102 protein-coding genes, 2 tRNA genes and 6 pseudogenes (2 of these 110 running past the window's edge) are annotated in these 113,831 nt (G+C 71.2%); 48 read left to right on the top strand and 62 right to left on the bottom strand.

Annotated features, from left to right (window positions below; genetic code table 11):
- From SNOUR_RS23495 to SNOUR_RS23485, 3 genes are all read left to right on the top strand, one after another.
- Positions 1–911, top strand: the 3' portion of a protein-coding gene (locus SNOUR_RS23495; RefSeq protein ID WP_067350467.1) for an ABC transporter ATP-binding protein. The gene continues 34 nt to the left of window position 1, outside the view; 911 of the gene's 945 nt are visible here — the last part of the coding sequence; the start codon falls outside the window, past its left edge; the stop codon is at positions 909–911.
- Positions 908–1,891 (top strand): ABC-2 membrane transporter-related protein, encoded by a 984-nt coding sequence (locus SNOUR_RS23490; protein ID WP_067350465.1) that lies wholly within the window; start codon positions 908–910, stop codon positions 1,889–1,891. Before SNOUR_RS23495 ends, SNOUR_RS23490 begins: the two co-directional genes overlap by 4 nt.
- Before the next feature lie 136 nt (positions 1,892–2,027).
- Complete coding sequence (locus SNOUR_RS23485; protein ID WP_067350462.1) at positions 2,028–2,423, top strand: GntR family transcriptional regulator; 396 nt, start codon at positions 2,028–2,030, stop codon at positions 2,421–2,423.
- A 38-nt stretch (positions 2,424–2,461) separates the two neighbouring features.
- Here the strand turns inward: SNOUR_RS23485 and SNOUR_RS23480 are convergent, their stop codons facing one another.
- Together SNOUR_RS23480 and SNOUR_RS23475 are read right to left on the bottom strand one after the other, a co-directional pair.
- Positions 2,462–3,880, bottom strand: coding sequence for a sensor histidine kinase (locus SNOUR_RS23480; protein WP_079142849.1), 1,419 nt, complete (start codon positions 3,878–3,880; stop codon positions 2,462–2,464).
- 96 nt (positions 3,881–3,976) lie between these two features.
- Positions 3,977–4,462 carry a hypothetical protein gene (locus SNOUR_RS23475; protein ID WP_067350459.1) on the bottom strand — a complete coding sequence of 162 codons (486 nt, stop codon included), beginning with the start codon at positions 4,460–4,462 and terminating at the stop codon, positions 3,977–3,979.
- A 342-nt stretch (positions 4,463–4,804) separates the two neighbouring features.
- Between SNOUR_RS23475 and SNOUR_RS23470 the strand changes: the two genes are divergently transcribed.
- Positions 4,805–5,620 (top strand): MerR family transcriptional regulator, encoded by an 816-nt coding sequence (locus SNOUR_RS23470; RefSeq protein ID WP_067350456.1) that lies wholly within the window; start codon positions 4,805–4,807, stop codon positions 5,618–5,620.
- Positions 5,621–5,635: 15 nt separating this feature from the next.
- Positions 5,636–6,907, top strand: coding sequence for a glycosyltransferase (locus SNOUR_RS23465; RefSeq protein WP_067350454.1), 1,272 nt, complete (start codon positions 5,636–5,638; stop codon positions 6,905–6,907).
- A gap of 80 nt (positions 6,908–6,987) precedes the next feature.
- Here SNOUR_RS23465 and SNOUR_RS23460 read toward each other — a convergent pair whose 3' ends face one another.
- A complete protein-coding gene (locus tag SNOUR_RS23460) occupies positions 6,988–8,214 on the bottom strand; it encodes a cytochrome P450 (RefSeq protein ID WP_067350452.1) in 1,227 nt (408 codons plus the stop codon).
- Between the two features lie 215 nt (positions 8,215–8,429).
- Between SNOUR_RS23460 and SNOUR_RS23455 the strand changes: the two genes are divergently transcribed.
- Positions 8,430–11,564, top strand: a complete 3,135-nt coding sequence (locus tag SNOUR_RS23455) for an AfsR/SARP family transcriptional regulator (RefSeq protein WP_067350450.1) — start codon at positions 8,430–8,432, stop codon at positions 11,562–11,564.
- Positions 11,565–11,611: 47 nt separating this feature from the next.
- On the opposite strand, the gene SNOUR_RS23450 is transcribed toward SNOUR_RS23455, so the two are convergent.
- The 10 genes from SNOUR_RS23450 to galU all read right to left on the bottom strand — a co-directional run bounded on the left by SNOUR_RS23450 (position 11,612) and on the right by galU (position 21,220).
- Positions 11,612–13,759 carry a bifunctional polysaccharide deacetylase/glycosyltransferase family 2 protein gene (locus SNOUR_RS23450; RefSeq protein ID WP_312633389.1) on the bottom strand — a complete coding sequence of 716 codons (2,148 nt, stop codon included), beginning with the start codon at positions 13,757–13,759 and terminating at the stop codon, positions 11,612–11,614.
- 151 nt (positions 13,760–13,910) lie between these two features.
- Complete coding sequence (locus SNOUR_RS47490) at positions 13,911–14,498, bottom strand: hypothetical protein (RefSeq protein WP_174717893.1); 588 nt, start codon at positions 14,496–14,498, stop codon at positions 13,911–13,913.
- A 159-nt stretch (positions 14,499–14,657) separates the two neighbouring features.
- Positions 14,658–15,530: a chitosanase gene (locus tag SNOUR_RS23440; protein ID WP_067350447.1), complete on the bottom strand. Its 873-nt coding sequence runs from the start codon at positions 15,528–15,530 to the stop codon at positions 14,658–14,660.
- Between the two features lie 395 nt (positions 15,531–15,925).
- Positions 15,926–15,998, bottom strand: a tRNA-Ala gene (locus SNOUR_RS23435).
- Positions 15,999–16,074: 76 nt separating this feature from the next.
- Complete coding sequence (gene sepX, locus SNOUR_RS23430) at positions 16,075–17,118, bottom strand: divisome protein SepX/GlpR (RefSeq protein WP_067350444.1); 1,044 nt, start codon at positions 17,116–17,118, stop codon at positions 16,075–16,077.
- A 152-nt stretch (positions 17,119–17,270) separates the two neighbouring features.
- A complete protein-coding gene (locus tag SNOUR_RS23425; RefSeq protein ID WP_067350441.1) occupies positions 17,271–17,894 on the bottom strand; it encodes a GNAT family N-acetyltransferase in 624 nt (207 codons plus the stop codon).
- Between the two features lie 14 nt (positions 17,895–17,908).
- Positions 17,909–18,409 carry a MogA/MoaB family molybdenum cofactor biosynthesis protein gene (locus SNOUR_RS23420; protein ID WP_067350438.1) on the bottom strand — a complete coding sequence of 167 codons (501 nt, stop codon included), beginning with the start codon at positions 18,407–18,409 and terminating at the stop codon, positions 17,909–17,911.
- A complete protein-coding gene (gene moaC / locus SNOUR_RS23415; RefSeq protein ID WP_039635630.1) occupies positions 18,406–18,888 on the bottom strand; it encodes a cyclic pyranopterin monophosphate synthase MoaC in 483 nt (160 codons plus the stop codon). The genes SNOUR_RS23420 and moaC overlap by 4 nt, the downstream gene beginning before the upstream one ends.
- Before the next feature lie 102 nt (positions 18,889–18,990).
- A complete protein-coding gene (gene glp, locus SNOUR_RS23410; protein ID WP_067350435.1) occupies positions 18,991–20,313 on the bottom strand; it encodes a molybdotransferase-like divisome protein Glp in 1,323 nt (440 codons plus the stop codon).
- A gap of 4 nt (positions 20,314–20,317) precedes the next feature.
- Complete coding sequence (galU, locus tag SNOUR_RS23405; protein WP_067350432.1) at positions 20,318–21,220, bottom strand: UTP--glucose-1-phosphate uridylyltransferase GalU; 903 nt, start codon at positions 21,218–21,220, stop codon at positions 20,318–20,320.
- Positions 21,221–21,300: 80 nt separating this feature from the next.
- On the opposite strand from galU, the gene SNOUR_RS23400 reads away from it, so the two are divergent.
- Positions 21,301–21,921 (top strand): 5-formyltetrahydrofolate cyclo-ligase, encoded by a 621-nt coding sequence (locus SNOUR_RS23400; protein WP_376738538.1) that lies wholly within the window; start codon positions 21,301–21,303, stop codon positions 21,919–21,921.
- A gap of 96 nt (positions 21,922–22,017) precedes the next feature.
- On the opposite strand, the gene SNOUR_RS23395 is transcribed toward SNOUR_RS23400, so the two are convergent.
- Positions 22,018–24,804: a penicillin acylase family protein gene (locus SNOUR_RS23395; RefSeq protein WP_067350429.1), complete on the bottom strand. Its 2,787-nt coding sequence runs from the start codon at positions 24,802–24,804 to the stop codon at positions 22,018–22,020.
- 187 nt (positions 24,805–24,991) lie between these two features.
- Here SNOUR_RS23395 and SNOUR_RS23390 point away from each other — a divergent pair, with 187 nt between their 5' ends.
- The 6 genes from SNOUR_RS23390 (at position 24,992) to mscL (ending at position 31,042) form a co-directional block, all read left to right on the top strand.
- Positions 24,992–26,527, top strand: a complete 1,536-nt coding sequence (locus SNOUR_RS23390; protein ID WP_067350427.1) for a potassium/proton antiporter — start codon at positions 24,992–24,994, stop codon at positions 26,525–26,527.
- A 364-nt stretch (positions 26,528–26,891) separates the two neighbouring features.
- On the top strand, positions 26,892–28,202 hold the full coding sequence (locus SNOUR_RS23385) for an MFS transporter (protein ID WP_067350425.1): 1,311 nt from the start codon (positions 26,892–26,894) through the stop codon (positions 28,200–28,202).
- Between the two features lie 136 nt (positions 28,203–28,338).
- A complete protein-coding gene (locus tag SNOUR_RS43275) occupies positions 28,339–28,680 on the top strand; it encodes an FmdB family zinc ribbon protein (RefSeq protein WP_079142846.1) in 342 nt (113 codons plus the stop codon).
- Between the two features lie 158 nt (positions 28,681–28,838).
- The gene (locus tag SNOUR_RS23375; protein WP_067350419.1) at positions 28,839–29,672 is read left to right on the top strand and encodes an S-methyl-5'-thioadenosine phosphorylase; all 834 of its coding nucleotides are present in this window, start codon (positions 28,839–28,841) and stop codon (positions 29,670–29,672) included.
- A 206-nt stretch (positions 29,673–29,878) separates the two neighbouring features.
- Positions 29,879–30,121 (top strand): hypothetical protein, encoded by a 243-nt coding sequence (locus tag SNOUR_RS23370; RefSeq protein ID WP_159425902.1) that lies wholly within the window; start codon positions 29,879–29,881, stop codon positions 30,119–30,121.
- Positions 30,122–30,538: 417 nt separating this feature from the next.
- On the top strand, positions 30,539–31,042 hold the full coding sequence (gene mscL, locus SNOUR_RS23365; RefSeq protein WP_067350413.1) for a large conductance mechanosensitive channel protein MscL: 504 nt from the start codon (positions 30,539–30,541) through the stop codon (positions 31,040–31,042).
- A 39-nt stretch (positions 31,043–31,081) separates the two neighbouring features.
- Here the strand turns inward: mscL and SNOUR_RS23360 are convergent, their stop codons facing one another.
- From SNOUR_RS23360 to SNOUR_RS23350, 3 genes are all read right to left on the bottom strand, one after another.
- Entirely contained in the window at positions 31,082–31,345 is a 264-nt protein-coding gene (locus tag SNOUR_RS23360; protein ID WP_067350411.1) for a hypothetical protein, read from the bottom strand.
- A gap of 351 nt (positions 31,346–31,696) precedes the next feature.
- Complete coding sequence (locus tag SNOUR_RS23355) at positions 31,697–32,233, bottom strand: AMP-binding protein (protein WP_079143520.1); 537 nt, start codon at positions 32,231–32,233, stop codon at positions 31,697–31,699.
- 275 nt (positions 32,234–32,508) lie between these two features.
- Positions 32,509–33,915: an MBL fold metallo-hydrolase gene (locus tag SNOUR_RS23350; RefSeq protein ID WP_067350404.1), complete on the bottom strand. Its 1,407-nt coding sequence runs from the start codon at positions 33,913–33,915 to the stop codon at positions 32,509–32,511.
- A 193-nt stretch (positions 33,916–34,108) separates the two neighbouring features.
- On the opposite strand from SNOUR_RS23350, the gene SNOUR_RS23345 reads away from it, so the two are divergent.
- The 3 genes from SNOUR_RS23345 (at position 34,109) to SNOUR_RS23335 (ending at position 37,400) form a co-directional block, all read left to right on the top strand.
- Entirely contained in the window at positions 34,109–34,960 is an 852-nt protein-coding gene (locus SNOUR_RS23345) for a GntR family transcriptional regulator (RefSeq protein WP_312633379.1), read from the top strand.
- A gap of 9 nt (positions 34,961–34,969) precedes the next feature.
- Positions 34,970–35,977 carry a sulfite exporter TauE/SafE family protein gene (locus SNOUR_RS23340; protein WP_067350403.1) on the top strand — a complete coding sequence of 336 codons (1,008 nt, stop codon included), beginning with the start codon at positions 34,970–34,972 and terminating at the stop codon, positions 35,975–35,977.
- A gap of 178 nt (positions 35,978–36,155) precedes the next feature.
- Positions 36,156–37,400: an NAD(P)/FAD-dependent oxidoreductase gene (locus SNOUR_RS23335; RefSeq protein ID WP_067350400.1), complete on the top strand. Its 1,245-nt coding sequence runs from the start codon at positions 36,156–36,158 to the stop codon at positions 37,398–37,400.
- A 77-nt stretch (positions 37,401–37,477) separates the two neighbouring features.
- Here SNOUR_RS23335 and SNOUR_RS23330 read toward each other — a convergent pair whose 3' ends face one another.
- Positions 37,478–38,587, bottom strand: a complete 1,110-nt coding sequence (locus SNOUR_RS23330) for a MerR family transcriptional regulator (RefSeq protein ID WP_067350398.1) — start codon at positions 38,585–38,587, stop codon at positions 37,478–37,480.
- 257 nt (positions 38,588–38,844) lie between these two features.
- Complete coding sequence (locus SNOUR_RS23325) at positions 38,845–40,098, bottom strand: amidohydrolase (RefSeq protein ID WP_067350395.1); 1,254 nt, start codon at positions 40,096–40,098, stop codon at positions 38,845–38,847.
- Between the two features lie 249 nt (positions 40,099–40,347).
- On the opposite strand from SNOUR_RS23325, the gene SNOUR_RS23320 reads away from it, so the two are divergent.
- The 4 genes from SNOUR_RS23320 to SNOUR_RS23305 all read left to right on the top strand — a co-directional run bounded on the left by SNOUR_RS23320 (position 40,348) and on the right by SNOUR_RS23305 (position 45,127).
- Complete coding sequence (locus tag SNOUR_RS23320) at positions 40,348–41,379, top strand: methyltransferase (RefSeq protein WP_067350392.1); 1,032 nt, start codon at positions 40,348–40,350, stop codon at positions 41,377–41,379.
- A 134-nt stretch (positions 41,380–41,513) separates the two neighbouring features.
- Positions 41,514–42,662, top strand: a complete 1,149-nt coding sequence (locus SNOUR_RS23315; RefSeq protein ID WP_099055718.1) for a low temperature requirement protein A — start codon at positions 41,514–41,516, stop codon at positions 42,660–42,662.
- Positions 42,663–43,127: 465 nt separating this feature from the next.
- Positions 43,128–43,943 carry a L,D-transpeptidase family protein gene (locus tag SNOUR_RS23310; RefSeq protein WP_067350387.1) on the top strand — a complete coding sequence of 272 codons (816 nt, stop codon included), beginning with the start codon at positions 43,128–43,130 and terminating at the stop codon, positions 43,941–43,943.
- A gap of 47 nt (positions 43,944–43,990) precedes the next feature.
- On the top strand, positions 43,991–45,127 hold the full coding sequence (locus tag SNOUR_RS23305; RefSeq protein ID WP_079142844.1) for a P1 family peptidase: 1,137 nt from the start codon (positions 43,991–43,993) through the stop codon (positions 45,125–45,127).
- A gap of 39 nt (positions 45,128–45,166) precedes the next feature.
- Here SNOUR_RS23305 and SNOUR_RS23300 read toward each other — a convergent pair whose 3' ends face one another.
- A complete protein-coding gene (locus SNOUR_RS23300; RefSeq protein WP_067350384.1) occupies positions 45,167–45,883 on the bottom strand; it encodes a VIT1/CCC1 transporter family protein in 717 nt (238 codons plus the stop codon).
- A gap of 190 nt (positions 45,884–46,073) precedes the next feature.
- Here SNOUR_RS23300 and SNOUR_RS23295 point away from each other — a divergent pair, with 190 nt between their 5' ends.
- Positions 46,074–46,670, top strand: a complete 597-nt coding sequence (locus SNOUR_RS23295) for a Yip1 family protein (protein ID WP_312633370.1) — start codon at positions 46,074–46,076, stop codon at positions 46,668–46,670.
- A 45-nt stretch (positions 46,671–46,715) separates the two neighbouring features.
- Here SNOUR_RS23295 and SNOUR_RS23290 read toward each other — a convergent pair whose 3' ends face one another.
- Positions 46,716–46,991 (bottom strand): hypothetical protein, encoded by a 276-nt coding sequence (locus SNOUR_RS23290; RefSeq protein ID WP_067350381.1) that lies wholly within the window; start codon positions 46,989–46,991, stop codon positions 46,716–46,718.
- A 309-nt stretch (positions 46,992–47,300) separates the two neighbouring features.
- Between SNOUR_RS23290 and SNOUR_RS23285 the strand changes: the two genes are divergently transcribed.
- Positions 47,301–48,491, top strand: coding sequence for a CaiB/BaiF CoA transferase family protein (locus tag SNOUR_RS23285; protein WP_067350378.1), 1,191 nt, complete (start codon positions 47,301–47,303; stop codon positions 48,489–48,491).
- 81 nt (positions 48,492–48,572) lie between these two features.
- The gene (locus SNOUR_RS23280) at positions 48,573–49,901 is read left to right on the top strand and encodes a L,D-transpeptidase (protein WP_079142843.1); all 1,329 of its coding nucleotides are present in this window, start codon (positions 48,573–48,575) and stop codon (positions 49,899–49,901) included.
- A gap of 89 nt (positions 49,902–49,990) precedes the next feature.
- On the opposite strand, the gene SNOUR_RS23275 is transcribed toward SNOUR_RS23280, so the two are convergent.
- The 5 genes from SNOUR_RS23275 to SNOUR_RS23255 form a co-directional block, all read right to left on the bottom strand.
- Positions 49,991–50,908, bottom strand: coding sequence for an NAD(P)-dependent oxidoreductase (locus SNOUR_RS23275; protein WP_446677949.1), 918 nt, complete (start codon positions 50,906–50,908; stop codon positions 49,991–49,993).
- A 155-nt stretch (positions 50,909–51,063) separates the two neighbouring features.
- Complete coding sequence (locus tag SNOUR_RS23270) at positions 51,064–53,139, bottom strand: PTS fructose transporter subunit IIABC (protein ID WP_067350373.1); 2,076 nt, start codon at positions 53,137–53,139, stop codon at positions 51,064–51,066.
- Positions 53,132–54,145, bottom strand: a complete 1,014-nt coding sequence (gene pfkB / locus SNOUR_RS23265; RefSeq protein WP_312636042.1) for a 1-phosphofructokinase — start codon at positions 54,143–54,145, stop codon at positions 53,132–53,134. The genes SNOUR_RS23270 and pfkB overlap by 8 nt, the downstream gene beginning before the upstream one ends.
- A gap of 133 nt (positions 54,146–54,278) precedes the next feature.
- Positions 54,279–55,049, bottom strand: coding sequence for a DeoR/GlpR family DNA-binding transcription regulator (locus SNOUR_RS23260; protein ID WP_067350368.1), 771 nt, complete (start codon positions 55,047–55,049; stop codon positions 54,279–54,281).
- Between the two features lie 259 nt (positions 55,050–55,308).
- The gene (locus tag SNOUR_RS23255) at positions 55,309–56,310 is read right to left on the bottom strand and encodes a sigma-70 family RNA polymerase sigma factor (RefSeq protein WP_067350365.1); all 1,002 of its coding nucleotides are present in this window, start codon (positions 56,308–56,310) and stop codon (positions 55,309–55,311) included.
- Between the two features lie 186 nt (positions 56,311–56,496).
- Between SNOUR_RS23255 and SNOUR_RS23250 the strand changes: the two are divergent.
- Together SNOUR_RS23250 and SNOUR_RS23245 are read left to right on the top strand one after the other, a co-directional pair.
- Positions 56,497–57,047, top strand: a pseudogene (locus SNOUR_RS23250) (GNAT family N-acetyltransferase).
- Positions 57,048–57,184: 137 nt separating this feature from the next.
- Positions 57,185–57,757 (top strand): DUF2157 domain-containing protein, encoded by a 573-nt coding sequence (locus SNOUR_RS23245; protein ID WP_067350364.1) that lies wholly within the window; start codon positions 57,185–57,187, stop codon positions 57,755–57,757.
- A 153-nt stretch (positions 57,758–57,910) separates the two neighbouring features.
- Here the strand turns inward: SNOUR_RS23245 and SNOUR_RS23240 are convergent, their stop codons facing one another.
- Positions 57,911–58,432 (bottom strand): pyridoxamine 5'-phosphate oxidase family protein, encoded by a 522-nt coding sequence (locus tag SNOUR_RS23240; protein WP_067358667.1) that lies wholly within the window; start codon positions 58,430–58,432, stop codon positions 57,911–57,913.
- Between the two features lie 324 nt (positions 58,433–58,756).
- On the opposite strand from SNOUR_RS23240, the gene SNOUR_RS23235 reads away from it, so the two are divergent.
- Positions 58,757–59,809, top strand: coding sequence for a questin oxidase family protein (locus SNOUR_RS23235; RefSeq protein WP_067350361.1), 1,053 nt, complete (start codon positions 58,757–58,759; stop codon positions 59,807–59,809).
- A gap of 429 nt (positions 59,810–60,238) precedes the next feature.
- Positions 60,239–60,736, top strand: a complete 498-nt coding sequence (locus tag SNOUR_RS23230; protein ID WP_067350358.1) for a MarR family winged helix-turn-helix transcriptional regulator — start codon at positions 60,239–60,241, stop codon at positions 60,734–60,736.
- A gap of 98 nt (positions 60,737–60,834) precedes the next feature.
- Here the strand turns inward: SNOUR_RS23230 and SNOUR_RS23225 are convergent, their stop codons facing one another.
- Together SNOUR_RS23225 and SNOUR_RS23220 are read right to left on the bottom strand one after the other, a co-directional pair.
- On the bottom strand, positions 60,835–62,364 hold the full coding sequence (locus tag SNOUR_RS23225) for an MFS transporter (protein WP_067350355.1): 1,530 nt from the start codon (positions 62,362–62,364) through the stop codon (positions 60,835–60,837).
- A 363-nt stretch (positions 62,365–62,727) separates the two neighbouring features.
- Positions 62,728–63,354, bottom strand: coding sequence for a TetR/AcrR family transcriptional regulator (locus SNOUR_RS23220; RefSeq protein WP_312633362.1), 627 nt, complete (start codon positions 63,352–63,354; stop codon positions 62,728–62,730).
- A gap of 364 nt (positions 63,355–63,718) precedes the next feature.
- On the opposite strand from SNOUR_RS23220, the gene SNOUR_RS23215 reads away from it, so the two are divergent.
- Positions 63,719–65,137 carry a M6 family metalloprotease domain-containing protein gene (locus SNOUR_RS23215; protein ID WP_079142840.1) on the top strand — a complete coding sequence of 473 codons (1,419 nt, stop codon included), beginning with the start codon at positions 63,719–63,721 and terminating at the stop codon, positions 65,135–65,137.
- Positions 65,138–65,171: 34 nt separating this feature from the next.
- Here SNOUR_RS23215 and SNOUR_RS23210 read toward each other — a convergent pair whose 3' ends face one another.
- Complete coding sequence (locus SNOUR_RS23210; RefSeq protein WP_067350350.1) at positions 65,172–65,813, bottom strand: TetR family transcriptional regulator; 642 nt, start codon at positions 65,811–65,813, stop codon at positions 65,172–65,174.
- Positions 65,814–65,971: 158 nt separating this feature from the next.
- On the opposite strand from SNOUR_RS23210, the gene SNOUR_RS47225 reads away from it, so the two are divergent.
- Both SNOUR_RS47225 and SNOUR_RS23205 read left to right on the top strand, forming a co-directional pair.
- Entirely contained in the window at positions 65,972–66,136 is a 165-nt protein-coding gene (locus SNOUR_RS47225) for a small hydrophobic membrane protein (protein WP_039635563.1), read from the top strand.
- Positions 66,133–66,426 (top strand): hypothetical protein, encoded by a 294-nt coding sequence (locus SNOUR_RS23205; RefSeq protein ID WP_067350348.1) that lies wholly within the window; start codon positions 66,133–66,135, stop codon positions 66,424–66,426. The genes SNOUR_RS47225 and SNOUR_RS23205 overlap by 4 nt, the downstream gene beginning before the upstream one ends.
- Before the next feature lie 245 nt (positions 66,427–66,671).
- On the opposite strand, the gene SNOUR_RS46295 is transcribed toward SNOUR_RS23205, so the two are convergent.
- The 15 genes from SNOUR_RS46295 to lxmK form a co-directional block, all read right to left on the bottom strand.
- A complete protein-coding gene (locus SNOUR_RS46295) occupies positions 66,672–66,953 on the bottom strand; it encodes a hypothetical protein (RefSeq protein ID WP_159425901.1) in 282 nt (93 codons plus the stop codon).
- Between the two features lie 461 nt (positions 66,954–67,414).
- Positions 67,415–69,922: a M16 family metallopeptidase gene (locus SNOUR_RS23200; RefSeq protein WP_067350345.1), complete on the bottom strand. Its 2,508-nt coding sequence runs from the start codon at positions 69,920–69,922 to the stop codon at positions 67,415–67,417.
- A complete protein-coding gene (locus tag SNOUR_RS23195) occupies positions 69,919–70,650 on the bottom strand; it encodes a hypothetical protein (protein WP_159425900.1) in 732 nt (243 codons plus the stop codon). The genes SNOUR_RS23200 and SNOUR_RS23195 overlap by 4 nt, the downstream gene beginning before the upstream one ends.
- Positions 70,643–71,350, bottom strand: coding sequence for an ABC transporter ATP-binding protein (locus SNOUR_RS23190; RefSeq protein ID WP_067350341.1), 708 nt, complete (start codon positions 71,348–71,350; stop codon positions 70,643–70,645). The genes SNOUR_RS23195 and SNOUR_RS23190 overlap by 8 nt, the downstream gene beginning before the upstream one ends.
- Positions 71,347–72,387: a methyltransferase gene (locus SNOUR_RS23185; protein WP_067350338.1), complete on the bottom strand. Its 1,041-nt coding sequence runs from the start codon at positions 72,385–72,387 to the stop codon at positions 71,347–71,349. The genes SNOUR_RS23190 and SNOUR_RS23185 overlap by 4 nt, the downstream gene beginning before the upstream one ends.
- A 16-nt stretch (positions 72,388–72,403) precedes the next feature.
- Positions 72,404–73,249, bottom strand: coding sequence for an ABC transporter permease (locus SNOUR_RS23180; RefSeq protein ID WP_067350336.1), 846 nt, complete (start codon positions 73,247–73,249; stop codon positions 72,404–72,406).
- Positions 73,249–74,106 carry an ABC transporter ATP-binding protein gene (locus SNOUR_RS23175; RefSeq protein WP_312633353.1) on the bottom strand — a complete coding sequence of 286 codons (858 nt, stop codon included), beginning with the start codon at positions 74,104–74,106 and terminating at the stop codon, positions 73,249–73,251. The genes SNOUR_RS23180 and SNOUR_RS23175 overlap by 1 nt, the downstream gene beginning before the upstream one ends.
- Position 74,107: 1 nt before the next feature.
- Positions 74,108–74,698: a hypothetical protein gene (locus tag SNOUR_RS23170; RefSeq protein WP_067350333.1), complete on the bottom strand. Its 591-nt coding sequence runs from the start codon at positions 74,696–74,698 to the stop codon at positions 74,108–74,110.
- Between the two features lie 344 nt (positions 74,699–75,042).
- Complete coding sequence (locus SNOUR_RS23165; protein WP_312636040.1) at positions 75,043–75,603, bottom strand: flavoprotein; 561 nt, start codon at positions 75,601–75,603, stop codon at positions 75,043–75,045.
- Positions 75,604–75,653: 50 nt separating this feature from the next.
- Complete coding sequence (locus SNOUR_RS23160) at positions 75,654–76,616, bottom strand: LLM class flavin-dependent oxidoreductase (RefSeq protein ID WP_067350318.1); 963 nt, start codon at positions 76,614–76,616, stop codon at positions 75,654–75,656.
- Positions 76,613–78,385 carry an ABC transporter ATP-binding protein gene (locus SNOUR_RS23155; protein ID WP_067350316.1) on the bottom strand — a complete coding sequence of 591 codons (1,773 nt, stop codon included), beginning with the start codon at positions 78,383–78,385 and terminating at the stop codon, positions 76,613–76,615. The genes SNOUR_RS23160 and SNOUR_RS23155 overlap by 4 nt, the downstream gene beginning before the upstream one ends.
- 251 nt (positions 78,386–78,636) lie before the next feature.
- A complete protein-coding gene (locus SNOUR_RS48450; protein WP_312636038.1) occupies positions 78,637–78,771 on the bottom strand; it encodes an LxmA leader domain family RiPP in 135 nt (44 codons plus the stop codon).
- 30 nt (positions 78,772–78,801) lie between these two features.
- On the bottom strand, positions 78,802–79,023 hold the full coding sequence (locus SNOUR_RS23150; RefSeq protein WP_067350313.1) for an LxmA leader domain family RiPP: 222 nt from the start codon (positions 79,021–79,023) through the stop codon (positions 78,802–78,804).
- 104 nt (positions 79,024–79,127) lie between these two features.
- Positions 79,128–80,051, bottom strand: a complete 924-nt coding sequence (locus tag SNOUR_RS46290; RefSeq protein ID WP_159425899.1) for a T3SS effector HopA1 family protein — start codon at positions 80,049–80,051, stop codon at positions 79,128–79,130.
- Positions 80,048–81,175, bottom strand: coding sequence for a class V lanthionine synthetase subunit LxmK (lxmK, locus tag SNOUR_RS23145; RefSeq protein ID WP_067350311.1), 1,128 nt, complete (start codon positions 81,173–81,175; stop codon positions 80,048–80,050). The genes SNOUR_RS46290 and lxmK overlap by 4 nt, the downstream gene beginning before the upstream one ends.
- A 636-nt stretch (positions 81,176–81,811) precedes the next feature.
- Here lxmK and SNOUR_RS46285 point away from each other — a divergent pair.
- Together SNOUR_RS46285 and SNOUR_RS43265 are read left to right on the top strand one after the other, a co-directional pair.
- Positions 81,812–81,973, top strand: coding sequence for a hypothetical protein (locus SNOUR_RS46285; RefSeq protein WP_159425898.1), 162 nt, complete (start codon positions 81,812–81,814; stop codon positions 81,971–81,973).
- Between the two features lie 361 nt (positions 81,974–82,334).
- Positions 82,335–82,584, top strand: a pseudogene (locus SNOUR_RS43265) (transposase family protein); the annotation flags it as partial.
- Positions 82,585–82,998: 414 nt separating this feature from the next.
- Here the strand turns inward: SNOUR_RS43265 and SNOUR_RS47005 are convergent.
- The 3 genes from SNOUR_RS47005 to SNOUR_RS23130 all read right to left on the bottom strand — a co-directional run bounded on the left by SNOUR_RS47005 (position 82,999) and on the right by SNOUR_RS23130 (position 85,681).
- Positions 82,999–83,523: a hypothetical protein gene (locus SNOUR_RS47005; RefSeq protein ID WP_067350309.1), complete on the bottom strand. Its 525-nt coding sequence runs from the start codon at positions 83,521–83,523 to the stop codon at positions 82,999–83,001.
- A 182-nt stretch (positions 83,524–83,705) separates the two neighbouring features.
- Positions 83,706–85,100 carry a PH domain-containing protein gene (locus SNOUR_RS23135; protein WP_312633345.1) on the bottom strand — a complete coding sequence of 465 codons (1,395 nt, stop codon included), beginning with the start codon at positions 85,098–85,100 and terminating at the stop codon, positions 83,706–83,708.
- A gap of 17 nt (positions 85,101–85,117) precedes the next feature.
- Complete coding sequence (locus tag SNOUR_RS23130; protein WP_079142838.1) at positions 85,118–85,681, bottom strand: PH domain-containing protein; 564 nt, start codon at positions 85,679–85,681, stop codon at positions 85,118–85,120.
- 413 nt (positions 85,682–86,094) lie between these two features.
- On the opposite strand from SNOUR_RS23130, the gene SNOUR_RS23125 reads away from it, so the two are divergent.
- The 3 genes from SNOUR_RS23125 to SNOUR_RS47605 all read left to right on the top strand — a co-directional run bounded on the left by SNOUR_RS23125 (position 86,095) and on the right by SNOUR_RS47605 (position 87,399).
- Positions 86,095–86,463 carry a hypothetical protein gene (locus tag SNOUR_RS23125; RefSeq protein ID WP_159425897.1) on the top strand — a complete coding sequence of 123 codons (369 nt, stop codon included), beginning with the start codon at positions 86,095–86,097 and terminating at the stop codon, positions 86,461–86,463.
- A gap of 65 nt (positions 86,464–86,528) precedes the next feature.
- Positions 86,529–86,741 carry a hypothetical protein gene (locus SNOUR_RS23120; RefSeq protein WP_067350297.1) on the top strand — a complete coding sequence of 71 codons (213 nt, stop codon included), beginning with the start codon at positions 86,529–86,531 and terminating at the stop codon, positions 86,739–86,741.
- A 124-nt stretch (positions 86,742–86,865) separates the two neighbouring features.
- Positions 86,866–87,399: a hypothetical protein gene (locus tag SNOUR_RS47605; protein WP_067350295.1), complete on the top strand. Its 534-nt coding sequence runs from the start codon at positions 86,866–86,868 to the stop codon at positions 87,397–87,399.
- On the opposite strand, the gene SNOUR_RS23110 is transcribed toward SNOUR_RS47605, so the two are convergent.
- Both SNOUR_RS23110 and SNOUR_RS23105 read right to left on the bottom strand, forming a co-directional pair.
- On the bottom strand, positions 87,393–87,587 hold the full coding sequence (locus tag SNOUR_RS23110; RefSeq protein WP_067350293.1) for a hypothetical protein: 195 nt from the start codon (positions 87,585–87,587) through the stop codon (positions 87,393–87,395). The two genes, SNOUR_RS47605 and SNOUR_RS23110, sit on opposite strands and share 7 nt — an antisense overlap.
- Complete coding sequence (locus SNOUR_RS23105) at positions 87,584–87,856, bottom strand: hypothetical protein (protein WP_067350290.1); 273 nt, start codon at positions 87,854–87,856, stop codon at positions 87,584–87,586. Before SNOUR_RS23105 ends, SNOUR_RS23110 begins: the two co-directional genes overlap by 4 nt.
- 516 nt (positions 87,857–88,372) lie before the next feature.
- Between SNOUR_RS23105 and SNOUR_RS23100 the strand changes: the two genes are divergently transcribed.
- Entirely contained in the window at positions 88,373–89,053 is a 681-nt protein-coding gene (locus SNOUR_RS23100; protein ID WP_312633342.1) for a hypothetical protein, read from the top strand.
- Positions 89,054–89,282: 229 nt separating this feature from the next.
- Here SNOUR_RS23100 and SNOUR_RS23095 read toward each other — a convergent pair whose 3' ends face one another.
- Entirely contained in the window at positions 89,283–89,645 is a 363-nt protein-coding gene (locus SNOUR_RS23095) for a helix-turn-helix domain-containing protein (protein WP_312633341.1), read from the bottom strand.
- Between the two features lie 131 nt (positions 89,646–89,776).
- Between SNOUR_RS23095 and SNOUR_RS23090 the strand changes: the two genes are divergently transcribed.
- From SNOUR_RS23090 to SNOUR_RS46280, 6 genes are all read left to right on the top strand, one after another.
- Entirely contained in the window at positions 89,777–90,718 is a 942-nt protein-coding gene (locus SNOUR_RS23090; RefSeq protein WP_312633340.1) for a hypothetical protein, read from the top strand.
- Positions 90,719–90,942: 224 nt separating this feature from the next.
- The gene (locus SNOUR_RS23085; protein ID WP_067350278.1) at positions 90,943–91,857 is read left to right on the top strand and encodes a site-specific integrase; all 915 of its coding nucleotides are present in this window, start codon (positions 90,943–90,945) and stop codon (positions 91,855–91,857) included.
- On the top strand, positions 91,854–93,371 hold the full coding sequence (locus tag SNOUR_RS48445; protein ID WP_312633339.1) for a hypothetical protein: 1,518 nt from the start codon (positions 91,854–91,856) through the stop codon (positions 93,369–93,371). Before SNOUR_RS23085 ends, SNOUR_RS48445 begins: the two co-directional genes overlap by 4 nt.
- A gap of 209 nt (positions 93,372–93,580) precedes the next feature.
- Positions 93,581–93,653: transfer RNA gene (locus SNOUR_RS23075), tRNA-Arg, on the top strand.
- A gap of 222 nt (positions 93,654–93,875) precedes the next feature.
- Positions 93,876–95,351 carry a relaxase family protein gene (locus SNOUR_RS23070; RefSeq protein WP_067350275.1) on the top strand — a complete coding sequence of 492 codons (1,476 nt, stop codon included), beginning with the start codon at positions 93,876–93,878 and terminating at the stop codon, positions 95,349–95,351.
- Positions 95,352–95,584: 233 nt separating this feature from the next.
- Complete coding sequence (locus SNOUR_RS46280; protein WP_159425896.1) at positions 95,585–96,013, top strand: DUF6221 family protein; 429 nt, start codon at positions 95,585–95,587, stop codon at positions 96,011–96,013.
- 174 nt (positions 96,014–96,187) lie between these two features.
- Here SNOUR_RS46280 and SNOUR_RS23065 read toward each other — a convergent pair whose 3' ends face one another.
- The gene (locus SNOUR_RS23065; protein ID WP_067350272.1) at positions 96,188–96,742 is read right to left on the bottom strand and encodes a flavoprotein; all 555 of its coding nucleotides are present in this window, start codon (positions 96,740–96,742) and stop codon (positions 96,188–96,190) included.
- Positions 96,739–96,969, bottom strand: a pseudogene (locus tag SNOUR_RS48440) (helix-turn-helix domain-containing protein); the annotation flags it as partial. The gene SNOUR_RS23065 and the pseudogene SNOUR_RS48440, both read right to left, overlap by 4 nt.
- Here SNOUR_RS48440 and SNOUR_RS43250 point away from each other — a divergent pair.
- A pseudogene (locus SNOUR_RS43250) lies at positions 96,962–97,198 on the top strand (glycosyltransferase); the annotation flags it as partial. The pseudogenes SNOUR_RS48440 and SNOUR_RS43250 sit on opposite strands and share 8 nt — an antisense overlap.
- A gap of 82 nt (positions 97,199–97,280) precedes the next feature.
- A pseudogene (locus tag SNOUR_RS23060) lies at positions 97,281–98,324 on the top strand (serine hydrolase domain-containing protein).
- A gap of 383 nt (positions 98,325–98,707) precedes the next feature.
- Here SNOUR_RS23060 and SNOUR_RS23055 read toward each other — a convergent pair.
- The 6 genes from SNOUR_RS23055 to SNOUR_RS23030 all read right to left on the bottom strand — a co-directional run bounded on the left by SNOUR_RS23055 (position 98,708) and on the right by SNOUR_RS23030 (position 106,466).
- Positions 98,708–100,963: an MMPL family transporter gene (locus tag SNOUR_RS23055; RefSeq protein WP_162494995.1), complete on the bottom strand. Its 2,256-nt coding sequence runs from the start codon at positions 100,961–100,963 to the stop codon at positions 98,708–98,710.
- 816 nt (positions 100,964–101,779) lie between these two features.
- Entirely contained in the window at positions 101,780–102,607 is an 828-nt protein-coding gene (locus tag SNOUR_RS23050; RefSeq protein WP_067350267.1) for an alpha/beta fold hydrolase, read from the bottom strand.
- Between the two features lie 216 nt (positions 102,608–102,823).
- The gene (locus tag SNOUR_RS23045) at positions 102,824–104,059 is read right to left on the bottom strand and encodes a serine hydrolase domain-containing protein (protein WP_079142836.1); all 1,236 of its coding nucleotides are present in this window, start codon (positions 104,057–104,059) and stop codon (positions 102,824–102,826) included.
- Positions 104,060–104,438: 379 nt separating this feature from the next.
- Entirely contained in the window at positions 104,439–104,807 is a 369-nt protein-coding gene (locus SNOUR_RS23040; RefSeq protein ID WP_067350261.1) for a DUF1048 domain-containing protein, read from the bottom strand.
- Position 104,808: 1 nt separating this feature from the next.
- Positions 104,809–105,138: a PadR family transcriptional regulator gene (locus tag SNOUR_RS23035; RefSeq protein WP_067350258.1), complete on the bottom strand. Its 330-nt coding sequence runs from the start codon at positions 105,136–105,138 to the stop codon at positions 104,809–104,811.
- An 803-nt stretch (positions 105,139–105,941) separates the two neighbouring features.
- Positions 105,942–106,466 carry a MarR family winged helix-turn-helix transcriptional regulator gene (locus SNOUR_RS23030; protein WP_067350255.1) on the bottom strand — a complete coding sequence of 175 codons (525 nt, stop codon included), beginning with the start codon at positions 106,464–106,466 and terminating at the stop codon, positions 105,942–105,944.
- A gap of 106 nt (positions 106,467–106,572) precedes the next feature.
- On the opposite strand from SNOUR_RS23030, the gene SNOUR_RS23025 reads away from it, so the two are divergent.
- Genes SNOUR_RS23025 through SNOUR_RS23015 form a run of 3 tightly spaced genes read left to right on the top strand, consistent with a single transcriptional unit; the run spans position 106,573 to position 109,322 of the window.
- Entirely contained in the window at positions 106,573–107,415 is an 843-nt protein-coding gene (locus tag SNOUR_RS23025) for an NAD(P)H-binding protein (RefSeq protein ID WP_067350252.1), read from the top strand.
- Between the two features lie 50 nt (positions 107,416–107,465).
- Positions 107,466–108,869 carry a DHA2 family efflux MFS transporter permease subunit gene (locus tag SNOUR_RS23020; RefSeq protein ID WP_067350249.1) on the top strand — a complete coding sequence of 468 codons (1,404 nt, stop codon included), beginning with the start codon at positions 107,466–107,468 and terminating at the stop codon, positions 108,867–108,869.
- A gap of 18 nt (positions 108,870–108,887) precedes the next feature.
- Complete coding sequence (locus tag SNOUR_RS23015; protein WP_067350246.1) at positions 108,888–109,322, top strand: MarR family winged helix-turn-helix transcriptional regulator; 435 nt, start codon at positions 108,888–108,890, stop codon at positions 109,320–109,322.
- A gap of 70 nt (positions 109,323–109,392) precedes the next feature.
- Here SNOUR_RS23015 and SNOUR_RS49580 read toward each other — a convergent pair.
- A pseudogene (locus SNOUR_RS49580) lies at positions 109,393–109,573 on the bottom strand (IS701 family transposase); the annotation flags it as partial.
- 186 nt (positions 109,574–109,759) lie between these two features.
- Positions 109,760–111,040 (bottom strand): M20 metallopeptidase family protein, encoded by a 1,281-nt coding sequence (locus SNOUR_RS23010; RefSeq protein ID WP_067350244.1) that lies wholly within the window; start codon positions 111,038–111,040, stop codon positions 109,760–109,762.
- Positions 111,041–111,387: 347 nt separating this feature from the next.
- Here SNOUR_RS23010 and SNOUR_RS23005 point away from each other — a divergent pair, with 347 nt between their 5' ends.
- On the top strand, positions 111,388–111,654 hold the full coding sequence (locus SNOUR_RS23005; protein ID WP_067358661.1) for a hypothetical protein: 267 nt from the start codon (positions 111,388–111,390) through the stop codon (positions 111,652–111,654).
- 426 nt (positions 111,655–112,080) lie between these two features.
- Here the strand turns inward: SNOUR_RS23005 and pabB are convergent, their stop codons facing one another.
- Positions 112,081–113,831: the 3' portion of an aminodeoxychorismate synthase component I gene (gene pabB / locus SNOUR_RS23000; protein WP_067350241.1), read on the bottom strand. Its footprint extends 403 nt past the window's final position; the window shows 1,751 of its 2,154 coding nt (coding positions 404–2,154); the start codon falls outside the window, past its right edge — the gene reads right to left on this strand; it ends in the stop codon at positions 112,081–112,083.

The following is a 113,831-nucleotide window of genomic DNA, read 5'->3' as shown; positions in this document are numbered from 1 at the left end:
AGGCCGACAACCTGTGGAAGCGGTACCGCCGACGGTGGGCGCTCCAGGAATGTTCCTTCCGGCTCCCCGCCGGACGTGTCTGCGCGATGGTCGGCCCCAACGGCGCCGGCAAGAGCACCTTCCTGGGCATCGCGGCCCGCCTGATCCAGCCGTCCACCGGCACGCTGAAGCTGGGCGGCGTCCCGGTCGACGACCCCACCGTGCTGACCCGCGTCGCCTACCTCGCCCAGGACAAGCCGCTCTATCCGCGCTTCACGGTCGCCGAGACGCTCCGGCTCGGCCGCGAGCTGAACCCGCGCTGGGACCAGGCGCTGGCCGAGCGCATCGTCCGCTCCGGCGATGTGCCGCTGGCCGCCCGGGTCGGCACCCTCTCCGGCGGCCAGCGCACCCGCGTCGCCTTCGCGCTCGCCTTCGGCAAGCGCCCCGAGCTGCTGCTGCTCGACGAGCCGATGTCCGACCTGGACCCGCTGGCCCGGGACGAACTGTCCGGGCTGCTGCTGGCCGAGGCCGCCGAGCACGGCACCACCGTCCTGATGTCGTCGCACCTGCTGTCCGAGGTGGAGGAGATGTGCGACCACCTCCTCGTCCTGGCCGGTGGCCGGCTGCGGATGGCCGGCCCGACCGACGCGCTGGTGCCCGCGCACACCCTGGTGACCGGGCGGGCGGTCGACGGCCGGGTCCCCAGGGAGCTGGCCGAGCGGCACACCCTGGTCGAATCGCGGGTCAGCGGGCGGCAGTTCAGCGCGATGATCCGGACCGACGGACCGCTCGCCGACCGCCCGGAGGCCGCCCCCGACGCCCCCTGGGACGCCATGACGCCGAGCCTGGAGGAGATCCTGCTGGCCTGCATGCGCTCCCCCGACGCACCCGCCCTGATCATGGACGAGGCCCGGAAGGAGACCGCGGCATGAGCACCGCCACCACGACCCACGAGGCCGGAACGAGCAGCGGCACCGCCTCCGGACCGCTGCGCGGCACCCTCTGGCTGGTCTGGCGCCGGCACCGCGCCGCGCTGCTCACCGGCATCCTCGTCACCCTCGCCGCCTGCGCGCTCTTCTCGTACCAGCGGATCGGGCTGATGGGCCTGCTCGGCGAGCAGGGCACCGGGTCCGAGGCCCTCGCGGCGGAGTTCCGGTCCCGGTTCAGCCCGGCGTTCAACGGCGACATCCAGTTCCTCCAGCTGGTGCCGGTGATCGTCGCGGTGTTCCTGGGCGCCCCGCTGATCTCCGCCGAGTTGGAGCGCGGCACCCTCCGGCTGGTCACCACCCAGTCCGTGGGCCGCGGTCGCTGGCTCGCCGCCACGCTCGCCCTGCCGCTGACGGTCGTGGTGGCGTGCACCACCCTGCTGTCGGTGGTCTTCCAGTGGCTCTGGACGCCCGCCCGCTCCCTGGTCGTCGGGGGCGACTGGCTCAGCAGCGGCCCGTTCGACGTCACCGGCCCGGTCCTGGTCGCCAAGACCCTCTTCCTGACCGCCGTCGGCATCGCCCTCGGAAAGCTGATCAAGCGGGTGGTGCCGGCGATGCTGGTCACCGCCTTCACCGCGGCGGCGGTCAGCCTGGTCTGGGGCGAGAAGGTGCGGCCGCTGCTGGGCACCGCGCGCAGCATCACCTACCCGTACAACGGCGACGGCCCGGACCTGGCCTCCGACGCGGTCCGGATCGACGACTGGGTGGCCACCGCCGACGGCCGGCTCTTCGGCTTCAGCACCTGCGTCCACGACGCCCACCCCGACGCCTGCCGGGCCCGACTGGGCATCGTCAACCGCGTCACCGAGTACTTCTCCTACGACCAGATGGCCGGAATGCAGTGGCTCGGCACGGCCGCGCTGCTGGCGCTGACCGCCCTGGTCCTGGCGTTCGTGGTGTGGCGGGCCCGCAGGCGGCCGCTCTGAACGGGCGCCCGGCGCCGACCGGGAGGCGCTTTGACACCCGTCGCGGCCGGCCCGATCATCGAGCGGTCGGCCAGCGCGGCCCCGGCACACAAGCCGGACCCGCCGGCCGCGACACACCGCGCACAGAGGCAGAGAGGTGGTGAGCGCCGTCGAATTCCGGATCGACCGCCGCAGCGGCGTCGCCACCTACCTCCAGATCGTCCAGCAGGTCCAGCAGGCACTGCGGCTGGGCATCCTGGTGGAGGGCGACCGGCTGCCGACCGCCGCGCAGGTCGCCGCCAGCACCAAGGTCAACCCGAACACCACGCTCAAGGCGTACCGCGAGCTGGAGCGCGAGGGCCTGGTCGAGCCGCGGCCCGGCCTCGGCACGTTCGTCAGCCGCACCCTGGCCCGCCCCGACTCGGCCGCCGACGCCGTCCTGCGCGAGGAGCTGCGCGCCTGGATGGACCGCGCCCGCGCCGAGGGTCTGGACCGCGAGGACGTCCGGGCGCTGCTGAACTCCGTCCTGGAGGACCGCTTCGCGGAGGGGTGAGTCGCGCCGGGTCCGGGGCGGCGGCGGGCCGCGCCGGCTCACCGCCCGCCCTGGCCCCCGGTCTCCCCCGCATCCTCTCGCGGCCCGTGCACTCCATCCGCCGCGCCGGGACCGTCCGCCTCGCCAGGACCGTCCGACCCAGTGGGACCGTCCGTCCCCTCGGGCGCAGCGGGCCCGTCGGCCCCGTTCGGGCACAGTGCCCCCCGCAGATCGACGGTGGCCTGCGCCCCGCCCCCGGGCGGATTGGCGAAGCAGAGCCCGGCCCCCAGCACCCGCGCCTGCCCCGCGGCGATGGTCAGCCCCAGACCCAGCCCCGACCCGCCCCGGCCGCCGCTGGTCCGGAACCGCTGCGGGCCGTGGGTCAGCAGCGCCGCCGGGAAACCGGGCCCGGTGTCCCGCACCCGTATGACCCCGCCCTCGACCTCCACGGTCACCGGCGCCCTGCCGTGCCGCCGGGCGTTGCTGATCAGATTGACCAGGATCCGCTCGACCCGCCGCGGATCGGTCTCCACCAGCCCGTCCGCCAGCACCCGCACCCGTATCGCCCCGTCCACCGGCCGCGGGTCGCCGGGCAGCCGGTCCGCGCCGGCCGACCCGCTCCCGGGCCCGCCCGACTGCCCGGACGCCACGACCGCGCGCCGCACCAGCTCCCCCAGCGGCCGCACCTCCCGGTCCGCCTCCTCCGTGCGGGCGTCCAGCCGGGCCACCTCCAGCACGTCCTCCATCAGCCCGCGCACCCGCTCGGCCCGCTCCCGGACCATCGCGGCGGGCCGGGACGACGGCAGCAACCCGGCGGCGGCGACCAGCCCGGCGACCGGGGTCCGCAGCTCGTGGGCGATGTTCGCGGTGACGTCGCGCTCCGCCCGCAGCCGCCCGGCCAGGGTCTCCGCCATGGTGTTCACCGCCGCGGTGAGCTGCGCGATCTCGTCGTTCCCGGTCCGCGGCAGACGTGCGCCCAGATCGCCCTCGGCGATCCGCTGGGCGGTCGCCGCCGAGGCGGTCAGCCGCCGCCCGAGCCGGTGCGCGACCAGCAGCCCGACCACGCAGCCCAGCGCCGTGCCGGCGACCCCGGCCACCCACAGGATCCGGTCCAGCGCCTCGACGGTCCGCTGCTCCCGGTCGTAGGCGCGTTTCAGCGCGACGATGTCCGGGCCCACCTTGGTCGCCGCCCACAGATACGGCGTGCGGCCGCCCTGCTCCAGATAGACGCCCCGTCGGCCGCTCTCGACCAGCCTCTTCAGCGGGCCCGGCAGGTCCTTGGGGTTGACCAGCCCCCGCCCGGTGTCGACCCCGGCCGCCCGGTCCTGGACGGTGGTCTGGAGCCGGCCGGCGAGGCTGTGCCCGGCGAGGTCGAGCTGGGCGTTGACGGTGTGGTGGTGGACGAGCACGCCGACGAGGACCGCGACCACCGCCGCGGTGGCGGAGATCGCGATACCGATCTTGGCGCGCAGCCCCATCCGTTCCCCTCTCCGTTCCTCTCGTCGCTCGACTCGTCCCCGGCATGTGCACTCCGTCCCGGACAGCCCCGTGCCCCGGCACCCGGGGCGGCCGGACTACGGGACGTCGGGAAGGTGCAGGCTCACCCGCCCCAGCTCGGCGGCCTTCTCGCCGTGCACCTCGGGCGCGACCACACCGGCGCTGGAGTAGTACGCGAACCCTTCCTGCCGCTGCAGCCCGCTCAGCGTGACCTTCGCGCGGTAGGGCGTGCGGACGCACTCCGGCGCGCACCAGTCGCCGACGAGCCTGCCGCCGGCCACCGCGGTCGGGCCGCCCCACGACTCCCAGCGCAGCCCGATCAGCCGCGCGGAGTCGCCGAGCGGGAGGGCGCTCGGGCGCTGCAGCGGGCGCCCGACGGTGTCCGCCACGTAGACCGGCCCGGTGCGGGTGGTCGGCGCGACCGCCGGGCCCTCGTCCCGCAGCAGCGGCGACGGCCCGCCGCACCCGCCGAGCACCGCGCCGAGCACCACGGCGAGCAGCGCCGCGAGCAGCACGGCACCGGCGCCCCAGGCGGCTCGGGCGGTGGTGTTCGCTGCTCTCACGGATTCCTCGGGCTGCGGCGGACGGGCGGACGGCTGGCTCACCAGGTGCAACGGTTGCACCCAGCGCAGCAGATGTGCCCTGTGTGCACAAGGATGTACAGGATGCGCACACAAGAGCGAATACCTGTTTCCCGACAAATGTAACGGGGCCGCCCGCATTCCGACGTGCGTCCATGATCGCCGTCGCCGCCGCACCGCCCGCGCAGCCCGCCCGCCCTTGACCCTCACGTCACGTCAGGCCCCACCCTTGACCTGCGGCACACGGCGCCCGGCGCCGGTCCGCCGCGCACCACGCCCCACCTGTCCTCGCACGCACCCGCCACCACCGAAAGGCGCACTCCCATGGGATACCCGGTAGGCCAGGTCTCCGCCTTCGCCGGGGTCACCGTCCGCACCCTGCACCACTACGACAGGACCGGCCTGCTCCGCCCCGGCGAGCGCAGCCCCGCCGGCTACCGCCTCTACAGCGACGCCGACCTCGCCCGGCTCCAGCAGATCCTCTTCTACCGGGAGCTCGGTTTCCCGCTCGACGAGATCGCCACGATCCTGGCGGACCCCCAGGCCAACGCCCTCGACCAGCTCCGTACCCGGCACCGCCGCCTCACCGAGGAGATCAACCGGCTGCAGCGCCTGGTCGAGGTCGCCGAGCAGGCCATGGAGGTCCAGCAGACCGGCGTCCGGCTGACCCCTCAGGAGCGCTTCGAGGTCTTCGGCGAGATCGCCTTCGACCTGACGTACGCCACCGACGCGGACCGCAAGTGGCGCGACAGCGACGGCTACCGCCGCTCGATGGCCCGGGCCGCCACGCACTCCAAGGACGACTGGGCGCAGATCATGGCCGAGGCCGCCGACTGGCGGGCCCGGCTGACCGCCGCCTTCGACGCCGGCGAGCCGGCCGACGGCGAGCGCGCCATGGACCTCGCCGAGGAGCACCGCCGCCACCTCACCCGGTGGTTCACGCCCTGCCCCACCGACATGCACGGCCGGATCGCCGACGACTTCGCCGCCGATCCGCGCGCCTTCGCCCTGCTCGTCCCGCCCACCGAACAGCGGCCGGGCCTCGCCCCGTACCTGCGCACCGCCGTCCACGCCAACGCGGTCCGCCAGTCGCCCCCGGCGCCCACCACCGAGCCGGACGACCGGCACCACCGCCCCTGACCCGAGGCCGATCCCATGAACATCCTCATCGCCGCCGCCGGCTCCTACGGCGACATCGCCCCGTACACCGGCCTCGGCGCCCGCCTCCGGGCCGCCGGCCACCAGGTCGCCCTCGCCACCCACGACGGCCACGCCCCGCTGGTCCGCGCCGCCGGCCTGGACTTCCGCAGCCTCCCCGCCGACCCCCGCGCCGCCGGCCCCGGGGAGCCGGCCACCGCCGGCACGCCCACCGGCCGCCGCGCCCTGATGCGCCGCGCCGCCGCCTTCGTCGAACAGCTCGGCACCGGCATGGCCGACGCCGTCGCCCCGGACACCGAGCTGCTCCTGCTGACCACCACCACGGCCCCGCTCGGCTGGCACCTCGCCGAGGCGCTGGACATCCCGTCCGTCGGCGCCTACCTCGTGCCCACCGCGCCGACCCGCGCCTTCTCCCCCGTCGTCAGCGGCGGCCGGCAGCTGGGAGGTTGGGGCAACCGCACCGCCGGCCGCTTCTCCGCCCGCGTCGTCGACCGCCTCTACACCGGCGCCGCCCGCGCCCTGCGCACCCGGCTGGGCCTGCCGCCGGCCACCCCGGCGACGGTCCGCCGCCGCGTCGAGGCCGCCGACTGGCCCGTCCTGCACGGCTTCAGCGAACTGGTGGTGTCCCGCCCCGCCGACTGGCGCCCCGGCCTGGACGTCACCGGATACTGGTGGCCCCACCACGCCCCGGACGCCCAACTCCCGTCCGCCCTGGAGGACTTCCTCGACGCCGGCCCACCGCCGGTCTCCCTCGGCTTCGGCAGCATGGCCGCCGACGACGCCGAGCACCTGAGCGCCCTCGCCGTCCGCGCCCTGCGCCGCGCCGGCCTCCGCGGCGTCCTGCTGTCCGGCAGCGCCGCCCTGACCGCCGCCGACTCCCCGGGCGACGACATCCTCACCGTCCCCGCCGCGGTCCCGCACGCCCTCCTCTTCCCGCGCGTCGCCGCCGCCGTGCACCACTGCGGCGCCGGCACCTCCGCCGCGGCGCTGCGCGCCGGCGTCCCGTCGGTCCCGGTCCCGTTCACCGCCGACCAGCCCTTCTGGGCCGCCCGCCTGGCCGCCCTGGGCGCCGCCACCGCCGCCCTCCCCTTCCCCGCCCTCGCCACGAAGCTCTCCCTCGACGACGCGGTGGCCCGCCTCGCCGCCGCCCTCACCGAGGCCACCACCACCCCGGCCCTGCGCACCCGGGCCCGGGCCGCCGCCCGGCACCTCGCCGCCGAGGACGGCCCCACCGCCGCCCTGGCCGCCCTCGACCGCCTCGCGCGCTGACGCTCGTCCCACCCGCACCGCACACGGACAAGCCCCCGCCGGACGTCCCCGGCGGGGGCTTCACCGCGCGGCCGACGGCTCTACCGGGCCGTCTTCGTCCAGGTGACCGGCAGCGCGTGGACGCCGTAGATGCTCATGTCGGTCCGAAGTCTCACCTCGCCGGCGGGGACGGCGAGTTCGAGGGTCGGGAAGCGGCGCAGCAGTCCGCCGAACCCGGCACGCATCTCGACCCGGGCCAGCTGCTGGCCGAGGCACTGGTGGACGCCGTGCCCGAAGGACAGATGACCGCGGGCCCTGCGGTGGACGTCCAGGGTGTCGGGGTCGTCGAAGCGCCGGGGGTCGCGGTTGGCGGCCGACAGCGCGACGACGACGGTCGATCCCCTGCCGATGGTCTCGCCGGCGAGCTCGATGTCCTCCGTGGCGTAGCGGTAGAAGATGTCGGCGACGGACAGGTGGCGCAGGAGTTCCTCGACGGCGTCCGGCAGCAGTTCCGGGTCGGCGCGCAGTGCGGCCAGCTGCTCGGGGTGCTCCAGGAGCGCGAAGGTGCCCAGTGCCAGCATGTTGGCGGTGGTCTCGTGCCCCGCGAGCAGCAACAGGAAGGCGATGCCGACCAGTTCCTCGACGGCGAGGTCCTCGTCGCGGGCCAGGTCGGACAGGATGTCCTCGCCGGGCTCGGCCCGCTTGCGGGTGACCAGTTCGGCGAGGTACCTGGTCAGCCCGTCGTACGCGGTCATCTTCTCTTCGAGCGACTGGTCCTTGACCAGGATCTGGGCGGAGTTGGCCTGGAAGGTCTCCCGGTCCTCGTAGGGGACGCCGAGCAGTTCGCAGATCACCAGCGAGGGCACCGGCAGCGCGAACTCCTTGACCAGGTCGACCGGCGGGGCGAGCCGCGCCATCTCGTCCAGCTGGCGCTCGACGATGTCGCCGATGTGCGCTTCGAGTTGCTTCATGCGCCGGACGGTGAAGGCGCCGGTGAGCTTGCGCCGCAGCCGGGTGTGGTCCGGCGGGTCCATGGCGACGAACAGGCCCGGCACCTGCGGGGACGGTTCGGTCATGGCGGGCATGCCGGGGGTCTCGTACGGCAGGTGCAGCACACCGATGTCCTGGCGGGAGCTGAAGCGGGTGTCGGCCATGAGCTGGCGCACCGCGTCGTAGCCGGTGACGAGCCAGCCCTCGTGGCCGTCGGGGAAGACCAGGGGACTGACCGGGCGGCCCTCGCGCAGCCGGGTGAGGTCGCGGGGCGGGTCGAAGGGGCCCGCATCGCGCTCCGTGGGGAGGCCGTGCGGGATGCGAACCGTTTCGCTCATCGGATGTCCTTTCGTGGCAGCTCGTGCGGTCACGCTCGCCGACGCCCCTGACACACCGCTGACACGGCTCTGACACCGACCGCGCCCGGTGACGGCCCGTCTCCCGGCAGCGGATCGTGCCCCGGGCCGGCGTCCCGAAAACCCTTGCCCGGCAACCGTCTCCGCCGCGTCGAACCGCCGGGGTCGCGCCCCTCGCCCATGGCAAAATCAGCCGGGTGCAGATCGGGATACTGGGGCCATTCGAGGTGCGCACGGCGGACGGCGTCCTCACCGACGTGCCCGGCGCCCGGCTGCGCGGACTGCTGATCGCCCTCGCGCTCGAAGCAGGCCACCTCGTCCCGAAGGCGACGCTCATCGACTGGATCTGGGGTGAGCACCCGCCCGCCGACGCGACAAATGCCTTGCAGCGCCTGGTTTCCCGGCTGCGGAAGGTACTGCCGGAGAAGTCCGTCGAGGGGCAGCCGAACGGCTACCGGCTGACGGTGGCACCCGACGCCGTCGACGCCGTGCGGTTCGAACGCCTCGTCGGCCGGGCCCGCGACGACGACGATCCGCGGCGGCTGCGCGAGGCCCTCGCACTGTGGCGCGGTGCGGCCCTGCAGGACGTCGGTCTGCGGGACAGCGCGGCGTTCGACGCGGCCGTCACCCGGCTCGACGGGATGCGCCTGACGGCCATGGAGGATCGGTTCGACGCGGAGATCGGCCTCGGCCGCGGCGGGGACCTGGTCACGGAACTGACCGACCTGGTGGCCGCGCACCCGGTCCGGGAACGGCTGGTCGCCGCGTTGATGCGGGCCCTCGTCGCGACCGGTCGCGACACCGAGGCGCTGCTCGTGTACCAGCGCACCAGGGAAAACCTGGCCAACACGCTCGGCGTCGACCCCTCCCCGGAGCTGTCCGCCGTCCATGTCGCGCTGCTGCGGGGCGAGTTGGGCCGCCCGTCGGAGCACCGCAGGACCAACGTGCGCGCCGAGCTGACCAGCTTCGTCGGCAAGGACGCCGATGTCGCCGCGGTCCGCGAACTCACCGCCGAGCACCGGCTCACCACCCTGATCGGGCCGGGCGGCTCGGGAAAGACCAGACTCGCCACGGAGACCGCGCGCACCCTGCTCGACGACCTGCCGGACGGGGCCTGGCTGGTGGAACTCGCGGCCGTCGGCGCGGACGGCGACGTGGCGCATGCGACGCTCGCCGCGCTCGGCCTGCGGGACGCGCTGCTCGGTGAGGCGCCGTCGGACGCGGAGCCCACGGACCGGGCCGTCGCCGCGGTCCGCGACCGGGCGATGTTGCTGATCCTGGACAACTGCGAGCACGTGATCGAGTCCGCGGCGGCGTTCGCCCACCGGATGCTCGGGGAGTGCCGGCGGCTGCGGATCCTCGCGACGAGCCGGGAACCCCTCGGCATCATCGGCGAGGCACTGTGGCCGGTCGCGCCGTTGGCCCTCCCCGCCGAGGACGCCGACCCCGACGAGATCGCGTCCTCCCCGGCCGTCCGGCTGCTGCGGAGCCGGGCCGGCGCGGTGCGCAAGGACCTCGTGGCGGACGCCCGCACCCTGTCGACCATGGCGCGCATCTGCCGGGCGCTGGACGGCATGCCGCTGGCGATCGAACTCGCCGCGGCCCGGTCGCGCACCCTCTCCCTCGACCAGCTCGCCCATCGGCTCGACGACCGGTTCCGCCTGCTGACCGGCGGCAGCCGCACCGCGCTGCCACGGCACCGGACACTGCGCGCGGTGATCGACTGGAGCTGGGAACTGCTCACCGACGCCGAACGGACGGTGCTGCGCAGACTCTCGGTGTTCTCCGGCGGCGCGAGCCTGGAAGCGGCCGAGCGGGTCTGCGCGGGCGGCGCCGTCGGGACGGGTCAGGTGCTCGATCTGCTGACCGCCCTGACCGAGAAGTCCCTGGTGCTCGCCGAGGGCGACCGGGCACCGCGCTACCGGATGCTCGGCACGGTCAAGGAGTACGCCGAGCAGCGCCTCGCGGAGGCGGGGGAAGCGGAGCCGACCCGCCGTGCGCACCTCGCGTGCTTCACCGAACTCGCCGCCGCCGCGGAGCCGCACCTGCGCCGCGCCGGCCAGTTGGAATGGCTCGCCGTGCTCACCGCCGAGCACGACAACATCGGCGCCGCGATGCGCGGTGCGCTCGCGGCCGGCGACGCGGACGGGGCGATGCGGCTCGCCGCCGCCGCCGGCTGGTACTGGTGGCTCGGCGGGCACAAGGCCGAGGGCAACGAGCTGATCATGGCGGCGGTCGCGCTGCCCGGCGAGGTGCCCGCCGAGACCCGGGCCCTGGTGTACGCCTTCGTCGTGCAGTTCGTGACCTCCGGGCAGCAGGGCGACCAGTACCGCGCGGCCGAGTGGATCCACCGGGCCTACGCGATCAGCCGGGGGGTGCGGAGCCGGCACCCGGCGCTGGAGTTCGTCGTCCCCCTGGAACGCATGCTGCACGCGCCGGACGCGTTCCTGCCGGCGCTCGAACCGCTGCTCGCCCACGAGGACCCCTGGGTGTGCGCGATGGCCCGGCTGCACCTCGGCAAGACGCGGATCATGCTCGGGCACGCCGGCCGGGACGCCGACGCCCATCTGGAGGCCGCGCTCACCGAGTTCCGCGCGCTCGGCGAGCGGTGGGGAATCGCGTTCGCCCGCACCGAGCTGGCGGAACGCCTCGCCGTCCGCGGCGATTTCGCCGGCGCGTGCGCGCACTACGAACAGGCCGTCGCGGTCGTCACCGAGGTCGGTGCCATCGAGGACGCCGTACGGATGCGGTCGCTGCAGGCCCAGTTGTACTGGCTGTTGGGCGATGCGGAGTCGAGCGCGGCCGCGATGGCCGAGGCGCAGCGGTACGCGGAACGCGCCGCCTGGCCGAACGTGCTGGCCGAGCTGGCCCTGGCGCAGGCGGAGCTCGCACGCTGGAACGGCGACGCCGCGCAGGCGCACCGCCAACTCGACCTCGCGACGGCGCTGTTGGGCGACGACGCCGGGCGCGCGATCGTCCGCGCGATACTCCAGGACCTCCTCGGCTACCTCGCCACGGACCACGACGAGGCCCGCACACACCGCATCGCGGCCTTTCGGGCGGCGTCCGAGGCGGGGCACGCCCCCCTGATCGCCCGGGCGCTCGTCGGAACCGCGGATCTGGCGCTGCGCGACGAGCAGTACGAGCAGGCCGCGCGGCTGCTCGCGGCGAGCGCCCGCGTGCGCGGCCTGCCGGACCGCTCCCAACCGGACGTGGCCCGCATCGAACAGGCCGCACGGCACCACCTCGGCGCCGCCCGGTTCACCGAGGCGACACAGGAAGGCACCCGGGCCGACTGGCGCGACCTGGCCGCCCGCACGCTCCCCGGCTGACCCCCGCGCCCGACGGCACGCCACGGCACCGCACGAAGGGGCCCCCGTCAGCCCCGCGCCTCCGACGTCGGTGACAGCGGCGGTTCCTGGTGGGAGCCGTAGCGCTCCATGCGCTGCCAGCGCAGGCGGCTGCCGGACAGGGCCGTGGCCACCGACTGGACCACGACGAGGTACATCAACTGGCGGTAGACGAACTGCTGGAACGGCAGGCTCCACAGCGGTCCGAGCCGTTCGCCGTCGAGCCGGAAGGCATAGGTCCCGGTGACGACCTGGACGAGCAGGAACGAGCACCACAGCAGCAGTACGTGGACGGGGTCGAGGAAGATCAGCCCGTACACGCTCAGCACGTCGACCAAGGGTGCCAGCAACGGCAGCAGCACCTGGAAGAGCAGCAGGAAGAGCAGCCCGCGACGGCCGAACGTGCCGGCCGCCCCGCTCTGGCGGGCGGCACCGCGGTGCTTCCACATCGCCTGCAGGGTCCCGTAGCACCAGCGGTAGCGCTGCCGCCACAGGGCGCCGAGGGACGCGGGGGCCTCGGTCCAGGCGATGGCCTTCTCCTCGTAGACCACGCGCCAGCCGTCACGCCAGATCGCCATGGTGAGGTCGGTGTCCTCGGCGAGCGTCGCCTCGGAGACCCCGCCGACGCGCACCAGCGCGGCCCGGCGCCAGGCGCCGATCGCGCCCGGCACCGTGGGCATGCACCGGGCCAGGTCGAAGAGCCGCCGGTCCAGGTTGAAGCCGACGACGTACTCGATGTGCTGCCAACGGCCCAGCAGACCGCGCCGGTTGACGACCTTGGCGTTGCCGGAGACCGCTCCGATCCCCGGGTCGGCGAACGGCTGGACCAGATGGCGGACCGCGTCCGGCTCGAAGACCGTGTCGCCGTCCATCATCACCACGATCTCGTGCGAAGCGGCCGCGATCCCCGTGTTGAGCGCGGCGGGCTTGCCCGCGTTCTGCTGGCGGATCACCCGTACGCCCGGCAGGCCGAGCGCCTCGACGATGTCGGCGGTGCCGTCGCTGGAGCCGTCGTCCACGACGATGATCTCGACCGGGTGGTCGGAGGCGACCAGGGACCGGACGGTCGCCTCGATACCGGCCGACTCGTTGTAGGCCGGCACGATCACCGACACCGGTTCGGTGACCGGCGCTCCCCACGCCTTCCTGGCCTCCCGCCGGTGCCTGGCCGCGGCGATCATGGAGATCACCGCGCGCAGGATGCCCAGCAGTCCGGCGACGAGCAGCAGCATGTCGAGGCCATCGAGCCCCCAGACCGCCCCCTTGAGCAGCCACAGCAGCCCGACGCCGAGCAGGTGCTCGCCGGTGGAGGAAGGGAGGTTGGCGTCGGCGAGGTGGAATGCCTGGCTGACCGTCTGGAAGCGGTAGCCGCGCGCCTTCAGGCGCGGGATCAGCGTGTCCAGCGCGGCCACGGTCTGCGCGCGGTCACCGCCCGCGTCGTGGAACAGGACCACCTGGCCGGTGCTCCCGGGCGGGGTGGCGTTCCGGACGATCGTCTTCACGCCGGGCTTCTGCCAGTCCTCGCTGTCCTGGGTGACCAGCACGGTCAGGTAGCCCTGCTTGCCGAGCTGTCGCATCGTGGCCCAGTCGGCGTTGCCCACCGCGTCGGCGCCGGACGAGTACGGCGGGCGGAAGAGGTTGCTGGTGACCCCCGCGGCGCCGGCCACCGCGAGCTGGTCCTCGCGCATCTCCAGATTGCGCTGCCAGCCGGGCAGGCTGGGCAGATAGGGGTGGGTGAAGCTGTGCAGGCCGAGTTCGTCGTGGTCCTTCGCCATCCGCGCGACCAGATCGGGGTGGGTGGCCACGCCGGTGCCCACGAGGAAGAAGGTCGCGGGCACGTGGTGCCGTTCCAACGTCGCCAGGACCTTGGGGGTCCAGGTCGGGTCCGGGCCGTCGTCGAAGGTGAGCACCACGGTGTGCGCGGGTGGCGTGAGCGAGACCGGTTTGGAGCCGCCTGCGGAGATCACCGGGCCGCCGTTCTCGACCGAGGTCGGCACCTGGTCGATGGGACCCTGCGGGGGGTTCCCGCCGTCGTCCTGGAAGCCGAACATGTGCTGCGTGTAGCCCTCGATGAGCAGTGTGAGGGTGAGGGTCAGCACCATGGTCACCAGCAGCACCCAGTGGGTGCGCACCGGCGTTTCGCGGGCGGTACGGCCACGCCGTGGAGAAGTGGTCACATCAGTGATTTCTGGATGGGTGACGAGTTCGGGAACCGGTCGGCCTGCCGGGGAGGTGGCGGGGGAGGGCCGCGCGGCGCCGCGAGGAGTCGGTGGGGCACTGCGGGCGCGGCCCGGGGACCGAGCGGTTCCTGATGGTTCGTCAGATCAGTCAGGGCGTGCCGTGGGTGGGCAGGATGGGGGGCGGCGCGGTCGGGGTCCGCTTCGGGTGCGGGGACGGCTTGGGGCTCGGAGACGGCTTGGGGCTCGGGGACCGCTTCGGGCCCGGGGACGGTTTCGGGCTCGGCGACGGTTTCGCCGTCGAGCGCGACTTCACCTTGGCGGACGCGCCGCCGACGACCTTCGACACCGTCACCGCCCGACCCGGGCTCCGATGCCGCTCGACGATGGCCACGGCCGTCGGGGAGGTCCGGGGCCGGGGCGTCTTGTGCGTGGCGACGGCGCTCGCGCCCGGCTTCGGCCGCATGGGGTGCGGCAGCAGCGCCGGCAGGGTCGGGCCGCCCAGGAGGGTGCTGACGAGCAGGGCGACGTAGGCCACCGCCGGAGTCACCAACGCGGCCACCAGGAGGCGCAGCCGTCTGCGGCGGCCTCCCGACGCGTCGACGAAAATGGGTTTGGGAGTGGGGCGCCGGATCGGTTTGCCACTGAGCCGCAGCGTGTCACCGGTGGACTCGGCCGGGGATCCGGCCGCGGTAGGCCCCTGAGAGGGAACATCGGGAGACGTGGACGCGTCAGGCATCACTTCGTCCCCGGCGGGCGCCTGGCCCTCCGGAATGGTCTGCACAAGATCCGGACACTAATGGCTCAATTTATACGGGCGGTACAGGGGCCCTTAAGCCTGCGAAAAAAGTCAGCAAAGGCGATGCCCGACCCGGCGCCGTGGGCGGCGCGAAGCGGGTCAGTCCTGCGGCCTGTTGATGGTTTTCCTGAAGTCGGCGCCCACGGTCAGCGGACCCTTCAGATCCCACGCGCCGCGGTCCGCGAGCTCCTGCAGGGCCTGCGACCGGTCGACCGCCTGCGGCCAGTCGTGCTGACGGTCGGGGGTGCAGGGGTGCTTCATGTGCTTCTGGCGGACCGCGTTGAACCGCGTCAGCCACTGCGCCTCGTTCACCCCGGAGGCCGGGTTCCCCCCGAGCGCCTCGTCGGTCTCCTGGGCGATCTTCACCATGCCGTCGCAGTCGTCCGCGCCCTGGCCCATCATCAGGGCGGTGTCGAAGAGGTTCTCCAGGCCCAGTTCGCTCTTCACCCCCTCCCGCGCGCCCAGCTTCACGGCCGGGGCGAGGTACGTGTCGTGTCCGACCCGGATCTGCAGCCTCCGGAAGGTCGGGTCCAGGGCGGCCTTCTTCCAGTCGCGCACGAACGCCGCGCCCAGCGCGCCGGTGTCCTCGCTCCCCGAGTCGGCCAGTCGCTGGAGGACGGACGTGTACTTCGCGAGCACGTTGCCGGGTGCGGCGGCGTCGTACGACCTGACCAGCCCGAGCATGTCGCCGCTCTGGCTGCAGAACCCGACCCACCCCGCCGTGTAGCCACAGCCGTCGTGCAGATCGGTGATGTAGGCGTACTGCGGAACGGTGGCACCGTTCTCGAACACCGCGGTGATGTCGTCCATCATCAGGATCGCCGCCGGTCCCGCCGCGGGAGCAGCCGGAGCACCGGTCGCACCCCCGGCCTCGTCGGCCTTGTTGCCCTGATCGGCCCGGTCGGCCGTACCGGACGTGCAACCGCCCAAGGCGAGCACCGCACCGAGGACGACGAGCAAGGTGCGACGCATTCTGGTCAACTCCACGAACCGCTCCGGCCTGTTCTTGCCTCTTCTTGCCCCCGGGTCTCGCCGGAGACCTTAGCGCGCCGAGTATGCGCTGGTCAGAGCGGCGGTGGGATACGCCGGCCGGCTCCGGCTCCGCGCTCACCACACGCCGTGCCACGCCGCCCGAACCGCGGCTTGCCGGGCGGGAGTTCACCGCCCGGACGGACAAGCCCGGCGTCCGGCGCACCCGCCCGCACGTGCGGTCCGCCGCCGGCGGCGCCCGACGCCCACCCCCGGACCGCGCTCCGGCCCCTTCACCACAGCAAGATCGCCGACGCCGCGGCAGTTGCGGCACGTCGCCGCCGCACGACACCAAAGAGCCCCTGCCGGATCTCTCCGACAGGGGCTCTTTCGCACGGTGGACCTGAGGGGACTCGAACCCCTGACCCCCTCGTTGCGAACGAGGTGCGCTACCAGCTGCGCCACAGGCCCTTGCGACGAGTGAAACTCTAGCATCCCGTTCGCCGTGCTCGGAAATCGCTTCCGGTGCTGGTCAGTGGGAGGTCCGTCACTCGTTCGCCGCGCGCGGGCGGTCCTCGTCCTCGTACTGGTCGAAGAGCGGCGTCCGGCCGCGGGCGCGGCGGCCCGGGTGGGTGGGGCGGTCCTGCGAGGGGCTGGGCTGCGGGCGCTCGGGGACGGAGCTGGAGCGGGCGGAACTCCAGGCGTCGTCGGCATCCAGGTCGACGTGGCTGGTGGCGCGCGGGGCGACCGGGGCGGTGACGTAGGTGGGCAGCGGGACCGGGACGGGCTCCCAGCTGCCGGTGGCCGGGCGGCGGCGCTCCCGCTCGCGCTGCTGGTCGACCCACTCGGCGTGGTCGGTCTCCTCGACGAGGGCACGGGCGCCGGCGGTGTGCGGGGGCGCCGCCGGACGGGGCGGCTCGGGGGCGGCCTCGACGGCGTCAGCGTGGACGGCGGGCTGGTGGTCGGCGGCGGGCGGCTGGTCGGCCGCCTGGTGAGGGCGGGGTCGGCCCTCCCGCAGTCGTCGCGCTGCCGCCTCCGCCTTGCGCTGGTCCATGGTGAAGGTGAAACGGCGGCGCTCCTGGGCGCGCAGATAGACGATGTAGGCAGTCAGGAGCACGGCGGGAAGGGCGGGGGCCCAGAAGAAGGGCAGGCCGCCCACGGCCGCGGCGATGGCGCCGGCGGTGAAGGCGAGGAACAGCATGGTGATGGTGCGCCGGCGACGGGCCAGGACCTTGGCGCGCTTGGTGCGCTCGGCGAGCGAGGAGCGCGGCGGGGCGTCGTGCGCCCGGGTGGGGGTGTCGTCGGGGAGCGCCGGGGCCGGTGCGGGGTCGCCGAAGGACCGGTCGCCGGCCGGGTCGTCCAGCGCGTCCGGTTCCTGCTCGTCGCCGGCATCGTCGGCGGGGCGCGCCCCGCGCTCCTTGTCGTAGCGGCGCTGCATGGCCGCACGCCCGGACAGGAGCCGGATGGCCGTGCTGAAGCGCTCGGTGGGACGGGCCTCGTTGAGCTCGTCCTGCCTACGGAGCCACATCGGCACCAAATAGGCGGCCCAGGCCCCGACGATGACTGCGTAGATGAGGCCGCTGCTTCTCACAACTCACACGGTAGAGGGGTTTGCGTGGGGCCATCCGCCAATTGGGCCGGTGTGTCGCACGATCTGGCTGATATCTCGAACTTTTTTTGTGATTGTTGCGATGGGGTTGTGGTGAATGCGGGGACGACAGCGGTGTAATTCGAACATGCTTTTTATTTGTGGGGTGTGTCGGAGCGGCCGGTCGCCCCGGGTCGCCGGCTCCGCCAGCGGCTGAGAAGTCCCTCCGGCACTTCCTCCGCGGTCAGCGCGAAAACCGCGTGGTCGCGCCAGGCGCCGTCGATGTGGAGGTAGCGGGGGCGGATGCCTTCCTCGCGGAAGCCGAGTTTCTCCACGACGCGACGGCTGGGGATGTTTTCCGGCCGAATGCAGACCTCGATGCGGTGCAGTCCGACGGTGCGGAAACAGTGGTCGACGGCGAGCGCCACCGCGGTCGGCATGACGCCGCGGCCGGCGACTTCCTGGTCGACCCAGTAACCGATATGGCCCGAGCACATCGAGCCCCAGGTGATACCCGCGACGGTGAGTTGGCCGACGAGCCGGCCGCGGTATTCGACGACGAACGGCAGCATCCGGCCGGCGTGCGCCTCGGCCCGCAGATGGCGCACCATCTGCCGGAAGGTGGGGCGGTGCGGCACCGGGACACCGGGCGGGGCCGGCGGGACGGTCGCCTCCCAGGGGCGCAGCCAGTCGCGATTGCGGCGGTTGACCTCCCGCCAGGGGCGTTGGTCGCGCAGCCTTATGGGGCGGAGGGAGATCTCTCCGTCCGTCAGGACCACCGGCCAGGGCGTGTTCAGCTGGGGCTCCCGGAGGGACTGGGGTGGTCGCCGCCGCGGATCTGGTCGACGGCGTGCGGGAGGAGGTCGGCGAGGACGGCCAGGCCGTCGCGCACCCCACCGGTCGAGCCGGGGAGGTTGACGATCAGGGTGCGGCCGGCGACGCCCGCCAGGCCGCGGGAGAGGGCGGCGGTGGGGACCTTGGCGCGGCCGGCGGCGCGGATCGCCTCGGGGATGCCGGGGACCTCGTGGTCGAGGACCCTGCGGGTGGCCTCGGGGGTGCGGTCGGTGGGCGAGATGCCGGTGCCGCCGGTGGTCAGCACCACGTCGTAACCGGCGGCGACGGCGTCGCGCAGGGCGGCCTCCACCGGGTCGCCGTCGGGGACTACCCGCGGGCCGTCGACCGCGAAGCCCATGGCGGTCAGGCCCTCGACGAGCAGCGGGCCGCCCTTGTCCTCGTAGACGCCGGCGGCGGCACGGTTGGAGGCCGTGACCACCAGGGCGCGGGCGGGGCTCACGACCGGCTCCAGTCACCGGACTTGCCGCCGGTCTTCTCCTCGACCCGGACGTCGGAGATCACCGCGGCCTTGTCGACCGCCTTGACCATGTCGACGACGGTGAGCGCGGCGACCGACACGGCGGTCAGGGCCTCCATCTCGACGCCGGTGCGGTCGGTGGTCTTGACGGTGGCGGTGATCTCGACGGCCTCGTCGGTGACGGCGAGGTCGACCGTGACGCCGGAGACCGCGAGCGGGTGGCACAGCGGGATCAGTTCGGGGGTGCGCTTGGCGCCCATGATGCCGGCGATGCGGGCGGTGGAAAGGGCGTCGCCCTTGGGGACTCCCTCGCCGCGCAGCAGCTCGACGACGCGCGGTGCGACCAGCACCCGGCCGCGGGCACGGGCGGTCCGGGCGGTGACGTCCTTGCCCGAGACGTCGACCATGCGGGCCGCGCCGGCCGCGTCGAGATGGGTGAGGTGTTGCTGGCCGCTGCTCATCGTTCTCCCGCTCCATACTGCCGCCTGTGGGACGACACCGTACCCCCGGCCCCGGAGGGCCTCCGCTACGGGCCGTCCCGCCACCGGTGCTCCCGGTGGGCGTCAGTGCTGTCCGAGCGGGATGACCTCCACGGTGGCGTCCGCGGGGACCTCGGTGGCGTCCTCGGGGACGACGATCAGGGCGTCGGCGTGCGCCATCGCCTTGATGAGGTGGGAGCCGCTGCCGCCGACCGGGGTGACCGTGCCGGCCACCGGGTCGTAGGAGCCGCGGAGGAACTGCCGCCGGCCGCGGGGCGAGGAGCCGAGCGGCTCGGTGACGCGGGCGCGGGCGGTGCGGCGGTGCACCTCGGGGTGGCCCATCAGCGTGCGGATGACGGGGCGGACGAACAGTTCGAAGGAGACGTAGGAGCTGACCGGATTGCCGGGCAGGGCGAGCAGCGGGATGCGGTCGGGGCCGATCAGGCCGAAGCCCTGGGGCTTGCCGGGCTGCATGGCGAGCTTGCGGAACTCGACCCGGCCCTCGTCGCTGGAGAGGTCGGCCAGGGTCTCCTTGACGACGTCGTACGCGCCGACGCTGACGCCGCCGCTGGTGACCAGGACGTCGGCGCGGGCGTACTGGTCCTCCAGGGCGGCGCGCAGCGTCTTCGCGTCGTCGGCGACGGCGCCGACGCGGTAGGCGAGGGCGCCGGCCTCGCGGGCGGCGGCGGTGAGCTGGAAGCTGTTGGAGTCGTGGATCTGGCCGGGGCCCAACGGCTCGCCGGGCGGGACCAGTTCGCTGCCGGTGGAGAGCACCACGACCCGGGGGCGACGGTGGACCATGACGGTGTCCAGGCCGAGGGCGGCGAGCAGGCCGAGCTGGGTGGGGCCGAGGACGGTGCCGGCGGGCAGGGCCGGGTCGCCGGCCTGCGCGTCGCCGCCGGCCCGGCGGATGTGGGCGCCGGCGGCGGCCGGGCGGTGCACCCGGACCTCGCCGCCCGCGTCCTGCGGGGCGGCGCTGTGGGCGCGCATCGTGGCGGCCGGGCCCTGGCCGGTGCCGCCGTCGGTCCACTCGACGGGGACCACCGCGTCGGCGCCGGGCGGCACCGGGGCGCCGGTCATGATGCGGGCGGCCTGGCCGGGCCCGACGGTGGGGAGTTCACCACTGCCGGCGGCGACGTCGCCGATGACGGTGAGGGTGGCCGGGGACGCCTCGGTGGCGGCCGCGACGTCGGCGGCACGCACCGCGTAGCCGTCCATGGAGCTGTTGTCGAACGGCGGCAGCGGCAACGGGACGGTGAGGTCCTCGGCGAGGACGCAGCCCTGGGCGTCGAGGAGTTGCCGGGTGACCGGGGCCGGCGGGCGGAGCCGCGCCAGCACGTCGTCGAGGTGTTCGGCCACCGACCAGACGCGGTCAGGGTGGGAGGTCCGGTCGGTGGAGCCGTTCAACGTCCTACATCTCCTCGGTGACGTAACTGCGCAGCCAGGCCCGGAAGTCGGGCCCCAGGTCCTCACGTTCGCATGCCAGTCTGACAATGGCACGCAGATAGTCTCCGCGGTCGCCGGTGTCATAGCGGCGGCCCTTGAAGACCACACCGTGCACCGGCCCGCCCAGCTCGGGGTGGGCGGCCAGCACCTGGAGGGCGTCGGTGAGCTGGATCTCGCCGCCGCGACCGGGGTCGGTCTTGCGCAGCACCTCGAAGACGGCCGGGTCGAGGATGTAGCGGCCGATGATGGCGAGGTTGCTGGGCGCCTCGGCCGGTTCGGGCTTCTCGACCAGGTCGGAGACGGTGACCACGTCGTCGTCGCCGGTGGGGGCGGCGGCCGCGCAGCCGTAGAGGTGGATGTTGGCGGGATCAACCTCCATCAGGGCGATGACCGAGCCGCCGTGCTCCTCGCGGACCTCTATCATCCGGCGCAGCAGGGGGTCGCGGGGGTCGATGAGGTCGTCGCCCAGCAGGACCGCGAACGGCTGGTCGCCCACGTGCGGTGCGGCACACAGCACGGCGTGGCCCAGGCCCTTGGGGTTGCCCTGGCGGACGTAGTGGATGGTGGCCAGATCGCTGGATTCCAGGACCTTGGCGAGCCGGGACCCGTCGCCCTTGCGGTGCAGGGCTTCTTCGAGCTCGTAGTTGCGGTCGAAGTGGTCCTCCAGGGGACGCTTGTTCCGACCCGTCACCATGAGGACGTCGGAGAGTCCGGCCGCGGCTGCCTCCTCCACCACGTACTGGATGGCGGGCTTGTCGACGACCGGCAGCATTTCCTTGGGTGTGGCCTTGGTCGCCGGCAGGAACCGGGTGCCGAGCCCTGCTGCCGGGATGACAGCCTTGCTGATCCGTGCATGCGATGGGGTCATGCGCGACACCCTAACCGGACCGGACGGACCGATGATGAGCGTCCGGTTAAGAGATCATGAGAGCCCGAGCGAGGCCCACGGTGAGCGTTGAGCACGAGGAAAAGCGCAGGTTGCGGCGGGATCTCCTGGAGGTGAGGAGGGCGTTGCCGACCGATGTCGTCGCGGCCCGGGGCGCCGCGCTGGCCCGCCGGGTGCGGGAGCTGGACGAGCTGCGGGCGGTGTCCGCGAAGGGCGCCGCGGACAGCCCGCCGACCGTCGCCGCGTATGTGTCGATCGGCGGCGAACCGGACACCCGGGCGCTGATCGACGAGCTGCGGGCGGCCGGGGTGCGGGTGCTGCTGCCGGTGCTGCTGCCGGACAACGACCTGGACTGGGCGGTATACGAAGGGCCCGAGCGCCTGGTCCCGGCGGGCTGGGGGCTGCACGAGCCGGACGGGCCGCGGCTGACGCCGGAGGCCGTCACACAGGCGGATGTGGTGCTGCTGCCGGGGCTGGCCGTGGACCGGACGGGACTGCGGCTGGGCCGCGGCGGCGGCTCGTACGACCGGGTGCTGACCCGGCTGGAGCGGGCCGGGGGGCGGACGTCGCTGGTGGTGCTGGTCTACGACGACGAGGTGGTGGACGCGGTCCCGGCCGAGCCGCACGACCGCCGGGTGCACGCCGCGGTGACGCCATCGGGGGTGCACCGCTTCCGGCACTGACCGCTCGGTCCGCGGGGCGTCGACGTTTCACGTGAAACGCCGTCGGGCGGGCCGGAGGAGTCCGGCCCGCCCGACGCGGTGTGCTTCCGCCGCCCGTTACGGCGACAGGGTCAGGGTGTCCTGCCCGGCCTTCTTCACGGCGTCCTCGCTGAACGCCCAGGGCAGCAGCTCGCCCTTGGCCCACTTGTCGGTCTGGTCGTAGTAGTGGGCGTGGTAGGCGTGCCCGGAGGCGCCGGTGAGGTTGATCCAGCGGGACTTGTCGAGGTCGGCGAGGTTGACCACCATCCGCATGGACGGGACCCAGGTCACCTTGTAGCCGCCGGCGGCGTTCCAGCCGGTGGCGTCGACCGCGGCCTCGCCACCGCCGAGGTTCCAGGGCCCGCGGTTGAGCAGGTCCTGGAGGAAGCCCGGCCCGTCCTTGCCGAGGGTCTGGTTCTTGAGGTCCATCTGGTGCAGGCGGCCCCAGGCCCAGTTGTCGATGTTCTTGCCGAGCTTGGAGGTCAGCTCGTAGCGGGCGTCCTTCATGGCCTGGGCGAGGAGCTGGTCGCGGTTCTTCAGGCCGGGGTGGCCGGGCCGGTCCTCGGTCTTCCACCAGGCGTTGTTCGGGTCGTCGAGGATGTTCCGGACGACCTCGTACCAGCGGTCGCCGCCGTCGGGCTGGGCGGTGTCGCCGGCCCGCTGGCCGCACTCGCGGACCAGCTTGTCCTGGTCGTCGGCCGGGCCGGTGTCGCTGGCCGGGCGGACGTAGAGGCACTGGCCCTCGACGCGCAGTTCCTTGGGCATCTTGTTGCCGAAGGCGAGCTTGAGAGTGTTGCGCCAGACCGCGTTGAAGTAGGCGGCCGCGGCGGAGTCGGGCTCCTGGGTGAAGTCCCAGCCGTTGAGCAGCTGCTGGGCGTCACGGACGTACTTGTCCTGAATGTCGATCTTCGTCAGGTAGGGCGTCAGCAGACGGGCGATCTCGCTGCTGTTGTCCTTCTGGAAGGACTGCATGTCGTCGGTGGAGACCTTGCCGCCGTCCTTGATCTTGGACTCGATCAGGTCGCTGATCCGCTGGCTGCGGGCGCCGTAGCCCCAGTCCTTGGTGATCAGGTACGGGTACTTCTCGTTGATGATGGCCTGGTTGGCGGTGACGATGAAGCCGCGCTTGGGGTTGTACTCGTACGGCAGGGCGCTCTGCGGGACGTAGCCCTTCCACTGGTAGGCGGGGTCCCAGCCGGGCGCCGGGTAGGTGCCGTCGCCCTTGCCGCGGACCGGGATCTGTCCGGGGGCCTGGTAGCCGATGTTGCCCTTGGTGTCGGCGTAGATGAGGTTCTGCGAGGGGACCTCGAAGCCGGCCGCGGCCTTGCGGAAGCCCGTCCAGTCCTTGGCGCGGTCGAGTTCGAAGATGGCGTCCATGGACTTGCCGGGGGTCAGCGCGGTCCAGCGCAGCGAGACGGCGTAACCGTCGCCGCGGTCGGGGGCGCCGTCGGCGACCGGGGCGTCCTTGCCGACCCCGGCCAGCTCGTCGTCGCGGTCGGAGATGATCGGGCCGTTGTTGGTGGACCGGACGGTGATCTTGCGGCTCTCGCCGCCGGCGACCTTGATGGTCTCCTGGCGGGTGAGGAACGGCTGCTGCTTGCCGTCGTAGAGGTAGCCGTCGGCGTTGATCTTCTCCAGGTAGAGGTCGGTGACGTCGGCGCCCAGGTTGGTCATGCCCCAGGAGATGTCCTGGTTGTGGCCGATGACGACGCCGGGCATCCCGGAGAAGGTGAAGCCGGCCACGTCGTAGTTGCACTTGGGGCCGGTGGTGCGGCAGTGCAGGCCCATCTGGTACCAGAGCGAGGGCATCTGCGGTGCCAAGTGCGGGTCGTTGGCGAGCAGCGGCTTGCCGGTGGTGGTGTGCTCCCCGGAGACGACCCAGGAGTTGGAGCCGATGCCGTTGCCGTTGGGGCCGAGCAGCGCCGGGACCTGTTCGAGGGTCTTCGACAGCGAGGACAGCTGCGTCTGGATCCCGGTGGTGGCGCCGCGGGTGGAACGGGCGCCGGCCCCCGCGCCCGTGCCGCCGTTGCCGGTGCCGCCCGCGCCGGTGCCGGTGCCGGTGCCGCCCGTCCCGGTGCCGCCGGTGCTGGTGCCCTTGGGGTCGAACTCCTTGGTGGCCGGGTCGACGCTGCCCCCGTCGACGATCGGCCGGTTCCGCTGGTACGGGTACTCCGGGTAGAGCTGCGCGATCTGCTGCGGGGTGAACCGGCTGGTCATCAGGGACCGGTCGATCTCGTCCTGCATGTTGCCGCGCAGGTCCCAGGCCATCGCCTTGAGCCACGCCACCGAGTCGACCGGGGTCCAGGGCTCGGGCTTGTAGTCGTTGGTGAAGCCGAGCGCGGCGTACTCCAGGGAGAGCTCGGAGCCCTGGTGGTCCTTGAGATAGGCGTTGACACCGGCGGAGTACGCCTGGAGGTATTTCTTCGTGGTGGCCGAGAGCTTGGTGTCGTATTCCTTCTGCGCCACCTGGTGCCAGCCGAGGGTGCGCAGGAACTCGTCGCTCTTGACCTGGCTCGCGCCGAACATCTCGGAGAGCCGGCCGGCCGTCATGTGGCGGCGGACGTCCATCTCCCAGAAGCGATCCTGGGCCTGGACGTAGCCCTGGGCGCGGAAGAGGTCCTCGTCGGTGTCGGCGTAGATCTGCGGGATGCCGTTGGCGTCACGGACGACGTCCACCGGGTCGGTCAGGCCCGGGAGTTTGAGCGACCCCGTGGTCTCGGGGAAGGAGGCGCGAACAGTACTGACCCCCCAGTACGCGCCGAAGCCGATGCCCGCCACGAGCAGCAGCACGACCGTGAGCGCGACGAGGCGGCCGCGCCGCCCCTTCTTCTTTTTGGGAGCTGGACCGGACTTGTTGGCGGGCATCTCTGTCCTTCGAGGGGCAGGGTGGGAGTGCTGGAGCAACCATAGGCGCACCGGTTTGAGGACCCCTACGCGGAGTCACCGCCGAGCACATTAAACTTTCAAGCAATGGTAAATTGTTAGGGTCAGTAACTAGATACAGTAAGGACACCCACCCCATCCCGACCGAGGCGCGAGGAAGGATCAGCTCCTGACTGTCGAACACCTCAACGAACTCCTGCTGATCTGCTCACTCGTACTGCTCGTCGCAGTCGCCGCGGTACGGCTCTCCTCGCGCAGCGGGCTCCCCAGCCTGCTCATCTACCTGGGGATAGGCATCGCGATGGGGCAGGACGGCGTCGGCGGCGTCATCTTCGACAACGCCGAACTGACCCAACTCCTCGGCTACGCCGCCCTGGTGGTGATCCTCGCCGAGGGCGGCCTGGGCACCAAGTGGAAGGAGATCAAACCAGCCCTGCCCCAAGCCGCGATGCTCTCGACGGTCGGCGTCGCGGTGAGCGTGGGGGTCACCGCGGCCGGCGCGCACTACCTCGCCGGACTCGAATGGCGCCAGGCGCTGCTGATCGGCGCGGTGGTCTCGTCCACGGACGCCGCGGCCGTCTTCTCCGTGCTGCGCAGCGTGCCCCTGCCGTCCCGTCTGACGGGTGTCCTGGAAGCCGAGTCCGGCTTCAACGACGCCCCGGTGGTCATCCTCGTCGTGGCCTTCTCCACCGCGGGGCCGATCGAACACTGGTACGTCCTGCTCGGCGAGATAGCGCTGGAGCTGGCGATCGGCGCCGCCATCGGCCTGGCCATCGGCTGGATCGGCGCGTACGGCATGCGGCACGTGGCACTGCCCGCCTCCGGCCTCTACCCGATCGCGGTGATGGCCATCGCGGTCTCCGCCTACGCGGCCGGCGCGCTGGCGCACGGTTCCGGCTTCCTCGCCGTCTACCTGGCCGCGGTCGTCCTCGGCAACGCCAAGCTGCCGCACGCCCCGGCCACCCGCGGTTTCGCCGAGGGGGTCGGCTGGATCGGCCAGATCGGCATGTTCGTCCTGCTGGGCCTGCTGGTCACCCCGCACAACCTGCTCGACGACATCGTGCCCGCGCTGCTCATCGGCATGATCCTGACGCTGGTCGCCCGCCCGCTGTCCGTCTTCTCCTCGCTGCTGCCCTTCCGGGTGCCGTGGCAGGAGAAGACCCTGCTGTCCTGGGCCGGGTTGCGCGGCGCGGTGCCGATCGTGCTGGCCACCATCCCGATGGTGGGCGACGTCCCCGGCAGCGAGACGGTCTTCAACATCGTCTTCGTCCTGGTCGTGGTCTACACCCTGATCCAGGGCCCGACGCTGCCGTGGCTGGCCCGGCGGCTGCGGCTCGGCGAGGGCGAGGAGCCCGCCGACCTGGGCATCGAGTCGGCCCCGCTGGAGCGACTGCGCGGCCATCTGCTGTCCACGTCCATAGGCCCCACCTCCCTCATGCACGGCGTGGAGGTCGGCGAGCTGCGGATGCCGGCGGGCGCCGCGGTCACCCTCGTCGTCCGGGACGGCACCAGCTTCGTACCCTCCCCGACGACCGTGCTGCGGCGCGGCGACGAGCTGCTGGTGGTGGCCACCGACCCGGTGCGGGACGCGGCCGAGCGGCGGCTGCAGGCGGTGTCCCAGGGCGGCAAGCTGGCCGGCTGGCTGGGGACCGGCGCGCCGCAGCAGCCCCAGGAGAAGCGCGGCCGGCGGCGCGAAGTGGGGTGAGGCGGCGGGCTCCGGGCCGCCCGCACCCGCGCACGCGCCGCCCGGCTTGCCCGGCCGGACGCCGAATGTGCGCTATCTCTCCAGAGATACCAAGGAAAACTGCGTGAAGCCCTGGTTAATCCCAGGGCTTCATTGCATCCGACCTGTACAATCAAGAAGGAAATTTGTACGGATCACGAACCAACTCTGCCTGACGCAGAGCTGGCGCGACCGCTCGGCGGCCGCGGTCCCCTGCCACACGCAGCCACCTCTCCCGGGTGCGGACCACGCGGTATCACTCGGTCCTGCGCGAGAGGACAGCTCTCGGCGCGTACCCGTGACGACCTCGCGGGGCAGCGCTACCAGGCGGCAGAAAGGCCCGGCCGTGGCATCCGCGGTCAAGGACTCCCGTCCCGGTTACGGTCAACTGTTGCGCACGCCCGGCGCATGGACCTTCGTGTTGCCCGGCTTTCTGGCCCGGCAGCCGTTCGCGATGCTGACGATCGGCATCGTCCTGCTCGTCCAGTCCACCACCGGCTCCTACGGCACCGCCGGCGCGGTCTCCGCCGCCACCGGCGTCTCGATGGCGCTGTTCGCCCCGCAGAGCGGCAAGCTCGCCGACCGGTTCGGTCAGCGCACGGTGCTGATCCCCGGCATCCTGGTGCACGTCGCCGGCGTCTCCGCCCTGATCGCCCTGGCCCTCGCCCACGCCCCCCTGTGGGCGCTGCTCGCCGTCGCCGTCCCCACGGGCGCCTCGACGCCGCAGGTCGGCCCGATGGTGCGGGCCCGCTGGGCGACGAAGCTGGGCGGCAGCCCGCTGATGCCCACCGCCGCCGCCTTCGAGTCGGTGACCGACGAGTTCACCTTCGTCGTCGGTCCGGTGCTGGCGACCGCGCTGTGCACCGGCATCCACCCGGCCGCCGGCCTGGTCGCCGAGGCCGTGCTGACGCTGGCCGGCGGCCTGCTGTTCGCCTCCCAGCGGCGCACCCAGCCGCCCGTACACCGCGGCTCGTCCGACGACCAGCCGCGCGTCTCCGCGCTGTCCGTCCCCGGCGTGCGCGTGCTGATCGTGGCGTTCCTCGGCATCGGCTCGGTCTTCGGCGGCATGCAGGTCTCGCTGACCGCGCTCACCGAGCACATCGGAGCACCCGGCATCAACGGCGTCCTCTACGGGATCTTCGCGGGCGGCAACATGCTCGCCGGCATCGCCTGCGGCGCGATCGCCTGGAAGGTCGGCCCGCGCCGCCGGCTGCTGGTCGCCTACGGGCTGCTGGCGCTGGCCACCACCCCGCTGTGGGCCGTGACCTCGGTCCCGCTGCTGGGCGCCGTCGGCCTGGTCGTCGGCCTGTGCATCGCCCCGGCGCTGATCACCGGCTACACCCTCGTCGAGTCCCTGGTCCCGGCCACCGCCCGGACCGAGGCGTTCACCTGGCTGACCGGCGCGGTGGCGCTGGGCCAGGCGGCCGCGGCCACCGCCGCCGGCCAGCTGGCGGACCGCTTCGGCCCGAGCTCCGGCTTCCTGGTGCCGCTGGCCGGCACGGCGCTGGCCCTGGTGGTGCTGCTCTCCCTGCGGGCCTACCTGGCGCCCCGGCCCTCGAAGGTGGTCACCGGGTCGGCGACTGGCGCCGACACCGGCGCCGAGGCCCCCGCGGAGACCGTCGCCGACGAGCGGGAACGCGAGCTGAGCCGCGCCTGAACGAGCGTGGAACCGGGTCCGGTGCCGGGCGTGGAGTCGGTCACCGTGCGGCGTTCACGGTGGACTGATCCGCCGGAATACTGCAAGATGGAGCGTCGTTAGCACTCAATGAGTGAGAGTGCCAGGAGGAAGTCAAGTGCCGACCTACCAGTACCAGTGCACCGCGTGCGGCGAGGGCCTTGAGGCCGTGCAGAAGTTCACCGACGACGCGCTCACCGAGTGCCCCAGCTGCAACGGACGCCTCAAGAAGGTGTTCTCGGCGGTCGGCATCGTCTTCAAGGGCTCCGGCTTCTACCGCAACGACAGCCGCGGCTCGTCGTCCAGCAGCAGCCCTGCCGGCAGCTCCACGTCGTCGAGCGGCTCCACCTCCTCGACGTCCTCGTCCTCGGCGCCCTCCTCGACCTCGTCCTCGACGTCGTCCGCCTCGTCCTCGGACAGCAAGTCGACGGCCTCGGCGAGCACCGGCTCCGCCGCCTGACCTGCGCCGACGGTCGGCCGCACCGCGGCACCGGCCATCGGACCTCCGGGCCCCGCCACTCCCCACCAGGGAGCGGCGGGGCCCGCCGCGTTTCCCGGCCCGCAGCTGATCCACCGGGTCACCGGCGGGCCGCCGTCGCGCCCCGATAGTGTGACCGCATGGCTGACGCGGAGATTGGCGTTATCGGCGGGTCGGGGTTCTACTCCTTCCTGGACGACGTGACCGAGATCACTGTGGACACCCCCTACGGGCGCCCCAGCGATTCCCTGTTCCTCGGCGAGGTTGCCGGCCGTTCGGTCGCCTTCCTGCCCCGGCACGGCCGCGGGCATCACCTGCCGCCGCACGGCATCAACTACCGCGCCAACCTCTGGGCGCTGCGCTCCGTCGGCGTGCGGCAGGTCCTCGGGCCGTGCGCGGTGGGCGGACTGCGACCCGAGTACGGCCCCGGCACGCTGCTCGTCCCCGATCAGCTCGTGGACCGCACCAAGTCCCGCGCCCAGTCGTACTTCGACGGCGTACCGCGCCCGGACGGCAGCGTTCCCAACGTCGTCCACCTGACCTTCGCCGACCCGTACTGCCCCGCCGGCCGCGAGGCCGCCCTCGCCGCGGCCCGCGGCCGGGACTGGGAGCCGGTCGACGGCGGCACCCTCGTGGTGATCGAGGGCCCGCGCTTCTCCACCCGCGCCGAGTCGCGCTGGCACGCCGCCCAGGGCTGGTCGGTGGTCGGCATGACCGGCCACCCCGAGGCCGTCCTGGCCCGCGAGTTGAGCCTGTGCTACACCTCGCTGACCCTGGTCACCGACCTGGACGCGGGCACCGAGACCGGCGAGGGCGTCTCCCACGAGGAGGTCCTCAAGGTCTTCGGCGAGAACATCAGCCGGCTGCGCGAGGTCCTCTTCGACACCGTCGCCGCGCTGCCCGCCACCACCGAACGCGCCTGCCTGTGCACGGACGCGCACCAGGGGTGGGATCTGGGGATAGAGCTGCCGTAGCGGCCGGGGGGGGGCGGCCTCCGCAGGGGCGGGGCCGGCCTTCGTCGGGGCGGGGCGGCGGCTGCCGCCCCCCTGCCGGGTGACGGAGTTGTCCACAACCGCGGGGCCGTCCACAGGCCGGAGCGGGCCGCGGCGAAGTGCGGCACGGTGGTGATCGCCGGGTCCGAACGCCGGTCCCGCTTTCCGCACCACAGGCGGTGACGACCATGCCCTCCCCCACCCCGACCCCGTCCCTTCCCGCACCCCCGCGGTGTGAAGTGCCCCACTTCGTCCCCGTCCGCCCGGGTGGCGTCCGCACCCGATGGCGCGCGGCGGGACGCCGGCGCCTGCTCGCCGCCGCGCTGGCAACGACCGCCGCAGCACTGGCCACCGGCCTGACGCACGGCCCCGCCCGCACCGCGTCCGCCCCCGTCGCCCACCCCGCCGCGGCGGAGTGCGGGGAGCGATGACGATGCCGGGTACGCGTCAAGATCGAGTGGCGTCTCCCGCTCCGGGCCGCGAGACTTCTCCGAGTGGCGGGGCACCTGCCGCGCGCCCGTCACGAGGGCGCGCCCGCACCACCGATACCGATGCCGCTATCGGCACCGCCGCACCCATCACCGCCGCGAGGACTCCACCGAGCGGCCGGGTCCGCCGTTCCCCGGCGGCTCCCCGATCCCGCCCGGCCTCGCCTCCGCCTCCTGCGATCCGGCCTCGGCACGGTCCGGTCCCCCCGGTCCGTCGCTCCCGGCCGGCCATCCGCACTGACGCTCTGGTCGATCGCCGGTTCGTGTTGCGTGATTGGACACCCGCGCCCCGCCCTGCCGTAAGTTGCGGTGCTGATTGTCGGTGCACCGTCCAGAGCAAGCGTGGAAAGAGGCTGTCAGGTGAGCGAGAACAAGAGCGTCCTCCAGGGGTTCAAGGACTTCCTGATGCGCGGCAACGTCATCGAACTCGCGGTGGCGGTCGTCGTCGGTGCGGCGTTCACGAGCATCGTCAACGCGGTCGTCAAGGGCGTCATCAACCCGATCGTCGGCGCCTTCGGCTCGCAGAACCTCGACAACTACCAGACCTGCCTCAGCACCTGCTCGGTGGACAAGAAGACCGGCCTGTACGTGGACGGCATCTACGTCCTGTGGGGCTCGGTGCTCAGCGCGGCGCTGACCTTCCTGATCACCGCGGGCGTCGTCTACTTCCTCATGATCCTGCCGATGAACAAGTGGAAGGCCCGTCAGGACGCCAAGAAGCCGGCCGAGGACGCTCCGGCGGCCCCGACCGAGATCGAACTGCTCACCGAGATCCGGGACGCCCTGATCGCCCAGCGCAACGGCACCTCGGCCGTTCCCGGGGCGGCCGCGGCGGCCATCATCACGCAGAAGACCCAGCAGTAGCGGGCGCTCCGGCCGGCCCTCGCCGCCCCGTCGCCTCGCTCAGAGGTGGTGGGGCGGCTTTTCGTCGAGGAAGCGGGCCAGGTCGGCGGCGCTGCCCGCGGCGGTCGGCCGCTCGCCCCAACCGCGGTCGGTGTCGTCCGCGGACTGCTGGCTCAGCGGGTCGTCGAAGATCAGGGCCGCGGCGCTGACGGCCGCGGGCCGCGCGGCGGCCGCGGGCGCCGGGGACGCGTCCTGGGCGGGGGTGTCCCGACTGCCCCGGGCGGTCGGCTCGGGCTCGGGCTGCGACTGGGAGGTGGTGCTCACCTCTTCAGGGTACGGGCGGGACCGCACGGCACGAGCGGCACACCGCTGTCCGACCCTGACCCCTCGGACAGGCCCTAGGAACCCCGGCCGCCGTTCTCGTGGGTCGGTATCGGGTGGGGGCGGTGCGCAGTGTGCGGGCGGGTGGGCGGCCCGTGCTCGGCGCGCCCCCGCCCGACCGGCCGCCCGCGCTCGGAACCGGGGAGCGGCAGGGGGTGCGGGTGGGGGTGATGACCACGGGCGTTGCGGTGCGACATGGCTACCGGGCTTCCGTAGGGGACGGGAAGGCCCACGCTAGGAGCGCCCGCGGCGCACGGCCCGTCGGGTGGTGCAGCGGAGTGGTTCGCGCGGGGGTCAGTCCTCGGCGAGCTCCTCGTGCCACCACCGGTCGCGGCCGGGCCTCCAGGAGACCGGGCGCGAGCAGCGGTTGACCACCAGCACGGTGTGCGGCAGGCGGCTCGCGTCGACGGCGGCGCTCCGCGCCAGCGCATGGTCCAGGACCGGCTTCACCGGCCGCACGGACCCGTCCCAGAACGCCGCGTCCGCCGTGATCAGCACCCGGGCTCCCGACTCCCGTAGGCGTGCGGCGAGTTCGGGGATGGTCAGCGACACCGGCAGCGTGGTGCGTATCGCGTCCAGTCTGCCGCAGGCGAGGGTGGCGATCACCGACTCGGGCACCAGCGGCAGGTGCACCGCGACCCGGTCGCCGGCCCGCACCCCGAGGCGGGTGAGCGCCGCCGCCGCGCGTGCGGCCTGATCCAGGAGCATGCCGTGCGTCAGCTCTTCTAAGCGGCCCGGCTCCCCGCTCCAGGTAAGGGCGATCTGCGACGCATCGGGCCCTTGCACGTCCCGGTCGTCCTCTGCCTGCTCTGAGATCACACTGCGCAACATGCGCATCAGCATGGCGAGCGGCGATCAACGTTCGCTGAACATCCGCTGTACGGCCACCTCGGCTCCGTACGGCTCCACGGGGCCGGTGACCGGCCTCTTCTCGCATCCCGCACGGTAGCGCGGCACGCTCACGCCTCTTCCTGCCCCGGTCCGGTGCACTTCATCCCTCGGGGGATCTCCGCGCTCTGCGCGCCGGCGCCGCCGGTGCCGTTCCCGGGGGCGGCGCAGGGCGTGGACGGCCGGCGAGGGGGAGGGCCGGGAGCCCTCCCCCGGGGTCAGGCGGCCTCGGCGTACGCGGCGTATCCGCCGGACACGTCGCTCACCTCGGCGAAGCCGTGGGCCTCCAGGAGCGCCGCGGCGATCACCGAGCGGTTACCGCTGCGGCAGTAGAGGATGACCGGGCGGGCGGGGTCCAGTTCGTCGAGCCGGTCGAGCAGCGCGGCCAGCGGGATGTTGCGGGCGCCGGGCAGCGCGCCCGTCGCGTACTCGGCCGGATTGCGGACGTCGATCAGCTGGGCGCCGGCCACGGGGTCCAGCGGCAGGCGTGCGAGCAGGTCGGAGACGTGCAGGCGGTTGCTGCGGCGGGTGAGTTCGGGGGCGCCCGCCAGGACGCCGGCGGGGTCGGGGAGATGGCCGAGGACCCGGTCGTAGCCGATGCGGCCGAGGCGGAGGCGGGCCTCGTGCTCCGTTCCGGGGGCGGCGAGGAGGACGATCGGGGTGCCGGGGGCCACCACGCTGCCGGCGTACTCCGCGAACCGGGTGTCCAGTCCGGCGTTCAGGGAGCCGACGAGGTGGGCGCGGGCGTAGTCGGCGGCCGGGCGGCAGTCGAGCAGGGCGGCGCCGTGTTCGTCGCGGGCGGCGAGCGCCTCGTCCAGGGTGAGCTCGGCGGGCGGGGCCGGGTCCCGTAGGGGGTGGCCGTCGCGGTTGAGGGCCGCGTCGTGCGCGAAGTAGCCGGGGGTGGCGGGCTGTTCGGCGGTGACCAGTCGGACGAAGGCGTCCTGCGTCATGGGCTGGAGCGCGTAGTTGAGGCGGCGCTGGTCGCCGAGGGTGGAGCTGGTCTCGGTGGAGATGCTGCGACCGCAGGCGGAACCGGCGCCGTGGGCGGGAAAGATCCGGGTCGCGTCCGGGAGGGGCAGCAGTTTGGTGTGCAGGGAACGGTAGAGGCGCGCGGCCATGTCCTGCGGGGAGTGTCCGGCGGCGGAGAGCAGATCGGGGCGGCCGACGTCGCCGATGAAGAGGGTGTCGCCGGTCAGCACGCCGAACGGCTCGTCGTCGGGGTTCTCCCGGACGACCAGGCAGATGGATTCCAGGGTGTGGCCGGGGGTGGCGAGGACCGTGAGGGTCACCCCGGACTCCGCCCCGGCGCGGGTTTCCGGATCGGCGCCCAGGCAGATGCGTTCGCCGTCGTGTAACCGCCGTATCGGGAAGCCGGTTTCGGCGGCGGCGCCGAAGGCGATCTCGGCTCCGGTGGCCCGGGCCGTCTCCAGGTGGCCGGAGAGGAAGTCGGCGTGAACGTGGGTCTCGATGACGAGTTCGATGCGCAGGCCGGCCGCTTCGGCGTCGGCCAGGTACTCGTCGATGTCGCGGCGCGGGTCGACGAGAACGGCGCGTCCGGTGCGCTGATCGCCGATCAGATACGACGCCTGGGACAGGCAGTCGAGGTAGTACTGCGCGAAGTGCACGGTCGGGCCTCCAGGGGTGCGCGGCGCCCGTGAGCGGCGGGTCGGCCCGCTCGGGCTGGGAGCGTGGGCGGCTGAATGCACCGTGCATATCGCTCCGTTGTGCGGATGCACGGATGTACGTACATTAAGTACCCGGCCGGCAGGGGACAAGCTGAGCCCCCCCGCAGGCCGGACGACGGACGAGAGGACCGACATGACGCCGCCCCAGCCCGAACCACCGGGCGCGCACGGCCGGATGAGCCCGCACGGCGCCGACGGCGACCACACTCCTTACGGGCCGCGCCCGTTGGACCGCGGCAACCCGCTGCCCCTGTGGGCGCAGCTGCTGGCCGATCTGCGCCGCCGGATGGAAGCCGGGGCGTTCACCGAGGAGTTCCCGGCCGAGCACCGGCTGACGGGCGAGTACGAGGTCAGCCGGCACACCGTCCGGGAGGCGCTGCGCAAACTGCGCGCCGACGGCCTGGTGATCGCCGAGCGCGGGCGCGCCAGCCGCCTCGACGCCCGCCGCATACAGCAGCCGCTCGGCTCCCTCTACAGCCTCTTCCGCGACCTGGAGGCCCAGGGTGTGGAGCAGCGCAGCGAGGTGTTGCGGCTGGAGCGGACCGCGGACGCGACGGTCGCCGGCCACCTGGGGCTGGTCCCGGACGCACCCCTGGTCGTCCTGGAACGGCTGCGGCTCGCGGACGGCGAGCCGCTCGCCCACGACACCGCGTATCTCCCGGCGGACCTCGCCGAGCCGCTGCTGGCGACCGATTTCGGACACACCGCCCTCTACGGCGAACTGTCCCGGCGCTGCGGGGTGAAGGTGAACGGCGGGCAGGAGCGGATCGTTCCGTTCCTGCCGGACATCCGGCAGGCGTGGCTGCTCGGACTGGCCGACCGGGAGGCGGCGTTCGCCATCGAACGGGTCGGGCGGGCCGGGGAGCGGCCGGTGGAGTGGCGCGAGACGGTGGTCCGCGGCGATCGCTTCGCGTTCGTCGCCGAGTGGTCCGATGCCAGCCGGGCGGTCGCCCTCGCGCCGCGCGCCGCGGCGCCGTCCGCGTAGCCGGCCGCCGTGTCCGTTCTCATAGCCGTGACGGCGCTGCCCTGCGGGCTGCTGATCGGGCTGCTGCTGGGTGCGCTCGGCGGCGGCGGTTCGGTGCTGGCGGTGCCGGCGCTGGTCTATCTGCTGGGGCAGTCCCCGCACGCGGCGACGGCGGGGGCCCTGGTGGTCGTCGCGGTCGGTGCGGTCAGCGGTCTGGTCTGCCACGCCCGTGCGGGCCGGGTCCGCTGGGTCGCGGGCGCGGCGTTCGGCGCCCTGGGCACCGCGGGCAGCTTCACCGGCTCCCGTTGGAGCGCGTCCGTGAACCCCGGTGTCCTGATGGCGGCGTTCTCGGGGCTGATGCTGGTGGTGGCGGTGGGGATGGTGATGCGCGGCAATCGTGGCGACCGCGACGGTCGACGGGCTGCCGCGGAGGAGACGGGGGCCGTGGCGGCGGCGCCGGCAGCGGGGGCAGCGGGGCTGGTAAGGCCGGCGGAGCCCGAGAGGTCAAGAAGACCAGAAAGGTCGGAGAGATCGGAGAGGCCGGAGGGCCCGGAGAGGCCACAGGAGCGGGCGACGTGGGCGGTGTCCTTATGGGACGCGGTGCGCACGTCCTCGGGGCGGCGCACCGCCGCGCGTGCCTCCCGCGGCTCCGGGGCCGGCTCCCACCGCACCCGGCCGCTCCGTACCGTCGTGACGGCCTCCGCGGTGGGGCTGCTGACCGGCTTCTTCGGGGTGGGCGGCGGCTTCGTCGTCGTACCGGCCCTCACCCTCGTCCTCGGCCTGGAGATGCCGGTCGCCGTCGGCACCTCGCTGCTGGTGATACTGATCAACTCCGGTGCCGCGCTGGCCACCCGGGCCGGCACCGGGTCCCTGGACTGGCCCCTGCTGGCCACCCTCGCGGCCTGTGCCGCGGCCGGCAGCAGCCTCGGCAACCGCCTGGCCGGCCGCCTGCGCCCGCAGACCCTCACCACCTCCTTCGCCGCCCTCGTCACCGTCCTGGCCCTGGCCATGGCGGCCACCACACTGCCCAGCCTCTGACCACCGGGACCTTCAGCGTCTCTTGCGCCTCTCGCCTCTCTCGTACCTCTCGCACCTCTCGGATCCCTCGTACCTCTCGCATCTTTTGCACCCCGTATCTCTCGTCGTCCCGTATAGCCTCCACATCGCCCATAACCCCCGTAACGTCCCTATCCCGCCCAGGAGTCAGGAGAACCGCATGACCCGGCCCGCAACCGGCGCGGAATCCGCGCCCAGCGCCGCCCCCGCCCCCGCCCACCACCAGATCCTGATCGTCGGCGGCGGCACCGCGGGCATCACCGTCGCCGCCCGGTTACGCCGTGCCGGCCTCCGTGACATCGCCCTGCTGGAGCCCGCCGAGACGCACTGGTACCAGCCGCTGTGGACCCTGGTCGGCGGCGGCCAGGCGCCGCTGCGGGCCGCGCTGCGCCCCGAGGCCGAGGTCATCCCGCCCGGCGTGCGCTGGCTGCGCGAGCGCGCCACCGCCGTCGACCCGGTGGCCCGTACGGTCAGCACCGCCACCGGCCGGGTGTTCTCCTACGGGCGGCTGGTGCTGGCGCCCGGTCTGAGCCTCGACTGGGACGGCGTGCCGGGGCTGGCGTCGGCCGTCGGACACGACGGGGTGAGCAGCAACTACCGGGCCGATCTCGCGCCGTACACCTGGGAGTTGATCCGCCGGATGCGGAGCGGTACGGCCGTGTTCACCATGCCGTCCGGGCCGGTCAAGTGCGGCGGGGCGCCGCAGAAGATCGCGTACCTGGCCGCCGACCACTGGCGCAAGCGCGGCGTCCTGGGCAACATCCGCACGATTCTCGCCCTCCCGGAACCCACCCTCTTCAAGGTGCCGGTCTTCGCCCGGGCCCTGGAGCAGACCGCCCGCCGCTACGGCATAGAGGTACGCCTCCAGACCGAACTGACCCGTCTGGACGGCCCGGAGCGCGCGGCCGTCCTCACCGACCACGCCACCGGCCGCGCCGAGACCGTCCACTACGACCTGCTGCACGCGGTGCCGCCGCAGCACGCCCCGCGGTGGCTCGCCGACGGCCCGCTGGCCGACCCGGGCTCCCCCCACGGGTACGTCAAGACGGACCCGCACACCCTCCGGAACCCTGATTTTCCCGAGGTGTTCGCCCTGGGGGACGTGGCGCACCTCCCGACGTCCAAGACGGGTGCCGCCGTGCGCAAGCAGGCCCCGGTGCTCGTCACCAACCTCCTCGCCGGCCTCCGCGGGCGCCCCGCCACGGCCCGCTACGACGGCTACACCTCCTGCCCCCTGGTCACGGCCCGGCACAAGATGCTGCTCGCCGAGTTCGACTACGACCTCCGCCCCGCCCCCTCGTTCCCGTTCCTCGACACCACCCGGGAACGCACCGACATGTGGTTCCTCAAGCGCTACGGCCTGCCGCAGCTCTACTTCCAGGGGATGTTGAAGGGACGGGCGTAGGAGCGGGCGTGCGGACGGTGGAGGGGCGGTGGAGGCGGCAACCCGCGCCCCGCTCCTCCCCCACCGCCCCGGCCCGGCTACGCCGCCGCGTCCCCCTCCACCGCGTCCGCCACCACGCACCCCACGTTGTCCGGCGCGCCCGCCTCATGGGTGCGCCGGACCAGGTCGGCGACGGCCTGCTGCGGGGTGGCCGCGCCGGCGAGGGCCTCCTGGATCGCCTCGGGCGGGACGACGCCGGCCAGGCCGTCGGTGCAGAGCAGATAGCGCTCACCGGGGCGGACCTCCAGCAGTTGCAGGTCCGGGGCGAAGTCGGCGCCGCCGCCCAGCGAGCGCAGGAGCTGCGCGCGCTGCGGGTGCGACGGGGCCTCCTCGGGCGTGAGCCGGCCCTCGTCGATGAGGGACTGCACCAGGCTGTGGTCGTGGGTGATGCGGAAGAGCCCGGAGTCCCGCAGGACGTACGCCCGCGAGTCCCCGATGTGCAGCAGCCCCAGCCGGGAACCGGAGCGCAGCAGGGCGGTCAGGGTGCTGCCGGTCTCCTCGCCGGCCGACCGCGCGGCACGGTGGGCGTGCAGGGCCGCCTCCTCCAGGACGGCCAGCAGGTCGGCCGAGGTCAGGTCCACGTCCTCCAGGACCTTGAGCGCCTCGATGGCGGCGGTGGCGGCCGGGGCCCCACCGGGGCCGTAGCCGTCGGCCACCGCCAGCAGACGCGGGCCGGCGTAGGCCGCGTCCTGTTGGACGGCGCGCACCAGTCCCTGATCCGTCAGGGCGGCGCAGCGCATCGCCAACGAGGCCGTGGGGTCGGTGGGTTCGGTCATCATGGTGTCCTTCCGTTCCAACTGGTCCACGAGAAAGGCGGCCAAGTCCCGGCGGGCCGCGACGTCGGCCTCGACCTGCGCCCAGTACGCCGCGACCGCCCCGGCCGCGGCGCCCGGCGCCAGCTCGCACACCTCGCGGATGCGGGCCAGCGGCATGCCGAGCCGGCGCAGCCAGGCGACCAGCCGGGCGCGCTCCAACTGGGCCGGGGCGTAATGGCGGTAGCCGCTGCAGGGGTCGACGTGGACGGGGGTCAGCAGACCGAGCTCGTCATACAGGCGCAGCGCCTTCGGCGAGAGCCGGGACGCCCGTGCGAACGCCCCGATCGTCAGCAGTTCCCCGTCCGCGCCGTCCACCCCGTCCACTGCGTCCATCCCGTCCTGTCCCCGTTCACCGCGGGCTCCGCCGCGCTCCGTCATCGGCGGTCCGGCACCCGCCGCCGACGGCACCGCGTGCGCCCCCGGCGGACGGCGTCCGCCCTCCTCGTGCCGGGCACCGCGCCCGGCCCCACCGATGCTGGGCCTTCCCCCAGGGACAAGGTCAAAGGGCCCGGACGGCCGCCAGGTACCGGCCGGGCCACCGGCCCCGGAGCCGCCCCGCCGCGCCCCGACGACGCCCCGCCTGCTTCCCGCTACTTCCCTCCCAGCCGGCTCAGCGCCGCGACCGTCAGCGCCTGCACTCCCGTGGCGAGCGTCGGCCGCGCGACCGGCACGAACCGCGGCGAGTGGTTGGAGGGGATGTCCTGGGCCAGCCGCCCGGCGGCCAGCGCGGCACGGAACTCGTCCGGATCCCAGCCGCCCAACCACCAGTAGTACAGGGGCGCCTCCGCGGCGCTCGCCAGTAGTCCCGCGTCCTCGCTGCCGGTCGCCGGCTCGTACGCGAACACCCGCTGCTCGCCGAAGAACCGGGTGAAGTCCTCGTTGACCCCGGTCAGCACCGCCGTGTCGTTGACCGTCACCGGGAAGGAGTCGATGATCTTCATCTCCGGCTCCCGGGGCGCGTCGGACGCCGCCGCCTCGGCCCGCGCGATCCGGTCGACGGCGGCCAGCACGGCGGTCCGCACGTTCGGGTCGAAGCTGCGGACGCTGAGCCGTACGACGGCCCGGTCCGGGATCACGTTGGCGGTGTCCCCGGCGTGGAACGCGCCGACCGTGACCACCGCCCGCTCCTTCGCGGCGATCTCCCGCGAGACCACCGACTGCACCCGCTGCACGAACGCCGACGCCATCAGGATCGGGTCCACCGTCGTCTCCGGCCGCGACCCGTGGCCGCCGGTCCCGTGGAAGGTGATCTCCAGGCTGTCCGCGGCGGCCATGCAGGCGCCCGGACAGTACGCGATCAGCCCCGCGCCGAACGGGGCGACGTGCTGCGCCAGCACCACATCGGGCGTGGGCACCAACTCCTTGCTGTAGAGGCCGTCGTCGAGCATGGCGCGGGCGCCGTTGCCGGCCTCCTCGGCCGGCTGGAAGAGCACCACCAGCGTTCCCGACCAGCGGTCGCGCCCCGCGGCGAGCAGGTCTGCGGCGCCCAGCAGGCACGTGACGTGGACGTCGTGCCCGCAGGCGTGCATCCGGCCCGGGACGGTGGAGGCGTACGGCACCGAGGAGTTCTCGCTGACCGGCAGCGCGTCCATGTCGGCCCGCAGCAGGACCACGGGGCCCGGGCCGTTGCTCAGCACCCCGGTGACGCCGGTGCCGCCGATGCCGGTCGTGACGTCGTAGCCGTACGCGGTCAGCCGGTGGGCCGCCTCCGCGGCCGTACGGGTCTCCTGGAAGGCCAGTTCGGGGTGACGGTGCAGATCTTCGTAGAGCGCCACGAGGTCCGCGAGGCGGTCGTCGAGCGGTTCCAGGACGGACGAGGGGAAGGGGATGTCACTGTCGCTCATATGCGCATTCGACCATGCGCGGGCGCCGCCGTCTGCCCCTCGGCGTGCCCGGTTCCGCCGCCGGCTCCGGGCGCGTTCCGTGCCCCTTCGCGCCCGGTTTCGTCCGCGCCCGCCGGGCCGCCCTCCTGGCCGGTACGCAGCGGGTCGCCGCCCCTCCCCCCGTGACACCACCGCCCCCGCCTGCAACCGTGGATCACCGTGCCTGCGACGTGGCGCAGGCCCGCCCAAGCCGACGACCGGAGGCTGACGTTGGCCACTTCACCCACCCGACCGGCGGACGAGCCCGGCGAGCTCGCGACCCACCTCATGGACCAGGCCATGGGCCACCTCTTCTCCGCCGCGCTGCGCACCGCCGCCCACTACCGCATCGCCGACCGCCTCACCGCGGGCCCGCGCACCCCCGAACAACTGGCCGTCGCCACCGACACCCACGCCCCGCACCTGCGCCGCGTCCTGCGCTATCTCGCCGCCCGCGGCATCTTCCGCGAGGACGCCTCGGGCGCGTACCAGCTGACACCGGCCGCCCGGCAGCTGCGCACCGACGTGCCCGACTCGCTGCACCCCGCCGTCATGATGCTCACCGACGAGCTGTTCCTCCGGACCTCCGCCGGCCTGCCGGAGACGGTGCGGCACGGCGACGCGGCCTTCGAACGGCTCTTCGGCGCGCCGCTCTTCGCGCATCTGGCGTCGGATCCGGCCAAGCGGGCGCTCTTCGACGACGGAATGGCCTCCTTGACCGCCTCGGTGGACGAGGCGGTGGCCGCCGCCTATCCGTTCCCCGAGGCCGGCACCGTCGTCGACGTCGGCGGCGGCCGGGGCGGCCTGTTGCGCGCGGTGCTCCGCCGCCACCCGCAGGCGACCGGCGTCCTCTTCGACCTGGCGCCGCCGCTGTCCCACCACCTCCTGGACACCGACGACCTGAAGGGCCGCTGGCGCACCCAGGAGGGCGACTTCTTCGCGGCGGTCCCCGAGGGCGGCGACGTCTACGTCCTCAAACACGTCCTGCACGACTGGCCGGACGACGCATGCCGCCGCATCCTGCACAGCTGCCGCGCCGCGATGGCGGCCGGCCGCCGGCTCCTGGTCATCGACTGCGTCCTGCCGCCGGGGAACGCACCGCACTTCGGCAAGACCATGGACGTCGCCATGCTGGCGGTCCTGGACGGCCGAGAGCGGAACGCGGACGAATTCGCCGCGCTGCTGTCGGCCACCGGTTTCCGCCTGACCCGGGTACTGCCCAGCACGGGCTTCCCCTCGATCGTCGAGGCGGTCGCCGACTAGCGTCCGTCCGGTGGGTCTGCCCGTTCCCACGACACGCCGCGCCCCGCTCGCCCCCCGTCGCCCCGCCCCCGCGCTCTACTGAGTGCCACCCACCAGCGGTCGACGAGAGGGGCTGGGGCAACGTGCCGGTTCTGATGCGTGCGCGCAGTCGTGAGGAGGCGCACCGCGCCGCCACCCCACTGGAGCTGTTCTTCGACCTCTGCTTCGTCGTGGCGATCGCCCAGGCGGGTCGCCAACTGGTGCACGCCCTCGCCGAGGGCCATCCGGGCCACGGCGTCGTCGGCTATCTGATGGTGTTCTTCGCCATCTGGTTGGCGTGGCTCAACTTCACCTGGTTCTCCTCGGCGTACGACACCGACGACGTGCTGTACCGGGTGGTGACCCTCGTCCAGATCTCCGGCGTCCTCATCCTGGCCGCCGGGGTACCGCGGGCGTTCGGCGCCGGCGACTTCCGCGTCGTCTGGTTCGGCTACCTGGTGATGCGGCTGGCGCTGGTCAGCCAGTGGCTGCGCGCCGCCCACGGTTCGCGGGGCACCGAACGGAGTACCGCCCTCCGCTACGCCCTCGGGGTGAGCCTCTGCCAGATCGGCTGGTTGGCGCTGCTGTTCCTGCCGCCGGGTGCCGCCCCGTGGGTGTTCCTGGTGATGGGAGCGTTGGAACTGTCGGTTCCGGCGATCGCCGAACTCCGCTGGCAGACCAGCTGGCATCCGCATCACATCGCCGAGCGCTACGGCCTGTTCACCATCATCGTGCTGGGCGAGACGGTCTCCGCGGCGACGGTGGCGGTGCAGTCGGCGCTCGACGAGCACCACGACCTCGGCACGCTGCTGCCGATCGCGGCCGGCGGCCTCCTGCTGGTCTTCGCCGCGTACTGGATCTATTTCGCGGTCCCCATCCACCTCCACCTGCGCTCCAACCGCCAGGCGTTCCTGTGGGGCTACGGCCACTACCTGGTGTTCTGCTCGGCCGCGGCGATCGGCGCGGGGATCGAGATCGCGGTGGAGCAGTCGTCCGGCCGGGCGCACCTTTCGGCGCGCGCGGCGGCGGCCTGCGTCACGGTGCCGGGTGCGCTCTACATGTTCACGGTGTGGCTGATCCACTCCCGCCACCAGAAGCGCGGACCGGCCCAGCAGCTGGTGCTGCCGGTGTCCGCCGGGTTGATCCTGGCCGGTACGTTCGCCGGGCCCGCGGCCGTTCCGGTGGCGGGCCTGGTGGCCGCCGCGACGGTCGCCGTGGGCGTCACCCTGACGGCCCGCCAGGGCACCGCTCTGGAGGAGGAGTAGCGGCCGCCGGTCGGCCCATCCCGGTTACGGGTGTGAGCGGTGCCCGGCCCGCGCGCCGTCCCTCGTAAGCGTGCCGAACGGCCGTACGCGCGCTCTCCCCGGCCGGCCGGCGGGGTGCGTGCCGAGGGGCCGAAAAGGTCCGTGCGACGGCGCCGCGAATCCCCGTCAACTGGCTGCGCACAGACTGGACTTGGGGCACATTCCGGCCAAGTTTGGGCGACCTCGCCGAGGGCTCCACGGCGGGTCCCATAGCGCGCGTGCAGCATCAATCACCGCATTCCCCTACCAAAGGTTCACCCGGCGTGCGGCGCCATCCTCATGCCCTCTACCGTTCACCACAGTCCGCGGAAGCGGCTTCGCCGGAACGCGGTAGGGTGCAGATTGCCCTTTTTATGCCCGGGGGCTCCGCGGCCCCGGCATCGACCATGGGCCGTCCGCCCGTCCGTACCTGAGGAGACGCCAGACATGGCAGCCCGCCACGCTCAGTCCCGTGCGCGCAGGAGACTGTCCCGGCGCAGCAAGGCCGTCGGCGGCCTCGCGCTCTCCACGCTGGTCGGCACCGCCCTGTGGGCCTGGCCGGCCTCGGGCGACGACCACAGCGGCCGGCCGGACGCCAAGAGCGGTGCGACCCGGACGGTCTCCGGCCCTAACACCCCCGCACCCCACCAGGCGTCGCCGGAGGCGGCCCGCGGCCTGCGCGCCATCCCGGACCTCAGCGACGCCGCCCGAAAGCGCATACCGGCCAACGCCCGCCAGGTCCTGGTCGTCACCGGCAAGGACTCCGACTCGTACGAGTCCCGGGTCGTCCTCTACACCCGCGCGGAGGGCTCGGACTTCTGGGAGGCCGGCCCCACCTGGGCCGCACACAACGCCGCCCACGGATGGACCACCCAGCACCACTACGGCGACCTGCGCTCCCCCGAAGGCGTCTACACCCTCACCGACGCCGGCGGCCGGCTGCCCGCGCCCGGCGGCACCAAGCTCCCCTACGACCACAACAGCAGCTTCGTCGCCCATGGCACCGGCGTCGAGGGCGAGCCGCTGGCCGGCGCCTTCGACTACGTCATCGCCATCAACTACAACCGCGTCCCGGGCACCTCCCCGTTGGACGGTCAGCGGCCCCTCGGCGACGAAAAGGGCGGCGGCGTCTGGCTGCACGTCGACCACGACGGCCCCACCCAGGGCTGCGTCAGCCTCAAGCCCCAGGTGATGCGCGAACTGCTGCGCGCCCTCGACCCGAGCCTCCACCCGGTGGTCGTGATGGGCCCGGCCGGCCACTGACGCCCGACCCTGCCGCCGGGCGGGGTCCGCGTGGTACGCATGGCGCCATGACTGACGCGCGGCAGCACCAGCGGCACCCGGGGGGCGAGGACGCCCCCCACCCTCCGGGCCCGCACGACGCCCTGACCGACGTCCCCGGCCTGCGGGTCGGGCACGCCCAACGCATCGGTGACGGCTGGCTCACCGGCACCACCGTCGTCCTCGCCCCCGAAGGCGGCGCCGTCGCGGCGGTCGACGTGCGCGGCGGCGGCCCGGGCACCCGGGAGACCGACGCCCTCGACCCCCGCAACCTCGTACAGCGCGTCGAGGCCGTCGTGCTGACCGGCGGCTCCGCCTTCGGACTTGACGCGGCGTCCGGTGTCGTCCACTGGCTGGAGGAGCAGGGCCGCGGCTTCCGGGTCGGGCCCGACCCGGCCCAGGTCGTCCCCGTCGTCCCCGCCGCCGCCCTCTTCGACCTGGGCCGCGGCGGCGACTGGCAGGCCCGTCCGGACGCCGCCCTGGGGCGCGCGGCCGTGGCGGCCGCCGCCCGGACGGCCCCCGGCGCGCCCGTCCCCCAGGGCAACACCGGCGCCGGCACCGGCGCGACCGCCGGCGGCTTCAAGGGCGGCATCGGCACCGCCAGCGCGGTCCTGCCCTCCGGCATAACCGTCGCCGCGCTGACCGCCGTCAACGCCGCGGGCTCCTTCGCCGACCCGCACACCGGCGCCCTCTACGGCGCGCCCGGCCCGCTGCCCTCCCCCGAGGTCCACGCGGCCGCCCGCCTCCGTCTGGCGGAGGCCCGGGAGACCTCCGCTGCCCGGATGGCCTCCTCGGTCCGTCCGCCGCTGAACACCGTCCTGGCGGTGGTGGCCACGGACGCGGCGCTCACCCGTGCCCAGGCCCAGAAGCTCGCCGGCACCGCCCACGACGGCCTGGCCCGCGCGCTGCGCCCCGTCCACCTCCTCAACGACGGTGACGCGATCTTCGCGCTGGCCACCGGCGCGCGCCCGCTCGCCGGCGCCGAGGCCCTGGCCGACCCCGTCTTCGGGGTCCACTTGGAAGCCGGCGCCCTGAACGAGATCTTCGACACCGGCGCCGCCGTCCTGACCCGGGCCATCGTCAAGGCCGCGCGCGCCGCCGCCTCGGTGGACGGTCCCGGTGGCGTCTTCCCGTCGTACACGGACCTGTACGGGCCGGGTCAGTAGCCGGAGCCCGGGGCGGGGCGTCCGGGTGGCACCATGCCGTCAGGCGCCCACCGCGCCGAGGAGCGTGCCCGCCACATAGGTGACGGCCATGGCCAGTGCGCCCCCCGTTACGTTGCGCAGCATCGCCGGGCCCGGTGGGGCCGTGCCCAGGCGGGCGCTGGTCCAGCCGCAGAGGGCCAGGGCCGCCAGTACGGCGACCACGGTGATCCAGAGGCGCTGGCCGGCCGCCGGGAGCACGATCGCCAGGAGGGGCAGCAGCGCGCCCACGGTGAAGGCGAGGAAGCTGGCGCCCGCGGCGTGCCAGGGGTTGGTGAGCTCGTCGGGGTCGATGCCCAGTTCCACCTCTGCGTGGGCGCGCAGGGCGTCGTGCTCGGTCAGTTGCTCGGCGACCTCCTGGGCCAGTGCGCGGCCCAGGCCCTTGCCCTCCAGGAGTTCGGTCAGCTCCTGGAGTTCGGCCTGCGGGGCGGTGGCCAGTTCGCGCTTCTCCAGGGCCAGTGCGGCCTTCTCGGAGTCGCGTTGGGTGGAGACCGAGACGTATTCTCCGGCGGCCATGGACATCGATCCGGCCAGCAGTCCGGCGAGTCCGGCCGTCAGCAGGGTGCTGCGCGAGTCGGTGGCGCCGGCGACGCCGACGACGAGGCCGGCGGTGGAGACGACCCCGTCGTTGGCCCCGAGGACGGCCGCCCGCAGCCAGTTGAGGCGGCTGCCGAGCGCGCCGCTGTGTGCCTCGTCGTGCTCCGGTGTCTGAAGCGTCACCGGTCGAGCGTCTCATCCGGGTGGCGTGGTCGGGGGCAGGCCCCGCCCGGTGCCCGCGCGTCGTGCCGGCGCGGCCGGTGGTAGAAACGGCCGTATGTCCGCATCGCCTCCCCCCACCCCGCCCCCGTCACGGCCCGGCCGGCGCGCCGCCGCGCCGCCGCGTGCGGAGCCGCCGCCTCCGCCGCCCACGTTGCTGCAGCCGGCGCCTCCTGGGCCCGCGTCGGCCCCCAGGGAGCCGATACGGCGTCAGCGGCTGTGGTGGCACCGGCTGATATTCGGGCTCTGGTACCGGCCGGTGGACGTCTTCGACGAGGCGCGGGACCGCAGTGCGTGGAGCGCGGCGGTGCTGCTGTGCTTGATCAGCGGCGGGATCGGGATCGTGTCGGTGGACGCGTTCCGGGCGCAGTGGACGGCCGGTCGCACGGCGGCGCTGCAGTTGGCGGGGATGGCCGAGGCGGGCGTGTTGCTGGCCAGTTTGGGGCTGGGGGCGGTCACCCACGCGATAGCGCGCACGCTCGGCGGCAACGGGCGGTTCGCGCCGACGGCGAGCCTGTTCGTGGTGATCTTCTGGGTGACGGACCTGCCGCGGTTGATCATCGCGGCGTGGCTGCCGACGAGTTCCACGTTCGTCCAGGCCGCCACCTGGACGACGTGGGGGTTCGGTTACTTCCTCGCGGTGCTGCTCATACGTGGTCAGCACCATCTGCCGACGCACAAGTCGGCGGCCGCGGTGTCGGTCCAGATGCTGGCGGCGCTGGCACTGCTGAAGTTGGGGCCCGTGCGCTGAGGCGGGCGGGCCCGCGCGGCGGTGTGCCGTCGGGCTGACGGCGGCTCAACTACGGCTGGAGAGCTGCCGCACGAGGTCGTCGAACGCCTGCCGCTCGGCGGGGGTGAGGTCGACGTTCTCCGAGGCGGGGCCGCCGGGTCCGGTTTGGCGCGGGACCGCGTCGAGTCGGATCCGGGTCCGCGATGGTCGCCGCCGGAAGGGGGTGGTCGTGCCGTGGTGCCCGCGGCGGGTCAGTCTGATCAGGCCGACTGCCCAGAGGACGACGATGACCAGCAGAACGCCGAGACCGATCTGCTGGAGAATCGAAACGGAGGGGAGCATGCTGTTCCTCCCGAACAAGTGGGCGCTGGGCTAGGCCCAGTAGACACCACACGTCAGGACTTCCAACAGGGGATCTTGGGCCGTACATCCCGAAGTGACACATCTCCTATGACATTTCCCTGTATTCCCGACACCACACGTGTGGGCGGCGGCCGTCTCGCGGAGCCGCCGCGACGGGCCTTCGCCGGTGCACCACCGGCCGCACCGGCGCACTGCCGCCTCTCCCGTTGGACACCTCGGCTGCTTCCCTCCGGCGCGGGCCGTCGCGAACGATGACGGCGTCCCGTCCGCGACCTGAGGAGTACGCCCGTGCCCGAGCCGCAGCACCGGACCGCCCCGCGCGCCCTCGACGGCGTTCTCGTGGCCGACTTCAGCCGCGTCCTGGCCGGCCCGCTGGCCGCCGCCACGCTCGCCGACCTCGGTGCCGAGGTCATCAAGGTCGAGCGGCCGGGCTCGGGGGACGACACCCGCGCGTGGGGGCCGCCGTTCGCCGCCGACGGCACCGCCGCGTACTTCGACGCCGCCAACCGCTCCAAGCGCGGGCTGGCGCTGGATCTGGGGGACCCGGAGGACGCGGCGGCGGCCCGTGAGCTGGCGCGGCGGGCGGACGTCCTGATCGAGAACTTCCGGCCCGGTTCGCTGGCGAAGTACGGCCTCGACCCGGTCGCGACACGGGCCGCGAACCCGGGGCTGGTGCACTGCACGATCACCGGTTTCGGCTCGGGCGCGGGCGCCGCGCTGCCGGGCTACGACTTCGTCGTGCAGGCGGTGGGCGGGCTGATGAGCGTCACCGGCGAGCCGGGCGGGACGCCGTTGAAGGCGGGGGTGGCGCTGGTGGACGTGTTGACGGCCAAGGACGCCGTCACCGGGATCCTGGCGGCGCTGCGGCACCGCGACCGGACGGGCGCCGGGCAGGCGGTGGAGGTCAACCTGCTCTCGTCGCTGCTGGGGGCGCTGGTGAACCAGGTGTCCGGGCAGCTGGTGACCGGGCGGGATCCGGGGCCGATGGGCAATCGGCACCCGAGCATCGCCCCGTACGAGACGTTGGCCTGCCGGGGCGGGCTGCTGGCCGTGGCGGTGGGGAATGACCGTCAGTTCCGGGCGCTGGCAGGGGCGCTGGGGACGCCGGAACTCGCGGAGGACATACGGTTCCGACGGAACCAGGATCGGGTACAAAACCGCACAGACCTGGTCAAAGCGCTGGAGGATCGGCTGGCCGCCGACACCCCGCGGGGCTGGACGGAGCGGCTGACGGCGGCGTCCGTGCCGTGCGGGCCGGTCAACAGCGTCTCCGAGGCGCTGGAGTTGGCCGGGCGGCTGGGGCTGGATCCGGTCGTCCCGGTCGGCGAGGGGCGGACGCCCCAAGTCGCCAGCCCCCTGCGCCTGTCGGACACGCCGGTGGTGCAACCCGCTGCGCCGCCCCGCCTGGACGAAGACGGCACGGCACTGCGAACCTGGCTATCAGGGCCGGACGACCGACCCGTGCCACCGCGCATGTGACCTTCGTCACAACGCGGTCGTACCCGCAACCAAATCCGCCCGTAGGTGCTGTTTACCAGCACGGAATCACAACACCCCTGTATGGAGCAGCTCGTGACATCGCCGGACAACCCCGCGCCCGCCCAGTCCCGCACCGCCCACCAGCCGCTCCAGACCGAGCTGCGGGATTCCGCCGCGCCCCGACGCACCCGCCGGACACGGCGCGTCCTCGCCCTCACCGCCCTGCTCGCCGCGGGTGCGCTGTCGCTGACGGCCTGCGGTGGTGACGCCGAGGCGGGCGGCCAGGGCGACGGCAAGAACGGCCAGGCCGGGGCGGACGCCGCGGCGGCCAAGGACGCCTCCGACGCCAAGATCAAGGTCACCTCGAAGGACGGCGCCACCGACGCCAGCATCAACGACACCGGGGTGAGCGTCACCGGCGGCAAGTTGACGGACGTGAAGCTCACCGCCGTCGACACCGGCAAGGACGTCTCCGGCGCCATATCGCCGGACGGCTCCTCGTGGAAGCCCGGGGCGCAGCTGGACCGCGGCACCAAGTACAAGCTGGTGGCGAACGCCAAGGACGCCAAGGGCCGTCCGGCGACCGAGAACGCGACCTTCTCCACGGTCTCGTCGGCCAACAGCTTCATCGGCTCGTTCACGCCCGACAACGGCAAGACCGTCGGCGTCGGCATGCCGGTGTCGTTCAACTTCGACAAGCCGATCGCCAACCAGAAGGACGTCCGGTCCCACATCACGGTGACCTCCAGCAGCGGCCAGCAGGTCGTCGGCCACTGGTTCGGCAACCAGCGGCTGGACTTCCGGCCGGAGGAGTACTGGAAGGCCGGCTCCAAGGTCACCATGAAGATCGACCTGGACGGGGTGAAGGGCGGCCCGGGCATCACCGGTGTGCAGTCCAAGACGGTGACCTTCACCATCGGGCGCTCGCAGGTCTCCACGGTCGACATGAACACCCAGACCATGACCGTCAAGCAGGACGGGAAGGTCATCAAGACCATCCCGATCTCCGGCGGCAGCCCCGACCACCCGACCTACAACGGCCAGATGGTGATCTCGGAGAAGTTCGAGCAGACCCGGATGGACGGCTCGACGGTCGGCTTCGGCGGCGAGTACGACATCAAGGACGTGCCGCACGCCATGCGGCTGTCGTCGTCCGGCACCTTCATACACGGCAACTACTGGGGCAACTCGTCGATCTTCGGCCGCACCGGCACCAGCCACGGCTGCGTCGGCCTGGAGGACAACAAGGGCGGCGGTGGCGACACCCCGGCCAAGTGGTTCTACAGCAACTCGCTGATCGGCGACGTGGTGGTCGTGAAGAACTCCCCGGACAAGACCGTCAAGCCCGACAACGGCCTCAACGGCTGGAACATGTCGTGGTCGGAGTGGACGGCGGGCAGCTCGTCCTGACGGCCGTCAGCAACAGCTGAAGCGCACGAGGCGGTGACCGTCCCTCTGGAGGAGGGGCGGTCACCGCCTCGTCGGCTACGGGGGCGGGGTCAGGCCCGCGCCTCCCGGGGGTGCACCAGTTCCACCACGCCCCCGACGCTCTCCGCGCCGTGGCCGTCCGCCACCCGCCGCTTCATCAGCTCCCACAGCGGGGCGAACAGCTCCGTGCTGACGCCCTGCGCCCGGCTGACGTCGCCGATGGCGTCGTGCGAGACCTGCATGGCGAGATTGGAGCCGGTGGCGCCGTAATCCCCCGAGTCCACCTGTGCGGCCATCGCCGGCAATTGGCTGTCGGCCATCGCCCGCAGCCACGGAATCAGGAGTTCGGTGGTGAATGCGGTGACGTTTCCGCCGGCCGAGCGCACCAGGCCGGCCGCGTGCAGAAATCCGCCGAACATGCCGTACATTCCGCTCAGCAGCGCAAGGTCGTTGAGCGGGGCCAGACCCGGGTCCGCGCCCAGATACACACTGCCGGCGAAAGCGTCGAGCACCTCGCGATGCGCCTCGAAGGCGTCCTTCGCACCGCTGTAGAGCACAACGGCCTGCGGCGCTCCGATGATTTCCGGCACGGCCATGATGCCGCCGTCGAGATAGTCCGCGCCGAGCCCGGCGACCCGCTCGGCCAGCTCCCGGGCCTCGGCCGGCGAGCCGTTGGTCACATTGACCACGACCTTGCCCTTCAGCGCCGCGTCGGCCCCGTCGTCCGAGAGCAGCGGCGCGACGTCCGCGTAGTCCAGGATGCAGACGATCACCACGTCGCTCGCGCCGATCGCCTCGGCGGGGGACGCCGCGCGGCGGGCGCCCTGCTCCACCAGCCCGTCGGCTTTACGGGCCGTGCGGTTCCACACCGTCACCCGATGGCCGGCCGCGAGGAGCGCCGCCGCCAGGGCCGTTCCCATGTCTCCCAGGCCCAGGACCGCGACGTTCCGCCGAGCCGCCGCACCGGCCGCATTCCCGGCCGCATTCACCGCCGAATTTCCCTCCACCTGGCCCACCGCATTGCCCGCCGCATTGCCCACAGAATCGTCCACCGACATAACGGAACCGCGCTCCCGCCTCGTTCTCACTGATTGCTTGAAGATCAGTCTTGGCGGGGGCGCGGTTCCGGACAAGTACCCACTATTTAGTGCGTGGTTACCTCGCGGTGCGTACCCGCCTCGGGGTGCGTGGCGCCGGTCGCCGCCGCCGTCTCCGCGTCCGATATCCGCGCCGTCCGGGCCCGGAACCGCTTGAGGAGGACGACCAGGGCGGCGCTGACGACGGTGCCGGCGGCGACGGCCAGGAGGTACAGCAGCGGCTGGCCGATCAGCGGGACGACGAAGACGCCGCCGTGCGGGGCGCGGAGGGTGCAGCCGAAGGCCATCGACAGCCCGCCGGTGACCGCGCCGCCGGCCATCGCGGAGGGGATCACCCGCAACGGGTCGGCGGCGGCGAACGGAATGGCGCCCTCGGTGATGAAGGACGCGCCGAGCACCCAGGCGGCCTTGCCGTTCTCCCGCTCGGCGCGGGTGAAGAGGCGGCCCCGCACGGTCGTGGCCAGCGCCATCGCCAGCGGTGGGACCATGCCGGCCGCCATCACCGCGGCCATCACCTTCAGGCTGCCGGGGTTGGGGTCGGCCAGGCCGCCGACCGCGAAGGCGTAGGCGACCTTGTTGAGCGGACCGCCCAGGTCGAAGCACATCATCAGGCCCAGCAGCATGCCGAGGATGACGGCGTTGGCGCCGGAGAGACCGGTCAGCCAGCCGGTGAGGGCCTTCTGGAGGGCGGCGATCGGCTTGCCGACCACCAGGAACATCAGGAAGCCGACCACCGCCGAGGAGACCAGCGGGATCACCACGACCGGCATGATGCCGCGCAGCACCGGCGGCACGCCGAGCCGCTGGATCGCCCGTACCACCGCGCCGGCCAACAGACCGGCGATCAGTCCGCCCAGGAAGCCGGCGTTGACGGTGAGTGCGATCGCGCCGCCGACGAAGCCGGGGACCAGTCCGGGCCGGTCCGCCATGCCGTAGGCGATGAAGCCGGCCAGGACCGGGACGAGGAAGCCGAAGGCGGTACCGCCGACCTGGAAGAGCAGCGCCGCCCAGCTGGCGGACTCGGCCCACACGAAGTGGTCGGCGACCGACGGCGCCTTGTCGACGGTGTAGCCGCCGATCGCGAAGGCGAGGGCGATCAGCAGGCCGCCCGCGGCGACGAACGGCACCATGTAGCTGACGCCGGTCATCAGCCAGGTACGGAGCCGGATGGCGAAGCCGTCGGTGGCCTCGGCGCCCCGGTCCATGGGGGCGGCGGGGGCGGCGGGGCGCGCCGGGGCGTCGGCGGTCCCGCCGTGGGCGGCCTTCTCCCGCAGTTCGGCGAGGAGTTCGGCGGGGCGGTTGATGCCGGCCTTCACCCCGACGTCGACGACGGGCTTGCCGGCGAACCGCTCCCGGTCCCGCACCTCGACGTCGTGCGCGAGGATCACGCCGTCGGCGGCGGCGATCAGCTGCGGGTCCAGGCGCTGGAAGCCGGCCGATCCCTGGGTCTCCACGGTGAGTTCGACGCCGGCCGCCCGTGCGGCCTTGGCCAGCGACTCGGCGGCCATGTAGGTGTGCGCGATGCCGGTGGGGCAGGAGGTGACGGCGACGATCCGGAACGGGGCGGACGGTGCGGGTTCGGGGGCCGCGGATTCGGGGGCCGCGGGTTCGGGGGCCGCGAGTTCGGGGGCCGCGAGTTCGGCCTCGGGGACGTCCGCGGGCCGGGAGGCGCCCGGCTCCGGTTCCTCGCCGCGGATGAGCGCCGCCGCACGCGCCGGCTCGGCCGCCGACCGCAGCGCGCCGGTGAACGCCTCGTCCATCAACTGCCGCGCGAGCGACGACAGGATCGACAGGTGGTCCGCGTCGCCGCCCGTCGGGGCCGCGATCAGGAAGATCAGGTCGGCCGGGCCGTCCGCGGCGCCGAAGTCGATGCCGGCCGCGCTGCGCCCGAAGGCCAGCGTCGGCTCCGTCACATGCGCACTGCGGCAGTGCGGGATCCCGATGCCGCCGTCCAGGCCGGTGGGCATCTGGGCCTCGCGGGCGGCCACGTCGGCGAGGAAGCCCTCCAGGTCGGTGACCCGACCGGCGGCGGCCATCCGTTCCGCCAGCGAGCGGGCGGCGGCGTCCTTCGTTGCGGCGGACAGGTCGAGATCGACCAGGTCCGCACTGATCAACTCACTCATCGCGGGCTCCCTTGCGCGCGGTACCGCCGTGCGGGCGGTGGGGACGGGGTGCGGGGGAATCGGGCACCGGCTCCGTCAGGGCCCGGCCGAGCGGCACCTCGGCGGTCACCGTGACCCGCTCGGGGGCCAGGTCGGACGGCGTCGGCATCAGACTGCCGGGCAGCTGCACGGCCGCGGCGCCGTGCGCCACCGCCGCCGCCAGCGCCGGGACGCCGGTGCCGCCCGCGGCGAGGAAACCGGCGAGCGAGGCGTCCCCGGCCCCGACGTTGCTGCGCACGACGGCGACCGGGGCGCTGGCGAAGTGGGCGCCGTCGCCGTCGACCAGGAGCTGCCCGTCGGCGCCCAGGGAGGCCAGGACGGCCCGGGCGCCCCGGGAGCGGAGTTCCTCGGCGGCCCGGACGGCGTCGCCGACGGTCGTCAGGGGGCGGCCGACGGCCTGGGCCAGCTCCTCGGCGTTGGGTTTGACGATGTCGGGGCGTTCGCGGAGCGCCGCGGTCAGCGCCGGGCCGGAGGTGTCCAGCGCGATCCGGGCGCCCATGTGGTGGGCCCGGGCCACGAGTTCGGCGTACCACTCGGGCGCCAGGCCGCGCGGCAGGCTGCCGCAGCAGGCGATCCAGTCGGCGCCCGCGGAGCGCTCGCCGACCGCGGTCAGCAGCGCCGCGGACTCCTCGGCGGTCAGTTCCGGGCCGGCCGCGTTGATCTTCGTGAGGGTGCCGTCGGGCTCGGCGACGGCGATGTTGGAGCGGGTCTGCCCGGCCACCGGGACGCCCGCCACGTCGATGCCCTCGGCCGTCAGCAACCCGGCCAGCGCCGCGCCCGCAGGGCCGCCCAGCGGCAGGACGGCGAGGGTGCGGTGGCCGGCGGCGGCGAGCGCGCGGGAGACGTTGACGCCCTTGCCGCCGGGGTCGATCCGGTCGCCGGTGGCCCGCAGCACGGCACCGCGCTCCAGCGCGGGGATCTCGTAGGTGCGGTCCAGGCTGGGGTTGGGGGTGACGGTGAGGATGATCACGGGCGTACCGGTCCGGCGGTGAGGGGCGTGGGGGTGCCCGCGGGAGGGCCGACAAGGGCGTCGACGGGGGTGCGAACGGAAGCGCCGACGGGGGTGCCCGGGCGGGCGCCGACGGCCGCGGTGGGCGGTGTCATGCGCGGAGCACTTCGGTACCGGCGCGTTCGATGGCGAGGGCGTCCTCGGGGCGCAGCCCGGTGTCGGTGATCAGCAGGTCCACGTCCGACAGATCGCCGAAGCGGGCGAAGTGCCGCTGCTCGAACTTGGCGGAGTCGGCGAGCAGCACCACCCGGCGGGCGGCGGCGATCAGCGCCCGCTTCACCGCGGCCTCGGCGAGGTCGGGCGTGGTCAGCCCGCCGTCGAGGGAGAAGCCGTTGGTCGCCAGGAAGACCACGTCGGCGTTGATCTCGCGGTAGGCCCGCAGCGCCCAGTCGTCGACGGCGGCCCGCGTGCGGTGCCGGATCCGGCCGCCGACGAGGTGGAGGGTGAGGCCGGGGTGGTCGGCCAGCCGCGCGGCGACCGGCAGGCCGTGGGTGACCACGGTCAGCTCGGCCTCCAGCGGGATCTCGGCGGCGAGCCGGGCGGCGGTGGTGCCGGCGTCGAGGATCACGCTGCCGCGGCCGTCGCCGCCGGGCAGCTCGGCGAGCGCGGCCCGGGCGATGCGCTGCTTCTCGTCGGCGGCGACCGCGTCCCGCTCGGCGAGGTCCGGTTCGAAGTCCAGCCGGCCGGCCGGGATGGCGCCGCCGTGCACCCGGCGCAGCAGGCCGGCGCGGTCCAGCGCCTTCAGGTCGCGCCGCACGGTCTCGGCGGTGACCTGGAACTCCTCGGCCAGGGAGAGCACATCGACCCGCCCGCCCTCACGGGCGAGCCGCAGGATCTCCTGTTGGCGCTCGGGTGCGTACATCTGCGTCTGCGTCCATTTCATGCCCGAACCTGTGGTTTCACCGGGATGCTACGCCCGACATCCCGCCAAGTAAACAGATACGGACATTGAAGCGGACCCAAACGGGCATGATCGGGCGCGGAGATCCAACGCCCGGGCCTTCGGGTCCTCCCGGCCGGGACACAAAGGAGCCCCGACGCCACTACGGCATCGGGGCTCGCACCTCACCACATCACCGCGCGCTCACGGCACGCGCTCCACCTCGGGCGGGGGACCCGGCTCAGGCCGCCGCGTCGAATCCGGTGTCGCGCGCCATCCGCTTCAGCTCCAGCAGCGCGTGCTTCTCGATCTGGCGGATCCGCTCGCGGGTCAGGCCGTGCTGCTTGCCGACCTCCGTCAGCGTGCGCTCGCGGCCGTCGTCGATGCCGTAGCGCGCCTTGATGATCGAGGCGGTGCGCTGGTCGAGGCGGTCGATCAGATCCTCCAACTCCTCGCTGCGCAGCAGCGTGAGCACGGACTGCTCGGGCGAGGCGGCGGAGGTGTCCTCCAGCAGGTCGCCGAACTGGGTGTCGCCGTCGTCGTCCACCGACATGTTCAGACTGACCGGGTCGCGGGCCCAGTCCAGGACGTCGGTGACCCGGGAGGCGGTGGAACCCAGCTCGCCGGCGACCTCCTCCGGCTCCGGGTCGCGGCCGTTCTCGCGGTTGAACTCGCGCTGCACCCGGCGGATCCGGCCGAGCTCCTCGACGAGGTGGACGGGGAGCCGGATCGTGCGCGACTGGTCGGCGATGGAGCGGGTGATGGCCTGGCGGATCCACCACGTCGCGTACGTCGAGAACTTGAAGCCCTTGGCGTAGTCGAACTTCTCGACGGCGCGCACCAGGCCGGCGTTGCCCTCCTGGATCAGATCCAGCAGGGGGAGGCCGGAGCGCGGGTAGCGACGGGCCACGGCGACGACCAGGCGGAGGTTGGACCGGATGAAGACGTCCTTGGCCCGGTCGCCCTCGGCGGCCAGCGCTTCGAGCTCCGCGCGGTCGGCGCCGGCGGCGTTGCCGTCGGTGAGCTCGCCGTCCAGGATCTGCTGGGCGTAGACACCCGCCTCGATCGTCTGGGACAGCTCCACCTCCTTGGCGGCGTCGAGCAGCGGCGTACGCGCGATCTCGTCGAGGTACATGCCGACCAGGTCGCGGTCGGCGATGTCTCCGCCTGCTGCGCGAACGCTGTTGGCCTCGCCAGAGCCGGTGGTGCTGGCCTGACGACGGGCGACGGCACGGGTTGCCATGCGGGTGCTCCCTTTGCGCTGAGTCGGTCGCTGGACAGTGGGGCGGGTCGTCGATCCGTGGACCACCTGTGGCCGACCGGCTGACCCGTCCGAAGGAAACAACGGCTGGAATCCGGACAGAATTCCCAAGCCGCTCTTCAATTTTTCTGATCATGCAGTACCCTGCGCCGTCACCAAGGAGGACTGATGCCACCCGAGCACGGGGATGTGCAGGTCAGAGCGGGCGCCGAGACGGACCTCACGGCCCTTACGGATCTTTACAACCACTACGTCCGTGAGACGGCCATCACATTCGACACGGCTCCCTTCAGCCCTGCCCAACGTCGCCCGTGGTTGCTCTCCCACCCCAAAGACGGCCCGCACCGCCTTCTGGTTGCGCAGGGTGCCGACGGCGACCTCCTCGGCTACGCGACCAGCAGCGCCTTCCGTCCCAAGGGCGCGTACGCCACCTCGGTGGAGACGACGGTCTACTGCGCGCCGGACGCCGCCGGCCGGGGCGTCGGCACGCTCCTGTACACGGCGCTCTTCGCCGCGCTGGCCGACGAGGACGTGCACCGCGCCTACGCCGGCATCACCCAGCCCAACGGTGGGGGCACCTCCCGCGCCCTTGAGGCGTGGGGGAGTCCGGCCGACTGCACGCCCGCTTCGGTTTCCGCCCGATCGGCACGTTCACGGAGGTGGGCCGGAAATTCGGCCGCTACTGGGACGTCGCCTGGTACCAGAAGGATCTGCGGTAGCGCCGACGGGTGACCTCGGGCCGCTCCGGTTGACGCCGCCCACCCCCGGGTGTCGCCTGGACAGGAAGAGAGCGAAGGAACCGGAAGAGCCGGACGAGAGCGACGGCGAGGAAGAGGCCGCACGAGAGGAGCCCGTCATGGACCAGCACGCGCACGGCGACCCGCACGCCGGTGGGGACGGGCTGCCCGAGGCCCGCGCCGCCCGCTCCCACGGCACCATCGAACCGGAACACGGCGCGACGCTCTCCGGCCTTGCGGAACGGTCCGCTCCGGAGACGACGGGCCGCCGCGTCCCGACCCCCGTGGCGCTCGCGGTCATCGCGGCGATCTGCTTCGGCTGCTACACGATCTGGATGGACCACACCAACGGGGCCAAGGGCGGCCAGGCCGCGCTCCTCGGACTGATCGCGGCGGTGGTCACCGGAATACTGGGCGTGACGCTGGTGCACTTCCAGTCGACCATGATCACCGAGACCCGCGCCCTGGCCTACGGCGCGCTCTTCGGCGCCTCGATGGGGTGGCTCTACTCCCTCGGCGGCAGCACGCCCTCGGTCCTCAAATCGACGGGCTGGGGCCTGGTCATGTTCGCCGTGATGTTCGTCGTCTCGCTCTACATCTTCCGCACCCACCGCGAACGCGAGCCGCACGGCCTGCACCGCCCGCACCCCCCGCACGCGAGCCGGCTGCACCTGCCGCACACCGCGCACTGAGGCGGGCACGGGTGCCTCGCACCCCGCGGCGAGGCACCCGGGACGGACACAACTGCCCGGTGACGGCGGGAGGTTCCCTCTTCCGCCGCCACCGCACGCCCGCCCCGCAGCCCACCCGAAGACCACCGAAAGCCGCCGAAGACCTACGAATTCCTACGAACCCTCGAAGCCCCCGGCCCCCTCCGTAGTCGGCCGTTCCGGACCCTCCAGCAGTTCCGGGTCCTCCGACGTCCGCCGCAGCGTCCGCAGCGGTCGGTCCGGCCGCCAGATCTCCAGCTTCATGAACGGCGGCTCGACGGACGTCCGCACCACCTCCGTCAACCGCGCCCGGAAGAGATGGAACGGCTCCGGCGGCTTGGCCGCCGCCGCGTACCGCGCCTTCAGCCCGGGGTCGGTCACCTCGACCGCCCGCCCGGCGACCCGCACGTCACCGCCGGCCAGGTCCGTCCCGCCGCCGGGGTTGGCGTGCAGCGCGAAACGGGGGTCCCGACGCAGGTCGAGCGCCTTGCGCGAGCCCGTCATCATGCCCAGCCACAGCTCTCCTCGACGGAAGTCCGCCTCCAGGCCCGTCAGCCGCGGCGCACCGTCCGTGCGCAGCGTGGCCAGGACGTGATGCCGATACGCCCCGAACCGCTCCCGCACCACCGCGGCGAACTCCGGCACCGCCGCCTCCACGGCCGCCCAACCGACCCCGCCGCCCCCGCCGCCCCCGCTCGTCGCTCCGCCCGCGCCCCGTTGCCGGTCGCTCCCGGCCCGTCGCCCGTTCTCGTTCGTCATGCCGCCAAGGCTCCCGCCTATACCCGACACCCTCTGTCGAGATTCCCGAACCAGTGCGCCCGCGCCCCCGCATCCCCGTGCTCTCCTGATGAGCGATCCCCGTCTCTCCCTCCCCTCGCATCCCACCACCGCCGTACGACCAACGCCTTAGTCCCACGGTCCGGTTGAGGATCCGCCCGCGGCCCGTTACCCGGTGCCGGGGCGCGTACCTAGCCTCGGGCCATGGATACGACGAGCGGCACACTCGACGAAGCCCTGGAACGTCTCCACGCCACCGGCCCCGAGTTCAACGGGTTCCTCAGCAACCACGGCCCGATGGCCGTGGAGGCCCTGATCCGGCACGGTCAGGCGCGCACCGTCCACCGCTGGCTCGACGACTACGCCACCCGCCTGGAGGAGGTGCCGACCGCACGGACGCCCCTCACCGACGCCAACTGGCAGGAGGCGCTGGGCGATCCGCGCCGGGTCACCGACTGGACCGGATACCTGACCCGCCAGGTCGCCGAACGCCCCTGGCGCGAGGTGCTCGCCACGTGGTGGCCCCGTCTGCTGCCCGGCATCGCGGGCGCCGCCACCCACCCGGTGATCCGGGTCGGACACGCCGTGCGCACCCTCCTGGAGCAAGGTGAAGAGGCGCCGCGGATCGCCGAGTTGGCGCACGCGCTCGGCTACTGGGCGGCCCGGCACACCACCCTGCCGGTGTCGGCGCGCCCCAGCGGCACCCTCGCGCCCGACGACGCGCTGGCCGCCCTCCCGCGCGTCGCCGACCGGCGGACGTCGGTCGTCGCCGGGCTGGCCCAGCTGCCCGACACGCAGGGATGGCCGGCCGCGGCCGCGTCGCTGCGCGCGCCGCGGAATCCCGACGAGGCTCGCGAACAGCTGACCGCACTGGTGCGGGCCGCCACCCACCGCTACCTCGACTACGGCCACGGCGACGCGGTCCTGCTGGTCCACGCGGCCACCGCCCCGAACGCCGTCCTGCGCACCCTCCCGGCACTCCCCCGCGAACTGTGGGCGCCCTCGCTCGCGGCGGCCTGGACGGCGAGCGCCGCACTCACCTCCGTCTACAGCCCCGACGAGCCGCTGCCGACGCTCACGACCGGGGCGCTCACCCCTGAGGAGGTCTTCGAACGGGCCGCGGCGCACGGCGACGCGCACGCGATCAAGCTGACCGACACCGCCCTCGACGTGGCCTCCTGGGCGGCGGACGGCGATGACCGCGCACTGCGGTCCGCGCTCCGCTCCCTGGAACTGATCACGCCGGGCGAGGACTGAGGACCGGGTGGGCTGATCAGCACCGGGGAGTGATCAGCCCTCCCCGCACCGGAGCCACGGGCCGCCGGAACACCGGCCCGACGGATCACCGACGCGATCTCGCCGATGATCCGGCGGATCTGGCGGAGGGGGCGGAGGGGCGGATCTGACGGACCTGACGGATCCGGCGGAGAAATATCGCCGGCATTGCCGCCATATCGCCGCCGTGGCGGCACACTGGCGTTAGCCGACGCCCCGCGACGATGTCCGCCACCCCGCGCCGCGCCGTCTTGCGCCCGATCCGGACCCGCCGCACCCGGATCCCCCGCCCGCCGAAGGCCCGCGAAGGCCCGCCGACCAGGGATACCGCCCCAGCCGGAGGGCCGCCATCGGCCGAAGCTTCATTGTTAAATGTTCAATAACTCTCGAAGCGGTGAGAGAGTGGATGGCATGAGCAACGAACCCGCGACCGAGCCGCGCTGGCTCGACGACGAGGAGCAGCACGCCTGGCAGGCATACCTCCACGCCACCACGCTCCTGGAGGACCACCTCGACCGCCAGCTTCAGCGCGACGCCGGGATGCCGCACGTCTATTACGGCCTGCTCGTCCAGCTCTCCCGTGCACCGCGACGACGGATGCGGATGACCGAGCTGGCCCAGAACGCCAAGATCACCCGGTCCCGCCTCTCCCATGCCGTCGCCCGCCTGGAGAAGAACGGCTGGGTCCGGCGCGAGAACTGCCCGTCCGACAAGCGGGGCCAGAACGCCTACCTCACCGACGAGGGGCTGCGGGTCCTGGAGAAGGCCGCGCCCGGACACGTCAACGCCGTCCGGGCCGCGATCTTCGACCGCCTCACCCCGGAGCAGATCGGGCAACTCGACGAGATCTGCTGCATGATCACCGACGGCCTCCAACCGCAGGGCGCCGACCTCCCCTGGCTCCGCTGACCTCAGCGGGGCGAAGGGAGGCCGACGCACCGCCACGGTCGACTCAGCGCCCCCTCAGCGCGCCGGCGATGCACCGCCGGTGCATCGCCGGCGCACCGTCAGTGCACCATCACCGGAATCTGCGCCTCGTCCTCGGCGCCGGCGTTCGCGCCCGCGCCGTCCTCCGACGAGGCCGCCGGCGAACCGCCGCCCGGTCGCCCGGTGTTGATGAGCGTGAAGGCGATCACCGCCGCCAGGGCCAGGATGCCCACCGCCCACCAGATGGCGGAGGTGTAGCCGTGCACCATCGACTGGAGCTTGAGCAGGTCCGCCGAGCGCGCGCCGGCCGCGTGCGAGGTCGCGTACGCGGTGGTGGCGCTGGCCGCGATGGTGTTCAGCAGGGCGGTGCCGATCGCGCCGCCGACCTGCTGCGAGGTGTTGACCATCGCGGAGGCGACGCCGGCGTCCCGCGGCTGGACCCCGTGCGTGGCCAGCGACATGGCCGGCATGAACGCCGTACCCATCCCCAGGCCCATCAGGACGAAGCCGGGCAGGATCAGCGCCGGGTAGGACGTGCTCAGGTCGATCTGGCTCAGCACCACCATGCCGAGCGCGGCGACCGTGAAGCCGGGCGCCATCAGCAGCCGCGGCGGGACGCGGGTCATCAGCCGGGCGCCGATCTGCGTGGAGCCGGTGATCATGCCCGCGACCATCGGAAGGAAGGCCAGACCGGTCATCACCGGCGTGTATCCCTTCACGACCTGCAGGTAGTAGGTCAGGAACAGGAAGAGACCGAACATGCCGATCACGGCCAGGCCCAGCGACGCGTAGACGCCCGCGCGGTTCCGTTCGGCGATCACCCGCAGCGGCAGCAGCGGCGCCGCCACCTTGGACTCGACCAGGACGAACGTCAGCAGCAGCACGGCCGCCGCGGCGAACAGCCCCAGGGTCACACCGGCCAGCCAGCCGTCGGACTCGGCCCGGGTGAACCCGTAGACCAGCGAGACCAGGCCGAGCGTCGCCAGGACGACGCCGGGCACGTCCAGGCGGGAGGGGTTGCGGCCCTCGGCGGGCTCGCGGATGACCAGCGCCGCACCGGTCGCGGCGATCACGGCGAACGGGATGTTGACGAAGAACGTCCAGCGCCAGTTCATGTACTCGGTCAGCACGCCGCCGAGGATCAGCCCGACCGCGCCACCGCCACCGGCGATCGCACCGAAGATGCCGAACGCCTTGGCGCGCTCCCGGGCCTCCGTGAAGGTCACCGCCAGCAGCGACAGCGCGGAGGGCGCCAGCAGCGCACCGAAGACGCCCTGGAGCGCCCGCGCGCCCAGCAGCATCCCTTCGTTGACCGCTGCCCCGCCGAGCGCGGAGGCCACCGCGAAGCCGATCAGGCCGATGACGAAGGTCCGGCGCCGGCCCCAGAGGTCGGCGATCCGGCCACCGAAGAGCAGCAGTCCGCCGAACGCCAACGCGTAGGCCGTGATGACCCACTGGCGGTTGGCGTCGCTGATGTCCAGGGCCTTCTGGGCGGAGGGCAGCGCGATGTTCACGATCGTCGAGTCGAGGACGACCATCAGTTGCGCGAGGGCGATGAATATCAGCGCTTTCCAGCGCCGTGGATCGACGTGCGCGGCGGTTTCAGACATGGGGAGGTCCACCTAGTGGTGCGTGACGGAACGTGGCAGAGGTTCTGGAGCTGAACGGACGGAAGCGGAAATCCCGGCACCCGTGAGGAGCGCGCGCGTCGCGCGACGCCCCGGCACCCGAGCGCCTCGGAGGAGGCCGAGGGCGACGGAGAGGACTCAGCGGACGGAGAAGACGGAACGGGCGGAAGGGGTCAAGCGGAAAGGGACAAGGGGGAAAGGGGACGGGAGAAGAGAGGGCCGACGAGGAGGACTCAAGAGGACTCAAGGAGAAGACCGACGCAGGGGGCCGGAGCCGAGGCATCGTCCCGGCGAGCGGGGCGGACCGCGGCCCTCCCCCCCCCCGTCGGCCGCCGCGGCTCGCGGTCAGCGGCGCCTCAGGTCCTCCAAGGTGACGGCGGAACCGGGCAGTTCGGACCGGGCGGGGGTTTGCAGGCCGTCCAGGAACAGCTGCAGATGCCGGTGCACGAACCTGTCGAAGTCCATACAGCCACTGCCCGGCAGCGGGCGGGTGAGCTGGGTGAGCGCGACCATCAGGTCACCGACGGCGATGTCGGTGCGCAGCTGGCCGCTGTCACGCGCGGCACCCATGACGGCGGCCACGGCCGCGTCCAGGCGCTCACGCGCGGCGAGCAGATCGGGGTGGGCCGGGTCGACGCCGTCGGAGAGCAGCGGGCACAGCGCCCCGATCCGCTCCTCCACCGCGTCGTGGACGAAGCGCCTCAGCGCTTCGAAGGCATCGGACTCCGCCACGAGGGCGCACTCCGCGCGGTCCGCGATACGGGACATGACGGAGAGCGTGACGTGGTGGATCAAATCCCGGCGATCCGTGAAGTGACGGTAGAGCGTCGCATTGCCGACACCCGCGCGTCGAGCGATTTCGTCGAACGGCGCCTCGGCCCCGAACTCGACCATCGTCTCCCGCGCGGCGGCGATGATCCGCTCCCGGTTGCGCACCGCATCGGCCCGCAGCCGCGGTGGTGCAGTCTGCACGCGCCCCACTCCGGTCACGTCGGCGCACTCCCTTCGTCCTTCTCCCGCATCCACGGAACCGGGGAACCACTCCCCGCTTCGTCCAACACCGAGCTAAACGGGGATCCGCTCCCCGGATATTTCCCGGCCGGGGTGTGACGTGGCCCACGCGGACGCGGGGCGCGTCGACCCCGGCAGCCGCGCCCGGGGTCGCCGTCAGCGCCGGCGCATGCTGGGGCGCCATCCCTCCGCACCACACCACGCCTCCATTTGACGCACCCCCACGCGCGGGCGACCATCCCCCGCCGCACGCTGAACACCATGAGGCAGAAGGCACGCGCCCGATGAACCGCACCACCGGCGCCCGCACGCTCCAGGCCGAGCCATGCGCACCCTGACACACAAGATCTGCGCCGCCCTGGCCGCGACCGCCGCCTGCGTGGCCGCCGCCACCACCCTGACCACGCCGCCCGACGCCACCGCCGCCCCACCGCCCCCGATCGCCGCTCCCGTACCGCCGCCGCCCGGCGTCAAGCCCCTGCCGCCCCCCATCGGAGCCGTCGGCACCGCCAAGGCGACGGCGAAGACCACCGCGACGGCCACCGCGAACGCCTCCGCGGGGGGCTCCGCCCCGGCGCCTCCCGCGCCCCGCCCACCGGCCGGCGCACGTCCCAGCGGCCCCTGCGCGCTCTCCGGCATCACCGAGGACGTCTCCGAGGCGGCCCCCACCCCCGCCGGCTTCGCGCACGCCTTCGGCATCGTGCGGGCCCTCACCCTCTTCGTGGACTTCCCGGACGCCCCCGCCGGCCTCTCCCCCATGGCCCGCTTCGCCGAGTTCTTCCCGGCCGTGACCGACTACTTCCGCACCAGTTCGTACGGCAGGCTGACGTACGTCCCCAAGCCGCTCTTCCGCTGGATCCGCATGTCACACCCGCTGGCGGCATACGGCATCACCCGCGGCGCCACCTTCGATCCGCACTCGAACCAGGGCTACTACGCCCTGTCCCGGGAACTCGTGCACGCCGTGGACCCGCTCGTGGACTTCCGCAACTACGACGTCGTGAACGTCATCGCGTCCCCCAACGCGGGCCCGCCGGCGACCCGCTCCGTCCTGTCGGTCACCTTCAGCGGCAGCGACATGGGGCTGAAGACCGGCCGCGGGGCGGAGTTCCAGAACGTCTCCTTCATCTGGAGCCGGCAATCGGGCCTGAGCGCCTTCCGGGTCGTCAACCACGAGAACGCGCACTCCTTCGGCCTACCCGACCTCTACTACACGGACGAGCCCAACGCATCGACCCCGGTGGGCCACTGGGACCCGATGGACGAGGACTGGGGGCCGACCAACGACTTCCTCGGCTGGCACAAGTGGAAGATGGGCTGGCTCGCCCCCGGCCAGGTGCACTGCACACCGCCCGGCGGCACCCCCACCGAGCACGTCCTCACGCCGATCTCCACCCCCGGCGGCACCAAGATCGTCGTCATTCCGACCGGTCCGCACACCGCCTTCGTGGTCGAGGCCCGGACCAGCGGCCTCCTGGACCCGATCGTCTGCCGCCCCGGCGTCCTCGTCTACCACGTGGCCACCAACGTCCCCAGTGGCCGCGCCCCCATCCGCGTCGTCGACGGCACCCCGCACAGCAACGGCTGCTACAGCGACGCCCGCTACGTCGACGCGGACCTGACCGACGCCACCTTCCGCCCCGGCGACTCCTTCACCGACCGGGTGAGCGGCGTCACCGTCACCGTTCTCACCGAGAACACCGACGGCACCTACCGCGTCCGCACCACCCCGGCGCACGCCTGACGGCCCGCGCCCCGGGCCCCGCGCCCACCCCGCCTCAGGCGCCCTCCTCCTCCCAGTGCCGGCGCCCGATGCTGATCAACCGCAGCTGGCGCCGGGCGCGCCACACCACCCGCTCGACCGCCCCCTCGCCTCCCTCCTCCTGGGCATCGAGCAGCTCCCCGGCGGTGGTCACCAGCCGGTCGACGTACAGCTCGGCCAGCATCCGGACGTCCTCGTCCCGCCAACCGCCCGACACCGGCTGCGACTTGAGCGCCTCGGCGACCTCGGCCGCGAACCGGTCCAGCTCCCCGGCGATGGCGTGCCGCACGGCCCGCACCCCGCCGCGCCGCTCGCGCGCCACGAACCGTACGTGCGCGGGGTGCTCGCGCACATGCCGCTCGACGACCGCGACCGTGCGGTCTATCCGCTCCTCCGCCGCGTCCTGCTCGGCGAGGATCGCGCGCACCATCGCGTGCAGGCTGCCCAGCGCCTCCTCGACGAGCGCGACGCCCAGCTCCCCCAGGTCCCGGAAGTGCCGGTAGAACGCGGTCGGGGCGATGCCCACCACCCGGGTCACCTCGCGCAACCCCAGGCTGCTCAGGCTCTGCTCCTCCAGCAGCCCGAGGGCCGCGTCCAGCAGCGCCTGACGGGTTTTCTGCTTCTGCGCCTGACGGACTCCACCCACACTGTGACTCATGTCATCCAGTAAACAACCGTTCTCCGAACCGATCCACCCGCCGGCAGCCGTACACTGAAGAAGTCAGTGAACAACTGTCCTCTCAAATCTCTTCGGCCGCGCTCCGCCACGGACCCGCACCGGGCCCCGCACCGGAACCGGCCCCGGAAAGGCAGACCATGCTCTTCCTCGTCGCAGCCCTCCTCCTGATGGGGATCGCGCTGGGCACCGCGGCGCACCTCCCCGTCCCGGTCACCCTCGTCGCCGCCGCGGTCATCACCGCCTGGCTGCTCGTCTTCTACCTGCGCGAACGCCGCCACCACACCGAGGGGACCGCCCGATGACCACCCTCACCACCACCCCGGCGACCGCGGCGAAGTCCTCCGCCGCCACCCCGTCCCGCCCCCAGGCGGACGGCATGGCCATCGCCTCCTTCGTCCTCGGCCTCCTCGGCACCCTGGTCCTCAACGTCGTCCTGGGCCCCTGCGCACTGGTCCTCGGCACCCTCGCGCTCACCCGCGGCACCACCCGCCGCGGCCGCGCACTCCTGGGCCTCGCCCTCGGCGCCGCCGACCTGCTCCTCCTCGCCGCCCTCACCGCCGCCGACGGCACCCTCAGCTGGCACCTCGGCTGACCCGCCCCCGGCACACGCCCCACCTTCCCCACACCCACCCGCCCCCCACCCGCCATCCGCTACGCTTGTCGCCGGATCGGATCATCCCGATCAGCCCCGCCTCCGTGGGATGTGTCTAAATCAGAGAAACCCCAGGCCGCGGCGGGTTCACCTCCGGGCCTCAAAACGAGGTTCCCGAATCCCCAAACGCCCGCCGTCGCCTCCCTGCCTCAGAGCCCAGATCTGACAGCGCCGCCAGAACACCCTCACCCACCACATGCCACTTGCTTGCTATTTAAGTAGCATGCAGGAAAGGTGGAGGAGTGAACATCCGCTACATCCCCGGCGCGCAGCAGGATCGGCGCGCGCTCCTGCTGCTCGTGAGTGACGATCGGCAGCTGCTGCTGTGTCGCGCTTGCTGCGGTGACTGGACCGTCCCGTCCGTTCACCTCGGAACGAGCGACGAGCCCGCCCATCAAGCCCGCGCTCATCTCGCAAAAGCGTTCGGGATCAACAACCCGCAACTCGCCGCCGTCCGTGGGGTCCACACCTCAAGCAGGGACCAGGCGTGGGAGTACGAGCGGGTGACGCAGACCCACGTCCTGATCTCCCGCATCAGCGACGCAGAAGCGCGCGGCACGCGAAAGCGGAAGCCGGCACGCCCTGTGGGCCTTGGACGACTTGCGCAGTCACCGCAGACGGGTAGCCCCTCAGGGGGCCATCACTCTTCTTGCCGGTTTCCTCGAAGGCTGGCTACCCGACGGCTCCCACACACTCTTCTGACCCACAGCCGGGCACCCGCAGGGTCAGCCCGCGGCAGTGCCCCTCTCCTTCAGTTCGGCGCGGATACGGTGGGCGACGCGGGTCGCGCTCTCGATGGCGCCGTCGAGTGAAGCCGGCCCCACCGACCTGCAAAGACGCCTGCGAGTTCCCAAAGCTCAAGAGAAGGGTTCCCGGGCCCGTCTGCCGCAGGCCCCGACCTGCAGTTTCCTAATTTTCCGCAAGGCTCCTACCGACGCAGTCGTGTCCATTCGCCGCCAACGAAATCCTCTTTCAGCTCGCCGCAGAGTACGGCTGTCCACCCTTGGTGAGCGAAGAGTTCCTCACTGGCTGCGCCTAGATCGGCAGGCGTAACTTTTCTCAATGCTTCGGGGAAATCGAAGCACCAGTCGGGTTTGCGGCCCAGGGAGAGGTCCAGGCTGATTTTGCTTGCCAGATCGGCAGGTGAGTCGAGGACGCTCGTGATCTGTCCGAGACAGAAGTTCTTGGCAGCGGTGCTCTCTTCTACGGACAGGTCCTGGGTGAGCATGCGGTCCATCTCGGAGTTGATGGACCGGATACCGGTGGTGATGTCATCGGGGTGGAGTCGCGCTGTGACGATGAACTGGCGCTGTCCGGCGGTGACGTTCAGGGTGGAGTAGAGGGAGGCGGCTCGCGGGAGCCGCTGAGCGTGAGGGACGAGGCGGGCGCCGGAGTAACCGCCGAACAGCACGCTGAGCAGGTCGTGAACTGTCGAACGAGAGTCCGAGGGGCCAGCCGGGACGCAGAGCTGGAGCGTGGCTTCTCCCTGCGTACCAGTGGGCAATGTATGGAGACCGCCGTGGGGTGCGGGGGTGGCGCTGAGGCGCATGGCGGGAGCAGGCGTCTGGTACGAGCGCGGAAGGTACTCGAGGACGTGGGAAAGCGCGACGTCGCCGACGACGACCAGGAACGCGCCGGTGGAGCGCATCACGAGATCGTGGAAGTCGTGGTGTTCAGCGGCGGTGATCAGCCCGACCACTTCAGGGTCGGGAAGCGTCTCGGGCAGCCCCTCGGGCAGGAATGAGCGCTGACGGAGTGCGCGGCTGACGATTTCGCCGTGGTCCAGGAGGCAGGAGCGTGCGCGCTTGGCTACGGGTACCGCCCACGTGGCCAGGTCGGTTTCGGTGGCATCGGCTGGTGTCAGTAGGTCGGCCAATGGAACGAGACCGCGCCGTAGATCGGTGGAGGGAAGGTGGCCGGAGATACGCAGCCACTCTCCAGTCCAGGACACGTCCCAGGTGGTGGGTTGCCCGGTGAGGCGTTCCCGTCGAGCGAGGCGTTCGCGCAGGTCGTGTACGAGAAGCTCCGCTTGCCCCGCGTGGCGGCGATTGGTTCCTGAGCAGGGAATCATCAGCCGGACCTCAGCCAGGGGTGCGCGGCTATCGCGGACGAGGTAAACGTCGAGGCCGCTGTCTGCGACGGCGTGCGTGATCTCAGGGCGGACGGGTGTGGGGCTCTTGTGGAGTGCAGGCGGCTTCGGACGGACGTCGGGCGCGGGGACGATCTGGAGAACGGCACGCTTCTGGGCGGCTAGGCGCCGCGCGGCGGCGGTGATGTCCACATACGTGAGTGCGGCGAGATGGGCGGGGATCCGGTCGAGGAGTTCGGCGTCGTCCCAGAGAATCTCCAGTCGTCCTAGCGCCCGGCACCGGACAAGCACGTCAGCGTGGCGGTGGTGGTGTTCATGAATCAGGTGATCGCGCCATGTGGTGAACGCGTCAGCGGACGGGGCACCGTCCGCCAGTTCTGTGATGTGTGCGTCGAGCGCTGCGAGGACCTCGGGGGCGTCTAGGGAGGAATGGTGGATCGCGACCAGGATCAACGTGTCGGGATCCCGGGCGTCGAAGGGGCCGAAGATCCCGCAGCCTCCATCGCGGCGTACGATCCCGGGCTTGTTCCACGCCAGCGTGAGGACGTGGGCGAGGACGTGGTGGGCCACATACTCCTGCAGGCTGGTAGCCGGGTTGGGCAGTTGGTACCCGACGGCGATACCAGGCAGAGCGATCCGCGGGTCCTGGACTGTTCCCCGGCGTGGTGTGTCCCCCGCTGGGACCGTGAGCACAGCTGGCGGGGGTCCCGGACGCGGGGGGATCGTGCCGAAGTGCCTGTCGACGAGGGGGCGTACTTGGTCCGGGTCGAGGTTCCCGGAGAGGGTGAGCGTGGCGTTGCCCGGGGGGTAGTAGGTGTCGAAGAACTCCTGGCATTGCTCGACTGTCACTTCGCTCAGGGCGGCGGTGGAGCCGAAGCCGTCGTGGGCGTTGGGGAAGGTGCTGTAGAGCAGTTCAGGCAGGCGCGGCCAGGGGAATCCGCCGTAGGGGCGTTCGGTGACGGTGGTGCGGATTTCCTCAGCCACACCGGACAACTGGCGCTTGAGGCCCTCGTCGGTGAAGCGGGGTGCGCGCATCCGGTCTGCTTCCAGGAAGAGCGCGAGTTCGACCGCTTCAGGCGGGACTACCTGAAAGTATTCGGTGTAATCCTGGTGAGTACGGGCATCGCAGCTGCCGCCGACGCGGTGGATATGGTCCCCGTGCTTGAGCGGCGCGACGCTCTCGCTACCTTCGAACATGACGTGCTCAAAAAGATGCGCGAAGCCTGCGGCCCAGGCCGGTTCACTGCGGAACCCGACCCCGTAGTGCACGCTGACCGCGACGCGGGCTGCATGCGGATTGGGGTCGAGCACCACGCGCAGCCCGTTGTCGAGCCGGTACCTGATCACGTGAGGTCTCTCCTGCGGAAGAGGCGCCAGCCGCCAAGGAGGCTTGCGGCGATCCAGAGTAGGGCCGCGGCCGCTGCCGCCAGTGGTGGAAGCAGCCCGGGGATGGGGGGTTGGACGATTCCTGCGAGTGTGCTCACGGGGAGGAATCGGCTGATCGAGGGGGCGTGGAGCATCAGCGGCAGTTCGACGGCGAACGGGGTGATGAGGGCGGCTGTGGTGGTGGTCCAGTAGTTCGGCAGCAGATAGCCCAGAGTGACTCCCCAGAGCCCGGCCAGGACGCTGGCCACCACAGTGAGCACGAGCGTCTGCCACGTGCCTGCTCCCAGGTCGAACGACTGGTGACGCTGTTCGAGCGTGATCCAGGTGGACACCGACCACGCCGTTGTCCCGAGGACCCCTACCGCCAGCCCTTGGACGGCACCTGAGACGCACTTGGCAACGTAGCCGTCGATGCGCCGCTGAGTGAGAGCGGTCCGGGGCAGGGAACGGTAGAAGTACTCCTTGGCGATGCCCCAGTTGGCCAGGAAAATGGACGCGACGGGCACGGCGGTGAGGAAGGCCAGAAGTGTGCGGGTGGCGGCCGCCGAGTCGGCCCCATCGGTAGCAGTGACAGAGGCGGGCGCGTAGCTGTAGCACATGGCCGGCATCAGATAGGCGTAGGCCAGGCCGAACAGCATCCACCAGCTACCGCGGGCCTTGAGCAGTTCCGCACGGATCGCATTACGCATGTTTGTCCACGAGCTCGAAGAAACGGTCTTCCAGTCGGCTCTCTCCGCCACCGGTCAGCTCGCCGAGGGTGCCGGCGAAGAGCAGCCGCCGCCGGATGACAACGACCTCGTCGATGGTCTGGGCCGTCTCGGCGAGCTGATGACTGGAGAGCAGGACCGTCCCACCCCGGTCCGCGAAGGAACGCAAGTACCCGCGGAGCCAGCGGATGCCCTCGGGGTCCAGGCCGTTCGCGGGTTCGTCGAGGATCAGCAGCTCGGGATCACCGACCAGAGCGGCCGCGAGCCCGAGACGCTGACGCATGCCGGTGGAGAGCCTGCCGATGGTGCGGGACGCCACCGAGGCCAGGCCAACCTCCTCCAGGACGGCATCGACGCGGCTGCGCGGCTGCCCGGCCGCGGCCGCACAAATCCGCAGGTGGTGACGGGCGGTGAGAGCGGTCTCGAAGCCGAGCCCGTCGAGGTGAACACCGACACGGCGGGCCGGTGAGGTGATGTCCGCGTAGCGGGCACCGAAGACTCGGGCCTCTCCGCGGGTGGGGTGGAGCAGGCCGACCAGCCCTTTGAGGGCCGTGCTCTTGCCGGCGCCGTTCGGGCCGAGCAGGCCGACGATTCGTCCCGGGGAGACCTGGAAGGTCAGGTCGTCAACGGCGACCTGTTCGCCGTACCGCTTGGTGAAACCTTCGAAGACGACGACGCTCATGCACGCGCCTCGATCATGCCCCAAGCGGTGAGCCCGTCGTTGAAGCCGTCGACGCGTTCGATGTGGAAACCGGCCTCCTCGATCAGGTTGGTGAACTGTTCCCTGGTGCGGACTCGCCCGCCGGTGGAGACGAGCATGTTGAAGTCCGACACGTGCAGGAAGGCGTTCTGAGGGTCGGGCTCCTGCGTGAACATCCAGTCGATGACGATCAGAGTCGTGCCTGGTGTGGCGGCCCGGTGCACGTTGCGCAGGAGGTCGGCAACGCGTGTGTCGTCCCAGTCGGGGAAGATCGACTTGAGGAGGTACAAGTCTCCCCCGGAGGGCACCGACTCCAGGAAGTCACCGGGGGCCGCCTCGACCCGATCGGCGACCCCGTGCCGGGCGAGTGCCTCTCTGGCGTGTTGGAGGGCGGCGGGCCGGTCGACCAGGACACCCTTAAGGTGCGGATACGCCTGAAGGATTCCGCTGAGCATGGCCCCGCTGCCACCTCCGACGTCGACGACGCTTCGGTATCCGCCCAGGTCGTATCGGGCGGCGAAGGCGCGCGCGCAGTGGTAGGTACCGAAGCTCAAGCTCGCCGCGTAGTGTGCGGCGGTGTCCGGGTGGGCGTCGAGATGCTCCCAGAAGCCCATGCCCAGAGCGGTTTCGGCGGAGGGGCGCCCGGTCAGGACAGTGTCGGCGTAGTGCTCGGCGGGCCGGACGCAGACCGGGTCCGCCATGGCGAGGGCGAAGTCACTGAGCCACCCCCCGTCGTGTTCGAGGGCGGCAAGGAGAGGGGTGGCCTCGAATGTGTCGGGGGCCACTTCGGCACTGAGACCGAATCCGGCCAGGGCGCGTAGGAACCTGGCGAGGGCGTCCGGGTCCGCTCCGGTGGCCTCCGTCAACTGCGTGAGGGTGCGCGGGCCATCGGCCAGGTGGGCAGCGATCCGCAGTCGGGCGGCGGCACGCACCATCTGGGCGGTCATGTAGCCGGTCACCATGACGTGCAGGGTTGAGGCTTCGGCGTTCAGCGGAGTGGCCGCGGGCTGCTGTGACATGGGTTTCCTCTGTGATTCATCGGGTCGCTATGGCCTTGGATCTGGCTTTCTCCAAAGCTGAGCCGGACTGGCGCCGAGCGGTTCTGCGCAGCAGTACCGGCGCAAGCAGCGCTCCTGCCAGGGTCCAGGCGGCAAGGACCGCGAAGACCAGGGGCAGCTGCCCGTTACCCGGCAACTGGGTGACGGCCGGGGTATCGGAGAGAAGGGCGGTACGGATCCCCTGCGCGAGCCATTTCAGGGGGAAGACATTGGCGATGTACTGGACGAGCTGCGGCATCGAACCGAACGGGAAGATCAATCCCGATATGGGGATGAGGCCGATGAGCGGGAGGGACACCACCGCCACCAGCCGGGGGTTCGGGGCCAGCGCGCCGACGCTCGCCCCCAGCCCCACCATCGCGAGCAGCCCGAGGACCAGGACGGCAACGAGGGTGGCCCACGCAGTGGGGTTCTGCGGCAGAGAGAGGTCCACGAACAGACCGCCGAGCACCGCCATGACGACAACGTATGCGGCGGTCACAGCGGCGACGGAGACCGCCTTGCCGAGCAGGTAGCTGTGGATGCCTCCAGGCCAGCCGCGCAGCCGGAGCAGGGTGCCGTCCTCACGCTCGCCGGCGAGGTTGTAGGAGAGGGTGAGGAGCCCGGTCTGGAAGACGCTCATCGCGATCCCTCCGGGCAGTAGCAGGTGCCCGTAGGTCAGGTCCGTACCAGGCAGGGGGTCCGCGCCCATCGTGTAGAAGAGAACGCCGAACATGGCAGGGATGAAGGCGTGCATGGCGCGTTCCGTCTTACTGCGCAGCTGGATATGGAGTTCGACCAAGCCTCGTCGCCAACCGGCTTGCATGATTCTCTGTACGGTCATCACCTATCGCCTTTCACCATGCTCAGGTAGGTGTCCTCCAAGGTGGGTCTGCGGACCACCAGGCCGGGGATGGGACCTTCGAACTTCTGGTGCAGGCGGTAGACCAGGGCAGAGGGGTCACGTGTGAACTCGTGGGTGAGGGTCCCGCCGTGGCGCCAACGCACCTCCGACTCGTCCTCAGCGGCCGCGGCGAGCTCGTCGGCGGTCCCGCAGGCCGTCAGGGAGCCCCGAACGAGGATCGCGATCCGGTCGGCGAGTCGTTCGGCCTCGGCCAGGTCGTGAGTGGTGAGCAGGACGGTTACGCCCTCTGCAGCAGCCAGGTGCTGGACGAGTTCGTGGAACTGCCGCCGGGCCACTGGGTCGAATCCGGCGGTGGGCTCGTCGAGGAAGAGCAGTTCGGGCCGGCCGACCACACCGAGGGCCACGTCCAGTCGGCGGCGCTGACCACCCGAGAGCACGCCGATGGTCTTCCGGCGGTGTTCGGTCAGGCCGACGAGCTCGAGGAGTTCACTTACCTCGCGTGGTTGCGAGTAGAGCAGCGCGGCGTGTTCGAGGAGTTCGCCGACGCGCCACTGGGCGTGGTCGCGCCAGGACTGCAGTACCACTCCGACCCGCTCGCGCCACGCGTCAGGCGCATGTTCGGGGTCGGCACCCAAGACCGAAACGTCTCCGCCGGAACGGCGTCGATAGCCTTGGAGGATCTCGAGGGTCGTGGTTTTGCCCGCACCGTTGGGTCCGAGCAGCGCCAGGACCTCGCCCCGGCAGACGTCGAGGTCGATGCCTCGCAGCACATCGGTCTGCCCGTAACGCATCCGGAGCCCACGTATCCGTACCACCGGGTCCGTCGCGGTGTTCATCTCACTCCTCTTCTCGGACTCGGTCGATGAGTTCGGTGAGCAGCGCCTGGTAACGCCCGATCTCCGCCTCGTCCCAGTCCGCGTAGGCGGCGTAGTCGTGCAGGTGAAGGACGATCCGCAGAACGGCGGTTCGTCGTACGGCCAGCTGATCCCGGCCATAGCCCGCCAGCAGGGTTGATTCCAAACGCGCCCAGGTCGGGTCGGTGGCAGGGGTGCCCAGAACGTGCCGGAGCTCGGTGAGTTCGCCAAGGAGCCAGCCGATGTCCCAGTACCACGGTGCGGCCCCGAGGTCGTCGCCGATGAGGAACTGGACGCCATCGTCGGCGGGGCCGAGCACAAGGCAGGCGAGCCCCGGGGCGCCATGGGAGACGACACGCCGCTCGTCGTGGACGAGCCGTTCACACCAGTTGCTCAGCGTCCCCCACCGCTCGTGGCCGAGGGCGGTGAGGATCAGCGCGGCGGCCCGCAGGGTTCGGTGGCTTGCGCCGCCTGTGGTGAGAAAGTTCCGGAGCCGGTTGACGCCCGGTGGCAGCGCATCGGGAAAACCGTCCGGCGCCAGCCGGTGGAGCTCGGCGAGGAGAAGCCCGGCCATGTGGCAAGCCGGCACGAACCGGTCGACCCCCGCACCGTGGGTGTCCAGGATTGTCGCGGCGACGCTCTCATAATGGTCGACGACGTATCGGCTCCCGGGCGGATCCGGTTCGGCGGGAATTAGGCGGCCCTCGCCTCCGAAGTCCGCGCCGGGCGCGGACCCTGTCGGCCTGGACACGGCCAGCTGCGCCAACCGGGCCCGTGCGACGGGCCCGGGTCGGCGGAACGGGGTGGGCCGGCGGCTGCCTGGCCAGCGACACATCGCGTACCGGCCGTCTGCTGCGGTGAGGACGAGATGGCGTTGGAACCGGGTACCTTCCTCGGGCACCACCACACTGCCGGGAATCACGGCACCCGCTCCCCGGTGTCGGCGAGGTGGAGGCGCCGTTCCTCGATCAGACGCAGGAGTACCGGTAGGTCGGCGGCGACCCAGCCGTCATTCCGCCCAGTTCCTGTACTCGGCCCACGCTCGGGAGGAGCGACGACGACGTTCTGTCGACCTTCGAGCGCCTTCATGTGGGTCGTGTACGCGGCGCTCTGAGCACCGCCCGGAGGCAGCGCTGGGGCGATCCCCACCGGTACGGTGGCGCATTGGGCGGCAAGAAGACTGGGGGTATCGGCGAGGCCGAGGGCGAAGCGGCCGACGAAATGGAGGGTCGCCGGATAAACGGCGATGGCTTCGGCCCACTCGGCCAGTTCAACATGGAGCCCCACCGGCCCGGGCTCCTCCGGCCAGACGTCCTCCAGTACTGGATGACCGGTAACCGAAGCCAGCGCCTGCCGGGTGACGAAGCGTGTCGCGCTGCGCGTCACCACGGCCCGCGCCTGGATGCCTGGGTAGGCCAGGCGCAGCCAGTTGAGCCAGAACGGCAGATGCATGACACCGATTGACCCGGTGCCGACCACGAGAAGTCGTTCGAACCCCAGGGCGAGAGGCTTGGGAGGCACAGGTCCGCTCACGCCGTCACCGCCTTCAGCAGCGTTTCGATCTCTTCCAAGGCAGCCCGCTCCCCGTAGTTGATGCCGACGGCGCTGCAGTTGAGCACCACCTCGTCGACGCCCGCCTTCCCATAGGCCGCCAGGCCCTCGGCGATAGCTTCCGGTTCGCCGCTGAGGAAGAGTCCGGCCTCGACGAGTCGCCGTGCACCATCCACCGGATCGCTCGGGTCGACGCCGACTCCGGCGCGGCGCAACATCTGCGTGTAATGCGGTCCCCGCAAGTGCCGGGCACAGACCGAGTAAGCGAGGGCGACCGGATCGCGGTGCGGCCCGGCGAGAGCGACGTGCACCACGGCCACCAGGCGCGGCGTAGGTCTGGACACGGCTTCGGCCCCGGCGCGTAGCTCTGGTGCGATGACCGAGGCCAGGTAGTCCGGTGGGGTCAGCCAGCCGATCGCTACGTCGGCGACCTCTCCGCAGACCCTGGCCATCCTCGGGCGCAGTACGCCTAGGCCCAGCTCCACCGGCGGGTGAGGAACCTGAGGAAGGCTGGCATCCATCCGAAAGTACGCACCGTCCATCTGCACCCGCTCCCCGGCGAGGAGTCCGCGGACGGCGCTCATATACTCCCGGACGGCCGTCAAGGGGCTCGGGTACGCGGCGCCGAGCAGTGCCTCCTGGAAGACTGCGGCCCCCGGCCCGTACCCGGCCACCACCGGATGCCCGGTGATCTGCGCAAGCGACCGGGCCTGCAGGGCGGCCTCGACCGGATGCCGTAGCGGCATGAGCGTCACCGCCGTGCCGACAGGTACACGAAGTCCGATCCCGGCGCTGTAGGCGAAGAGTTGATGGGGTTCGAGGGTCAGCTGCTGGCTGGTCCAGAGTCGTGCACCAGGGGTGCGCTGGACCAGGGCGGCGAACGGCACGACCTGTTCCGGCCGGACCGGGGTGAACGGCAGAAGCACCGAGTACGTTGTCATGCCCGGCCTGCCAATACTGCGGAGTTCGTGGTGAGGCTCGGCCGCTCCCCTGCGACCAGCGCCTGGTAGGGCGGGCATCCATCGAGAAGTTCTTGGTGGGTGCCTTCGGCAGGCACCTGCCCCCCGTGCATGAAGACCACATGGTCCGCGTGGAGCGCGACCGACATGCGGTGGGTCACCATGACCACGGCGCGCTCTGCGGCCAGCCGCTCCACCACGGCACGAAGGCTCCGCTCATTGATGCTGTCCAACTGGGATGTGGGCTCGTCGAAGAGCACGATCTCGGTGTCGGCCAGCAGTGCCCGCGCAAGAGCAACCCGCTGCCGTTGACCACCGGAGAGATCGACGGCCTCACCGATCACCGTGTCGATTCCCTGGGGCAGGGACTGCACCACTTCGCTCAGGCCGACCGTCTCCAGTACGGCGAAGAGCGCCTCATCCGACGGGGCGACGCGATGCCCGACGGTGAGATTGGCGCGCAGCGTATCGGTGAGCAGCGTGAACGCCTGGTCGACGTAGGTGATACGTGCTCTCAGCCCGGACAGCGTCCAGTCGGTGGTGTCCTGGCCCAGCACCTTCACCCGGCCACCTGCCGGTGTGACGAACCGCTCGATCAGGGCCAGGGCGGTGCTCTTACCAGTACCGGATTCACCGACGACCGCCGTGAGCCCCCTGCTCGGCACGGTGAAGGTCGCTCCGCGGAGCACCGACTGATCGTCGTAGGCGAAGTCGACTCCTTCGAACCGAACGGCCGGCCCGGAAGGAGAAGAGACTGCTGTGGGAGTGGCCGCTGGATCAGCGGACTCCTCGGTCGAGAGCGAGAGTACCTCGTCGAAGCGCTTCCGGGCGGAGAGCCCCGCCTGCAGCTGGCCGAGGCCCATCGCGATGACGAAGACGGGGGCGACCAGTTGCATCAGGTAAAGGAGGAACGCTGCGAAGTCGGCGACGGAAAGAACACCACTTGCATAGCGGGCACCCCCCGCCGCGATGACCGCAACGAGAGCGATCTGCTGGCCCAGACCCATGGCCGGGTTGAGCGCTGAGTTGAGCAGGTTGCTGCGTAGCGCGGCCCTCGAGGTGGTATCGGAGGCTTCGGCCAGCCGCTCCGTCATGGCAGTCTCCGCACGATACGCCTTGACCGTGGGAAGGGCGTCGAGCGCTGTGGTGAAGCGGTGGGCCAGTAGTCCCAGAGCGGACTGGTGCGCGGCGTACGACCGACGCAGGCCCCTGATCACCACGCCGATGATCAAGCCGGCGATCGAGAAGCCGGCAAGCGTCGCCAAGAGCAGTACCCAGTCCAGGTAGCCCATGATGACGATGGTGGCGACTGTGGTCAGTCCGGAAATGGGCAACTGCAGGATGCCCAGGTCGACGATGGACCGCAGCTGAGCGCTGTCCGCCGTCACCCGCGTCACCAGATTGCCGGTCCCGTGCGTACGGACTTGGTGCAGAGGCAGGCGCAGGACGTGCCCCATGATCCGGGTGCGCAAACTGTGCACCATGCGCTCACCCCCGCGCGCCAGAAGGTAGCCGGAGGCTGCGGCGCTCAGCGCAGCGCCGAGCGCGGAGGCGGTCATCCAGATAACCGGCCAGAGGACTGGCGTATGCGCCTGCACAGCGCCGATGAGCCGCGCCACGATCAGCGGCATGGCCAGATTGCATACCGTTGAGATGATCGAGAGCAGCACGACTGACGTGAGTAGCGCCTTACGACCACGGACCAGCTCTCGCAAAATTCGCAGGCGTTGATATTCCGGGCCGGTAGGCACGGGAAACTCTTCCTTTCGCAGAACAGTCACGGATTCGGGCGGTTCTCACAGTCAGGTGCAGGCCCCTAGCAAAGTCACGTGATGACTGAGTTGCCCACTGAACGGATCGCCAGCTCACGCTCAGCGCATGAGCTGGCGTTCCACTATCGGCAGGCCGGTGCGATCACCGCTGCAGAACGAGCAACTCGGACTTTGCCGAGGCCCTGCAGTCAGGTGCCCGTGAGAACCGCCCGCTACACCGAGTCAGGATGCTAGAGGTCCTTCGTGATCTGATAGGAGAGCCCAACGCTCGCTATAAAACACGTAGGAGAGGTCGCCGGCGCTTCAGACTGGGCCGAGACATCCAATTCCGCTACGTCCACATAGGTGTCGTAGCCGGAGATCATCTCATCGAGTTCCATAACGCTGACCTTTTCTTAGCAGCCGTGCTTGACCGACTGCGCGATCCCTCCACCGACCCCAGCCCCGGCCCCTGCGACGCACCAGCCGGAGCTCGTCGCGGCCAGGCAGGCGGCGCTGCTGGTAGCAGCGGCGAAACAGACGGGGCTGGTCGCGGGCGCCTCGCTTGCCGCCGAAACGTTCAGCTCGGCGACATCGACGTAAGCCGCGTACCCGGCGATCAGGTCCTGAGTCTTCACTTTTTACCTCTCAGAATTTCTAGGTGTTGTGTTGGATTCCAGACAGGAGAAAGGAACCGCGGACAACCCTTCCCCCTGCACGGGGCCCAAGTGCTTCTCGTTCTTCAGCCGGTATTACGCGCCGGTTGTCGCGGGTCGATTCGGGCTTCTTGGAAATCCCGCAAAAGTCTCTGCTCACGCGGTTCGCCCGTTGTCGCCGCCTCGATCAGAGCGGTGGCGATGACTCGGGAGCGGTGTTCACCGAAACTCAGCCCCCGCATGCCGGCCCGTTCATCCACCGGCTCCCATGCGGTAGCGACCCCCGGCGCCAGTTCCTCGGTGATTACCGACGTCTGTGGCCCGGTCCCGGGCATCCCGGCGACCGCTTCGGCGACGATCGGGGCGGCGTGCCAGGCGCCGCGTCCCAGGTACACCACGATTCCGTCGCGACGCGGAAGGTGTCCAGGCATCGAGACGACCTTGGCCCGATATGCGACCTCGGTTGCCGCCAATGCGGAGAGTGCCGCCCCCCAGACCGCAGGCGCATGGTCTGCATCGGTAACGTGGATGTAGACACGCAGATGGGGCAGTTCGAGATGCGGTGACGGCTTCGAACTGTCGACCAAGAGGAATCCCGGAGAGAGCGCGGCTCGTACTGAATTGACCTGAAGAATCACGCGTGAGCCTGGGGACGGTGCGTTTCCGTTCCCGGTTGTGTGTGGAACCCAGACCCGGACACCGTCACGTTCGACGAGGATCTGTTCCCCGTGGACCTCGTGAACCATGACTGAAATTTCAGTAGTTGGATGAGGTACCACAGCGGCCAGTTCGTTTTCGAATGCCCGGTCACGGCGCGGTCGAAGTGCTGAGCTTTCCTTAGTCCGGCCCGAGTGGAGGGCGTCGTAAAGCGCTGCGCTGAGTTTGCCCAGCAGATCACGCCGGGTCTCTCCTGCAAGTTCCACACCCTGAACGGTGGCGTTCTGACCATCGACCGCGACATGGACCTCGTCGAGCGCCGCGAGCAGGCGGGGGGAGAACTGGGACGTCATGACACGCCTTCCAACCCGAGCGTGGCGATAAACGCCTCCGGAGTGAGCAAAATAGTGCGGCCAATGCCGGCCGCAGCCCGCGCAGTAGCACTAAGCCGGGCGCTCATATCAGCGCCGGCGATGAGCCGGTCCAGCAGATGCCATCCGGCGAACCCGGCCGCACGCCGGGCCAGCCCTTCGTCGACGACAGGGCGGGCTTCCCGGTATCCGCGACAGAATGCTTCGATGACCGGACGGAGCCGTTCGAACTTTGCGACGCCCCTGGCAATCACGGTCTCGTGCGTGAGCGAAACATCGGCAAAGGAGGTATCGCCCCGTGACTGGCTGTCGCCTCGGGTCGTGACGATGTCCAGGATCGAACGGAACAGCCATTCACCAGCGAAACTCCCGACGTCACGGGCGGCGTCGGCGAGCCGGAACTCCTCCCAGTCAGTTAGCCATACCTGTTCGCCCGAGATCAAAAACTGGTCGAGCCGCAGGTCGCAGTGGGCGGGAACTTTCGGTGCGGCACGTTCCTCCTCTAGAAGGGCCGCAACGGCATCAATCACAGCCGTGTCCTGCTGGAGTAGGCGCCATGCCTGGAGCCCCGCGAAACTGCACTCATCGAAGGCGAGAGGGCTCAGGCCGTGCAGCAAGGTGGTTGAAGGCAGCGGACAAGGGGAGTCGTCTACAGCGAGACCCGAGGGGTCGCAATGGTGGAGCGCCCCTACTGCCCGACCGGCAGCCAGCGCGAGAGATTCATCAAAGGTCTCGTCGACCATCCGCTCGGCCCCCGTGCGGGCCCCGTCGAGGAGCCGGAAGATGAGAACCCCGGAGTCCTCGTCCCAGCCTAGGCAATCGGGTGCCAACAGCATCTCTTGCGGGATTCTTTCCAGTAGCCTCTGGAACGCCAGTGTGCGCTGAACCCCTGAACGTGCTGTACCGGACAGAACTTTCAGCTTCTTGACGAAGATCCGTTGCCCTGAAGCTGTCTCCCCAGCCCAGTTGTCATTGCGGCCCAGGAAAGACGTAACCGAGCCTGGAAGGAAGCGGCCCAACTCAAGCCGATCCAGCAGATCTTCTACCTCCCGAGCACCGGCAAGGCTGGGAGCGTCAAAGTGTGTGCGTTCCAAAACGCCAGTCATGGCCGATTCCTCTCCCCGTTCATGTTCGCTGGCCCTGCCAGGAGTTCTGAAACTCGCAGGTCTACCGCGACGGAACCCCGCGATGTTTCGACTATCGAGATCTCTTCAAGAAAAGAGACATCACCGCGAGAAGACATGACAAATCAACCCCCCGTTTACGACCCCCCGTTTACGACCAGGCGTCAAGCCATGACAAATCACCAGGAGTTTGGAGGTCCATGGTGTTTCGTGGTCATCCAGTTGACGGCGGGTCAGACCGTCTGAACAGGGACATTACCCGGCGTTTACGCTGGCCACAACTTAACTTTGAGTGATCGAGGTCACGGGAACCGTCGAGCGGTCACTCCGCACGCAAAACCTACCCGAGGGTCAGAAAAGTGTTTTGGGCTTCAACTTGATGCGCCATCCGTAAACATCTCGGTGAGTCAGTCGTCTTGTTGCTTAAGGCAATGAAATGGGGCCGTGAAAACATGCCCTCGGCGCCTGCCCGTCGACTCCGGTCGCCTCTTGGGGCAGGTGATCCGCGGATCAGGTAGGGCTCCCGTCGTCGACCTGCCGGCCTGCCGTTGTTCACACCCGCACGTCTTTGAGACCATGTGTGGAGCGCCAAAACGCCTTAGGACGAGGAGGAGTGAGTTGTTGTTCAAGAAGAAAAAGGGTGACCGCAAGGATTCTGACCCCAGGGGCGCCAAGGGTTCCAAGGGTCGCAGGAAGACCGGATGGCGCTATCAGGGGGGCAAGGCGTCCGACGAGGAGACCATGGCGGCGGTTGTAGCTTCCACCATCGTGAACAGCTGACCCGCAACGCACTGGCTGCCTGCCCGACTGGGGCAGGCAGCCAGTGCGTTGTTGGTCTCCAGCATCCTTGCGGTGAGTCGATTCCATCCCGCAGTTTGGGCTCACCGAGCTGGATGGCTGCACCTGTCAGCTCTTCGCCCTGGGGGTTTCCGCAGGATTCAGCCCTGCTATCGGCCGGAAACTCAAAGGTTCCATTCGATGATGTAGCGGACGGTGAATCGCTGAACTAGCCACGGATGAGGTGCAGTTGGTGTTCATGGCGGTGGAAGAATGAGCGAGCTCTTTCCAACCTGCCTGTTCCGTATGCTTGTTGTGCTAACAACGTGGTGAAGCCCCTGGCAGATGGGTTTTCGACCAAGAAATCCGTCTCCACCAGAGGCTTCGTGCGCTTGTCTACCCGTCCGGGCTGGATGTGTCCAGCTCTACCCTTCGCTTCCTCGGCGTTCGCCTGCGCGAGCACACCGCCGAGCTATCGGTGCCCGATGGCGGCGCCTGAGCGTGGGGCGGCAGGCCCTGCTCGCCCTCGCCCACCTTCGCAACGGCCACCTATACGACAGCTCGCGGCCGGATTCGGCATCGGCATGACGACTGCCTACCGCTACATCACAGAGCCCGGGCAGCGCACTGTTCACACCGGTGACGACCGGCTCGGTGCGTACGAGATCCCCTCCTTGAGCCTGGAGTTGGCCTAGGCCGCTGCGATCAAGTGGGGCGACACCGAGGTGGCGTTGATCGCCGGGCACCGTAACCCGGTCATCATGGCGTCCGCGGCCCGGCACCTGGGCGACGCGATGGCCAACCACCGCGAGGCGGCAGCCGCCGCAGAGTTCGTCCTCGCCGCCGCGCGGCGGCTCAAGAAGGATCTGCTGCACAGCGCCCCCGACGGGTACTCGGTGCTCGGGATGCTCTACCTCAAGGCGGCGATGGCCGCCGCGGCGGCCTCCGAGGCGGAGGACCGCGCCCCGGGCCGGTCTGCTGAACGCCGCCGAGCACTACCTGACCGCCGGCGTCGACGCCCTCCTGCACTAGCTGGGCAGGCGGCCGCGCTGCTGCGCCCGCTCGTCGACGCCACCGGCGATGAGAAGTCCCGCTCCCTCGCCACGAACGCCGAGGATCGGGCCACCGACGCCCGCGCCGCCGCCGAAGCCCATGGCCCGCGAATGCGGCGACCCGCCGCCGCGGCCCCGCCAGATCTGACGGCGGCCAGTCAGCCCTGCTCGCGCTCCTCGTTCACCAGCTCGTCGCGCAGCTCCGTCAGCACGCCGTGGATCGAGTCCGGACTCCCACTGCTCGCCGTGGACCAGGATCTCGTCCTCGGGCCACCACTCCCGCTCTGCGATGGCGACCACCTTGTCGGCGAGGTGACTCATCTTCCCGAACTCGGCGTCGAAGACCTCGTAGTGGCCGGACCGGTCCTCGCCGAGCCGGATGTCCTCCCGCTCGTCGACCACGATGACCTTCTCCACCGTGTCGTCCTCGTACGCGTCGTCGTAGACGACCTTCACGAACAGCGGCACCTCGCACCGCACCCACCGGACATGCTTCGCCATGCCCGGTAGCAGCTACGCCGCCCGGCCGCCCCGCGCCGACGATCGCCCGAACCTCCCACCAACGGGTGGCCCCCTGCGCAGGAAACCGCAGGTCAACGGCGACTCCGTTGGTTTCTCGGCGTGCCGCTACACGAAGCCGAGTAGCGGGCCTTGCCGTTGGGGAAGGTCCTGCCCTGGTGGCCCTACTTCGCCAGCACTTCGCTCATCCAGCGGTCCGGCCGCGCCTCTTGCCGTCCCGTGCGTGAGCGCTCCGCCTGTCCGGCGATGATCTCCAGGGCTTCGTCCGCCGGGCGCAGCGCCGCCACCACGGTGGTGTCGGCGCCGGTGTCGACCATGACGTCCCTCAGCCCCAACGCCCGCTTCCACGGGCCTTGTCGACCGCGCACGCTCTGCACCTTGGCGTGCGGCACCAGCGACAGCGTCGGGGTGAGCAGGCCGCTGGAGGCCGCGAAGACCTCCCCGTGCACGGCGAAGGCGTAGCAGCCCGCGCGTACCGGCGCCCGCCCGCGTGCCCGCCGTGGCGCGGGCCGCAGTGCCGCGCGTACCTCAGCCAGGTCCGTACGTGGCAGGATGCACGCGATGACCCGCTGCGCAGTCGCGGTGTCGGCGACCGGCAGCAGCAGGCTGTTGTCGGAGCCCGCCACATCCAGCTCGACTCGCACCCAGTCTCTGTGCAGCATCCGCCACAGCAGCGGCCGCTGGACCCGTACGGCCTGCACGCGGCCCGGCGGCACCGTTTCGTGCTTGCGGTCCAGCAGCCCGTGGTCCAGCCGCAGTCCGTCCGGCGACTTGGCCACCGTCCAGTCGTACTCGCCCATGAAGCGGCCCCCGGTGGCTGCCCAGACCAGCCCCAACCCTGTGGTCGCCGCGGCGAGGATCGCCCACACGCTGTCCAGTGCCCACCACGCGGCCACCGTGCCGATGGCCGAGGTGAGCAGCGCCCACCCCACGGCGTTGTGCAGCAGTACCGCGGTGGCCAGCGTCTTGGGCGCCACCCGCGCCAGTTCGCGGGCCGGGGCTTCGCCTGCCGCCTGCGCGTCCTGCGGGGTGAACCCGGCGGCCAGTGCCAGGAGTTCGGCCCGCAGCTCCCGCGCCTCCCGCTTGCCCAGGTAGGCCAGCTCGTCCTTGGCCTCCGTGCCGATGACGTCCAGCTTGAGCTTGGCCACCCCCACCAGCCGGGCCAGCAGCGGTTCGGCGATCTCCACGGCCTGCAGGCGTTCGAGCCGGATGTGCGCGGTGCGGCGGAAGAACAGACCGCTGCGGATGCGCAGTTCGGTGGCGGTGAGCGCGTAGTACGTACAGCGCCAGGACTGCGCTCCGTACGCGGCCGAGGCCAGCACTGCCAGGAGGCCGCCGGCGGCCAACCAACCCCAGTCCAGATCGGTCAGCCACTCGCGGATCCAGTCCTGTTTGAGCAGGAAGACCACGGCGGTCAGCGGCGCCCAGGCCCGGCGCAGCGGTGTGACGGGGTGCAGCCGCCGCTCCCTGGCACCCGTCTGCCCCGCGCCCGGCATCCCCGGGCCGGTCCTGGCCGGCTCGGTACTGGCCCGGCCGGTCCTCTCCGCATCCGTACGCACGTCCTGCGCTCCCCCGCTCACAGGCCCGCCGACCGGGCCTCGCCCAGCTCAGTGAGCTGGTCCCGCAGCCGTGCCGCCTCGGCCGGCTCCAGCCCGGGGATACGGGCATCGGTGCCCGAGGCGGCGGTGCGCAGCTGTACCGTCGCCAGCCCGAAGTGCCGTTCCAGCGGCCCGGAGGTGACCTCCACCAGCTGCATCCGCCCATAGGGCACCACGGTCAGCTCCTGCCACAGCACCCCCCGGCTGATCAGCAGATCGTCCGCGCGCTCCGCGTACCGCCAGGAGCGCCAGTTGCGCTCCAGCACCTGCCAGCACCAGGCAGCCAGCAGCAGCCACAGCGCTCCGGCCGCGGCGAGTGCCGGGGTCACCAGCCAGCCCAGCAGCACCGCCGTGAGCACCGCCAGAGGCGGCATCGTCAGGACGAGCATCAGCCGCCGCATCCGCAGCAGCTCCCTGGGTACGCCACGCCACTCGGTGGCTGCCCCCTCCGAACCCTCCGCACCCCCTGCCTCGAAAACCCCTGCCCCGTCCGGTACGCCGATCTCGCCTTGGACCGGTATGCCGGTCTTCCCCTCTTGCATTCCATTAGCCTATGTCCAGGGCCTTTGACATAGCTCTGCAGCGCGGTGTCCCACAACGGCGGGTCGGAGCAACGTGCCAATACGGGGAGCGCGCTGACGGGGTGCCCAGGGCCGACGGTGCAGCGCTCGATCTGTCACGGCGTTGTCGGCTATGGGTGCGGCTCGGTTTGAGGGACGGTGATCGCGAGGAGTTTCGCGGTCTGGAAGACCGGTAAGTCCTCGGGTGGTGCGGGGGTTGAGCTCGGCGCGGTTGCGTCGGCGGCATCGCCGGGAGGGGCGTGTGGGGCAGGAGCGGCTGGCGCTGCTGAAGCAGCACGAGGGGGCGGCCCGGCAGCGGGTCGAAGAGCTGCGGGCCGAGCTGGCTGCGCTGAACGAGCAGATCGCTGTTGCAGAGGAAGGAGCTGTCCCGCCTGGTGGTCACCCAGGCGCCCCTCGCCCGTGCGCTTGCCGAACGCGATGCGGACAAACCGGAGTTCGCGCGAGTGTCCGCAGGTGATGCGGATCCGGACGATCTGCCCGGCTCCCTGCCGCCGGGCGTGCGCGTTGCCACCGGTGAGATGCCCGCCGAGGGCGACTGGTCGGTGCTGGCCCTGCTGACCAACACGAATACGCCGCTGCGGGCAAAGGAGATCTGCGAACAGGTGGAGGGGGCCGTCGACCACCGGCACGTCGAGACGCTGCGGATGCGGCTGAAGCGCATGGTGCGCCGCGAGTGGCTGGCCGAGCCGTCCCGGGGCCTGCTTACGCTGGCCGACGGCGTTCGCGCACCCGATCGGTCCTGACAAGGCTGGCTCTTCCCTGCGTCGTGACTGGTGACAAGCCCGTACCGACGATAGGGAAGAGCCCGATGCCAGCCTATGGCCCCGCCACGCCCGCCGGGGCGTTTCCCGCCGCCCGCGCCGCCTTCGAGCAGCTGCTCGCCGACCTGTTCGACCACCAGGGCGCCTCCCACGCGGATGCGGAGGAGTTCATCGCCGCGCGCGGTCGCGAGGTGCATCGCCTGCCGCAGGTCACCGGATCCGACCAGGTGGTGCGGCGCGCCGCCGAGGCGGGCCATTAGCAGTAGCTGTCCACGCAGTTCGGCACCGTGGAGGTGGAGCGGATCACTTACCGCGCCAGGGGAGCGGCCAACCTCTCCCCCGCCGACGCCGAGCTGGACCTGCCCGCCGGACTGCACTCCCCCCGTGCTGAAGAAACCCGCCGCCGCCGAGGCGGTGCGCGGCTCGTTCGAGGCGGCGGTCGCCACGATCGAGCGCGCCACCGGCACGCACATGGGCAAGCGGCAGGCCGAGCACCTCGTCCAGCGCGCCGCAGCGGACGTCAACGACTTCTACGCATACGCGCGCAGCGCCGGCTCCGGCTCCGGCTCCGGCTCCGGCTCCGGCTCCGGCTCCGGCTCCGGCTCCGGCTCCGGCTCCGAGGAAATGCTGCTGGTGTCGTCCGCGGACGACAAGGGCATCGTGACGCGCCCCGAGGCGTTGCGCGAGGAGACCAGAAGGGCCGCCGCGAGGAAGGCGGCCTTGGGTGGCGGCCCGTTAGCCACCCGCTTGGCCGGTGGGGAGAAGAACGGGCGGAAGCGGATCGCCACCGTCGGCGCTGTCTACGACCTCGCGCCGATGCCGCGTGAGCCCGGCGATGTGATCAGACGCACCGACGCCGACCGTCCCGCACCCGCCGAGCGGCCCAGGGCAAGTGCGAAGTGGCTGGATGATCACTGACTGCCTCGATCGAACGGGACGCCGACCAGATGATCGCGGCGGTGTTCAACGAGGCCGAGCGGCGCGACCCCGGCCGCGAGCGGGAGCGGGTGGTGCTGGCCGACGGGGCCCGCCACCAGCTGGATGTGATCCACGATCAGTGCGATGCGCGAGGGCCGGAGGTGAACCTGTTGATCGACTTCGTTCACGTGCTGGAGTACGCGTGGGGCGCGGCCTGGTGCTTCTTCGCCAGGACCGACCCGGCCCGCCGAGAGGTGTCGGCGAGATCGCGCTGGAGATCCTCCAGGGCCGAGCCGATCAAGCCGCCGACGCCCTCGAAGCGCGGACGGACGCGGAGGAACTGGCCGGCCAGCGGCGCTTCGAGGTGGACAAGGCGGTCGGCTACCTGCGGGCCAAGCTCCGCTACCTCGGCTTCCGTGCTACTGAAACCTTCAGAGCCGTCCGATACCGACAGCACCGTTTCGAGGCGCGCCCACCTGATCTGTCACCTGCGCTCCATCCTGCCGCTCTAATGGATGATAGGAATTTTCCGGAGGTTGGCGGGGCTGAGTGGGAGGCCCGGATGACCCATCTCAGCCCGTGCTGCAGGCTGCCCGATAAGAGGCAACGCAGGTGCCACTCGCTTGTCCGGATGGGAGTTCCGGTGGGAGCTGACTCGCGGCAGGAGCTGCTGGCCGGGAGGTGAGGCTCCGGGTATGCCTCCTGTCCTGGCTTGAAAAACTGGGGTGTCACAGCGCTCCTGAATGCCTCCCGATGACTGAGCTGCGGTCAGGTTCCGCAGCTCCCCTGCACAGGCGTCGTAGCAACTTCTCAAGGCCGTCACATGAGGTTGAGGCGCCGTGCACCAGCGGCGTGCGAGGGCCTTAAGGCTGCGCGCCCTGCACCTCCAACGCACCTTGCGCTTCTGGCAGATCGGTCTGGATCTGGGGCGAGGGTGCGCGCCTGTGCCCGCAGGGGCCCTATGGTGATCGCCATGCAGCCCACCGACGGTGCCACTGCCTCCGCCAACCCCAGCTGGGTCGTGGCGGACATGGATGCCCTGATCCACCAGTGCGATGCCAAGCTGGCCGAGCACGACACCGAGCTCGACCGGCTGGCGTCGGGAATCGCCGCGCTGGAATCCCAGAGGGCAGCGGTGCGCTCCGAGCGCCAGCAGGTGGTGGTTACCCGCGAGCGGGCGCTGCACGTCCAGAAGACACTCCTCGCGGCGGCCCGGGCCGGAGCCGCCCTGCGCAGCGGACAGCTCGACGGAGACACCGAGTTCAAGGTCGTGCCTGATCCCGACGAGGAGGATGGCGCCGAGAGTGACGCGGATGAGTCCGCGGACGCCACTCAGACGGCGGCCGCCGGACCGACAGCAGGGGGAGACCACACAGCAACTACCGGTGCATCGAAGGAATTTGACGCATCGAAGCTCGGCCCGCGCGGCATGGAGGCCCTGCAGATCATCGCCAGTCTTCCCGATCAGGAGTGGACCCCGAGGCTGCTCGCGGTACGGCTGGAGGGCCGGGATGCCGAGGCCGACGTGAAGGCACACAACCGCGCTCGGGCCCTCTTGGACAGTTTGGCCAAGAAGCAGCTCGTGGTGAAGAGGCACCAAACCGACAGCCGACGCTGCTACTTCGTCGCGGCCACATCAACGGAGGCCGCCTAAAAGAGCCCCCAAGGCGACCGCCTCCCGCGCGCCAGCAAGGTTCCTAGGCCGACGCAGCACGCGCGGGGGCGGTCTGACGACTCTGGGCCGCACCCCAACGCTACCGGGCTACTCCCGGACGATGGGGCGTGCGGCCTGCTTTTCCCCCGATCGGGAGGTCGACCCCCTATGCGGCAAACACATCATCAGGCTTTCCCGGGCCGTCCGGCCTGGCCGACCCGGCTGGCAACTACCCTTCGTCGCTGCGCCGATGCGAGGGAATGGGCTGGTGGCGGGCACCGTCGTCGCCTGTCGGCCATTCGGTGTGACGCGGCCAGAGCATCTCGTCGAGCGTCGCCTCAAGGCTCGCGAGCGTAAACATGTCGGGCCATACCGTTCCCGCGAGGATGTTGGAGATGACCTGCCGGTTGACGCCGGAGGCCTCGGCCAGCGCATTGGCCGAGAAGCCGCGCCGCTCCATCACCTCGGACAGGGCCCGGGCGACGGCCTGCCCCACCTGCGCCTGCCGGACGCCGTCCATCACCGCGTACGGCCAGTCGCCGGACACGGCATAGTCGCGCGGCTTCTTCCCACGTCTCGTTCCTCCGGGCATGCGACCAGTGTGACGGACGGGATGCCGACTTGCGCACCCCGCCCAACCATGGGTTGCTATCAGAGTAGCAACCCGGTCTGGCGTCTGGTCACGCCTCTGCCCCGGTCTGCCTGAAAGGAGTGGTGTCAACAGTGTCGACTCGACAGACAGGAACGCCGCCGGTCACCGGCCGCGCCAGGCTGGGGCCCGAGGAGCGGCTGATGCCGTCGCCCAAACTGCGTGCGGACCAGCATCTGCTGGTCATCGTGGCGGCCTGCTCGGCCATCGACCCGATGGGGGCGGCGGAGCTGGCAACCGCGACAGGGATCGCTACCAAGAACTGCGGGCTGGTCCCGGTGTTCGCGATGAACAGCGGTCTGCTCACCAAGGGGCACAGGCGAGCTACGTATCTGCCCAGCGACAAGGGCCGGTATGTCGCCCGGGCCTTCGCCCGGGGCGAGGCCGAGGGGCTTGAGGCGCTGCGGGCCAAGTGGAAGGGCCAGTGGTTCGCGCGGACCGTCAAGGAGCGCTGCCGCTACGGCCCTGTCTCCCGCGAAGGTCTGGTGGCCAAGCTCATGGTGGCCGCCCGGGCCGGCCAGGAGCGCATCAAGCAGGCGCACATCCTGCTCGACCTGATGGTCGCGGTCGGGCTGGTCACGGTGGAGAAGTCCGGCGAGCTGCACTGGTTCGAGGGCGTCTGCAACTCGGACGCCCAGCCCACAGGCCCCCAGAGCACCGATGCTCCGCACAAAGGAGCGCCACCGGCCGGCGAGCACGAGGAGCCGGGCATGGACGAAGAGCCGTCAGCCCCGGCAGGTGGTAGGCCCAGCGGCTTCGTACAAGGGGACAGCCCTGAGCGGGGGGACGATCCCGAACAGCCGCAGGCCGAGGTGCCGCACCCTCGCGCCGAAGCGCCCGGCGGCCAGGCGCCCGCGGGAGCGGACCCTGAACAGGATCTGCTGTCTCTGCTACTGCCGCCCGTCCTGCTGGCGGACCTGACCCGCCTGACCCCGACGGAGGTCCTCGAACTCCACAGTCATCTGAGGGCGGTCACGGCCCTCACCGCCAAGCTCCGGGGCCACCGCGTCACCTAGAGAGACCCCGGGACACGAAAACAGTCCGGCAGCGCCTGATTCCTTGGCCGGTACGGCGCTGCCGGACTCCTCACCTCCACCCGACGACCAGCGCGGCAAAGCTGCGCAGGAAGGGGGCTTCGGCATGCCCTCACACAAGGCGAGGAACATCCACCGTAGCGCGACGGTCGCCCTGCACGCCCGCGTTCACGCTCACCGCGGCCCCCTTCAGGGGGTGGTCCGGCATGGCTAGGACAACCATCCGCCAAGCCCTGCTGGAAGTCAGCCGCCACTGGCTTCAGCAGGCCGCCGACGGCGATATGGCCATCGAGACCGCTGACCTCTACATCCAGATCAGCGAGCGGTTCGACCTCTTCGCCGACGCCCACGGGGTCCACCGGATGGATGACGTCACCGGACAGCTGACCGACCGCTTCATCGGCGCTCCCGGTCGCGACCGCCTCGACAACATCGCCCTCGTCCCGAAGGACAGCACCCGCCGTCAGCGCCGGTCCGCCCTCGCCTCCCTGTTCGCGCACGCCCGTGCGCTCGGCATGACCCAAGCCGCGCCCCTGCTCGACTCCCCTCCCATCCCGCGTCCGCCCCGCAGCACCGGCGCCGAACTGACCGACGCAGAGATCGAGACCCTCCAGTTCCACTCCGAGCGCGGCATGCCCGCGACCCGGCACGCCGCCCTGCTGGCCCTGCTCCTGTCAGGACTCACCAGCGCCGAGACCGCCCAGGCTGCCATCCGCGACCTGGACCTCGCCCACACCATCGTGACCACAGAGGGCAGCACCTACACCAGGCCCCGGACCTGTCAGCTCAGCCCCTGGGCCGTCCACGTCCTTCGCCTGCGCTCCGGCTATCTGGTCGAGCACCGGCCCGGACAGCACCGCCTCGTCACCAGCGACACCTCCACCCGCTACACCGCCCAGGCCAGCGTCGGCGCCGGCTTCAACGAGATCGCCCGCCGCTCCGGCCTTGCCACCACCGCCCGGAAGGTGGAACCACGCGACATCACCCGCTACGTGGCCCGCCAGGTGCTCCTGACGACAGGCCAGGTCTCCGAGGTCGCCCGTCGACTCGGCCTCTCCTCCCTCGACAGCGCAGCCGCCCTCGCCGGGCTGGCCTGGAGCACCGGCGAGGTCCCTCGATGACCCCACGCAAGGCCGCCCTTCCAACCCCAACCGACGTCTCCGACAGCAAGAAGCGCACCCGCAAGGCCAAAAAGCCCCCACCGTACGACTACGGACCGATCCCCGACGACACCTTCGGCGCGGCAGGCGACCCACCACTCCCCAAGGGCCCGCAAGCCCCGCACCTGATCCCCACCGTCCGCTTCGCCCACCTGATCAACAACCCGGATCTCTACACCGCGGCCGCCACCCTGCCAGGCCCCAGCCCCGTCGGCCGACGCCCCCACTACCCGCCCGCCGTCTACCTGATCTTCCTGTGCTCGATCTCCGTCTTCGGCTCCGCCCGTTCCACCGCCAGCCACTTCCAGCACGAGGACTGGTGGGAGCCCGTCCGCTCGGCGATCCGCACCCACATGGGCGACAAGACCGCCGACGCCCTGAAGCCGACCGGCCCCACCCGCAGCAACTGGAACCACTACTTCCGGCGCCACCTCAAGCGCGCTCACGACAAGATCCGTGACATCAGCAGCAACCTGTGGATCGAGCAGGCCCTGGCCCACGGCATGCTCAGCGAAACCGGCAGGAGAACCAGCCGCGTCCGCCCCGAGCGCCAACAGGTGATCCACGGCGACGCCACCGTCGCAAAGCCCCCTTCCAGCCACTCCGAACACGAGGCAGTCGACAAGAAGACCGGCGAGGTGCGCCGCCACCGCGTGGACGAAGACGCCGGCGTCACCATCGAGGGAGGCGGCAACCTCGTCTACGGCAACAAGTTCCTCTCCACCGCCGTGCGCCTGGCCGACACCCCCCACAGCCGCGTGATCCTCGCCCTGGAATCCGTCCGCCACAAGTCACCGGAAGACGACCCCGACCGCGAGACGGAAGGCATCGCCCTGGTCGAGTTGGTCAAACGCATCACCGCCCGTGCTACCGGAGCGAAGGCCGTCACCTACGACGTCGCCCGGCGCGGAAAACACCGCGCCCCCCTGATCTCCCGAGGCCTCCTCGTCTTCACGCCGCAGCACGACGGACTCACGCCCCAGTCGCTCCTACGCCACAAGGACGGCCCCTGCACCCACGACCTCTACGTCGCCGAAGCCAGAGTGTGCGAGCGCCGCATGACCGTCGACGGAAAGACGCACTACACCCCCCTCCCTGTCGAGGAACTCGAATACCGCGAGGGAAAGAACAGCACCCGCTTCTACCACCGGATCACCCTCAACTGCCCCGTCAAGACACACACCCTCCACATCAGGTGCGACGAGACCGACGAAGACCGCCAAATCGATCCGAAGACGAAGAAGCAGCGCTTCAACCGCACCGAACATCTCCGGCAGGTACCTCCCGACACCCCAGCCGGCCGCCGCCTGAAAGGCTTCCGCCAGGACAGCGAGTCCATCCACTCCCGCTTCGACCAGAGCTACCCCCACAAACGAGTCCCGGCATACGGCACCCGCGGAGCCCTGCTGATCTACCTCGGATACGCCTGGCTGAACAACTCCATCACCCGAGCACTCAACACGATCTCCTCCTGACGGCCCCAGCAGGTCGTCGATCCCGGCCGGCCCAGCACCCGGCGCAGGATCCCTCAGCAGGCCCCATCCCCCGTGCATCGAGCGCGCCACCCGCTACACTGGCGGCGGCTATCAGGCCCTCACCGGCCGATCGCCAATCTGTCCAAAACATGTCAAGAGCCAGGCCTCGTACGCGATCTCGTTTTAGACACGTTTGTCGACAGATCCCCGCCTCCGTAGCTCAGGGGATAGAGCACCGCTCTCCTAAAGCGGGTGTCGCAGGTTCGAATCCTGCCGGGGGCACTGTGCATGAAGCCGCTGACCTGGGGTTTCTCTTCCAGGAAGGCACTCTATTCGGCCTCGGACTCCTCGTCCGAGGCCGTTTGCGTGAGCGGTGCGTGAGCGGACGGGTCGCCAGCCCCCGGCTCTTCTCCGGATTCCACGGCATCATCCGGCATAGGTTCCTCGCCGGACTGCTCGACCTCGTCGGAATCGCGCTCAGCTTCCGAGAGGGTTTTCTCGGGGGTGGTGCGAGCACGCGGTACGAGCCGGGCTGCGGCCTCGGACCCGATCCTCACCGACGCCCAGTGGGCGAAGATCGCCCGCCGGATCGTGGCCGCCGCCGGCATCGCCCCCGAAGGAGACGAGGAAGCCTGCCGCTGGGTCGCCGTCCGCCACGCCGACGACCACATCCACATCGCCGCCCCCCTCGTACGCCAAGACGGCAAACGCCCCAAACGCGACCACGACCAGCGCGCCGTCCAGCGCGAAGCCCGCAAGATCGAAGTCGACTACGGGCTCCGGCGGCTCAAGCCCGGCGACGGCACCGCCGCCAAACGCCCCACCCGCAAAGAGCACTTCAAGGCCAAGCGCCTGGGCCAGGACGCCGCCACCTGCGACATCCTGCGCCTACGTGTACGCCGCGCGGTTGCCGCCGCGGCGGACGAGGCCGAGTTCTTCGCCCTGCTGGAGGCCACAGACGTGACCGTGCGCCTCAAGATCGGCCCTTCCGGCGACGCGCTCGGCTGCAACTTCGCCCTGCCCGGCGACACCAACGACAAGGACGAGCCGGTCTTCTACGCGGGCTCCACTCTCGCCCCCGACCTGTCCCTGCCCAAGATCCGCGAACGCCTCGCCTCCACCAGCCCCCAACCGGCCACCGCCCAACCGGGGAACCCGTGGCACCAGGCCACCGCCGCCACCGAACGCATCCCCCACCACCTCACCCATGACGATGACCAGGTGGCCCAAGGGCAGTTGGAAGCGCTAGGTGCAGTGCTGGACCTGCTGCCGGTGGTCGCACCGGCCACGGTGAAGGCCGACCTAGAACAGGCTGCCGCCGTCTTCGAGCGCGCCACCCGCTCCCGCATCACCGCCGACCGCGACAGCGCCCGCGTCCTACGCCGCAGCATCCAGACGATCTGGCGCGACCAGCCCCAGGACAGCGACGGCGCCGGATTCGCCATGCTCCTGGACACCATGCTCACCGCGGTCGCCTACGCGATGCACTGGCACCGCACCCGCCAACACGCACAGCAGGAAGCCGCAGCCCAGCAGGCCCTCGTCCACCTGCAGACCGCGTACGCGCAGATCACAGAGCCGGTCCTGGCCGGCCTCGCGCACCGCGCCCCCAGCTTCCAAATGAAGCGCCGCTATGCCCACCACCTCCAAGAGGCGGTACCCGAGCACGCCGAGCGCATTCTGAACGACCCCGCCTGGGACGCACTCGCCACCGTCCTCGCCGAAGCGGAGGCAGCGGGGCACAACACGGCCACCATCCTCGACCAGGCGCTCGGCCAACGCACCCTGGACGACGCCCACAGCCCGGCCCGTGCACTGACATGGCGCGTCCGCCGCCTCGGCGAACGTCACGTCCCCAGCCCAATGGCGCAAGCCGCCAACGCCCGAAGCAGCCGTGCGACGCTGTCGCGTCCCACTCCACCGCAGCCTCGCGCTGTGGCCAACGAGGCCACACCCATGCGCCGCCCATTGTGTCGCTGAGCTCATCGGCCACTACAACCGGAGGTCAGCAGCCCCGCCAAGCGTCAAGCCCTCCACCAGCACTGGCCACAGATCCGGAGGTGCTTCCGCCGCAGCGGCTGAGTCATGCACTGTCAGTGCCCATACGTACCGTGAGGGCATCACATCCGCGTTGCTGTTCGCTGCGGCAGCGCTACTCAGAGCCACCCCGCCCGGAACAACGCCGGAGCGTGGCGAACCGTCTGGAGGAGATAGTGAGCGACGAACTGGTGGCGTTTCTACGATCACGTCTCGACGAGGACGAGGCAGTGGCGCGGGCCGCGTTTCCGGGGCCCTGGGTCCGGCGTGACCAGGTCGCTGGCGTACATGCCGCCGACGCGACACCAGAAAGACCCTTCGGGTCAGCCGTGGCCGATTGCCGCAGAGTTCCCGGAGGGTTTGGTTACGGAACCGCCAACGCCAATCACATCGCCCTCCACGACCCGGTCCGTGTACTCGCCGAGGTCGAAGCCAAGCGCGAGCTTCTGACTCGGTACGACGAGCCTGAGACATCGGAAGCTCTGCCCGAGTCATTTAACCGCCTGACGACGCAGGTTCAGCGAAGGATGCTCAGCGAGGTATTCCGCTGCCTCGCCCTGCCCTACGTCGGCCATCCCGACTATCGCGAGGAATGGCGGCCCTGACAGTCGGCCACGTCGACTCGTTCGACGTCGTCATGGAGGAATTCGGAAACCTCCCGATCCAGATCGCCCGAATGCTTGCCAACGCAGAAGTGACAATCATCGCGAATCCCCTTATCTGGGGTGGTTTCAAGCGACTGCGGCCCGATGCGCGTGACGCATCGGGCCGCAGTCGCTTCACATCCGTCCTGGCGCCTCCGGGGTGAGCAGCTCCAGCGCTTCCTCCCAGCGGAAACGGTCCGCCCCTCCGCCGGCCTTCGGTCGGTGCGGCTCGTACGAGCCGATCAGGACGCCCATCTCACGCAGCCGGTCCAGGCTCTGCCGGTACGCGGGGTGGGCGGCCTGGGCGGAGTTCAGATACGGGAGGACAGCGGTGGGGATACCGAAGCCGTACGCCTCGCACAGGATGCCCACCGCGAGGGTGTCGGAGATCCCGGCAGCCCATTTGTTGATCGTGTTGAAGGTGGCCGGGGCGACCGCGATGGCGTCCGCCGGCGGGAGGGGACGAGGGGCGCCGGGACTGCGCCAGGCGGAACGGATCGGGTAGCCGGTCTGCGCCTCGACCGCCATCGCGTCGATGAAGCCGAGACCCTGCGGAGTAGCGATGACCCCGACATCCCAGTTCGCCTCCTGGGCAGCAGTGATCAGCTTGCCGACGTCGCCCGCGATCCCGGCTGCGCACACAATGACGTACAGGAACGGCTTCTTCGGCTGGTCGGGCTGATCACTCACGCGGAGGCTCCCAGCTGTCGGCTGAAGTGGTGCAGTTCGGGCAGGGCACGGCGCCGGTCACGGGCAGCCATGTCGGCGACCAGTTCCCGTACGGCAGGCCGACGGATGTCCTGGGTCGCGCAGCTCTCCGCAATGCGCAGGGCCTGGTAGCCGTCGGCGAGCCTCCCCTGCTGACTGTAGGCGCGGGCTGCCTCAACCCATAGGGCGGCCCTTCGCTCGGCCTGCGGCCTGCCCGTCCTCTACCAGCCCGTCCCCGGCCTGGCCGAAACACTCGCCACCTCCGGCACCGCGACCGACTTCACCCACCCCGCAGCCCTCGCCCGAGACATCGACCGCCTCCGTACGACCCCCGGGCTGCTGGCCGCCTTGCAGCAGTCCGGACGAAACAACGCGGCCCGCTATCCGCTCAGCGCCACCGCCAAGGCCCTGACCGAACTCGGCCACCGGATCAGTTGACCACCCCGCCACGTTCCCCGGCCGGGCCCGCCCGCGTCACTACGCTGACGGGCGGGCCCGCACTGCGACATCGGAGATGTTCATGGAAGACAGCACCGACCGGATCAAGCAGCTCGTGGCGGACGGCGTCCGCGACAAGGTCTACCCCGGTGCGGTGTGGGCCATCGGCAACGCCGCCGGCATGCAGGACGCAGGCACCGCCGGCGTCCTCGACCCCACCGAGCCGGACATCCCCATGCGACCGGGTACGGTCTTCGACGTCGCCAGCCTGACCAAAATCCTCGCCGTCTGGTCCACGATCGGCTCCCTCTGCGAAGACGGCTCCCTCCCGCTCGACGCACCCCTCGGCACGTTCTGACCCGAGGTCACAGGCCACCCCCTCGGACAGGTCACCGCCCGCCAACTGCTCACCCACACCGCCGGCGTACCGCTGCGGGCCCAGCTGAAAAACCTCTATGGCACCGACCCAGCCGCCATCCGCGCTGAAGTCCTCCACGAAGCCCTCCACCGGCCGCCAGGCGAGGCCGTCGAGTACACCGACCGGGCCGCCCTCATCCTCGGCTACCTCGCCGAACACCTCTCCGGCCAGCGCCTCGACCAGCTCGCCCACACCCGCATCTGGAAGCCCCTGGGCATGACCCACACCCGCTTCGGCCCGCTGCCGCCCGAGCTGTCCGCTCGCTGCGCCCCGACTGAGCTCGACGAAGTCACCGGCCTCCACCTCAAAGGCACCGCCCACGACTTCTCCGCCCGCCTCCTCGACGGCGTCTGCGGCATCGCCGGCACCTTCTCCACCCTCGATGACCTCGTGCGCTTCCTGCAGTACATGCTCGACCCCACGACCGCCCCCGCAGCTCCAGGCTTCGGACCGAACTGGGTCGAGGAATCGCTCAGCGTCCAGACCGGAGCCCTGGAGCCCGTACGCGGCCTTTTCTGGCACCCGGCCCCCGGCGCCGCACCCACCAACCGCACCTACGTGCACTACGGCTTCACCGGCACCGGCATGTGGATCTCTCCCAAACGGGGAACCTGGGCCGCCCTGCTGACGAACAAGCTCTACTACACCCGCGACCGCGAGCCGTTGACCCGTATCCGCAATGCCTTCCGAAGCCTGGCCTTCGGCTGAAGAAACTGCGCGTTCGAGCCCACCCAGCGCATGAAGGAGCCGCGCCTTCTCCTGCGGGATGTCCCGCCGACCAGGACCGAAGATCCGGTCGGCGACCTGCGCCGCCAATCCGCTGCTGGTGCCGAGCGGTGCGGGGAAGAGCCTGCGCCAGGGACCGCCGCTGTTCGACTCGGGGGCTCCAGTGGTCGGCGACCTGCGTGGTACGGACACGATCGTCGCGGCAGCCTTGCGCCTTCCGGCGCCAGCGGCTGCTGGGCCGCCCGATCCGGCTGCCCGTCGATCACCGGGACGGCCCGCCCGTCGGCCGCCGGGGAGCGGAAGTGACGGGCGGGCGGGGCCGGTACGGGGGCGCCGTAGGGGTGCTGTCCGGCTCGGCGCCGGCATCAGCCGACGAGGGCACGCTCCCTCGGTGAGTGTGGCGCCGGAGCGGTGTGCTGGGCGAGCTGCTCGCCCTCGACGTCCACTCGGGGCAGGATCCGGTCCAGCCACTTCGGCAGCCACCAGGCGGACCTGCCGAGCAGGGCGAAGAGCGCGGGCACGATCGCCATACGGACGATGAAGGCGTCGAAGAGGACGGCGATCGCGAGGGCGAAGCCGATCATCTTGATGAAGTCGTTGTCCTCCATGATGAAGCCGGAGAAGACGCTCGTCATGATGACCGCGGCCGCGGCGACGACCCGGCCACCGTGCCGGAAGCCGTCGACGACCGCCTCGGCGGGGCGCACCCCGTGGACGTACGACTCGCGCATCCGGCTGACCAGGAAGACCTCGTAGTCCATGGCGAGGCCGAAGACCACGCCGATCATGAAGATCGGCATCGTGCTCATGATCGGGCCGGTCTGCTCGATGCCGAGGACGTCGGCGAGCCAGCCCCATTGGAAGATCGCCACGACGGCGCCGAGGGCCGCGGTCACCGAGAGCAGGAAGCCGAGGGCCGCCTTGAGCGGGACCAGGAGGGAGCGGAAGACCATCATCAGGAGCAGGAAGGCGAGGCCGACGACCAGGCCGAGGTAGGGCAGGAGTGCGTCGTCGAGGGTCTGGGAGAAGTCGATGAACATGGCCGTCTGGCCGGTCACGAGGATCCGGGACGCGGTGCCCCGCTCCAAGTCATGGGCGGTGGCTCGCAGTTGGTGGACCAGTTGCTCGGTCTTGTGCTCGGTCGGGCCGGTCTTCGGGATGACGTTGAGGATCGCGGTGTCGTCCGCCTTGTTGGCGGCGGCCGGGGAGACCGAGGCCACGCCGTCCGTCGTGCGGAGGGCCGCGCCGACCGTGTTGCCCGCGGCCTTGGCGCCGTTGGCCTGCACGGTGACCATCAGCGGTCCGTTGAACCCGGGGCCGAAGGACTCCGAGAGCATGTCGTACGCCTTGCGCTGAGTGGTCTTCGTCGACATCGAACCCTCGCCGGGCAGCCCGAGTTCCAGGCTCGCGGCCGGCACGGCGACCGCGCCGAGGCCGACCACGCCGATGAGCAGCACGGCCACGGGGTGGCGCAGCACGTAACTCGCCCAGCGGGAACCGAGGTTGGGCCTGCCGCTCTTGAGCGGCCCGGCGACGTGCTTGGCGGCCTTGCGCTGCCGGCGCTCCGACAGCGGCTTGACGGCGTAGCACAGGCGGCCCTTGCGGGCCATCACCTTGACCGGCGCGAAGCCCAGCAGGGCGGGGACCAGGGTGATCGCCACGAGCACGGCGACCGCGACGGTACCGGCCGCGGCGAGGCCCATCTTGGTGAGCATCGGGACGCCGATGACGGCCAGTCCGGCGAGGGCCACGATGACCGTCAGCCCCGCGAAGACGACCGCCGAACCCGCGGTGCCGACGGCCCGGCCCGCGGCCTCTTCGGGGGTGCGCCCCTCGATCCGCTCGGCGCGGAACCGGGACACGATGAACAGCGCGTAGTCGATGCCGACCGCGAGGCCGATCATCATCGCGAGTGTCGAGGTGGTGGCGGACAGGCCGAGCGTGGAGCCGAGCGCGGTGATGCCGCAGATCCCGATCCCGACCCCGATCAGCGCGGTGAGCAGCGGCATTCCGGCCGCGATCATCGAGCCGAAGGTCAGGACGAGGACGATCGCGGAGACCAGGATGCCGATCTTCTCGCCGGTGCCGCCCATCGCCTGGTCGACCTTCACCGCATCACCGCCGGCCTCGACGGTCAGGCCCGCCCTGCGGGCCTTCTTGAGGGCGGCGTCCAGCGCGTCGTGCGCCGTGTCGCTGACCTTCAGCGCGGAGACCTTGTACGTCACCACCGTGTAGGCGGTCGTACGGTCCTTGCTGATGCTGACCGCGGGGGCCCGGTACGGGTTGGTGGCGGCCACCACCTGCGGGGACGATGTCCCCAACGCGGCGACGAGCTGGCCGACTTCGGCCCGCTGCCCGGCGTCGGTGATCTTCCGGCCCTCGGGCGCCCGGACGACGACCCGGGCGCTGGCGCCCTCGGCACGCGCATCCGGGAACTTCTTCGCCAGCAGGTCGAAGGCTTGCTGCGAGTCGGTGCCCGGCATCGAGAACGTATCGGCGGGCGGTGGCGGAGCGGAGGAGGCGGCGAAGCCCATACCGCCGAATATCAGCAGCCAGAGCAGCAGCGTCACCCCCCGGCGGCGAAAGGTGAGGCGGCCGAGTCTGGAGAGGAACATAGCCACGCTGGGGCTCCTGTTGGTCGGTTCGGTTGGTGTGTGGTTCGGCCGGGTGGGGGCCGGGGCGGCGCTTCGGGCACCCGAGCAGCACGGCATGGCGCCGTGATGGCGTTTCACTGGCCCCTTACCTGGCGCACGAATGGCACCGAGTGATGACGCGGGGCGTACGACTTCCCAGGCCGCACGCCCGCAAGACACCTGCCGCGCTACCGCCGCGACGCTCACGGTTCGCCATCATGGCACACATATGGCACCACGAGAATCAAAATGGCGCCACACGGTGACGCAGCGCCCTTTCACTCGGACACTCATCGGCGCAGCCGCCTCGGCATACCCGATTTTCCTTCGCTGGCGCGACGGTCAGGGCGGGGTTGATCATCAAGGCGGGTGTCACGCAGAGGTCACCGCTGCCTGAGCGTGATGGCTGCGCTTGACTTGAATGGCGCCATCGAGGTGCCGCCTCAAGCCTCCACGGCTTGCGCCGGAGTCATGCATGCGCCATCTTGGCGCCATAATGACGTACAACTTCCTCGACGTAACGGGGAAGGAGGGTCCAGGAATGATCCAGGGCGCCAGGAACAACAGGTTCGCAGGCCGCGGGCCGACGGGGCCGAGCACCGCGGGCACGGGGCACCGCTGTCACCGCCGTGTGGATGCACCTCGCTGCGCCACGGTCCCGTGCAGGTGGACCGCTTGGGGCTGGACCGGGAAGTTACGTCGGGCGAGGGGCGGTTGGCCGACGGCGACCTGCCGGGCCATGCCGCACGGCCTGCACCGTGACGCCGGTGAAGGCCGTGGGCTGACTGACCGCCAGTCCGCTGGTCAGCGCTTGCGCGACCGCGCGTGGTCGAGGGCGGCGACCTCGCGTACGGCCGCGGCGATGGCGCGGAAGTCCTTTTTCAGAATCGAGCCGTGCGTGCTGGGGACCTTCGCACTGATTTCGATGTTCGCGTTGCGGGCGGTCACCGCAGCCACGCCGGCGCGTATCCGTTCCTGCTCGTCGCCCTTGCTTCCGAAGGACACCCCTGAAGCGAGCACAAAGCGCACCGGGACGGTGATGTTGTCCAGCACGGGGCCCATCTCACGCTCGCGGGAGATCCTGCCGAGCTCGATGTTGCTGATCGCCTGCTGTTCTGCGGTCATCCGCGGGACCAGGCCCGTGGGGCGCAGCAGCGGCGAGAACCAGCCTATGCGCCGGAACAGTTTCCGGATCCGCTCCTCCATGGCCTCGTCCATCCAGTCGTACGGTCCCCCGCCGTCGACCAGGACCGCGCCCAGGGCACGGCCCGGATTCCGGTTGGCCCAGTGCCCCGCGACGTACCCTCCGTAGGACCAGCCCACCACCAGCGCCCGGTCCACTCCCCTGGCCGCGAGAACGACATCGACATCGCGGACGACGGTCTCGAAGGAATAGTCCGCCGAAGGCTTCGACTTCTTGCCGCGGGCCCGCTCGTCGTAGGTGATGTGCCGCCATCCCGGCCCCAGTTCGGCGATGACCCGCCGCCAGTACCCCTGCGTGGCGAACTGGCCATTGATGTAGACCACCGGGATACCGGGACCGCCGGTGTCGGTGACGGCGAGGGCCGAATCGTCCACCGGCACCATGCCGGTCCACTGCGAAGTGGACGAGGACGTGCTGTTCTTCGTCATGTGTTCCCCCTTGGTTGCTTGAGGTGTCTTGTGGGACTTCTTTTCGGTTCTGCACGTGGGGCGCGGCCCTGGAGCTGGTCGGCGGTCATTCGCCCGGAGGGGCCGCCATCCCGTCGCGCCCCGGTCTCTTGCTGTTGCGAGGGGCCCGGCGCATGGCGGCGCCGAGCCCCCTCGAAGGTGCCGTCCGCGACTGTCCCGAGCCGGTCGTCGGGCGGGTCAGTCGTCGATGGCTTGGTAGAGCGTGGTCCAGAAGTCGTTGATGGCCTGTGCCGAGTCCGGGGTGGACATGCCGACCTGGGTGAGCAACATGCCGACGAGTTGGTTGTGCGGGTCGGCGTAGGTCGTGGTGCCGCTTCCGCCGTCCCAGCCGAACTGGCCGATGGGCGCGTAGTCCCCGCGGTAGGTGCGCACCGTCATCCCGAAGCCCCAACCGCCTTGCTGCCCTTGGCCGTAGGACAGATGGACGGCGTTGCGGGCCCAGGCTTCCCTCACGGCCAGTTGCTCGGCTGGGAGACGATTGGTCGTCATCAGCTCGACGGCGGCCCGGGACAGGATCCGTTCGCCCTCGTGCGTCCCGCCGTTGAGCAGCATGCGGAAGTAGGCGTGGTAGTCGTCGACGGTGGAGTCCAGTCCGCCGCCGCCCGAGGGGAAGGCCGGGGGCTTGCTGTGGTGTCCTCCTTCGGCCGGGTCCTCCACGTTGAACTGGCCGGTCTGCGGGTCGGGGGCGTACAGGGGCGGCAGCCGGTCGATCTTGTCGGCGGGCACGTAGAAGCCGGTGTCCTTCATGCCCAGCGGAGTGAAGAGGCGCTCGCGCAGGAACGACTCGAAGGACTGGCCGGCGACCCGGGCGACCAGCACCCCGAGGACGTCGTCGCTGACGTTGTACAGCCACCGCTCTCCGGGCTGGTACATCAGCGGAAGCGTGCCCAGGCGGCGGATCCACTCGTCCGGCTCGACCGCCGGCAGCAGCCATCCGTCCTGGCCGTAGATCCCCCGCTCGAAGAACGCGCTCATCATCGGGGCGGTCCGCGCCGTCATGTCCAGTCCGAGCCCGAACGTGGCGGTGAGCAGGTCCCGTACGGTGATCGGCCGCCGCGCCGGCACGGTGTCCTCCAACGGGCCGTCGGGCTGCTTGAGGACCTTCCGGTCGGCGAGTTCGGGCAGCCACCGCTCCACCGGGTCGTCCAGCCGCATCCGGCACTCGTCCAGCAGGACCATCGCCGCCGCGACCGCGACCGGCTTCGTCGTCGAAGCCATCCGGAAGATGGTGTCCCGACGCATCGGCGCGCCACCGTCATGACGCATCGTCCCCAGCGCTTCGACGTGCGTCTGACCGCCCCGGCTGACCAGCGCGACCAGCCCGGGAATCCTCCCGGACTCGACATACCGTGCCAGCACCCCGCGCAGTCTGCGCAGCCCAGCTTCCGAGAAGCCGCTGTTGCCTGTTCCCATCATGAATCTCCTCACGTGCAAGCGGTTGATACGTGCGGTGCTCGATACATGCGGTGTGCTCGATCTGCAGGACTCGTCCCGGCATGACGCTCCAGGGCATCCCCCAACGACGCGCGAGGGTGGGTGAGTTCGGCGTGGCCGGGTTCGCGGCCCCGAGGCGCGCCTCAATGAACCGTTCATGCCAACTGTCAGCGCCAACCGCGCTGATACCGGCTGTCGCCGCCCTGACGCCGCCGCTCACGCGCGGCGAGAAATGGCCAGCCGGCACGACCGCGTGGCCGCGTCGTGCAGACCGTGCAGATGGCCGATGAAAGTGGTGCCCGGCCCCGTCGCCGAGCACCATGTACCGCGCCTGGCTACCAGGCGCTCTCGTCGCCTTTCAGGCGCCTTGGCCGGCGGCGCGCTCGATGGCCTCGGTCAGTCGCTTCCGCGCACGGGCGGGGACGTAGCCACCGGCCGAGTAGTTCTCGACGAACGCCTCGACGAACTCCACCGGGTTCTCCCCGACGATCTCGCGGATCGACCTTCCATCCGCCGCGGCCTGCTCGAACAGGTCGGCGAGATCCTCGAACCTCGACGCATCACTGTCACCGTCGGTCGGCACGAAATGCATCATGTACCGCTCGATCGCCTCAACCGCCGCGCGGTAGTTCTCGGGAAGCTGCTTGGCGCGCGCCTTGTACGCCCGCCAGCGCTTCTTGGGCCCGATCAACTTCGAGATGAAGCCGTACTCTTCTACGTCGGACATGTCATCCGCCCCCTTCACGGAGCTGTTCCAGTCGTTCTGTGAGGAAGCTCCAGGTCCTCCAGAACTCGTCGAGATACTCACGTCCCTGAGCGTTCAGGGAGTACACCTTGCGCGGCGGTCCCTTCTCGGACGGGACCTTCTCCACATCGACCAGGCCGCGCTTCTCCACCCTGACGAGCAGCGCGTAGATGGTGCCCTCGGCGATGTCGGAGAAGCCCTGCTCCCGCAGCCGTGCCGTGATCTCGTAGCCGTACGCGGGCCGGCCGGACAGGGTCGCCAGGACGATGCCCTCCAGCGTCCCCTTGAGCATCTCTGTCATCTGCTTGCTCATGGGATACCTCTTCAGCTACTTGGTGCTGCTGACTACTGCTACACAGTAACGCTATCTACCGGTACTTAGCAACACTGAATTGCCGAGGGTTGGAGTGCGGGCCGGGACCACACGCGCGTGGGCGCGGATGACCTGATCTCTGCTCGCGAGCGAGCGCACCGGAGATCTCGCCCCTCGGCCTCACCCTCTTAGGCCGAGTCCTGTGCGGCGGGGCGGACGAATGACTTGTATCGGCGGATGGCGCCAGCGAGTTCGACGAAGGCCAGGTAGCCGCGACGGTCAAGGTCAGCGCGTGGAATCGCCGACCGGAAGCTCACCATGCGCAAGTGGACGGCGCGGCGGAGCCCGAGGGGGTGGCGGGCCTCCCGCTCGCACTCGGCGGTGAGCGTCTCCTCGATCCAGGCACACGCCTTCAGCGAACCGTACGAAGTCGGTCGGGGAGAGCCGGGCGAGCTCTGCGAGTTGGCCCGGGCACTCGGTCAACGTCGCACGGCAGCAGTCGGAACACCCTGGAGCTCTCAGACGGCGAACGGGCAGGGTTCCTCGCCGTGACCGTACGGCCCCGACCTCGCGACCCGGTGGTCGGCAGCGAACCAGCGTCGATGGGTGGGCGTGTGCCGTGGGGCCCGTTCGCCGCGACACGTAGCAACCACCGCCGCCTTGATGGCGCTCGCTGAAGATGCCCCTGGCCGCATTGAAGGCGTCCGGGCCCTTGTTCAGCCCCCTCGCGACGGCCCGCGCCATCGCCGGTCAAGGGGCTCACAGGCCCGCGATACGCCGTCCGGGACGGGCGCCAGGGCGGCTCAACGTGGCGCGTCCTCAGCCGGGCGTCGGTGGCGCAGGGCGTCCTGGGACTCGACGTACTTGAGCATGAGGCGTGCGAAGTCCAGGCGCTCCCGCTCGGTCCAGTCGGCGGTGATGCATTCGAAGGCCGAGCGCTGGTGGCGGCCGAAGCGGGCCATGAGCGCACGGCCCTCGGGGCTGAGGCGGAGGACGGTGCGGCGGCCGTCCTGCTGGGAGGCCGCGCGGACCAGGTAGCCGGCCGAGATGGAGTCGGAGACCATGCGACTGGCCACCGACGGGTCCACGCCAAGGTGCCGGGCGACAGCGCCGACCGTGATCTCTCCATCGCCGGACTCCCCGCCCGACTCGCCTTCCGCGACGTCCTGTTCGGCCTCCAGGACGATTCTGAGCACCAGCGTACGGCTGAGGTCCTTCTGGGAAATCGGGTCCTCGACCTCCAGGAGTGAGGAGCGCCGCAGCTTCCCGAAGGCCGGGCCCACGGCATCCAGCAACTCGTCCGCCGTCTTCGGTTCGCGCTTCGTCATACCCCTCATCGTACAGACATGAATGACTCCATGAATATGCGTGTTGACCCGCAAACGTGTGCGTGATTACATGCATATGCCTTCACACAACGAATGGAGCACTCCCATGACCATCCTCATCACCGGCGCCCGCGGCAAAGTCGGCCAGGCGATCGTCAGCCGCCTGCACTCCGCCGGCCGCACCATCCGCGCCGCCAGCGCCAACCCCGCCGAACTGGCCACCCCGGACGGCGTCGAGGTCGCCGAGCTCGCCCTCGACCGGCCCGAGACCTTCGACTCCGCACTCCGCGGCGTCCGCCAGGTCTTCCTCTACCCCCAGCCGGCCGGCATCCGCGAGCTGGTCAAGGCCGCCGAGGCCGCCGGCGTCGAGCACGTCGTCCTGCTCTCGTCCTCCTCGGTCCTGGGCCCGAACGCCGAGAACGACCCGCTCGCCAGCCACAGCCTCCAGGTCGAGCGGGCCCTCGCCGACTCCGACCTCACCCGCACGTTCCTGCGCCCGGACGCCTTCGCCAGCAACTCCCTCGGCTGGGCCCACTTCATCGGCCAGTCGATGCCGATCCCCCTCGCCTACCCGGACGCGCACCTCGCGCCCATCCACCCCGAGGACATCGCCGACATCGCCGTCGAAGCGCTGACCGGCGTCTCTCTCACCGGCCGCTCGGTCACCCTGACCGGCCCCGACTCACTCACCTTCCGCGAGCAACTCGCCGTCCTCGCGGACGCCCTCGGCCGACAGATCCCGGTCGAGCACATCACCCGCGCCGAGGCCGAGCAGCAGATGAGCCGCCACATGCCCGCGCCGATGGTCACCTCGCTGCTCGACCTGTGGGAGGCCGCCAACCACGGTCCGGCAGCCATCGCCGACACCACCCAGACCCTCCTCGGCCGCCCTGCCCGCACCTTCCGGCAGTGGGCCCGCGAGAACGCCGCCGCCTTTACCCGGCACTGATCCGGACGGGCTCACACCACACAGGCCCGTCCCCTCACCCAAGGGATTCCATGTCCACGGCCTTGACCCAGGCCCCCGCCACCCCGCAGACCGAGACCGACCGCCGGCGATGGGCCATCCTCACCGTCGTCCTCTTCTCCGCGGTCCTCGACCTCCTCGACTCCACGATCACCAACATCGCCGCCCCGACCATCGCCACCGACCTGCACGGCGGGGACGCCCTCGTTCAGTGGCTGGGCGCCGGTTACGCCCTGGCCATGGGCGTCCTGCTGGTGGTCGGCGGCAGACTCGGCGACAAGTTCGGCCGCCGCCGCCTGTTCCTGATCGGCCTCACCGGCTTCACGCTCGCGTCCGTCGCCTGCGGCCTGGCCACAGGACCCGCCTCCGTCATCGGGTTCCGCCTGCTCCAAGGAGCCTTCGGCGCCCTCGTGATCCCGCAGGGCTTCGGCATCCTCGGCGCGGTCTTTCCCCCGAACGAGATCGGCAAGGCGTTCGGCGTCTTCGCCCCCTGCCTCGGCCTGTCGGCGATCAGCGGCCCGGTCCTCGCCGGGCTCCTCATCGACAGCTTCGGCTGGCGCTCCATGTTCCTGATCAACATCGCGCTCGGCGGCCTCGCGATCGCCCTCGCCGCCCGGCTGCTACCCCGCGACGCGGGCGACCGGACGGTCACCGTCGATGTTCCAGGGTCCGGACTGCTCGCCGCCACGATGCTCGGCTTGCTCTACGGCCTGATCGACGGCTCAAACCACGGCTGGACGCTCGTCCCGGTCCTCTCCCTCACCGTCGGCGCCCTGCTCTTCGCGCTGTTCTGCCTGCGTCAGCGAACTGCCGCCGGCCCGCTCATCGAGCCCTCGCTGCTGAAGAACCGCGGCTTCACCTCGGGCCTGATCCTCGGCCTCGTCTTCAACGCGGCGGTCACCGGTCTGCTCCTCGTCCTCTCCCTCTTCTTCCAGGGCGGGCTGCACCGCACCCCGACCCAGACCTCGCTCGGCCTCGCCCCCGTCGCCGCCGGCATCATCCTCGCCTCGCTCGCCGCACACCGCCTGATGGCCCGCCTCGGCCGCACGCTCATCCTCATCGGCCTGCTGCTCACGCTGACCGGCACGCTGTCGCTACTCGTCCTGATCCACACCACCGACCCGACGGCATGGACGCTCCTCGCCCCGGTCTTCGTCACCGGCCTTGGCCTCGGCTCCTGCTTCGGCACCGTCTACGAGGTCACCCTCGGCGACATCGGCCCCAAGGAATCAGGCAGCGCCAGCGGTGCGCTCTCCGCCGTCGCACAACTCGCCAACAGCATCGGCGCCGCGGCCATCACCACCGTCTACTTCCACACCGCCGGCTCCCCCACGTCCGCAGCCGTCCACAGCCTCGCCACGGTCGCCGTCGGCACCCTCGCCTGCTGCGCCCTCGTGCGGCTGCTGCCGCGCACGGCCCGGCCCCGGCATCACTGACCCGCTCCGGAGCACGACATGAAGCCCATCGGTTACTGGCTCAACCGCACCGACAAGGCCCTCACCTGCCACATGAACGCCATGCTGGCCGAGTTCGGCCTCACCCGGACCGCCTGGCAGGTACTCAACGTCATCGAGAAGGATCCGCAGACCACCGACACCGAAGTGCTGACCGTCCTTGCCGCCAACGCGGACATCGGCACGCTGACCACCGCCATCGAGACAGTCATGGCCGACGGCTGGATCGCCCGCCCAGAGCCGGGCCGCCTCGCCCTGACCGACGACGGCCGCGCCCGCCTCAGCGACGTCGCCGAGCGCGTGCACGCCTTCCGCGACCTGTCGACGACCGGCATCACCCGCGAGGAATACCGGATCACCGTCGCCGTCCTGGAGCGGATGACCCACAACCTGGGGAACAGAACAATGAGTTCACCAAAGCCGCAGCCCTCATAACCAACATCCCGCCAGAACCCCGCGGCCCGGTCTCCCCGTCTCGGTTTCACCACCCCGCGCACCACTACCGCAGCTCCGACAGGGGCACCGTGGTGGGCAACCAGCACAGGTAGAAGGCGAGTTCACCGTGGCCGGGAGTTTACCGGCGGATCAGCAGGTGACGTTGGCCGTCGGTGCCGATGGGTGCCAATGCGGATCCAGGCCCAGTCGCAGGAACACGGGCCCTTTGCGCCGGCTCCGGCGCTGTGCCGCTGCGAGCAGCACAGCGCCGCCGCGGGCTGTTACAGCCCGACCTACGCCACGCAGAACTCGTTGCCCTCCGGAGCCTGCATGGTCCGCCAATGCCCGGCCGGGCTCTTTGTTCCCCTTTCGGACGCTGGTCGCCACGAGACCCTCCAGCCGAGCCATGCCTCCTTGCTGTATGACGCGACATCAGTTCACGACGCTATGCCCGTGTGCGTCCGCTCCGCGACCCATCCGGCCATCGCCCGTACGGCGAGGGTGATGGCCCGCTCGTCCGGATCGAAGTCGGGGTAGTGCGGGTAGCTGGTGGTGATGGGCGCGCCGGGGGAATGGACGCCGAGGAAGGTGAACGTGCCGGGGACGCGGTCCAAGTAGAGGGCGAAGTCTTCGCCGCTGAAGGGCGGGAAGGCGGCATGGAGCTCGGTGACCGCGTCTTGCCCGAGTGTGCGCCGCAGGTGGCCGGCGAGTGTGCGGGCGTCGCGTTCCGGGCAGACCATGGCCGGGAACGGCTCGGCGGGGAAGCTGACCTCGGCTCCCGCGTACGACGCGGCCAGGCGGCGGATGTCCGCGCGTATCTCCGGGTACCGTTCCGGCGGCCAGCAGCGGTAGGACACGGTCACCTTGCCGGCCTCCGGTGCCTGGGCCCGGACGACCACGAACCGGGCCAGTGGCCCGTCGGGTGTCTGGGCGTCGGCGACCAGCCGCTCGATGTCCGCTGGTGTCCGTGGTAGCGGCACCGTGGAGAGTGCGCCGATCTCGGCGGCCAGTCGTCGCGCAGCGTCGGGCGCGTCCGGCTGGGGCAGAACGACCTCCGCCTTGTCCAGGCCCGGCAGCCCGTAGCCCGCGGTGAGCGCGAACTGGCCGACGGGGAACGGCCCGCAGTGCAGCGCGTGAATCTCTTCCACGCCGGTGCGCTCCAGCACGCCCGTTTCGAGCAGTGCGCGGGCCCCGCTCAGGGTCTCCTCGGCAGGCTGGAAGAGGAACACCACTGTCCCGTCCAACTGCCTCCGCATCCGCGCCAGGACCCGTGCGATGCCGAGCGCCACGGTGGTATGGACGTCGTGCCCGCACAGATGGGCCGCCACCGGACCGCCGCCAACGATGTCCTTGGGCGGCACCGCGTCCATATCCGCCCGGTACGCAACGGTCCGGCCCGGACGCGAGCCCCGCAGGACACCGACCACGCCGTGGCCACCCATCCCGGTGGTGACGGCCAGCCCGGCTGCCCGCAGCTCTCGGGCCACCACACCGGCCGTGCGCCACTCCTGCCCCGGCGCCTCGGGATGCCGGTGGATGTCGCGCCGCAGCCTGATCAACCTCCACTTCAGGCGCGCCACCTCGGCGTCCACCGCTCCTTGCGCCACCGGCTGTCGCCACCCGCCGGCGACGGCCTCCCCCGCAGTTCCCCACACGATTCCCGCACCGGCTGCCGCCGCGCCCGCCAGCAGCGTACGACGCGCGAGAACGCGCTCCATGGGACGACCCACTGTTCCCCCTCCATGACCTTCAACTGGCCTTCCGGAAACGCCAGACGGCAGTCGCACCCCGCCACCGTGTATCTGAGCCCCGCCACCAGGCGAACGGAAGACCCGGAGGCCACATGATTGCCGCACGCCGCCGCCGCGCCCATCCGGCAGACCACCACCTCAAGGTGGGGATAACCACAACCTGGCCCGCCGCGAGATCGCGAAACCAGACTGGAGTACTGACCTGCGGCAACCACCCCTATGCGTCCCGAGCTCGTAGCGCGGGTTCGATGCCGGTTCTCTGAAGCAGACGAAGGCCCCGATGGCAAACAGCTGCCGACGCTAGGGTGCAAGACATGCCGAGATTTGCTGACTTCGACGCCTCGTCCCTCCGCCGCACCAGCTCGGTGGAGGGCGGGTTTCCCTGGCGCGGCCAGACCGTGACCCTCATCCGGATCGATGCGAAGGGGATCGTCACCCAGGCGACCCGCGTAACCGAGAAGCGGGCCACGCTGGCACAGGCAGGGCCGAAGGATCTGGTACTTGCTGCGTGGCCTGGGCAGTGGTCCCAGGACGTGTTCCTGGTGGACGATCTCAAGGCCGCCCGCGAGGAAATAGGCTGAGCCGAAGTGAACCGTGCAGTGAATTCGCTCGTGCGACGCCACACTCCGACGGGCTGAGTCACGACGAACGACAGTCGTCCACGCCTCCTGGGAGAAATCTGGGAGATGATCTTCTCCCAGAGCCCCTGCGAGACCACCCCAGGCCAAGCGAGACCAACGCCCTGACCTGCATAAACTCCAACACCGGCAGGTAGGGCAAGAACCGACCACTCTCCGGTCTCAGTCCTGGTCTCGTCCACCCCGTCCAGCACCCGCCCCGCATCTCGCTCCGCCGCAGGTCAGGACGTTCCCGCACTCTCCCGGCCCCCCAGACGAACATGTGGAAAAGGTGTTGGGGGCAACCCCTCGCGAGTTCGAATCTCGCATCCTCCGCACCGCTCAGCGGGGCAATCGAAGGCTCCGACCGGATCACGATCGGAGCCTTCGTCATTCCGTTGCTGCAGTTGCCGCACACAGCGCGCTGCCGATCTCGGCGATCTCCGCCCGCCCTGGGAAGGAACCCTGCGCCAGGGCCAGTAGCGGAGCTGCCTTCACCGCCGTCTCCTCGTACTCCGCCGTCGGGTCGGAGAGCGCGACAATGGCGCCGCCGACGCCGTAGCGCACCCGTCCCGGTGTCACCACAGCGGTGCGGATGACGATGCTCAGATCGGCCGCACCGGATAGGGAGAAGTAGCCGATGGCGCCGGAGTAGACACCGCGCGGTCCCGCTTCAAGACGGTCGACGATCTCCATCGTGCGGATCTTGGGCGCCCCGGTCATCGAGCCCCCGGGGAAAGCGGCGCGAACGCACTCCACGGCGCTCCGGCCGGCCGCCAGTCGCGCCCGGACCGTACTCACGAGCTGGTGGACAGTCGCATAGCTTTCGACGTCGAAGAGTCTGGTCACCTCTACCGAGCCGACCTCGGCGCACTGCCCCAGGTCGTTGCGTACGAGGTCGACGATCATCAGGTTCTCGGCGCGGTCCTTCTCGCTCGTGCGCAGCGCCGCCACCAGCGCGGCGTCCTCCCGTGGCCCCGCGCCGCGAGGCCGGGTCCCCTTGATCGGTTTGGACTCGGCCGTACCGTCCCGGGAAACGCGGAGAAACCGCTCAGGAGAGGTGCTCAGTACCGATAGTTGGCCGAGGCGCAGGAGCGCCCCGAACGGCGCGGGGCTGGTGCGGCGCAGGAACCGGTAGCTCTGCCAGGGATCGAGGTCTCCGTCCGCCTCGGCCATGTTTGTCAGACAGACCTCATATGTCTCGCCCGCCGTGATCTCCTGCTGGCACCGCTCGATCAGGTCCAGATAGGTCTCGCGGTCGTGGCGCAGTCGGATGGGAGAGAGCGGGGCAGGCAGGTTCGGCCGGTGCGGCACGACCCCGGCGATCGCGTCCAGGGCCTCGGCGGCGTCGGCAAACCAGGCGCGCGCGGTTTCGTCCGAATACCCGGCGCCCTCGCCACCCTCCTCCACCAGCGCGAGCAGGTACGTCGTCCCCGTCAGATGGTCGAGGACCAGAGCACGGTCGGTGAAGATCATCGCCGCATCGGGTTCCTCGGAGCGGTGCGCACGAGCCCCGCCGCATTCGGCCTTCAACTCATAGCCGAGGTAGCCGACCCACCCCAGTGCGAATTCGAAGGGCAGGTCGGGGAGTTCGGTACGGACCCCGCGCAGATCCACGTCCAGCCACTCCAGGAACTCACCGGTCACGACCTGCGTACCGGCGGCGGACCGTACGGTCACCGTACGGTCGTGCACATCGGCCGTGGCCACCCGGGCGAGCGGCCCCGCCGCGTCCCCCATGAACGAGAAGCGCCCCAGCGATGGGTCGCGACGGCTGCTATCCAGCCAGAAGGTGTGCTCGCTGCCGCGGAACAGCGCGTCGAAGGCAGCCTCCTCGTCCCAGCGAGTGGGCAGATCCTCGACCAGCACCCGCAGCCGCCGGGCGGGTCCGGGCGGCGCGGGCGCGGAAAGACCGGTGAACATGGCGGCACTTGGGCTCACTGGTACCGGCCGGTCCCGCCGCGCTCCTCGCGTCAGGCTCAGGTCCCGGAAGTTCGCCAGCAGTTCCTGCCCGTATTGGGTGGCCACCGATTCGGGATGGAACTGCACGCCCCACAGGGGACGGTCGCGGTGGCGCAGACCCATGAGTATCCCGTCCGGCGTCCAGGCTGTCGCCACCAGCTCCTCCGGCAGTGCGCTGA

It is taken from the genome of Streptomyces noursei ATCC 11455 (genome assembly GCF_001704275.1).
Taxonomy (GTDB): domain Bacteria; phylum Actinomycetota; class Actinomycetes; order Streptomycetales; family Streptomycetaceae; genus Streptomyces; species Streptomyces noursei.
Note: the sequence above shows the minus strand (reverse complement) of the source record. Positions and strands in the feature narration are given on the sequence as shown.

What these genes read in the sequence shown, in the direction of transcription:
- SNOUR_RS23490 (WP_067350465.1), top strand. Translation starts at nt 908, where the DNA reads ATGAGCACCGCCACCACGACCCACGAGGCCGGAACGAGCAGCGGCACC.
- SNOUR_RS23480 (WP_079142849.1), bottom strand. Translation starts at nt 3,880, where the DNA reads ATGGGGCTGCGCGCCAAGATCGGTATCGCGATCTCCGCCACCGCGGCG.
- SNOUR_RS23470 (WP_067350456.1), top strand. Translation starts at nt 4,805, where the DNA reads ATGGGATACCCGGTAGGCCAGGTCTCCGCCTTCGCCGGGGTCACCGTC.
- SNOUR_RS23465 (WP_067350454.1), top strand. Translation starts at nt 5,636, where the DNA reads ATGAACATCCTCATCGCCGCCGCCGGCTCCTACGGCGACATCGCCCCG.
- SNOUR_RS23460 (WP_067350452.1), bottom strand. Translation starts at nt 8,214, where the DNA reads ATGAGCGAAACGGTTCGCATCCCGCACGGCCTCCCCACGGAGCGCGAT.
- SNOUR_RS47490 (WP_174717893.1), bottom strand. Translation starts at nt 14,498, where the DNA reads ATGCCTGACGCGTCCACGTCTCCCGATGTTCCCTCTCAGGGGCCTACC.
- SNOUR_RS23440 (WP_067350447.1), bottom strand. Translation starts at nt 15,530, where the DNA reads ATGCGTCGCACCTTGCTCGTCGTCCTCGGTGCGGTGCTCGCCTTGGGC.
- moaC (WP_039635630.1), bottom strand. Translation starts at nt 18,888, where the DNA reads ATGAGCAGCGGCCAGCAACACCTCACCCATCTCGACGCGGCCGGCGCG.
- galU (WP_067350432.1), bottom strand. Translation starts at nt 21,220, where the DNA reads ATGACCCCATCGCATGCACGGATCAGCAAGGCTGTCATCCCGGCAGCA.
- SNOUR_RS23395 (WP_067350429.1), bottom strand. Translation starts at nt 24,804, where the DNA reads ATGCCCGCCAACAAGTCCGGTCCAGCTCCCAAAAAGAAGAAGGGGCGG.
- SNOUR_RS23375 (WP_067350419.1), top strand. Translation starts at nt 28,839, where the DNA reads ATGGCTGACGCGGAGATTGGCGTTATCGGCGGGTCGGGGTTCTACTCC.
- SNOUR_RS23370 (WP_159425902.1), top strand. Translation starts at nt 29,879, where the DNA reads ATGCCCTCCCCCACCCCGACCCCGTCCCTTCCCGCACCCCCGCGGTGT.
- SNOUR_RS23355 (WP_079143520.1), bottom strand. Translation starts at nt 32,233, where the DNA reads ATGTTGCGCAGTGTGATCTCAGAGCAGGCAGAGGACGACCGGGACGTG.
- SNOUR_RS23345 (WP_312633379.1), top strand. Translation starts at nt 34,109, where the DNA reads ATGACGCCGCCCCAGCCCGAACCACCGGGCGCGCACGGCCGGATGAGC.
- SNOUR_RS23335 (WP_067350400.1), top strand. Translation starts at nt 36,156, where the DNA reads ATGACCCGGCCCGCAACCGGCGCGGAATCCGCGCCCAGCGCCGCCCCC.
- SNOUR_RS23330 (WP_067350398.1), bottom strand. Translation starts at nt 38,587, where the DNA reads ATGGACGCAGTGGACGGGGTGGACGGCGCGGACGGGGAACTGCTGACG.
- SNOUR_RS23325 (WP_067350395.1), bottom strand. Translation starts at nt 40,098, where the DNA reads ATGAGCGACAGTGACATCCCCTTCCCCTCGTCCGTCCTGGAACCGCTC.
- SNOUR_RS23315 (WP_099055718.1), top strand. Translation starts at nt 41,514, where the DNA reads ATGCGTGCGCGCAGTCGTGAGGAGGCGCACCGCGCCGCCACCCCACTG.
- SNOUR_RS23310 (WP_067350387.1), top strand. Translation starts at nt 43,128, where the DNA reads ATGGCAGCCCGCCACGCTCAGTCCCGTGCGCGCAGGAGACTGTCCCGG.
- SNOUR_RS23305 (WP_079142844.1), top strand. Translation starts at nt 43,991, where the DNA reads ATGACTGACGCGCGGCAGCACCAGCGGCACCCGGGGGGCGAGGACGCC.
- SNOUR_RS23290 (WP_067350381.1), bottom strand. Translation starts at nt 46,991, where the DNA reads ATGCTCCCCTCCGTTTCGATTCTCCAGCAGATCGGTCTCGGCGTTCTG.
- SNOUR_RS23280 (WP_079142843.1), top strand. Translation starts at nt 48,573, where the DNA reads ATGGAGCAGCTCGTGACATCGCCGGACAACCCCGCGCCCGCCCAGTCC.
- SNOUR_RS23270 (WP_067350373.1), bottom strand. Translation starts at nt 53,139, where the DNA reads ATGAGTGAGTTGATCAGTGCGGACCTGGTCGATCTCGACCTGTCCGCC.
- SNOUR_RS23260 (WP_067350368.1), bottom strand. Translation starts at nt 55,049, where the DNA reads ATGTACGCACCCGAGCGCCAACAGGAGATCCTGCGGCTCGCCCGTGAG.
- SNOUR_RS23255 (WP_067350365.1), bottom strand. Translation starts at nt 56,310, where the DNA reads ATGGCAACCCGTGCCGTCGCCCGTCGTCAGGCCAGCACCACCGGCTCT.
- SNOUR_RS23245 (WP_067350364.1), top strand. Translation starts at nt 57,185, where the DNA reads ATGGACCAGCACGCGCACGGCGACCCGCACGCCGGTGGGGACGGGCTG.
- SNOUR_RS23235 (WP_067350361.1), top strand. Translation starts at nt 58,757, where the DNA reads ATGGATACGACGAGCGGCACACTCGACGAAGCCCTGGAACGTCTCCAC.
- SNOUR_RS23230 (WP_067350358.1), top strand. Translation starts at nt 60,239, where the DNA reads ATGAGCAACGAACCCGCGACCGAGCCGCGCTGGCTCGACGACGAGGAG.
- SNOUR_RS23225 (WP_067350355.1), bottom strand. Translation starts at nt 62,364, where the DNA reads ATGTCTGAAACCGCCGCGCACGTCGATCCACGGCGCTGGAAAGCGCTG.
- SNOUR_RS23215 (WP_079142840.1), top strand. Translation starts at nt 63,719, where the DNA reads ATGCGCACCCTGACACACAAGATCTGCGCCGCCCTGGCCGCGACCGCC.
- SNOUR_RS23210 (WP_067350350.1), bottom strand. Translation starts at nt 65,813, where the DNA reads ATGAGTCACAGTGTGGGTGGAGTCCGTCAGGCGCAGAAGCAGAAAACC.
- SNOUR_RS47225 (WP_039635563.1), top strand. Translation starts at nt 65,972, where the DNA reads ATGCTCTTCCTCGTCGCAGCCCTCCTCCTGATGGGGATCGCGCTGGGC.
- SNOUR_RS23205 (WP_067350348.1), top strand. Translation starts at nt 66,133, where the DNA reads ATGACCACCCTCACCACCACCCCGGCGACCGCGGCGAAGTCCTCCGCC.
- SNOUR_RS23195 (WP_159425900.1), bottom strand. Translation starts at nt 70,650, where the DNA reads ATGCGTAATGCGATCCGTGCGGAACTGCTCAAGGCCCGCGGTAGCTGG.
- SNOUR_RS23190 (WP_067350341.1), bottom strand. Translation starts at nt 71,350, where the DNA reads ATGAGCGTCGTCGTCTTCGAAGGTTTCACCAAGCGGTACGGCGAACAG.
- SNOUR_RS23185 (WP_067350338.1), bottom strand. Translation starts at nt 72,387, where the DNA reads ATGTCACAGCAGCCCGCGGCCACTCCGCTGAACGCCGAAGCCTCAACC.
- SNOUR_RS23180 (WP_067350336.1), bottom strand. Translation starts at nt 73,249, where the DNA reads ATGACCGTACAGAGAATCATGCAAGCCGGTTGGCGACGAGGCTTGGTC.
- SNOUR_RS23175 (WP_312633353.1), bottom strand. Translation starts at nt 74,106, where the DNA reads ATGAACACCGCGACGGACCCGGTGGTACGGATACGTGGGCTCCGGATG.
- SNOUR_RS23170 (WP_067350333.1), bottom strand. Translation starts at nt 74,698, where the DNA reads ATGGCCGGGCTTCTCCTCGCCGAGCTCCACCGGCTGGCGCCGGACGGT.
- SNOUR_RS23160 (WP_067350318.1), bottom strand. Translation starts at nt 76,616, where the DNA reads ATGACAACGTACTCGGTGCTTCTGCCGTTCACCCCGGTCCGGCCGGAA.
- SNOUR_RS48450 (WP_312636038.1), bottom strand. Translation starts at nt 78,771, where the DNA reads ATGATCTCCGGCTACGACACCTATGTGGACGTAGCGGAATTGGATGTC.
- SNOUR_RS46290 (WP_159425899.1), bottom strand. Translation starts at nt 80,051, where the DNA reads ATGACGTCCCAGTTCTCCCCCCGCCTGCTCGCGGCGCTCGACGAGGTC.
- lxmK (WP_067350311.1), bottom strand. Translation starts at nt 81,175, where the DNA reads ATGACTGGCGTTTTGGAACGCACACACTTTGACGCTCCCAGCCTTGCC.
- SNOUR_RS47005 (WP_067350309.1), bottom strand. Translation starts at nt 83,523, where the DNA reads ATGGCGAAGCATGTCCGGTGGGTGCGGTGCGAGGTGCCGCTGTTCGTG.
- SNOUR_RS23130 (WP_079142838.1), bottom strand. Translation starts at nt 85,681, where the DNA reads ATGCAAGAGGGGAAGACCGGCATACCGGTCCAAGGCGAGATCGGCGTA.
- SNOUR_RS23120 (WP_067350297.1), top strand. Translation starts at nt 86,529, where the DNA reads ATGCCAGCCTATGGCCCCGCCACGCCCGCCGGGGCGTTTCCCGCCGCC.
- SNOUR_RS23100 (WP_312633342.1), top strand. Translation starts at nt 88,373, where the DNA reads ATGCAGCCCACCGACGGTGCCACTGCCTCCGCCAACCCCAGCTGGGTC.
- SNOUR_RS23095 (WP_312633341.1), bottom strand. Translation starts at nt 89,645, where the DNA reads ATGCCCGGAGGAACGAGACGTGGGAAGAAGCCGCGCGACTATGCCGTG.
- SNOUR_RS23085 (WP_067350278.1), top strand. Translation starts at nt 90,943, where the DNA reads ATGGCTAGGACAACCATCCGCCAAGCCCTGCTGGAAGTCAGCCGCCAC.
- SNOUR_RS48445 (WP_312633339.1), top strand. Translation starts at nt 91,854, where the DNA reads ATGACCCCACGCAAGGCCGCCCTTCCAACCCCAACCGACGTCTCCGAC.
- SNOUR_RS23050 (WP_067350267.1), bottom strand. Translation starts at nt 102,607, where the DNA reads ATGACGAAGAACAGCACGTCCTCGTCCACTTCGCAGTGGACCGGCATG.
- SNOUR_RS23045 (WP_079142836.1), bottom strand. Translation starts at nt 104,059, where the DNA reads ATGGGAACAGGCAACAGCGGCTTCTCGGAAGCTGGGCTGCGCAGACTG.
- SNOUR_RS23040 (WP_067350261.1), bottom strand. Translation starts at nt 104,807, where the DNA reads ATGTCCGACGTAGAAGAGTACGGCTTCATCTCGAAGTTGATCGGGCCC.
- SNOUR_RS23035 (WP_067350258.1), bottom strand. Translation starts at nt 105,138, where the DNA reads ATGAGCAAGCAGATGACAGAGATGCTCAAGGGGACGCTGGAGGGCATC.
- SNOUR_RS23030 (WP_067350255.1), bottom strand. Translation starts at nt 106,466, where the DNA reads ATGACGAAGCGCGAACCGAAGACGGCGGACGAGTTGCTGGATGCCGTG.
- SNOUR_RS23025 (WP_067350252.1), top strand. Translation starts at nt 106,573, where the DNA reads ATGACCATCCTCATCACCGGCGCCCGCGGCAAAGTCGGCCAGGCGATC.
- SNOUR_RS23020 (WP_067350249.1), top strand. Translation starts at nt 107,466, where the DNA reads ATGTCCACGGCCTTGACCCAGGCCCCCGCCACCCCGCAGACCGAGACC.
- SNOUR_RS23015 (WP_067350246.1), top strand. Translation starts at nt 108,888, where the DNA reads ATGAAGCCCATCGGTTACTGGCTCAACCGCACCGACAAGGCCCTCACC.
- SNOUR_RS23010 (WP_067350244.1), bottom strand. Translation starts at nt 111,040, where the DNA reads ATGGAGCGCGTTCTCGCGCGTCGTACGCTGCTGGCGGGCGCGGCGGCA.
- SNOUR_RS23005 (WP_067358661.1), top strand. Translation starts at nt 111,388, where the DNA reads ATGCCGAGATTTGCTGACTTCGACGCCTCGTCCCTCCGCCGCACCAGC.